The organism is Variovorax sp. V93 (assembly GCF_041154485.1).
In the GTDB taxonomy this organism is placed as follows: Bacteria; Pseudomonadota; Gammaproteobacteria; order Burkholderiales; family Burkholderiaceae_C; genus Variovorax; species Variovorax beijingensis_A.
The window spans coordinates 108,888-221,469 of the sequence record NZ_AP028669.1; the positions used below are offsets into that span (position 1 = coordinate 108,888).

General features: G+C 68.5%; 104 protein-coding genes and 1 riboswitch (2 of these 105 only partly in view). Of the genes, 57 read left to right on the forward strand and 47 right to left on the reverse strand.

Annotated features, from left to right (window positions below; translation table 11 throughout):
- The 11 genes from ACAM54_RS00550 to ACAM54_RS00600 form a co-directional block, all read right to left on the reverse strand.
- Positions 1–1,019: the 5' portion of an adenylate/guanylate cyclase domain-containing protein gene (locus ACAM54_RS00550; protein WP_369649451.1), read on the reverse strand. Its footprint begins 928 nt before the window's first position; 1,019 of the gene's 1,947 nt are visible here — the first part of the coding sequence; it begins with the start codon at positions 1,017–1,019; its stop codon lies beyond the left edge, outside the window.
- A 189-nt stretch (positions 1,020–1,208) separates the two neighbouring features.
- Positions 1,209–1,922, reverse strand: coding sequence for a 2OG-Fe(II) oxygenase (locus ACAM54_RS00555; RefSeq protein ID WP_145738757.1), 714 nt, complete (start codon positions 1,920–1,922; stop codon positions 1,209–1,211).
- Between the two features lie 86 nt (positions 1,923–2,008).
- Positions 2,009–2,794, reverse strand: coding sequence for a 2-keto-4-pentenoate hydratase (locus ACAM54_RS00560; protein WP_369649452.1), 786 nt, complete (start codon positions 2,792–2,794; stop codon positions 2,009–2,011).
- Positions 2,770–4,149: an amidase gene (locus ACAM54_RS00565; protein WP_369649453.1), complete on the reverse strand. Its 1,380-nt coding sequence runs from the start codon at positions 4,147–4,149 to the stop codon at positions 2,770–2,772. The genes ACAM54_RS00560 and ACAM54_RS00565 overlap by 25 nt, the downstream gene beginning before the upstream one ends.
- Positions 4,150–4,155: 6 nt before the next feature.
- Complete coding sequence (locus ACAM54_RS00570; protein ID WP_145738753.1) at positions 4,156–5,196, reverse strand: TRAP transporter substrate-binding protein; 1,041 nt, start codon at positions 5,194–5,196, stop codon at positions 4,156–4,158.
- Positions 5,197–5,239: 43 nt separating this feature from the next.
- The gene (locus ACAM54_RS00575) at positions 5,240–6,532 is read right to left on the reverse strand and encodes a TRAP transporter large permease (protein ID WP_145738751.1); all 1,293 of its coding nucleotides are present in this window, start codon (positions 6,530–6,532) and stop codon (positions 5,240–5,242) included.
- Positions 6,529–7,188: a TRAP transporter small permease subunit gene (locus ACAM54_RS00580; RefSeq protein WP_369649454.1), complete on the reverse strand. Its 660-nt coding sequence runs from the start codon at positions 7,186–7,188 to the stop codon at positions 6,529–6,531. Before ACAM54_RS00580 ends, ACAM54_RS00575 begins: the two co-directional genes overlap by 4 nt.
- Positions 7,189–7,199: 11 nt before the next feature.
- Positions 7,200–8,276, reverse strand: a complete 1,077-nt coding sequence (locus tag ACAM54_RS00585) for a TRAP transporter substrate-binding protein (protein ID WP_369649455.1) — start codon at positions 8,274–8,276, stop codon at positions 7,200–7,202.
- A gap of 174 nt (positions 8,277–8,450) precedes the next feature.
- The gene (locus ACAM54_RS00590; RefSeq protein WP_145738746.1) at positions 8,451–9,290 is read right to left on the reverse strand and encodes an IclR family transcriptional regulator; all 840 of its coding nucleotides are present in this window, start codon (positions 9,288–9,290) and stop codon (positions 8,451–8,453) included.
- A gap of 174 nt (positions 9,291–9,464) precedes the next feature.
- Positions 9,465–9,869: a phage holin family protein gene (locus tag ACAM54_RS00595; protein ID WP_145738744.1), complete on the reverse strand. Its 405-nt coding sequence runs from the start codon at positions 9,867–9,869 to the stop codon at positions 9,465–9,467.
- 56 nt (positions 9,870–9,925) lie between these two features.
- Positions 9,926–10,834, reverse strand: coding sequence for a LysR substrate-binding domain-containing protein (locus ACAM54_RS00600; RefSeq protein ID WP_369649456.1), 909 nt, complete (start codon positions 10,832–10,834; stop codon positions 9,926–9,928).
- Positions 10,835–11,011: 177 nt separating this feature from the next.
- Between ACAM54_RS00600 and ACAM54_RS00605 the strand changes: the two genes are divergently transcribed.
- From ACAM54_RS00605 to ACAM54_RS00615, 3 genes are read left to right on the forward strand one after another with little or no spacing between them, the layout of a single operon-like run.
- Complete coding sequence (locus tag ACAM54_RS00605) at positions 11,012–12,211, forward strand: acyl-CoA dehydrogenase (RefSeq protein ID WP_369649457.1); 1,200 nt, start codon at positions 11,012–11,014, stop codon at positions 12,209–12,211.
- A gap of 8 nt (positions 12,212–12,219) precedes the next feature.
- Positions 12,220–13,458, forward strand: a complete 1,239-nt coding sequence (locus tag ACAM54_RS00610; protein ID WP_369649458.1) for a CaiB/BaiF CoA transferase family protein — start codon at positions 12,220–12,222, stop codon at positions 13,456–13,458.
- A 29-nt stretch (positions 13,459–13,487) separates the two neighbouring features.
- Complete coding sequence (locus tag ACAM54_RS00615; protein ID WP_369649459.1) at positions 13,488–13,928, forward strand: VOC family protein; 441 nt, start codon at positions 13,488–13,490, stop codon at positions 13,926–13,928.
- Here the strand turns inward: ACAM54_RS00615 and ACAM54_RS00620 are convergent.
- Positions 13,925–14,383, reverse strand: coding sequence for a hypothetical protein (locus ACAM54_RS00620; protein ID WP_369649460.1), 459 nt, complete (start codon positions 14,381–14,383; stop codon positions 13,925–13,927). The genes ACAM54_RS00615 and ACAM54_RS00620 overlap by 4 nt on opposite strands.
- Before the next feature lie 99 nt (positions 14,384–14,482).
- Between ACAM54_RS00620 and ACAM54_RS00625 the strand changes: the two genes are divergently transcribed.
- Together ACAM54_RS00625 and ACAM54_RS00630 are read left to right on the forward strand one after the other, a co-directional pair.
- The gene (locus tag ACAM54_RS00625; protein WP_369649461.1) at positions 14,483–15,313 is read left to right on the forward strand and encodes an oxaloacetate decarboxylase; all 831 of its coding nucleotides are present in this window, start codon (positions 14,483–14,485) and stop codon (positions 15,311–15,313) included.
- Positions 15,314–15,329: 16 nt separating this feature from the next.
- Complete coding sequence (locus tag ACAM54_RS00630) at positions 15,330–15,911, forward strand: uracil-DNA glycosylase family protein (RefSeq protein ID WP_209535774.1); 582 nt, start codon at positions 15,330–15,332, stop codon at positions 15,909–15,911.
- Here ACAM54_RS00630 and ACAM54_RS00635 read toward each other — a convergent pair.
- The 7 genes from ACAM54_RS00635 to ACAM54_RS00665 form a co-directional block, all read right to left on the reverse strand.
- Positions 15,908–17,581 (reverse strand): amidohydrolase, encoded by a 1,674-nt coding sequence (locus ACAM54_RS00635; protein ID WP_369649462.1) that lies wholly within the window; start codon positions 17,579–17,581, stop codon positions 15,908–15,910. The genes ACAM54_RS00630 and ACAM54_RS00635 overlap by 4 nt on opposite strands.
- Positions 17,582–17,583: 2 nt before the next feature.
- Positions 17,584–18,582 carry a tripartite tricarboxylate transporter substrate binding protein gene (locus tag ACAM54_RS00640; protein ID WP_369649463.1) on the reverse strand — a complete coding sequence of 333 codons (999 nt, stop codon included), beginning with the start codon at positions 18,580–18,582 and terminating at the stop codon, positions 17,584–17,586.
- A 53-nt stretch (positions 18,583–18,635) separates the two neighbouring features.
- Positions 18,636–18,995, reverse strand: coding sequence for a cupin domain-containing protein (locus tag ACAM54_RS00645; protein WP_369649464.1), 360 nt, complete (start codon positions 18,993–18,995; stop codon positions 18,636–18,638).
- A gap of 28 nt (positions 18,996–19,023) precedes the next feature.
- Complete coding sequence (locus ACAM54_RS00650) at positions 19,024–20,025, reverse strand: zinc-binding alcohol dehydrogenase family protein (protein WP_369649465.1); 1,002 nt, start codon at positions 20,023–20,025, stop codon at positions 19,024–19,026.
- A 339-nt stretch (positions 20,026–20,364) separates the two neighbouring features.
- Entirely contained in the window at positions 20,365–21,255 is an 891-nt protein-coding gene (locus ACAM54_RS00655; protein ID WP_369649466.1) for a 3-keto-5-aminohexanoate cleavage protein, read from the reverse strand.
- Positions 21,252–22,016, reverse strand: coding sequence for an SDR family NAD(P)-dependent oxidoreductase (locus ACAM54_RS00660; protein WP_369649467.1), 765 nt, complete (start codon positions 22,014–22,016; stop codon positions 21,252–21,254). Before ACAM54_RS00660 ends, ACAM54_RS00655 begins: the two co-directional genes overlap by 4 nt.
- A gap of 17 nt (positions 22,017–22,033) precedes the next feature.
- Entirely contained in the window at positions 22,034–22,900 is an 867-nt protein-coding gene (locus ACAM54_RS00665) for a dioxygenase (protein ID WP_369649468.1), read from the reverse strand.
- 150 nt (positions 22,901–23,050) lie between these two features.
- Here ACAM54_RS00665 and ACAM54_RS00670 point away from each other — a divergent pair, with 150 nt between their 5' ends.
- Entirely contained in the window at positions 23,051–24,082 is a 1,032-nt protein-coding gene (locus ACAM54_RS00670; protein WP_369649469.1) for a LacI family DNA-binding transcriptional regulator, read from the forward strand.
- Here ACAM54_RS00670 and ACAM54_RS00675 read toward each other — a convergent pair whose 3' ends face one another.
- Both ACAM54_RS00675 and ACAM54_RS00680 read right to left on the reverse strand, forming a co-directional pair.
- The gene (locus ACAM54_RS00675; RefSeq protein ID WP_369649470.1) at positions 24,083–25,756 is read right to left on the reverse strand and encodes a hypothetical protein; all 1,674 of its coding nucleotides are present in this window, start codon (positions 25,754–25,756) and stop codon (positions 24,083–24,085) included.
- A 28-nt stretch (positions 25,757–25,784) separates the two neighbouring features.
- Complete coding sequence (locus tag ACAM54_RS00680; protein ID WP_369649471.1) at positions 25,785–25,976, reverse strand: DUF1127 domain-containing protein; 192 nt, start codon at positions 25,974–25,976, stop codon at positions 25,785–25,787.
- Between the two features lie 88 nt (positions 25,977–26,064).
- Here ACAM54_RS00680 and ACAM54_RS00685 point away from each other — a divergent pair, with 88 nt between their 5' ends.
- Positions 26,065–26,961: a LysR family transcriptional regulator gene (locus ACAM54_RS00685; RefSeq protein ID WP_369649472.1), complete on the forward strand. Its 897-nt coding sequence runs from the start codon at positions 26,065–26,067 to the stop codon at positions 26,959–26,961.
- Between the two features lie 15 nt (positions 26,962–26,976).
- On the opposite strand, the gene ACAM54_RS00690 is transcribed toward ACAM54_RS00685, so the two are convergent.
- The 3 genes from ACAM54_RS00690 to ACAM54_RS00700 all read right to left on the reverse strand — a co-directional run bounded on the left by ACAM54_RS00690 (position 26,977) and on the right by ACAM54_RS00700 (position 29,604).
- Positions 26,977–28,011 carry an aliphatic amidase gene (locus ACAM54_RS00690; RefSeq protein WP_369649473.1) on the reverse strand — a complete coding sequence of 345 codons (1,035 nt, stop codon included), beginning with the start codon at positions 28,009–28,011 and terminating at the stop codon, positions 26,977–26,979.
- 160 nt (positions 28,012–28,171) lie between these two features.
- Positions 28,172–28,672 carry a hypothetical protein gene (locus ACAM54_RS00695; RefSeq protein WP_369649474.1) on the reverse strand — a complete coding sequence of 167 codons (501 nt, stop codon included), beginning with the start codon at positions 28,670–28,672 and terminating at the stop codon, positions 28,172–28,174.
- The gene (locus tag ACAM54_RS00700; protein ID WP_369649475.1) at positions 28,669–29,604 is read right to left on the reverse strand and encodes a LysR family transcriptional regulator; all 936 of its coding nucleotides are present in this window, start codon (positions 29,602–29,604) and stop codon (positions 28,669–28,671) included. Before ACAM54_RS00700 ends, ACAM54_RS00695 begins: the two co-directional genes overlap by 4 nt.
- 96 nt (positions 29,605–29,700) lie before the next feature.
- Between ACAM54_RS00700 and ACAM54_RS00705 the strand changes: the two genes are divergently transcribed.
- The gene (locus ACAM54_RS00705; protein WP_369649476.1) at positions 29,701–30,693 is read left to right on the forward strand and encodes an SDR family oxidoreductase; all 993 of its coding nucleotides are present in this window, start codon (positions 29,701–29,703) and stop codon (positions 30,691–30,693) included.
- Between the two features lie 31 nt (positions 30,694–30,724).
- Here ACAM54_RS00705 and ACAM54_RS00710 read toward each other — a convergent pair whose 3' ends face one another.
- The 5 genes from ACAM54_RS00710 to ACAM54_RS00730 all read right to left on the reverse strand — a co-directional run bounded on the left by ACAM54_RS00710 (position 30,725) and on the right by ACAM54_RS00730 (position 34,923).
- Positions 30,725–31,663, reverse strand: a complete 939-nt coding sequence (locus ACAM54_RS00710; protein WP_192326729.1) for a glutaminase — start codon at positions 31,661–31,663, stop codon at positions 30,725–30,727.
- Positions 31,660–32,559 (reverse strand): DMT family transporter, encoded by a 900-nt coding sequence (locus tag ACAM54_RS00715; RefSeq protein ID WP_369649477.1) that lies wholly within the window; start codon positions 32,557–32,559, stop codon positions 31,660–31,662. Before ACAM54_RS00715 ends, ACAM54_RS00710 begins: the two co-directional genes overlap by 4 nt.
- Positions 32,560–32,578: 19 nt before the next feature.
- On the reverse strand, positions 32,579–33,082 hold the full coding sequence (locus ACAM54_RS00720) for a BON domain-containing protein (protein ID WP_261380193.1): 504 nt from the start codon (positions 33,080–33,082) through the stop codon (positions 32,579–32,581).
- On the reverse strand, positions 33,079–33,588 hold the full coding sequence (locus ACAM54_RS00725) for a flavin reductase family protein (protein WP_021004866.1): 510 nt from the start codon (positions 33,586–33,588) through the stop codon (positions 33,079–33,081). The genes ACAM54_RS00720 and ACAM54_RS00725 overlap by 4 nt, the downstream gene beginning before the upstream one ends.
- Before the next feature lie 105 nt (positions 33,589–33,693).
- Positions 33,694–34,923: a nucleoside recognition domain-containing protein gene (locus ACAM54_RS00730; protein ID WP_369649478.1), complete on the reverse strand. Its 1,230-nt coding sequence runs from the start codon at positions 34,921–34,923 to the stop codon at positions 33,694–33,696.
- A 74-nt stretch (positions 34,924–34,997) separates the two neighbouring features.
- Between ACAM54_RS00730 and ACAM54_RS00735 the strand changes: the two genes are divergently transcribed.
- A complete protein-coding gene (locus tag ACAM54_RS00735) occupies positions 34,998–36,584 on the forward strand; it encodes a phospholipase D family protein (protein WP_369649479.1) in 1,587 nt (528 codons plus the stop codon).
- Positions 36,585–36,687: 103 nt separating this feature from the next.
- Positions 36,688–37,848 carry an ABC transporter substrate-binding protein gene (locus ACAM54_RS00740; protein WP_369649480.1) on the forward strand — a complete coding sequence of 387 codons (1,161 nt, stop codon included), beginning with the start codon at positions 36,688–36,690 and terminating at the stop codon, positions 37,846–37,848.
- A 16-nt stretch (positions 37,849–37,864) separates the two neighbouring features.
- On the opposite strand, the gene ACAM54_RS00745 is transcribed toward ACAM54_RS00740, so the two are convergent.
- The 8 genes from ACAM54_RS00745 to ACAM54_RS00780 form a co-directional block, all read right to left on the reverse strand.
- Positions 37,865–38,569 (reverse strand): ABC transporter ATP-binding protein, encoded by a 705-nt coding sequence (locus tag ACAM54_RS00745; protein ID WP_369649481.1) that lies wholly within the window; start codon positions 38,567–38,569, stop codon positions 37,865–37,867.
- A complete protein-coding gene (locus ACAM54_RS00750) occupies positions 38,562–39,329 on the reverse strand; it encodes an ABC transporter ATP-binding protein (RefSeq protein WP_369649482.1) in 768 nt (255 codons plus the stop codon). The genes ACAM54_RS00745 and ACAM54_RS00750 overlap by 8 nt, the downstream gene beginning before the upstream one ends.
- Positions 39,326–40,291 carry a branched-chain amino acid ABC transporter permease gene (locus tag ACAM54_RS00755; RefSeq protein WP_369649483.1) on the reverse strand — a complete coding sequence of 322 codons (966 nt, stop codon included), beginning with the start codon at positions 40,289–40,291 and terminating at the stop codon, positions 39,326–39,328. The genes ACAM54_RS00750 and ACAM54_RS00755 overlap by 4 nt, the downstream gene beginning before the upstream one ends.
- A 325-nt stretch (positions 40,292–40,616) precedes the next feature.
- Positions 40,617–41,477, reverse strand: coding sequence for a branched-chain amino acid ABC transporter permease (locus ACAM54_RS00760; RefSeq protein ID WP_369649484.1), 861 nt, complete (start codon positions 41,475–41,477; stop codon positions 40,617–40,619).
- A 37-nt stretch (positions 41,478–41,514) separates the two neighbouring features.
- Positions 41,515–42,711: an ABC transporter substrate-binding protein gene (locus ACAM54_RS00765; protein WP_369649485.1), complete on the reverse strand. Its 1,197-nt coding sequence runs from the start codon at positions 42,709–42,711 to the stop codon at positions 41,515–41,517.
- Positions 42,712–42,759: 48 nt separating this feature from the next.
- Positions 42,760–43,083 carry a 2Fe-2S iron-sulfur cluster-binding protein gene (locus ACAM54_RS00770; RefSeq protein WP_369649486.1) on the reverse strand — a complete coding sequence of 108 codons (324 nt, stop codon included), beginning with the start codon at positions 43,081–43,083 and terminating at the stop codon, positions 42,760–42,762.
- An 11-nt stretch (positions 43,084–43,094) separates the two neighbouring features.
- Entirely contained in the window at positions 43,095–44,543 is a 1,449-nt protein-coding gene (locus ACAM54_RS00775; RefSeq protein WP_369649487.1) for a glutamine synthetase family protein, read from the reverse strand.
- Between the two features lie 11 nt (positions 44,544–44,554).
- Positions 44,555–45,886: a Rieske 2Fe-2S domain-containing protein gene (locus tag ACAM54_RS00780; protein WP_369649488.1), complete on the reverse strand. Its 1,332-nt coding sequence runs from the start codon at positions 45,884–45,886 to the stop codon at positions 44,555–44,557.
- Between the two features lie 285 nt (positions 45,887–46,171).
- On the opposite strand from ACAM54_RS00780, the gene ACAM54_RS00785 reads away from it, so the two are divergent.
- Complete coding sequence (locus tag ACAM54_RS00785; RefSeq protein WP_369649489.1) at positions 46,172–46,903, forward strand: GntR family transcriptional regulator; 732 nt, start codon at positions 46,172–46,174, stop codon at positions 46,901–46,903.
- A 34-nt stretch (positions 46,904–46,937) separates the two neighbouring features.
- On the opposite strand, the gene ACAM54_RS00790 is transcribed toward ACAM54_RS00785, so the two are convergent.
- Positions 46,938–47,744, reverse strand: coding sequence for a metallophosphoesterase (locus tag ACAM54_RS00790; RefSeq protein ID WP_369649490.1), 807 nt, complete (start codon positions 47,742–47,744; stop codon positions 46,938–46,940).
- 125 nt (positions 47,745–47,869) lie between these two features.
- Between ACAM54_RS00790 and ACAM54_RS00795 the strand changes: the two genes are divergently transcribed.
- Positions 47,870–48,043: a hypothetical protein gene (locus ACAM54_RS00795; protein ID WP_369649491.1), complete on the forward strand. Its 174-nt coding sequence runs from the start codon at positions 47,870–47,872 to the stop codon at positions 48,041–48,043.
- 9 nt (positions 48,044–48,052) lie between these two features.
- On the opposite strand, the gene ACAM54_RS00800 is transcribed toward ACAM54_RS00795, so the two are convergent.
- A complete protein-coding gene (locus ACAM54_RS00800) occupies positions 48,053–49,033 on the reverse strand; it encodes a LysR family transcriptional regulator (RefSeq protein ID WP_369649492.1) in 981 nt (326 codons plus the stop codon).
- Positions 49,034–49,140: 107 nt separating this feature from the next.
- Between ACAM54_RS00800 and ACAM54_RS00805 the strand changes: the two genes are divergently transcribed.
- A complete protein-coding gene (locus ACAM54_RS00805) occupies positions 49,141–49,689 on the forward strand; it encodes a hypothetical protein (RefSeq protein WP_192326721.1) in 549 nt (182 codons plus the stop codon).
- A 99-nt stretch (positions 49,690–49,788) separates the two neighbouring features.
- Here the strand turns inward: ACAM54_RS00805 and ACAM54_RS00810 are convergent, their stop codons facing one another.
- The 3 genes from ACAM54_RS00810 to ACAM54_RS00820 all read right to left on the reverse strand — a co-directional run bounded on the left by ACAM54_RS00810 (position 49,789) and on the right by ACAM54_RS00820 (position 53,245).
- Entirely contained in the window at positions 49,789–51,651 is a 1,863-nt protein-coding gene (locus ACAM54_RS00810) for a phosphoenolpyruvate carboxykinase (GTP) (protein ID WP_209535795.1), read from the reverse strand.
- Between the two features lie 148 nt (positions 51,652–51,799).
- Positions 51,800–51,952, reverse strand: coding sequence for a hypothetical protein (locus ACAM54_RS00815; protein ID WP_012745313.1), 153 nt, complete (start codon positions 51,950–51,952; stop codon positions 51,800–51,802).
- A gap of 87 nt (positions 51,953–52,039) precedes the next feature.
- Complete coding sequence (locus tag ACAM54_RS00820) at positions 52,040–53,245, reverse strand: threonine ammonia-lyase (RefSeq protein WP_369649493.1); 1,206 nt, start codon at positions 53,243–53,245, stop codon at positions 52,040–52,042.
- Between the two features lie 116 nt (positions 53,246–53,361).
- Between ACAM54_RS00820 and ACAM54_RS00825 the strand changes: the two genes are divergently transcribed.
- The 3 genes from ACAM54_RS00825 (at position 53,362) to ACAM54_RS00835 (ending at position 58,768) form a co-directional block, all read left to right on the forward strand.
- The gene (locus ACAM54_RS00825) at positions 53,362–55,689 is read left to right on the forward strand and encodes an ATP-binding protein (protein WP_145738672.1); all 2,328 of its coding nucleotides are present in this window, start codon (positions 53,362–53,364) and stop codon (positions 55,687–55,689) included.
- 85 nt (positions 55,690–55,774) lie between these two features.
- On the forward strand, positions 55,775–57,433 hold the full coding sequence (locus ACAM54_RS00830) for a S41 family peptidase (protein WP_369649494.1): 1,659 nt from the start codon (positions 55,775–55,777) through the stop codon (positions 57,431–57,433).
- 144 nt (positions 57,434–57,577) lie between these two features.
- Complete coding sequence (locus ACAM54_RS00835) at positions 57,578–58,768, forward strand: nucleoside hydrolase (RefSeq protein ID WP_369649495.1); 1,191 nt, start codon at positions 57,578–57,580, stop codon at positions 58,766–58,768.
- Between the two features lie 20 nt (positions 58,769–58,788).
- Here the strand turns inward: ACAM54_RS00835 and recQ are convergent, their stop codons facing one another.
- A complete protein-coding gene (gene recQ / locus ACAM54_RS00840; RefSeq protein ID WP_369649496.1) occupies positions 58,789–60,690 on the reverse strand; it encodes a DNA helicase RecQ in 1,902 nt (633 codons plus the stop codon).
- 292 nt (positions 60,691–60,982) lie between these two features.
- Between recQ and ACAM54_RS00845 the strand changes: the two genes are divergently transcribed.
- From ACAM54_RS00845 to ACAM54_RS00915, 15 genes are all read left to right on the forward strand, one after another.
- Complete coding sequence (locus tag ACAM54_RS00845; RefSeq protein WP_192326718.1) at positions 60,983–61,951, forward strand: ABC transporter substrate-binding protein; 969 nt, start codon at positions 60,983–60,985, stop codon at positions 61,949–61,951.
- Positions 61,932–62,810 carry an ABC transporter permease gene (locus ACAM54_RS00850; RefSeq protein ID WP_209535798.1) on the forward strand — a complete coding sequence of 293 codons (879 nt, stop codon included), beginning with the start codon at positions 61,932–61,934 and terminating at the stop codon, positions 62,808–62,810. The genes ACAM54_RS00845 and ACAM54_RS00850 overlap by 20 nt, the downstream gene beginning before the upstream one ends.
- Positions 62,810–63,598, forward strand: coding sequence for an ABC transporter ATP-binding protein (locus ACAM54_RS00855; RefSeq protein ID WP_369649497.1), 789 nt, complete (start codon positions 62,810–62,812; stop codon positions 63,596–63,598). The genes ACAM54_RS00850 and ACAM54_RS00855 overlap by 1 nt, the downstream gene beginning before the upstream one ends.
- A gap of 1 nt (position 63,599) precedes the next feature.
- Positions 63,600–64,337, forward strand: a complete 738-nt coding sequence (gene hutC / locus ACAM54_RS00860) for a histidine utilization repressor (RefSeq protein ID WP_209535801.1) — start codon at positions 63,600–63,602, stop codon at positions 64,335–64,337.
- Between the two features lie 61 nt (positions 64,338–64,398).
- Positions 64,399–66,033 (forward strand): histidine ammonia-lyase, encoded by a 1,635-nt coding sequence (gene hutH / locus ACAM54_RS00865; protein WP_369649498.1) that lies wholly within the window; start codon positions 64,399–64,401, stop codon positions 66,031–66,033.
- 25 nt (positions 66,034–66,058) lie between these two features.
- Positions 66,059–67,777, forward strand: coding sequence for a urocanate hydratase (gene hutU, locus ACAM54_RS00870; protein ID WP_369649499.1), 1,719 nt, complete (start codon positions 66,059–66,061; stop codon positions 67,775–67,777).
- Between the two features lie 144 nt (positions 67,778–67,921).
- Positions 67,922–68,656 (forward strand): IclR family transcriptional regulator, encoded by a 735-nt coding sequence (locus ACAM54_RS00875; protein WP_369649500.1) that lies wholly within the window; start codon positions 67,922–67,924, stop codon positions 68,654–68,656.
- A gap of 48 nt (positions 68,657–68,704) precedes the next feature.
- Complete coding sequence (locus ACAM54_RS00880) at positions 68,705–69,457, forward strand: transporter substrate-binding domain-containing protein (protein WP_145738646.1); 753 nt, start codon at positions 68,705–68,707, stop codon at positions 69,455–69,457.
- Positions 69,458–69,464: 7 nt separating this feature from the next.
- Positions 69,465–70,133: an amino acid ABC transporter permease gene (locus tag ACAM54_RS00885; RefSeq protein WP_369649501.1), complete on the forward strand. Its 669-nt coding sequence runs from the start codon at positions 69,465–69,467 to the stop codon at positions 70,131–70,133.
- A 145-nt stretch (positions 70,134–70,278) separates the two neighbouring features.
- Positions 70,279–70,854: a HutD family protein gene (locus ACAM54_RS00890; RefSeq protein ID WP_369649502.1), complete on the forward strand. Its 576-nt coding sequence runs from the start codon at positions 70,279–70,281 to the stop codon at positions 70,852–70,854.
- Positions 70,855–70,877: 23 nt separating this feature from the next.
- Positions 70,878–72,128 (forward strand): imidazolonepropionase, encoded by a 1,251-nt coding sequence (gene hutI / locus ACAM54_RS00895; protein ID WP_369649503.1) that lies wholly within the window; start codon positions 70,878–70,880, stop codon positions 72,126–72,128.
- Positions 72,125–73,507: a formimidoylglutamate deiminase gene (locus ACAM54_RS00900; protein ID WP_369649504.1), complete on the forward strand. Its 1,383-nt coding sequence runs from the start codon at positions 72,125–72,127 to the stop codon at positions 73,505–73,507. Before hutI ends, ACAM54_RS00900 begins: the two co-directional genes overlap by 4 nt.
- Positions 73,508–73,511: 4 nt before the next feature.
- Entirely contained in the window at positions 73,512–74,327 is an 816-nt protein-coding gene (gene hutG / locus ACAM54_RS00905) for an N-formylglutamate deformylase (protein ID WP_369649505.1), read from the forward strand.
- A 48-nt stretch (positions 74,328–74,375) separates the two neighbouring features.
- Positions 74,376–75,422 carry a homocysteine S-methyltransferase family protein gene (locus tag ACAM54_RS00910; RefSeq protein ID WP_369649506.1) on the forward strand — a complete coding sequence of 349 codons (1,047 nt, stop codon included), beginning with the start codon at positions 74,376–74,378 and terminating at the stop codon, positions 75,420–75,422.
- Positions 75,423–75,506: 84 nt separating this feature from the next.
- On the forward strand, positions 75,507–76,274 hold the full coding sequence (locus tag ACAM54_RS00915; protein WP_369649507.1) for an SH3 domain-containing protein: 768 nt from the start codon (positions 75,507–75,509) through the stop codon (positions 76,272–76,274).
- On the opposite strand, the gene ACAM54_RS00920 is transcribed toward ACAM54_RS00915, so the two are convergent.
- The gene (locus tag ACAM54_RS00920; protein WP_145738632.1) at positions 76,275–77,201 is read right to left on the reverse strand and encodes a LysR family transcriptional regulator; all 927 of its coding nucleotides are present in this window, start codon (positions 77,199–77,201) and stop codon (positions 76,275–76,277) included.
- Positions 77,202–77,305: 104 nt separating this feature from the next.
- Here ACAM54_RS00920 and ACAM54_RS00925 point away from each other — a divergent pair, with 104 nt between their 5' ends.
- The 5 genes from ACAM54_RS00925 (at position 77,306) to ACAM54_RS00945 (ending at position 83,924) form a co-directional block, all read left to right on the forward strand.
- On the forward strand, positions 77,306–77,767 hold the full coding sequence (locus ACAM54_RS00925) for a PACE efflux transporter (protein WP_145738630.1): 462 nt from the start codon (positions 77,306–77,308) through the stop codon (positions 77,765–77,767).
- Between the two features lie 48 nt (positions 77,768–77,815).
- Positions 77,816–77,920, forward strand: a riboswitch (S-adenosyl-L-homocysteine riboswitch).
- A gap of 59 nt (positions 77,921–77,979) precedes the next feature.
- Complete coding sequence (gene metH, locus ACAM54_RS00930) at positions 77,980–80,694, forward strand: methionine synthase (RefSeq protein WP_369650933.1); 2,715 nt, start codon at positions 77,980–77,982, stop codon at positions 80,692–80,694.
- A gap of 79 nt (positions 80,695–80,773) precedes the next feature.
- Positions 80,774–82,555: an ArnT family glycosyltransferase gene (locus ACAM54_RS00935; protein WP_369649508.1), complete on the forward strand. Its 1,782-nt coding sequence runs from the start codon at positions 80,774–80,776 to the stop codon at positions 82,553–82,555.
- Positions 82,552–83,529 carry a glycosyltransferase family 2 protein gene (locus ACAM54_RS00940; RefSeq protein WP_145738626.1) on the forward strand — a complete coding sequence of 326 codons (978 nt, stop codon included), beginning with the start codon at positions 82,552–82,554 and terminating at the stop codon, positions 83,527–83,529. Before ACAM54_RS00935 ends, ACAM54_RS00940 begins: the two co-directional genes overlap by 4 nt.
- The gene (locus ACAM54_RS00945; RefSeq protein ID WP_369649509.1) at positions 83,526–83,924 is read left to right on the forward strand and encodes a GtrA family protein; all 399 of its coding nucleotides are present in this window, start codon (positions 83,526–83,528) and stop codon (positions 83,922–83,924) included. Before ACAM54_RS00940 ends, ACAM54_RS00945 begins: the two co-directional genes overlap by 4 nt.
- Positions 83,925–84,050: 126 nt before the next feature.
- On the opposite strand, the gene ACAM54_RS00950 is transcribed toward ACAM54_RS00945, so the two are convergent.
- The 3 genes from ACAM54_RS00950 to ACAM54_RS00960 are packed head-to-tail and all read right to left on the reverse strand — an operon-like array spanning position 84,051 to position 86,757.
- Entirely contained in the window at positions 84,051–85,250 is a 1,200-nt protein-coding gene (locus ACAM54_RS00950; protein WP_369649510.1) for an amidohydrolase family protein, read from the reverse strand.
- A complete protein-coding gene (locus tag ACAM54_RS00955; RefSeq protein ID WP_192326712.1) occupies positions 85,196–85,966 on the reverse strand; it encodes a TetR family transcriptional regulator in 771 nt (256 codons plus the stop codon). Before ACAM54_RS00955 ends, ACAM54_RS00950 begins: the two co-directional genes overlap by 55 nt.
- Before the next feature lie 17 nt (positions 85,967–85,983).
- Positions 85,984–86,757: a ferredoxin--NADP reductase gene (locus ACAM54_RS00960; protein ID WP_145738618.1), complete on the reverse strand. Its 774-nt coding sequence runs from the start codon at positions 86,755–86,757 to the stop codon at positions 85,984–85,986.
- 324 nt (positions 86,758–87,081) lie between these two features.
- Here ACAM54_RS00960 and ACAM54_RS00965 point away from each other — a divergent pair, with 324 nt between their 5' ends.
- The 21 genes from ACAM54_RS00965 to tssG all read left to right on the forward strand — a co-directional run.
- Positions 87,082–88,698, forward strand: coding sequence for a 6-hydroxynicotinate reductase (locus ACAM54_RS00965; protein WP_192326711.1), 1,617 nt, complete (start codon positions 87,082–87,084; stop codon positions 88,696–88,698).
- Positions 88,699–88,865: 167 nt separating this feature from the next.
- Positions 88,866–89,774, forward strand: coding sequence for a UPF0280 family protein (locus ACAM54_RS00970; protein WP_369649511.1), 909 nt, complete (start codon positions 88,866–88,868; stop codon positions 89,772–89,774).
- 21 nt (positions 89,775–89,795) lie between these two features.
- Entirely contained in the window at positions 89,796–90,437 is a 642-nt protein-coding gene (locus ACAM54_RS00975; protein ID WP_145738612.1) for an amino acid synthesis family protein, read from the forward strand.
- 37 nt (positions 90,438–90,474) lie between these two features.
- Positions 90,475–91,059, forward strand: coding sequence for an amino acid synthesis family protein (locus ACAM54_RS00980; RefSeq protein WP_369649512.1), 585 nt, complete (start codon positions 90,475–90,477; stop codon positions 91,057–91,059).
- Between the two features lie 137 nt (positions 91,060–91,196).
- The gene (locus ACAM54_RS00985) at positions 91,197–92,402 is read left to right on the forward strand and encodes an ABC transporter substrate-binding protein (protein WP_192326706.1); all 1,206 of its coding nucleotides are present in this window, start codon (positions 91,197–91,199) and stop codon (positions 92,400–92,402) included.
- A 28-nt stretch (positions 92,403–92,430) separates the two neighbouring features.
- The gene (locus ACAM54_RS00990) at positions 92,431–94,356 is read left to right on the forward strand and encodes an ABC transporter permease (protein ID WP_369649513.1); all 1,926 of its coding nucleotides are present in this window, start codon (positions 92,431–92,433) and stop codon (positions 94,354–94,356) included.
- Between the two features lie 722 nt (positions 94,357–95,078).
- Entirely contained in the window at positions 95,079–95,882 is an 804-nt protein-coding gene (locus ACAM54_RS00995; RefSeq protein ID WP_124961368.1) for an ABC transporter ATP-binding protein, read from the forward strand.
- Positions 95,879–96,613 (forward strand): ABC transporter ATP-binding protein, encoded by a 735-nt coding sequence (locus ACAM54_RS01000; RefSeq protein ID WP_209535820.1) that lies wholly within the window; start codon positions 95,879–95,881, stop codon positions 96,611–96,613. Before ACAM54_RS00995 ends, ACAM54_RS01000 begins: the two co-directional genes overlap by 4 nt.
- Before the next feature lie 51 nt (positions 96,614–96,664).
- The gene (pncA, locus tag ACAM54_RS01005) at positions 96,665–97,387 is read left to right on the forward strand and encodes a bifunctional nicotinamidase/pyrazinamidase (protein WP_369649514.1); all 723 of its coding nucleotides are present in this window, start codon (positions 96,665–96,667) and stop codon (positions 97,385–97,387) included.
- Between the two features lie 61 nt (positions 97,388–97,448).
- Positions 97,449–98,609: an ABC transporter substrate-binding protein gene (locus ACAM54_RS01010; RefSeq protein ID WP_369649515.1), complete on the forward strand. Its 1,161-nt coding sequence runs from the start codon at positions 97,449–97,451 to the stop codon at positions 98,607–98,609.
- The gene (locus ACAM54_RS01015) at positions 98,587–99,090 is read left to right on the forward strand and encodes a (2Fe-2S)-binding protein (RefSeq protein WP_369649516.1); all 504 of its coding nucleotides are present in this window, start codon (positions 98,587–98,589) and stop codon (positions 99,088–99,090) included. The genes ACAM54_RS01010 and ACAM54_RS01015 overlap by 23 nt, the downstream gene beginning before the upstream one ends.
- Complete coding sequence (locus ACAM54_RS01020) at positions 99,087–102,842, forward strand: molybdopterin cofactor-binding domain-containing protein (protein ID WP_369649517.1); 3,756 nt, start codon at positions 99,087–99,089, stop codon at positions 102,840–102,842. The genes ACAM54_RS01015 and ACAM54_RS01020 overlap by 4 nt, the downstream gene beginning before the upstream one ends.
- A 104-nt stretch (positions 102,843–102,946) precedes the next feature.
- A complete protein-coding gene (locus ACAM54_RS01025) occupies positions 102,947–104,134 on the forward strand; it encodes a fumarylacetoacetate hydrolase family protein (RefSeq protein WP_369649518.1) in 1,188 nt (395 codons plus the stop codon).
- Between the two features lie 132 nt (positions 104,135–104,266).
- Complete coding sequence (gene tssA / locus ACAM54_RS01030) at positions 104,267–105,358, forward strand: type VI secretion system protein TssA (RefSeq protein WP_369649519.1); 1,092 nt, start codon at positions 104,267–104,269, stop codon at positions 105,356–105,358.
- A gap of 80 nt (positions 105,359–105,438) precedes the next feature.
- A complete protein-coding gene (tssB, locus tag ACAM54_RS01035; protein ID WP_145738589.1) occupies positions 105,439–106,011 on the forward strand; it encodes a type VI secretion system contractile sheath small subunit in 573 nt (190 codons plus the stop codon).
- Positions 106,012–106,029: 18 nt separating this feature from the next.
- Positions 106,030–107,538 (forward strand): type VI secretion system contractile sheath large subunit, encoded by a 1,509-nt coding sequence (gene tssC, locus ACAM54_RS01040; protein WP_012745359.1) that lies wholly within the window; start codon positions 106,030–106,032, stop codon positions 107,536–107,538.
- A gap of 49 nt (positions 107,539–107,587) precedes the next feature.
- Entirely contained in the window at positions 107,588–108,070 is a 483-nt protein-coding gene (locus ACAM54_RS01045; protein WP_012745360.1) for a type VI secretion system tube protein Hcp, read from the forward strand.
- A gap of 107 nt (positions 108,071–108,177) precedes the next feature.
- Positions 108,178–109,044: a type VI secretion system accessory protein TagJ gene (locus ACAM54_RS01050; RefSeq protein WP_369649520.1), complete on the forward strand. Its 867-nt coding sequence runs from the start codon at positions 108,178–108,180 to the stop codon at positions 109,042–109,044.
- Positions 109,045–109,073: 29 nt separating this feature from the next.
- On the forward strand, positions 109,074–109,601 hold the full coding sequence (gene tssE / locus ACAM54_RS01055) for a type VI secretion system baseplate subunit TssE (protein WP_369650934.1): 528 nt from the start codon (positions 109,074–109,076) through the stop codon (positions 109,599–109,601).
- Entirely contained in the window at positions 109,602–111,473 is a 1,872-nt protein-coding gene (gene tssF, locus ACAM54_RS01060; RefSeq protein WP_369649521.1) for a type VI secretion system baseplate subunit TssF, read from the forward strand.
- 2 nt (positions 111,474–111,475) lie between these two features.
- On the forward strand, positions 111,476–112,582 hold the 5' portion of the coding sequence (gene tssG, locus ACAM54_RS01065) for a type VI secretion system baseplate subunit TssG (protein ID WP_369649522.1). 39 nt of this gene lie beyond the right edge of the window; only the first 1,107 of its 1,146 coding nucleotides appear in the window; it begins with the start codon at positions 111,476–111,478; its stop codon lies beyond the right edge, outside the window.

The following is a 112,582-nucleotide window of genomic DNA, read 5'->3' on the forward strand; positions in this document are numbered from 1 at the left end:
GGAATCGGCGAGGCCTGCGCGAGGTAGGGCCGCCCCTCGTGGTCGAACGAGAAGGCCGCGCCGCTTGCGCTGCCGGCCGTGCCGTCGCCCAGCATCTGCGCGTGCAGCGCGCCCAGCACGCCGGTGGGCGGCTCCGGCCGGCGCAGCACGCCGGGCTGGTCGCTGCGCGCCAGCACCTGGAAGTCGGTGCCCAGCACGGCGCTCTCGCCGCGGCCATCGCTCGCGAAGAGCCGCACGAACTGCGAGAGCCGGCCCAGCGAGACGTCGCCGCCCACCACCAGCATCTTCGAGCCGCCTTCGGCGTGGCGGCGCTTGCTGGTCAATGCGTAGGTCACACCCAGTTCCTGCGTCGCGGCGAAGGTGTAGGGCGCCGTCCATACGGGCCTGCGCATCTGGCGGGCCTCCTGGTACCAGCGCTGCAGCCGCGGGTCGAAGCTGCTGCGGAAAGACTCGATGCGCTGCGTGGCGAAGCGCTGCTGTGCGTCGACCTCGGGCGCGGGCGGCAGCTTGTACTGCCAGGTCTCGATGGCGAGTTCGCCGGTGCCCGCGCCGCGCACGATGCGCCGGATGGCCGGCACCGGGTAGCGCAGCGCCATCATCATCTGGCCCGTGTCGTCGGCCACGTAGAGGCTGTCGAGTTCGGGCGACTGCTGCAGCAGGGTCCAGAGAAGCTCGGCCGTGCGCTGGGCATGCTCGCCTGCGGGACCGAGGCTGGGCGCGCCGGCCAGCGCTCCGACCGTCGACTCGGTCCTGGCGAGGACGGCGCGCATGTTGTCCTCGGTGCGGTGGTGGTTGGCCGCGTGCGCGGAGGCGCCGATCTTCGCCACCAGCCGCTGCGAGCCCCAGTAGCCGAGCGTGGCCAGCAGCAGCGACTGCGTCAGCGCCACGGCGCTCACGATGGTGCTCACGTCGACCCTGAAGCGGCGCGAGAGCCGCGCCACGGCGGCGGAAAATTCAAAGAATGCGAGAGGCGGCTTTCCCGCCCCATCCACAGACCCGGATGAGTTCTTCTTGTTCATACAGCTCCCTGTCGACCACTCGAACGCACCCGCGGCCGTCACGTCGGGCCGCGGATCGCATCCGGCCGCTCGCTGCTCCGATCGTTTTGTTGTCGGAAATCATGGCGAGCACCCGGGGTGCAGGGCGGATTTTGCGCGACTTCGGGCCGCGCGCGTCATGGCACGGTCGTGCGCAAGACGCGGGCCTTGCTAGCGCGCGTCGTGGAAGATGATTCCCAGCGTGTGCCGCCGCCCCGAGCGCACGCGGCTCACGCCATGCCGCATGGTGACGCGGTAAGTGCCGCGCGTGCCCGCCACGGGCCGCTGGTTGACCGCGAAGATCACCGCCTCGCCCTGCGCGAGCGGCACCACCTCGGCGCGCGACTGCATGCGCGGGCGCTGCTCGGTGAGCACGAATTCGCCGCCCGTGAAGTCTTCGCCCGGCCGGCTCAGCAGCACCGTGAGCTGCATTGGGAACTGCAGCTCGCCGTACAGGTCCTGGTGCAGGCAGTTGTAGTCGCCCTCGACATAGCGCAGCAGCAGCGGCGTGGGGCGCAGCTGGCCCGCCGCATGGCAGCGCGCGAGGTAGGCCGCGTGGTCGGGCGGGTAGTCGGCCGGCTGCCCCATGGCGGCGGCCCATGCGTTCGCGAGCGGCGCGAGGCGCTCGTACAGCGCGCTGCGCCAGGCCGCGATCGAAGCGGGCAGCGGGTGGTCGAAGTACTGGTACTCGCCCTGGCCGAAGCCGTGGCGCTGCATCACCACGCGGCTGCGGAAACGGCCGGGCTCGTCATAGAGCGCGGCCAGCGCGGCGCATTCCTTCGGGCTGAACAGCACGCCGGTGGTCGCGCAGCCGCGCGTGGCAAGCTCGGTTTCGATGCGGGGCCAGTCGAGGGCGCGGACGATGTTGGCAGGAGAGGTCGGCATGCCGAAAGTGTGCGGCCGGCGCGGCCGCGGCGCTCGCTGTTTCCGGACATGGGTTCCGGCCACGCGGCGATGCCCGCGCGCGAACCTCAGAACGAAAGCGCCAGCGGCGCGAGTTCGCCGATCTCCACGCGCACGGCCGTGCCCGCCGAGGCGAACAGCATGCCGGTGCACGAGCCGCTCGTGACGATCTGCCCGGCCCTGAGCCCGCCGCCGCGCGCGGCGCAATGGTTGGCCAGCCACACCAGAAGCGCGCCCGCATCGGGGCTCGGATGCTCGCCCACGGTGTGCGCGACGGTCTGCCCGTCGAAATGCAGCGCGGCCTCGGCATGCCGCAGGTCGAACCAGGCCGGCGCGAAGGGCTGGCGCTGCCCCAGCACCAGCGCGCCATGGCTCAGCAGGTCGGCCAGCAGGGCGTTGGCATGGGCGCCGAACCAGTCGGCCAGCCGGGTCTCGACGATCTCGATCACCGGCAGCACCGATTCGACGGCGCCCGCCACATCGGCCAGCGTGTAGGGCGCGGCGCGCGGCGGCAGGTCGGCGCCGAGCTGGAAGCCGACCTCGGCCTCGATGCCGCGCAGCCGCCATGCCGGGCCCTGCAGGCGCACGCCGCCGGGCAGCAGCCCCTCGGCCGGCAGCGGCGCGCAGGTGGGTTCCTGGCCGGACGCGCGCGCGCCGACCTTCCAGCCGCCGACCGGGCCGATCGCCGCCAGCGTGGCGTCCTGGATGGCATAGGCCTCGCTGCGGCTGGCCGTCTGCAGCAGCGCCGAGGGCACGCGCCGGCCCTCGCGCCGCGCGAGATGCAGCGCGTGTGCGGCGCTGGCCGGTGCAAGGCCGCCGCCGGCCGCGCTCACAGGGCGGGAAAGCGCTGCCACGGATGGGCGCGTTCGAATTGGCGGGCCAACGCCAGCAGCGCGTCGTCGCCGCCTTCGCGCGCGACCAGCTGCAGCCCCACCGGCAGGCCCTCGGCAAAGCCGCAGGGCAGCGCGATCGCGGGCAGGCCCACGGCATTGACGAAGCCCGCGAACACCGCATGGCCGCGCGGGCCGACCTCGCGGCCGTCGATGCGCGGCGGATGGGTGTCGGCCGCGGGCCAGGGCAGCGCCGCGGTCGCGGGGGTCAGCAGGAAGTCGTGCTGTTCGAACAGGCCTGCGAGTTCGCCGCGCAGGCGCTCGGCCTCGAACAGCAGTTCGAACAGCTCGCGCGCGGAGGCGGCGCGGCCGGTCCCGGTGTTGGCCTGCATTGCGGGGCCGAACAGCGCAGGATCGAAGGGCCGCGGCCAGAGTTCTTGCGGATGGTCCACCAGCCAGGCCAGCCCCACCTGCGCGAGCAGCGGCCAGCGCTGGTTCACTGCCTCGGCCAGCTCGAAGCGCGGCAGCGTCGTGACATGATGGCCGAGCGCGGCCAGGTTCTCGGCGGCGGCATCCACCAGCCGCGCGATGTGCGGGTCCACCGGGTGGTCCGCGAAGCGCGGCAGGTAGAGGATGCGCGCGGGCTTGGCTTCATGCGGTGCATCGGCCGCGGCGCGCGGCGCGATCGCCCGCATGACCGCGGCCACGTCGTCCACGCAGCGCGCCATCGGTCCCACCACCTCGAAGTCCAGGAAGATCGGTGGCAGCCCGTTGCCGCGCCGCACGCGGCCGCGCGAGGGCTTGAGCCCGACCAGGTTGGTGTGCGATGCGGGCCGGCGGATGGAGCCGCCGCCGTCGGTGCCCAGCGCGATCGGGCAGCCGCCCGCGGCCACCAGCGCCACCGCGCCGCCCGAGGAGCCGCCGGGCGTGAGCGCCGGGTTCCACGGATTGCCGGTGGGCCCGAAGACCGGGTTGCCGGTGTAGCCCTGCATCGTGAACTCGGGCACGTTGGTCTTGCCGAAGATCACCGCGCCGGCTTCGCGCAGCCGCGCCACCGCCAGCTCGTCGCGCCCGGCGACCAAGCCGGCCAGCGCGCGGCTGCCCCAGTGCGTGGGCAGGCCGCGCACCTGCAGGTTGTCCTTGATGGTGGCCGGCACGCCATCGAGCGCGCCGAGCGCGTTGCCCGAGCGCCAGCGCGCGGTGCTTTGCGCGGCGGCCTCGGCCGCGCCTTCGGCATCGAGCACGACCAGCGCGTTGAGCCGCGGGTTCACCTCGGCCGTGCGCGCCAGGCAGGCCGCGAGCGCCTGTTCCGGCGTGAAGGCGCCGGCGCCAAAGCCGTCGGCGAGCTGGGCTGCCGTGAGTTGCCAGAGTGCTTTCATCGTGGCTTACCGCAGGCCCACCACCGGCGCGACGACCTGCTTCCAGGTGGCCGAGCACTTGTCGTAGGACTTGTCGCAAACCTCGGCCCACAGCGGCAGAGAGACCGCGCCGACGGCGTCGTGCACCAGCTTCTGGTCGGCCGGCTTCACCGGCACTTCCTTCATGGTGTAGCGCTTGCCGAGCTTGCACGGCTCGCGCCCCACGTTGCAGCGCGAGGCGTCGTCCCACAGCTCGCGCGAATAGGCCCAGGTGTCGGCCTCCAGCTGCTGGAAGGCGGCCGTCATCCTGGCTTGCTGCCCGGGCGGCAGCGCGTTCCACTTCTTCAGGTTGATGGCATAGGCGACGAAGTGGGTCTGGAAGCCGATCGGCATGACGTGCGTGGTCACGTCGGGCCAGCCGGCCGAGTTGGCGGAGCTCGGCCCGGTGATCGCACAGTCGACCACGCCGCGTTCCAGCGCCTGCTGCGTCTCGGTGAATGCAAGGGCCACCGGAATGCCGTCGAGCCGCTCGATGAAGCGTGCGAGCGACTGGTCGCTCACGCGCACCTTCTTGCCCTTGAGATCGGCAAGGCCTGCAATCGGGGTCTTGCAGAACATGATCTGCGGGCCGAACGGATAGGTGCCCAGCAGCTTGGCGCCGTGGCGTTCCTGCAGCCGTGTGTCGAGCGGCGCGCGGTAGGCATCGACCACCTTGCGCGCGGTGTCGTAGTCGGTCGACAGGCCGACGATGTCGGGGCCGAGCAGGAACGGGTCGTCGCGCGAGACCTGCGCGAGGCGCAGCGCCACGATGTCGAACAGCCCCGACTTCACCACGCGCAGGCCGTCGGCGTCCTTCATGCCGAGCACGTCGAGCGGCTTGTACTCGGCATCGATCGGCAGCCCGGTGTTCTTCGCGAAGTTCTCGAAGAAGGGCTGCTCCCTGTTCTGCTGGATCAGCCCTCCGGACACCAGGCTGCCCGCCACGCGCAGCCGCGCGTTCTCGGCCAGCGCGGGCAGCGCCTGGGCGAGGGCGGCCGCGGCAACGAGGGCGAGCTTGAGTTTCTTCATGGCTTCTGCTTGTGGAAGGTTGAGGGACCGCAGACGAAGCGGCTCACATGTGGCCCGGCAGCCAGGTCACCAGCTGCGGCACGGCCAGCAGCAGCAGGGTGAACAGGATCATGATCAGCGCATAGGGCAGCGCGCCGTAGATCGCGTCCTCGATGCCGCCCTTGTCGGGCCGGATGCCGTGCACCACGAACAGGTTCATGCCCACCGGCGGCGTGATGAGCCCGAGCTCGCACATCAGCACGATGAAGATGCCGAACCAGATCGGGTCGACACCCAGCGCCGTGGCGATCGGGTAGGTGATGGGAATGGTGGCCACCTGCATCGACAGCACGTCCATGAACATGCCGAGCACCAGGTAGAACAGCATCAGCGCGAGGATCAGCCCCGTGGCCGACAGGCCCAGGCCCGAGACCCACTTGGTCATGGCCTCGGCCACGCCGGTGAGGCTCACCGTCAGGTTCAGCACGAAGGCCGCCACCACGATCAGCAGGATCATGCCGCTCACGCGCGCGGTCGAGACGAAGCAGTTGCGCATCAGCTCCCAGCTCAGCTTGCCCGAGTGCAGCACGAAGCCCAGCGCCGCGATCACGCCCAGCGCGGCGCTTTCGGCCGCGGTCGCAATGCCGAAGTAGAGGCTGCCCATCACGATGCCGAACACCACCGCCGGCGGCACCAGGTGCACCAGCGCGCGGATGCGTTCATCGAGCGGCACCTTGGGCTCGCGCATCGCATTGCCGCTTGCCAGGCTGGAGACCGCGATCCAGAGCATGAAGAAGCCGGTCAAGAGCAGGCCCGGGATGATGCCCGCGATGAACAGCTTGCCGATCGAGTTGTTGGTGAGGGAGCCGTACACGATCATGTTCACGCTGGGCGGAATCAGGATGCCCAGCGTGCCGCCGGCGGCCAGGCTGCCGAGCGAGGCGCGCATCGAGTAGCCGCGCCGGTGCAGCGAAGGCAGCGCCACCGTGCCCACCGTGGCGGCGGTGGCCACCGACGAGCCCGAGGTGGCCGCGAACAGCGCGCAGCTGCCGATGTTGGTGTGCAGCAGCCCGCCGGGCAGGCGGCCGAGCCAGGCCGACAGCGCGATGTACATGCGGTCGGCGATGCCCGAGCGCAGCAGCAGTTCGCCGAGCAGCACGAACAGCGGCACCGAGGTCAGCAGGTTCTCGTTCTGCACGCCCCAGACCACGGGCGCGATCGAGTCCATGAAGGGCGTGCCGTAGGCCGCGATGCCGCCCACGATGCCCACCAGCGCCATCGACACGGCAATGGGCATGCCGACCAGCATCATGCCGAGCATCGCGAAGAACGCGAGTCCTATGACGAGCAGGTTCATGGCTTGTCTCCTTCGCCGGGCTGCGGCGCCTGGCGCACCGCGAGGTCGTCGAGCTCTTCCTTGAGTTCTTCCTTGGCGCTCTTGGGATGGAAGTCGGTATTCAGCGCCGCGATGTCGCCGCGAAGCAGCAGCCGGGTGGCGCGCAGCGCGAGCCCGCAGGCCACCAGCGCGAAGATCACCAGCCCCGCATACCAGACGCCCTGCGGAATGATCAGCGGCGTGGCCCACGGCGTCTGCGCGGTGCTGCGGTAGGCCATGGTGTCGCCGATCACCTTGAACGCCACCCAGCCGATGAAGACCGCGAGCGCGGCCAGCGACACCGCCGAGATCCAGTTCAGCAGCGCCTGCACGCGGACCGGAAACTTCTCGTGGAACACGTCGACGCGGATGTGGTTGCGGCCCATGAGCGCGAGGCTGAAGGCAATGGTCGAGCCCACCGCGAGCGCATAGCCGCCGAGCTCGTCCGCACCCTGCAGCGAGATGTTGAACAGCTTGCGCGCGGCGGTCTCGATGGTCACGATCAGCGACAGGCCGAGGAAGATGGCGCCGAAGAGGGTGGCCAGCACCGTCTCCACGCGCGTCTTGAAGCTGACCTGCCGCGGCGCGCGCTGCGCTTCCTCGGGCGATGCGGCGGTGGACTGCGGCCGCTCGCTCATGGCCGCGCTGCTCACTTGAGCCCCAGCACCGGCGCCACGGTCGCCTGCCAGCCCTTGGAACAGCCCGGGTTCGACTTGTCGCAGACCTCGGCCCACACCGGCAGCGACACCTTGCCGACCGCGCCGCGCACCAGCTCGAGGTCGGCCGGCGTGACCGGCACGTCGACCAGCTTGAACTTCTTGCCGGTGGTGCACGGGTCCTTGCCGGCGTTGCAGTTGAGCGCATCGCGGAACAGCTCTTCGGAGTACTTCCACACCTCTTCGGTCAGGCCGTCGAAGGCCGCCTTGAGCTTGGCCTGCTGCTCGGGCTTGAGCGCGTTCCACGACTTCATCGTCATGCCGTAGCCGTTGAGCGCCATCTGGAAGCCGATGGCCAGCTGGTGGGTCGTGACCTCGGGCCAGCCGGCCGAGTTGGCCGAGCTCGGCCCGGTGATGGCGCAGTCGACCACGCCGAGCGACAGCGACTGGTGCGTGTCGGCGAACGACACCGGCACCGGCGTGCCGCCCACCATCTCGATGAACTTGGCCAGGTTCTGGTCGTACACGCGCACCTTCATGCCCTTGATGTCGGCCAGCGAGGCAATCGGCTTCTTGCAGAACAGGATCTGCGGGCCGAAGGGCCACACGCCGAGCAGCTTCACGTTGAACTGCTGCTGCAGCCGCGCATCGACCGTGTCGAAGTAGGCCTTGGCCACCTTGCGGCCGGTGGCGTAGTCAGGCGCGGCGCCGACCAGGTCGAGGCCCAGGATCGTCGGCTCGTCGCGCGAGTTCTGCGACACGCGCAGCGAGACGATGTCGAACAGGCCCGCCTTCATCACGCGCAGCTGCTCGGTGTCCTTGATGCCGAGCGTGTCGATGGGCTTGTAGTCCACGTCGATCGGCAGGCCGGTGCGGGCGGCAAAGTTCTCGAAGAAGGGCTGTTCCTTGTTCTTCTGGATCAGCCCGGTGGCCAGCGGCTGGCCGATGGCCTTCAGCTTGATCCGGTCCTGCGCCTGGGCGGCAGGAAGGGCGAGCACCGTGGCCAGCGCGAGCACGAAGGTTGCGGCGAACAGTTTTGAAAAGGGCTTGGCAAGAGGGCGCATCGGCATGATTTCTCCTGGGAGGGCAAAGGTGGGCGGATTGGCAAGGCGGCAATGGAGAAGGCCATTGAACCGCGCCGCAAGGCACGCGCGCGGAGTTTTCCGCACACCGGGAACGGCAGAAAAAATCTTTGCGGATCAAGCACTTGGCGCCGCACGCCGGTGGAAGACGCGGGCCGGCGGCTACTTCAGGCGCCCGCCGTAGGCCGCGGTGATCTCGTCGGCGGCGCTGCGCACCGTGGCACCGAGCTGCGCGAAGTCGGCCGCCTTGATGCGCTGCGTCGGCCCCACCAGCGAGATCGCGCCGAAAGGCTGGCCATGCTCGTCGCGGATGGCGGCGGCAATGCAGCGCAGGCCCACGGCGTTCTGCTCGTCGTCCACCGCATAGCCGGCGCGGCGCACCTCGCCCAGGGTTTCATGCAGCCGCGATGCACGCGCAATGGTGTTGGGCGTGAGCTTGGGCAGGCCGTAGGTGCGCAGGTACTGCAGCACGTCGTCCTCGGCCATGGCGGCCAGGATGGCCTGCCCCATGGCGGTGCCGTGCAACGGTGCGCGAAAGCCCGGCTTGCCGATGGCGCGCATCAGCTCGCGGCTTTCCACCTGCGTGACGAACACGATGTCGCCCAGGTCGGCAATGCCCAGGTTGATGCTTTCGCCCGAGCTGTCGCGCAGCCGCCGCATCACCGGCAGCGCCAGGTGCGCGATGCGGCGCCGGCGCCCGAAGGCCGCGCCCACCGAGAAGCAGCGCACGCCCACATACCAGAGGCTGGTTTCGCGGTCGAACTGGACGAACTGGCGCTGCTCCAGCGTGGTGAGCAGGCGGTGCGCAGTGGACGACGACAGGCCGCTGCGCGCCGCGATGTCGACCAGGCGGTAGCCCTCGTCGTCGTCGGCCAGCAGTTCGAGCAGCTGCATGGCCCGCGTGAGCGATTGCACGGTGCCGTCGCCGTCGCGGTCGATGCGCATGACCTTGCCGGCGGCCTTGGAGGAAGAGGAGGAGCGGGGGGAGCTGCTGTCCGTCATGTCCAAATCCTTGCAAGTTGCACGCCACCCCCGTCGCCGGCCCGGCCGCAGCCGCTCAGCGCCGGTGCGTCCGGCTATCTTTGTCGACAAAAGTACTGAATATTGTCGACATCATCCTCGTCAATCAAGCGCCCGGGGGCAGTGATTACGCGGATGCCCCGGCCCTTGCGGCAGCTACAGCCACTTGCCGCTGCCCGTCGGCATCTGGATGGTGGTGGCGGGGTCGCCGCTGTTCACCAGCGAATCGATCGCGATGCTCAGCAGCGAGATGAAGATGCTCGCGAAGAACGCGGTCCAGAAGCCCGAGAGCCTGAACCCGCGCACCAGCGCGGCCACCAGCATGATCATCAGCGCGTTGATCACCAGCAGGAAGAGGCCGAGCGTCAGCAGCGTCAGCGGCAGCGTGAGCACGATCAGGAGCGGCTTGACGACGGCATTGGCCAGGCCCAGCAGCAGGGCCGAGATCACGAGCGCGGACGTGCTCTCGAACTTGATGCCGCGAAAGATCAGGCTGGCCACCCACAGCGACAGCGCGGTGATGGCCCAGTGCACGAGAAAGGGGGCGATGTTGTTCAGCATGGTGTGAGGGGCGCAAGGCGGGGCGCGATGGTGCGGACCATCATATCGGCACTGTCTCAGGCGGCGCTGCGCTGCGCCTCGGCCAGCAGCCAGTCGCTGAAGAACTTCAAGAGCGGCCGCTGGTCGGCGCGCTCGGGCGTCACGAGGTAGTAGTTGCGCTCGCCCGACAGCGGCCGTGCGCAGGCCACCACCAGTTCGCCGCGCGCGAGTTCGTCGGCCACCAGCATCGTGGGCATCAGCGCCACGCCCAGGCCGTGCGAGGCGGCCGCGGCCAGGATGGAGAACAGCTCGTAGCGCGGGCCGCCGCGCGCATTGGGCGCATCGATCTGCTGCGCGTCGAACCACTGGCGCCAGCCGTCGGGCCGCGTGCTTTGCTGCAGCAGCGGCATCTGCGCGATGGCCGCGGGCGCCACGGCCTTGCCGCGCGGCAACAGCGAGGGGCTGCATACCGGCACCACGTCCTCGTGCATCAGCATCAGGGGGCGCGTGCCGGCCCAGTTCTCGACCTGCGCGGGCGTGCCGGCATACAGCGCGGCGTCGAACTCCGCGTCGGCAAAGAGAAAGGGCCGGGTGCGCGTCTCGATGTGTACCACCACGTCGGGCTGCAGCGCCGCGAAGCCCTTGAGCCGCGGCATCAGCCAGCGCGTGGCAAAGGTGGGCACGGCCGCCAACGAGAGCGAGCCGCCTTCGCCCTGGTGCGCCATGGCGTCGAGCGTGTCGCGCTCCATGGCCTCGAGCCGCTTGGTGATCTGGCGCGCATAGGCCGCGCCGCTGGCGGTGAGCGCCACGCCGTGGCGGGTGCGGCGGAACAGCGCCACGCCCAGGAAGGCTTCGAGCGTGCCGATCTGGCGCGACACCGCGCTCTGCGTGAGCGCGAGTTCCTGCGCGGCGCGGGTGTAGCTCTCGTGGCGCGCGGCCGCGTCGAAGCACACCAGGGTCTGCAGGGGCGGGATCTTGCGGCGCATGTATGCCGGTAGTGTATGACTGGACGGACGCCGTCACCAATGGAAACGTCTTGCCGCATGGGTGCCAGATGTGCGAAAGACGCATATCTGGGTGAGGATTCATCGTTTGCGCCCAACCCCCTGCATGGCTAGGATCGGTCCATTCCCCCTCTTTTTTTCTCTTCCGGAGACAAGCACATGGCCGCCAAAGCGCAATTCCACTGGGACGACCCCCTTCTTCTCGACCAGCAGCTGACCGACGAAGAACGCATGATCCGCGACGCGGCCAATGCCTACTGCCAGGAGCGCCTTGCGCCCCGCGTCATCGAAGGCTTCCGCAGCGGCGAGACCGACCCCGCCATCTTTCGCGAAATGGGCGCGCTCGGCCTGCTGGGCCCCACCATTCCGGAGCAGTACGGCGGCCCCGGCCTCAACTACGTGGCCTACGGCCTGATCGCGCGCGAAGTCGAGCGCGTCGACTCGGGCTACCGCTCGATGGCCAGCGTGCAAAGTTCGCTCGTGATGGTCCCGATCAACGAATTCGGCACCGAGGCGCAGAAGCAGAAGTACCTGCCCAAGCTCGCCACCGGCGAATGGATCGGCTGCTTCGGCCTGACCGAGCCCGACCACGGCTCCGATCCCGGCAGCATGGTCACGCGCGCCAAGAAGGTGCCGGGCGGCTATTCGCTCAGCGGCGCCAAGATGTGGATCAGCAACTCGCCCATCGCCGACGTGTTCGTGGTCTGGGCCAAGGAAGTCAGTGAAAGCGGCACGGTCGGCCCGATCCGCGGCTTCGTGCTCGAGAAGGGCATGAAGGGCCTCTCGGCCCCCGCGATCCACGGCAAGGTCGGCCTGCGCGCCAGCATCACCGGCGAGATCGTGATGGACAACGTGTTCTGCCCCGAGGAAAACGCCTTCCCCGAAGTGCAGGGCCTGAAGGGCCCCTTCACCTGCCTCAACAGCGCGCGCTACGGCATCTCCTGGGGCGCGCTCGGCGCCGCCGAAGACTGCTGGCACCGCGCCCGCCAGTACACGCTGGACCGCAAGCAGTTCGGCCGCCCGCTCGCCGCCAACCAGCTCATCCAGAAGAAGCTGGCCGACATGCAGACCGAGATTGCGCTGGGCCTGCAGGGCAGCCTGCGCCTGGGCCGCATGAAGGACGAGGGCACGGCCTCGGTCGAGATCACCTCGATCATGAAGCGCAACAACTGCGGCAAGGCCCTCGACATCGCCCGCCTGGCGCGCGACATGATGGGCGGCAACGGCATCAGCGACGAATTCGGCGTGGCCCGCCACCTCGTGAACCTCGAAGTGGTCAACACCTACGAAGGCACGCACGACATCCATGCGCTGATCCTGGGCCGCGCCATCACGGGCATTGCCGCCTTCGCCAACTGAACGAACGCATGACTGCCAAGCCCGCAGCACTCGACGGCATCAAGGTCCTCGATCTGTCCCGCGTGCTCGCGGGCCCGTGGTGCACGCAGATCCTCGCGGACCTGGGCGCCGACGTCGTCAAGATCGAACGCCCCGGCGTCGGCGACGACACGCGCACCTGGGGGCCGCCCTTCATCAAGGACGCGAACGGCAACGACACCGACCAGGCCAGCTACTTCACGGCCTGCAACCGCAACAAGCGCTCGGTCACGGTCGACATGGCCACGCCCGAGGGGCAGGCGCTCCTGAAGCAGATGGCGGCGCAGGCCGACATCGTGGTGGAGAACTTCAAGACGGGGGGCCTCAGGCAATACGGCCTCGACCACGAGAGCCTGCGCGCGGCCAACCCGCGCCTCATCTACTGCAGCGTGACCGGCTTCGGCCACGACGGCCCGTACGCCGAGCGCGCGGGCTACGACCTGATGATCCAGGCCATGACCGGCATGATGAGCATCACCGGCCGTCCCGACGGCGAACCCGGCGGCGGCCCGCTGCGCGTGGGCGTGGCGCTGACCGACCTGTTCACCGGCGTCTACGCGAGCACCGCCATTCTTGCGGCGCTGCAGGTGCGGGACCGCACGGGCGAAGGCCAGCACATCGACATGGCGCTGCTCGACGTGGGCATGGCCATCCTCGCGAACCAGGCCAGTGCCTTCCTCAACACCGGCAAGCCGCCGCAGCGACAGGGCAACACGCACCCGAGCCTGGCGCCCTACCAGGACTTTCCGACGCAGGACGGCTCGATGCTGCTGGCCATCGGCAACAACGGCCAGTTCGCGCGCTTCTGCGAAGCGGCCGGCCATGCGGAATGGGCCACCGACGCGCGCTTTGCGAGCAACACGCTGCGCGTGAAGCACCGCGGCGTGCTGATTCCGATGATGGAAGAGCTCACGCGCACCCGCAGCACTGCCGACTGGGTCGCGCTGCTCGAAGACAAGGCCGTGCCCTGCGGCCCGATCAACGACATCGCGCAGGCCTTCGACGATGCGCAGGTCAAGTCGCGCGGCCTGGCCGTCACGCTGCCGCGCGATGCGGGCGACGGCATTGCCAGCATCACCGGCGTGGCGAGCCCGCTGCGCCTCACGGCCACGCCGCCCGTGCTGCGCCATGCGCCGCCGGCGCTCGGGCAGCACACGCGCGAGGTGCTGGCCGAATTCGGCATCGACGCCGCGCGCTTCGACGCGCTGCGCGCGGCCGGCGTGGTCTGAACCCCACGTAGAAAGAAAGGAGGCGCGCCATGGCCGACCCGACGCACTGCCCGCCGTTCTCGGTCCTGCGCATCGACCATGTCGTGCTGCGCGTGAAGGACATCGAGCAGTCGATCGCCTTCTACCGCGACGTGCTGGGCTGCCAGCTCGAGAAGCGCCGCGACGACCTGGGGCTGGTGCACCTGCGGGCCGGTTCGAGCCTCATCGACCTCGTCTCGCACGATGGCCCGCTCGGCCGGCAGGGCGGCGCGCTCGCCGGTAAGGAAGGCCGCAACGTCGACCACCTCTGCCTGCGCATCGAGCCCTTCGACGAGGCCGCCATCCGCGCGCTGATGGCGCGGCACGGCGTGCCGGTGCATGGCGAGGTGCAGAACAACTTCGGCGCCGAGGGCAACGGGCCTTCGATCTACATCGCCGACCCCGACGGCAACGGCGTCGAGCTGAAAGGCCCGGCAGGCGGCAGCTTCTAGCCGGCGCGCCCGATGGTCGCCACGGCGAACACCGCCACGCCGAGCGCGAGGTTCACCGTCACCAGCAGGCGCACGGTGTTGAGCCGCGCGGCCGCCACCGGCCACGCGCTTTCTTCCACTGCGCGGCGCATCGCCCTGAACACCGAGGCGCGGATGTAGACGTAGATGCCGGCCATCAGGAGGGCGATGCCCATCATCGCCTCGATGCGCCAGTGCACCGCGCGAAAACCGCCCGCGAACAGGATCATCGCCACGCCGGTCGCGATCAGCAGCGTGACGGCCGCGTCCACGCCCACGAAGAAGCGCCGCAGCGCCGCCGCCATCGTGCGCAGGCGCAGCGGCGGTTCCAGCGTGGCGACGGCGGCGGGGCGCACCGCGAAGTGCAGGGTGGCCATGCCACCGACCCAGAAGGCGGCGGCAAGGAGATGGATGAAGAGCAGGATGGCATAGGACATGGGGGCCGATCAGAACACCGAAAGGTGCGCCCGCGCAATGTCCGCCCCGTTGCGTTAAAAACCCATGCTTCGCACGCAAGAAAGAAAGATGAGGCTTCCATGACCCGCACCGTCGCCCAGAAACGCGCCGAGTTCCGCGCGCTCCATCAGCAGGGATGCTTCGCCATTCCGAATCCCTGGGACAAGGGCAGCGCGCGCTACCTGCAGGGCCTGGGCTTCAAGGCGCTGGCCACCACGAGTTCGGGCCATGCGTGGTCGCAAGGCCTGGCCGACGGAGGGCAATCGCGCGACACCATGCTGGCCCACCTGCGCGACATCGTCAGTGCCACCGACCTGCCCGTGAATGCGGACTTCGAGAACGGCTTTGCGGCCGATGCCCGGGGCGTGGCCGAAAGCGTGCGCCTGGCCGTCGAGACCGGCGTGGCGGGCCTGTCGATCGAGGACTCGACCGGCGATGCGGCGAATCCGCTGTTCGAGATCGGCGTGGCGGTCGAGCGGCTGCGCGCGGCCCGCGGCGCCATCGATGCGGCGGGCGGCGACACGCTGCTGGTGGGCCGTGCGGAGAACTTCTTCGCCGGCCGCCCCGACCTCGACGACGCCATCGCCCGCCTCAAGGCCTACGCCGAAGCCGGCGCTGACTGCCTCTACGCACCGGGCATCCGCACGCGCGAGCAGATCGCCGCGGTGGTGGCCGCGGTGGCGCCCAAGCCGGTCAACCTGCTGATCGGCTGGCCCAGCGAGCTCAGCATGCAGGACATTGCCGCGCTCGGCGTGCGGCGCGTCAGCGTGGGCGGCGCGCTCGCCCGCGCGGCCTGGGGCGGCTTCGACCGCGCCGCGCGGGCGCTGGCCGAGAAGGGGCGTTTCGACGGCTTCGAAGGCGCGGCCTCGGGGGCCGATCTCAATGGCTTCTTCGGCCGGTTCTCCGAATAGCGCGCGTGCCGGCGCCATGGACGTGCTGCTCGCGGAAATCCGCAGCTGCACCGCCTGCGCCGCACAGCTGCCGCTGGGCCCGAGGCCCGTGGTGCAGGCCAGCGCCAGCGCGCGCCTCTTGATCGTCGGCCAGGCGCCGAGCCTGACGGTGCATGCCACCGGCCTGCCATGGGATGACAAGAGCGGCGAGCAATTGCGCCGCTGGCTCGGCATCGACCGCGAGCTGTTCTACGACGCCGCGCGCATCGCGATCATGCCGATGGGTTACTGCTACCCGGGCCGCGGCAGCAGCGGCGACCTGCCGCCGCGCCGCGAGTGCGCCGAACTCTGGCATGCGCGCCTGCTCGCGCAGATGAGCCGGGTCGAGCTCACGCTCTTGATCGGCCAGTACGCGCAGCGCCACTTCCTGGGCGCGGCGCGCAAGGCCGGCGTCACCGAAACCGTCGCGGCCTTTGCGGACTATGCGCCGCGCTTCATTCCGCTGCCGCATCCGTCGCCGCGCAACACCGGCTGGTTCAAGCACCACCCGTGGTTCGAGAGCGAGGTGCTGCCGGTGCTGCGCGAACGCGTGCGGCGGGCGCTCGCAAAGCCCTCCTAGGGTGCCGCGGCCACCGAGGTGCCTGCCCCATCGAAGGGCCGCGCGGCATACACCACGCGTCCGCCCACCACCGTCATCAGCGACACCGTCTTGCCGATGCGCTCCAGCGGCACCGAGAAGAAGTCCTGGTCGAGGATCGCGAAGTCCGCGAGCTTGCCCACTTCGAGCGTTCCGCGTTTGCCCTCGTCGAAGCTGAACCACGCGCTGCCCACCGTGTAGAGCCGCAGCGCCTGTTCGCGCGTGGGCGTCTCGTCGGCGCCGCGCATGGGCTTGCCGCTCACCGTCCTGCCGTCGAGCATCCATTGCAGCGCGACGAAGGGGTTGTACGAAGCCACGCGGTGCGCATCGGTGCCGGCACCCACATTCACGCCGGTGCGCAGCGCGCTGCCGATGGGCGGCATGCGGCGCGCCGCGTCGCCGCGCGTGGCGAGTGCGCGGTCGCCCTGGAAGTACATCGCGTCCTGCAGGGTCCAGCCGATGCCGAGCGCCTTCATGCGCGCGAGCGTTTCGGGCGAGGCGTCGTCCAGGTGCGCGATCGACCAGCGCAGGTCCTTGATCGGCACTTCGGCGTTGAGCTTCTCGTAGAGCCCGAGCAGGTGCTCGACCGAGCCGTTCTCCTGCCAGTGGATGGTGACCGCGAGCCTGCGCATCGCCGCCCACTTGATGAGCTCGTAGAACTTCTCCTTCGCGGCCGCGTCGGGAAAATTGTTGTTGTACATCGCGAGCGTCACGCGTTCGCCGAGGCCGTTGAACTTGAGCATCTCGTCGCCGAAGCCCATCGGCAGCATCTGCGTGAGATCGCGGAACTCCTGCAGTTCGGCGCCGGGCTTCTGCGCGAACACGCTGTAGGCCACGCGCAGCGTCAGCGCCTTCTCGCGCCACAGCTCGAACAGCGCCGCATACTGCGAAGGCGCGATGCTGAAGCCGCCCGGATCCACCAGGCCGGTGATGCCCAGGCGGTTCAGCTCGCGGAAGAAGGCGCGCGTGCCGGCCAGGTTGTCCTCGTAGGTCGGCTTGGGCAGCTTGTCGAACAGGGCCGAGATGCCGACGATGTCGCCCGTCATCCAGCCCGGTGCCCCGTCCGCCGCGGGCTTCATGCCGGCCGGCAGCGTGCCCGCCGGAACGCCGAGCGCTTCGAGCGCCTTGGGCGTCATCACCACCGCTTCATAGAACAGCTGCACGTACACCGGATGGTTGGGCGCGGCCTCCTGCAGTTCGGCCATGGTGGGGCGGCGGCGCTCGGCGAACTGCTGCTCGGTCCAGCCCCCGGCCACGATCAGCCAGCCGCCGGGCCGCGCACGCGCGGCCGCGGCGCGGATGCGGTCCATGGCTTCGCCGATGCTGCCGGCGCCGATCCAGTTGACCTCGGTCGAGTAGCTCAGCGCCGCGCGCACCGCATGCATGTGCGAGTCGATGAGGCCCGGGATCACGGTGCGTCCGCCCGCATCCACCGTGCGCGTGATCGGGCCCGAGAGCGCGCGCATCTGCGCGGCATTGCCGAGGGCCACGATGCGGCCGTCGCGCACGGCCAGCGCCTGTGCGGTGGTGGAGGCCGCGTCGAGCGTGGCGATCTTCGCATTGGTGACGACCAGGTCGGCCGGCTGGGCCTGTGCGGCGAGCGGCAGCAGCAATGCGGCGGTTGTGGCCGCCGTGAGCAGTGTGCGCAGCATGGTCAATCCACCTTGATGCTCGCGGCCTTGACCACCTGCTGCGCCTTGGCCGTTTCATCGGCAATGAACTTGTTGAACTGCGCCGGCGGCATCGTGAAGGGCTCGGCGCCGAGCTTGTCGAGGCGTTCCTTGAGTTCGGGCGAGGCCATGATCTTCGCGACCTCGGCCTGCAGGCGGTCCACCACCGGCTGCGGCGTCTTCGCGGGTGCGAACAGCCCGACCCAGAACAGATACTCGGAACCCGGCACGCCGGCTTCCACCGTGGTGGGCGCATCGGGCAGCGCGGGCGAGCGCTTCGCGGTGCCCACGGCCAGCGCCTGCAGCTTGCCGCTCTTGATGAGCGGCAGGGCCGACACCATCGGCGCGAAGAACCAGTCGACGCGCCCGGCCATCACCTCGGTCATGGCCTCGGGCGTGCCGCGGAAGGGCACGTGCTGCGCATCGAGCCCGGCCGCCAGGCGGAACACCTCGGCGTTCATGTGCGTGGCCGAGCCGTTGCCCGCCGAGCCGTAGTTGAAGCCGCCCGGCCTGGCCTTGGCCTTCGCGACCAGGTCCTGCACGTTCGCGAAGTGCGAAGGCCCGGTCACCAGCACGTTGGGCAGGCTCGCCATCGGCGTGATGCCGGTGAAGTCCTTGAGGGTGTCGTAGGACAGGCCCTTGTAGATCCACGGGTTCACGAGATGCCCGGCCGAATGCACCAGCAGCGTGTAGCCATCGGCCGGCGCCTTGGCCGCGATGGCTGCGCCCAGCGTGCCGCCGGCGCCGGGCTTGTTGTCCACCACCACGCTGGTGCCCAGTGCGGGCCCGAGCTTCTCGGCCACGAGCCGCGCGACGATGTCGGTACCGCTGCCTGCGGTGAACGGCACCACGAGCTTGATCGGCTGCGCGCCGGGCCATGCGCCTTGCGCGTGTGCGCCGGTGCCGCCGAGCGTGCAGGCCGCGAATGCCGCGGCCATCGTGAGCGCCTGCCGGCGGCTCCAGGTGTGGAATGTCTTCTTCATGCGTCTTGTCTCCGTTGATTTAATTGGGTGAGCGATGAATGACTGAAGAGGGCCTAGGCGGCCGGCGGTGCGTTCGGCATCACCAGCGCCACCAGCACCGGCCGATTGCTGCGGTTCTCGAGCTGGCGCTTCTCGCCGGGCGCGAAGCGGCAGCTGTCGTAGGGGCCGAGCACTTCTTCCTGGTGCGTGCCATCGAGTTCGCCGACCACATGGAGCTGGCCTTCGAGCACGAGGTAGAGCTTTTCCATCGGCGAGCCGTCGAGCCCGGTGCGGCCGCCGGGCAGGATCTGGCTCATGCCCATCCACATCTGCGTCGAGGGCCCGGCCTCCTTGCCCTGCAGGCGCAGGCAGCGCATGTCGAAATGATTGGGCGCCTCGTAGTGCGGCGCTTCGCTGAAACGGGTCACGTGCATGGCGGTGTTCCTGGGTTGCTGTTCATCGTCAGGGGCGCAGCACGACACGATCGGTGCTGCCCGAGAGCACGAGCCGGTAGGCGTCCATCGCTTCGTCGAGCATGAAGTGCCGCGCCACGGGAAAGGGCTTGAGCGTGCCGCGCTCGAAGCCTTCGCGCATCGCGTCGAGCTGGGCGGTGGAGGCCACGCAGTCCATCGCGAGCGAGTCGATGCCCACGAAGGTGTGCATGCCGCGGTAGAACGCGAAGATGTCGAAGGGCACGGCGCGCTCGTGCGTGGCGATGAAGATCTGCGTCGCGCCCTTGGCCATGGCCTTGTTGGCGGCCTCGAAGTAGGCGCTGCCGACGGTGTTGTAGACGATGTTCGCGCCGCGCCCGCCGGTGAGCTCGCGCACCTGCGCGCCCACGTCGGCATGGTGGCGCGCGTCGATCACGTCGACCGGCCCGCATGCGAAACCCTCGAACGGTCCGGCGCGGCGCTGCACCGCGATCACGCGCGCACCGGCCTGCGAGGCCAGCTGCACCGCCGCCTGCCCGACCTTGCCGTTGGCGCCGAGCACCAGCACGGTCTGCCCGGCCTGCGGCATGCCGCTGCGCCTGAAGCCTTCGTAGGCGGTGACAAAGGGCACGCCCACGGCGCCGGCCTCGTCCATCGAGATGCCCTGGGGCTTGGCACGCAGCGCGGCTTCGGGCAGCACGAGATAGCGCGCATGCGAGCCGTCGCGCGTGATGCCGATGTCGCCGCCCGAGCCATAGACCTCGCGGCCGATCCATTCGGCCGGACCGCTGACCACGGTGCCCGCGAAGTCGCGGCCCGGGGTGCGCGGCCACACGGCTTGCGGCATGAGGCCCAGCGCGGCCTTGACGTCGCTGGGGTTGACCGCGGCAGCGGCGACTTGCACCACGGCGTGGCCGGGGGGGGCTGTGGGTTCCGGCTGCGGCGCGGCCTGGATCTGCAGCGCGTCGAGGTTGGCGGCCTTTTCGTTCACGCGCAGTGCGCGGGAGGTGGTGTGCATTGCGGCGATGCTCATGGGTGCGTGTGTTGTTTGGATGTGCTGTTGTTCAGGGCGCGGTTGTTCGGGGCGCGTGCACAGGCCACCGGGTACTCCCCTCCGCGAATGTCCCCCGGCCTTCGGCCTCCTCCTTGATTTCGCTGCGGGGAGCACCCGATGCCCTGTGCACGATGGGCGCGGCTGTGGTGCTGGTTGATCAACGACCGCTCTGCATAACGCTTCCGCCGATGGGGTGCCTTGCGCAGCGAAATCAAGGGGGAGGCCGAAGGCCGGAGGACATTCGCGGAGCAAGGTACCCCGTCGGTGGGAGCGCGCCCTGAATGCCCCACAACGCTCTGAGTAGAACGAGGCCGCAAGTTAGCTCCCGGCACCAGGCAAACCCAGCATGGCGCGTGCCTCGCGCGGGTTGGCAACCTCGCCGCCCAGGCTCAGCAGGATGTCGCGCGCCTTCGCCACCAGCTGCGCATTGCTCTCGGCCAGCACGCCCTTCTCGAGGTAGATGTTGTCTTCCATGCCCACGCGCACATGGCCACCCAGCAGCCAGGCCTGCGCGACGATCGGGAACTCCATGCGGCCGATGCCGAAGGCGCTCCAGAACGCGCCGCGCGGCAGCATGTTGCGGGCATACAGCAGCGTCTCGGGCGTGGGCGCGAAGCCGTACTTCACGCCGAGGACGAAGGTCCACATCGCGGGGCCGTCGAGCGTGCCGTCGGCAATCAGGTCGAGCGCGAGATTGATGTCGCCGGAATCGAAGATCTCCAGCTCGGGCTTCACGCCCGCCTCGCGAATCACCCTGGCCATGCGGCGCACGTTCCTCGGTGTGTTCATCACCACATCGGGGCCCGAGTTCATGGTGTTGAGATCGAGCGAGCACACGTCGGGCTTGATGAGCGCGATGTGCTCCACGCGCTTCTCGGGCGGCAGCAGCGTGGTGCCGGGCGCGGCGATCTTCGGATCGTCCTCGCTCGGAATGAAGCGCCCGCCCGGGCCGGTCGTGAGGTTGACGACCAGCTCGCGGTTGCCGCGCCGGATGCGCTCGACCACCTCGCGGTAGAGCTCGATCTCCATCGACGGCTTGCCGGTCTCGGGGTGGCGCACGTGGATGTGCACCTGCGCCGCGCCGGCCTCCGCGGCGGCCAGGCATTCGTCGGCGATCTGCACCGGCGTGATCGGCAGGTGCGGCGTCTGCTCGGGCTTCACGAGGTTGCCCGTGACGGCGCAGGTGATGAGCGTCTTGGCGGTGCTCACAGGTGGCGCCCTCCATCGACCACGATGCGCGTGCCGGTGACGAAGCGCATCGTCGTCGCGAGCGCTTCCACTGTGGCCGCCACGTCGTCGGGCTTGCCGATGCGCCCGAGCGGCGTGGTGCTCGCCATCTTGCTCGCGAATTCCGCGCCGCGGCCCGGCACGAAGCCCGACTCGACCGCGCCCGGCGAGATGGACACCACGCGCACCGCCGGCGCCAGCGCCTTGGCCAGCGCATCGCCCACTACGTCGAGCCCGGCCTTGGCCGCCACGTACGCAAGGTTGCTGCCCACGCCCGTGAAGCCCGCGATCGACGAGATGTTGGCAATGAGCCCGTCGCCGCTGTCCTTCAGCATCGGTGCGAAGGCGCGGATGGTCGCGAACACGCCGCGGAAGTTGGCGCGCAGCAGCTCGTCGATGAGTTCGTCGGTCAAGGCGTCGAGGTCGCCCGCCGGAACGGGCTGCGTGTGGCCCGCGCTGTTGACCAGGATGTCGCAGCGCCCGTGCGCGGCCTTCACTTCGGCGGCCGCGGCCTGCAGGCTCGGCGTGTCGACGATGTCGGCGCGGATCGCCATGTGGCGCTGTCCGTGGGCGGAGGGCAGGGCAGCCGCGCGTGCGGCCGCATCGTCGCCCTTGCGGTGCAGCAGCACGCAGGTGGCGCCCAGCGTTGCAAGGCGCACCGCCGTCGCATAACCGATGGCGCCAAGGCCGCCGGTGATGACGGCAACCTTGCCGTCGAGTCGGGAAACAGGATCGAAGCTCATGGGATGGAAGCCTGGGTTCAGGGGATGGGAGGACGCGGGAACTTCATCTCGCCCGGTTCGAGCTGGAAGTCGTACTGCAGCGTGGCGCTCTGGCCATCGGGCGCCAGTGCGAAGCAGCCGATCAGCCGCCGCGTCACGCCGAAGGTCGGGTCGCTCTCCAGGTTCTGGTCGTCATCGGCGAACACCTGCGTGACCAGCACCTTGTGGCCTGGCTTGCTCACCATGAAGTGCAGGTGCGCGGGCCGGTTGGGGTGGCGCTGCTGTGCGCGTAGCAGCACGCCGCAAGGCCCGTCGGTGGGCACCGGATAGCCGGCCGGCCGCACGCTGCGGAAGTGGAAGCGCCCTTGCGCGTCGGTCGTGAAGCGGCCGCGCAGGTTCATGTCTTCCTGCGCCGGGTCCTGGTTTTCGTAGAGGCCGATCGGCGAGGCCTGCCACACGTCGACCGTGGCGCCCGCGATCGGTTCGCCCTGCGCGTCGCGCACCGTGCCCGCCACCACGAGCGGAAGACCCGGCGTGCCCGAGCGCGCAATGCTGTCGCCGAGCGCGCAGGCCGGCGAGTTCGCGCGCCAGAACGGGCCGAGCAGCGCGGCCGGCGATTCGCCGTGCGGGTCCTGGTTGTTCTGCAGCGCCACCACGGTGGAGATACCGAGGATGTCGGCCGCCAGCACCACCTCGTTCTTCTTCTCGCCCGTGGCCTGGCCGATGGCGACGATGAATTCGAGCGCCTGCTCGAACTCTTCCTCGGTCAGCTTCACCTCCTGGACGAAGTCATGCAGGTGGCGCGTGAGCGCATTCATCACGGTGCGAAGGCGCGGATCGGGCGTGCGCTCCATGGCCTGGAGCGCGAAGCCCAGTACCGAGTCGGGGGAGGTGGCGATGTTCATGGGATGTCTCGTCGGGATGTTTGTGCAATCGTTTGCACGATCTTAGTCCAAACCGGCAGAAAGTAAAATGACCCTGTCGGCCAATATGGGAATGCGCGCAGGCGTTCCGAACGCGCAGCCCCGGCGACAATCGTTTGCACCAATCAGCCCATGAGCATCAGCCCACCTTCTTCCCCTGTGACCATCCGCGACGTTGCCCGCGCGGCCGGCGTGCATGTGTCGACCGTCTCGCGCGCGCTCAGCCCCGAGAAGCGCTCGCTGATCAGCGACGAAGTGCTGCGCGTGGTGGAAGAGGCCGCGCAGCGCCTGGGCTACCGGCCCAACCGCGCGGCCTCGGCGCTGCGCACGGGCCGCACCCACACCATCGGCGTGCTGGTGCCCGACATCACGAACGCGGTGTTCCCGCCCATCCTGCAGGGCATCGAGGCCAGCGCTGCGGCGCGCGGCTACTTCGTGTTCGTCACCAACGTGGCCGACCCTGCGCTCGCGCGGCCGGTGCTCGAGCGCATGCTCGCGCAGCGCGTCGACGGCGTGATCCTGGCCACCGCCACGCGCGACGATCCGCTGGTCGACTTCGTTTCCAAGGCCGGCATGACCGCGGTGCTGGTCAACCGCGCCGACGAGACCGGCCGCCTGCCGGCCGTGGTGAGCGACGACCGGCTTGCGATGAAGCTCGCGGTCGACCACCTCGTGGGCCTCGGCCACAAGCGCATTGCGCACCTGGCCGGACCGCAGAACATTCCCACTGGCGTGGGCCGCCGCCTGGGCGTGGAGCAGGCGCTGCGCGACCACCGCATGAAGCCGCTGCGCGTGATCGAGTGCGCGAGCTACAGCCGCGAGGCCGGCGCGGCCGCCATGCGGCAGATGCTCGAAGCCGGCCCGACCCCGCAGGCCGTGGTGTGCTGCAACGACCTCGTGGCGCTCGGTGCCTACGATGCGCTGCGCCAGGCCGGCCTGCGCGTGCCGAAGGACATCTCGGTCACCGGTCACAACGACATGCCACTGGTCGACATGGTCGACCCGCCGCTCACCACCATTCGCCTGCCGCACCGCGAACTCGGCTGGCGTGCGGCCGAGATGCTGTTCGAGGAGATCGACGGTCGTGCCATGTCGGCATCGACCGTGGTGCTGCGGCCCGAGCTCGTGGTGCGCAAGTCGACCGGCGTGCCGGCTGCGCGCTGATCAGCGGGGCAGGGTTTTCTTGCGCGCTGCCGGCCGCCGCGGCGGCTTGGCTTCGAGCACCAGCTCGGCCGGCAGCGTGTCGTTCCACGATTCGGTGAAGTAGGCGCGGTCGCTCGGCACCAGCTGCGGCAAGGCTTCGCGCAATGCAGCCAGCGACTGTTCGGCCGCCCTCAGGTCGCCCGCGTGCGCCGCGTACCAGGCGTGCTCGAACAGCAGGCTGCAATGCTGCAGGCCCGGGTAGCGGCGCCGCCCGGCCTGGTGGTCGGCCAGCCGCGCCTGCGCCACCTCGATCCAGCGCGCGGGCCAATGGGCGGCATCGAAGGCATCCGCGAGCGGCCCGGCGAGCCGGGAGATCGCGGCCCTATCGAGCGGCTTCTGCGCACGGAACTGCGCGAGCGTGGGCTGCCGCTCGGGCCGGCAGTGGCCGCGCGCGATGCGCATCAGGTAGATCGCGTTCCAGGCCGAGCGGCCCTGGCCGTCGGTGTGGCCGCAGAGCCATTCGCTGAAGGCGATCCACTGCACCGCGCGGCGCGTGGTGTCGGCATGGCCTTCGTGCACGAGCGCCGGCAGGTCGGACAGGCCCACGCGGTCGAACAGCCACGCGGCCATGCCCATGTTGGCGGCCACGTGCTGTGCGGCGTCGAAGGAATGCGATTCGAAGGCCGCGGCCAATGCTTCGCCGAAGCGCTGCAGCGACTCTTCGGCGAGCGTCGCGGCCGTTGGCTTGTCGTCGGCGGAGAGCCCCAGTGCGCGCGAGCGGCACACCAGCGCCCACAGGTTGCACCATTCGAAGCGCACGTCGGGGTGGTGCCGCAGCACCAGGCTGCGCGCCGCATCGTTCGCCATGCCACTCAGCAGCGACTGCGCGAGCGGCAGGTCGCGCGCGGTGTAGGCGCACCAGGCCGAGACGATGCATTCCATCGCGCCCAGGTAGTCGTTGCCCGCCACATGGTGCGCGAGGCGCTGCTTCTTGAGCGCCTGCAGGCGGCGGCGCGCCTGCTCGTTGTCGCCGAGCCGGCGCCACAGCATCGCCTCGTTGAGCGTGACCAGCGCGCGCTGGAAATCGGTGGCGGCCAGCGTGCCGGCCAGGCGGATCGACTCCAGCGCACTGGCCGGCGACCCGGCCGCGCTGCCGCCTGCCACCGGTGCCATCAGCCGGCCTTGCCGCGCCGCCTGCTGCGAGGCCACCAGCTGCTTCCAGAACGCGGCGTCCTGCAGGTGCACCGCATCGGGCGGCGGCGAGCCGGGCGCGGCCGCGCGGGCCTTGCGCGAGCGCAGCCCCAGGAAAGAAGCCACCTCGGCGGGCGTGGCTGGGCGGCCGCCCACCAGCATGCGCACGCGCCGGGCCTCGGCGGGCGGCAGCCAGAACGGACCCTGGCTGCGCCGCTCGGCGTTCAGGAAGCGCGGCTCGCGCTGCGTGTCCTCGCCCCAGCCGACCTCGATGTGCCAGGCCTTGAAGTCGCGGAATGCGCGGCTCACGACCATGCGCAGCGTGCTCGCATCGGAGACTTCGCCGCGCAGGTCGGCCAGCCGCACGAGGCCGGCTTCGGCATCGTGCGCATGCTTCATGCGCGCGAGCAGCCAGAGCGACTGGAATGCCGCGCGCTGGCCGTTGACCGATTGCGGCGAGGTGAGTTCGATGGAAAGCGGAGTGGGGGCGGCGGTTTTGGGCACGCCTCGGATTGAACCTCAAATCCGATGATCAGCGATGCCTGTCGAGCAGGCCGGGAACTTCGCTGCGGCCGATGCCCAGGTCGCACAGCTCGTGGTCGCTCATGCCGGCCAGACGCTGTGCGTCCGCGCGGCTGCGGCGGCGCTCCGCGGCGCGGCGGCGCCAGCTGCGCAGGACATGCATCAGGCGTTGATGGAAGGGCGAGTGCGTTGGCGCTGTCACGATGGTCTCCTTGTGGGAGCGCTCATCTTGCGGCGACGCATGCTATTGTGGAAGTTGAGATTTCTGACACCTTCAATCAGCATTCCTGATGCGACAGCTCAACCTCGACCAACTCCGCACGCTCATCGCCATTGCCGATCTGGGCACCTTCTCGGCGGCGGCCAAGGCGCTGCACCTCGCGCAGCCCACGGTGAGCCTGCACATCAGCGAACTCGAATCGCGCCTCGGCGCGCCGCTCGTGCTGCGCGGCGCGCGCCGGGTCACGCCCACCGCGGCAGGGGCCGTGCTGGTGGAGCGCGGCAGGCGCCTGCTGCGCGATGCCGACGACGCCATCGATGCGGTGCGGCGCCAGCACAAGGGGCTGGCCGGCCGGGTGCGCATCGGCTGCAGCACCACCAGCGTGGTGGTTGACCTGCTGCCGCCGGTGTTCCATGCCCTGCTGGAGCGCTATCCCGACATCGTGCTGACGCCCAGCTTCATGGGCTCGGAGTATTCGGTCGCCGGCGTGCTGGCCGGCACCCTGGACCTGGCCATCATCGCGCTGCCCCAGCCTGCGGTGCCGGGCCTCGCGCTGACACCCTGGCGCCAGCATTCGATGATGGCCTTCATCCCCGCGCGCTGGCAGGCGCCGCGCCGCATCACGCCGGCCTGGCTGGCGCAGCAGCCGCTGATCATGAACGAGCCGGGTTCGCGCATGTTCGCGCTGACCATGGAGTGGTTCGCACAAGCCGGCTTCGCGCCCCGCGCGCGCATCGAGCACGACTACGACGTCGCGATGCGCGGCCTGGTGGCCGCCGGCTACGGCGTGGCACTGCTGCCCGCACCCGACGGCGGGAAGGTCGCCGACGCCGGCGAGCACGTGCAGACGCGGCCGCTGAGCCCGAAACTCACGCGCCACCTGGCCATTGCGTACCGCGCGCAGGGCACGCTGGATGGCGCGACGCAGCGCGTGATCGAGACGCTGCTGGAGTTTGCCCGGAGCTGAGCAGCCGCTCTGAGTTCAGCGCTGGGCCGCTTCGTTCGGAAGACCCACGATCGGGCACTCCGCCGTGCCGATGGTGCTGCGCGTGAACGACTCCACCTTTTCGCGCGCGCCTTCGGGATCGTTGATCCACTGCTTGTAGAAGTCGAACGGGCAGTCCGCCACGCCCTTGTCGCCGTCGCCCGAATGGATGATGCCGGTGTAGCCGCGGTGCATCAGCTTGAACAGGTGGTTCTGCGACTGGCCGTTCCTGCGTGCATCGCGGATCAGGCTCATCGACAGCTCGGCGTAGTTGATGCCCATTTCCTCCTCGCCGCATTCGCCGAGCGTGCGGCCGTCGAAGCCGATGATGGCCGAATGCCCGAAGTACGAGTACACGCCGTCGAAGCCTGCCGCATTGGCCACCGCCACGTAGCTGTTGTTCATGAAGGCCATGGCCTTCGACACCAGGATCTGCTGCTCCTTGGCCGGGTACATGTAGCCCTGGCAGCGGATGATGAGTTCGGCACCGCGCATCGCGCAGTCGCGCCAGATCTCGGGGTAGTTGCCGTCGTCGCAGATGATCAGGCTCATCTTCATGCCCTTGGGGCCTTCGCTCACGTAGGTGCAGTCGCCCGGATACCAGCCTTCGATCGGCACCCACGGCATGATCTTGCGGTACTTCTGGACGATCTCGCCCTGGTTGTTCATGAGGATCAGCGTGTTGTAGGGCGCCTTGTCCGGATGCGCCTCATGGCGTTCGCCGGTCAGCGAGAACACGCCCCACACATTGGCGCGGCGGCAGGCGTCCGCGAAGATCGCGGTCTCCTCGCCGGGCACGGTGGCGGCGGTGTCGTACATCTCCTTCGCGTCGTACATGATCCCGTGCGTGGAGTACTCCGGAAAGATCACCAGGTCCATGCCCGGCAGGCCCTTCTTCATGCCGACCAGCATCTCGCCGATCTTGCGGGCGTTGTCCAGTACCTCGGCCCTGGTGTGCAGGCGGGGCATCTTGTAGTTGACGACCGCGACGCCCACGCAATCGCTGCTGCTCGAAATATCACCATGTCTCATGACGCTGCTCCTGGAGGGTGGTTGAAAAAAAGAAAACCCGAGCCGGTGGTCCACCGGCTCGGGCTTGTCTTGGGTGCAATGGGCTTGTGTCGTCGAAGCCGATTGTTCTCAACTCAGCGCAGGCTGCACATACGTCATTTCGCTGATTGCGAAAACGCGCTCAGCGCGGCCGCGCGTAATCGGATTCGATCCACGCGGCGGCGCTGCCCACCGTGAGCCTGAAGGCTGGCGAGACGTTCACGCTGGCGAGTTCCGAATCGTCGGCATCGTCATAGGCCGTGAGCGTGGCCGAAGGGTTGTCCTCGTCAGGCACGATGGCGAGCGACACGCGCACGCGCTGGCCGCTCTGCGCCGTGACCGTCACACTCTTGTTGAGCGTGGCGTGCAATTGCTGCTCGTGGCGGCGAATCACTTCGGCGGCGGTCTTCACCAGCGTGGAAAACGCAGGCCCGTCGAGCGGCTTCGGGTTCTTCTTGTCGCGGCCCATGGTCCAGGGGCCGACCAGCGCCGGTTCGGGGTCGCCGTGGCGGGTCATCTCGACGGCCCAGCCGTCGTCTTCCTCGTTCTTGATGACGCGGGCGGTCCATTGGCCGTCGCGCCAGAGGCGGGGTTCCTGCAGGGGGAGGGTGTCGGAGTCGGTGGAGTCTGTGGCTTCGGTCATTCGGGTGCTTGTGTTCGTGCGCGGTCCATTTTCGCCTGCGCCTGCGTGCCGATGTAGTGCTGCAGGCCATCGACCAATGCATCGAAGGCGGCGCGGCAGCGCGGACTGCTGCGAAGATCCTCGTGCATCGTGACCCAGGTCTCGAGCTTCAGGGAAAACGTGCGCCGCATCAGGCGCACCAGCGCCGCGTTGCGCAGGGCGAGCCCGGCCTGGCAGATGCCGATGCCCGCACCGGCGCGGATCAGCGCGAGCTGCGCCAGGTCGCTGTCGGTGCGCAGCGAGAAGGCATCGCGGCTGAAGCCCTTCAGCGACTTGCCCGCATTGCGCACGAAGGCCGAAGGCTGGTCGTAGCCGATGACCGAATGCGCCGCCAGTTCCTCGAGCCTGCGCGGTGTTCCATGGCGGGCCAGGTAGTCCTTGTGCGCGTGGAAGCCGAGCTCGATCTGGCCGATGCGGCGCGCCACCAGCTGCTCCTGCTTCGGGCGGACCATGCGCACGGCAATGTCGGCCTCGCGCCGCAGCAGGTCCTGGACGCGGTTGGTCGACACCAGCTCCACCTTCAGGGCCGGGTGTTGCTCGCGCAGCCGCGCGACGATGGGCGGCAGCACCTCGACGCCGATCACTTCGCTGGCGGACACCCGCACCACGCCGCGCACGCCCTCGCCCTGGCTGGTGGCGGCGCGCGCCAGGGAGGCGGCGGTGCTCTCCATTGCCTCGGCGTGGCCCCGCAGCGCCAGGGCAATTTCGGTCGGCATCAAGCCGACCTGCGAGCGCGTGAAGAGCACCACGCCCAGGGCTTTTTCCAGCGCCGCGACATGGCGTCCCGCCGTCGGTTGGGTGATGCCGAGCGCGCGCGCCGCACCGGAGAGCGAGCCCTCCCGCAGCACGGCGAGAAAGGAGCGATAGAGCTCCCAGTCGATGTTCGATGTCATGCATAAATGTATAGCTGCTGGATCATGTTAGGCAATTCCAATGGAACTGCCTGCGCTCCAGAATCCATCCATCGACAACTCTTCTGGAGCGTTTTCATGGCCCGCAGCAACACGGTTCTGGTTCTTGGTGCCACCGGCGGCATCGGCAGCGAGGTGGCGCGGCAACTGCGCGACGCGGGGTGGCAGGTGCGCGCACTGAAGCGCGGCGCGGCGGATACAGCGGCGCAGAAGGACGGCATCACCTGGATCTCCGGCGATGCGATGGACCGCCATGCCGTGGCCGAGGCCGCGAAGGGCTGCTCGGTCATCGTGCATGCGGTCAATCCGCCCGGCTACCGCCGCTGGCCGCAGCTGGTGCTGCCGATGCTCGACAACACCATTGCGGCCGCCACGGCCGAAGGCGCCACCATCGTGCTGCCCGGCACGGTCTACAACTACGGGCCGGATGCGTTTGCCCTGCTCGCCGAAGATTCGCCGCAGCGCCCCGCGACGCGCAAGGGCGCGATCCGCGTGGAGATGGAAAGTCGGCTCGAAGCCGCCAGCCGCCGCGGCGCCCGCGTGCTGATCGTGCGCGCCGGCGACTTCTTCGGCCCGAAGGCCGGCAACAACTGGTTCTCGCAGGGGCTGGTCAAGGCGGGAAAGCCGGTCGGCACGGTGAGCTACCCAGGCAGGGGCGGCATCGGCCACCAGTGGTCCTACCTGCCGGACGTGGCGCGCACCATGGTCGAACTGCTGGAGCGCCGCGACAGGCTGGAGGCCTTCGCGAGCTTTCACATGGCCGGCCACTGGGATGCGGACGGCACGCGCATGAGCGGCGCCATCCGCCGCGTGGTGGCGCGCCGCACGGGTGTCGAACCGCGCGTGGTGGCCTTTCCGTGGTGGCTGCTGACCCTGGCTTCGCCGTTCTTCGCGACCTTTCGCGAGATGCGCGAAATGCGCTACCTGTGGGAGACGCCGGTGCGGATGGACAATGCGCGGCTGGTCGCGTTTCTCGGCCGCGAGCCGCACACGCCGCTCGACGAAGCAGTCGAGGCTTCGCTCGAAGGCATGGCGTGCCTGCGCACGCCACCGGTGGCAGTGCCCGCCTGAAGATGCGGCAGAGGCGCGAGCAAACAGCCGCTCAGAAGACCGACAGCCCGGTCCGCGCGACGAAGAGTTCCAGCGCCTTCATTCCCAGCAACGAGTTGCCCGTGGCGTCCAGCGCGGGCGACCACACGCACAGCGTGAGCCGGTCGGGCACCACGGCCACGATGCCGCCGCCCACGCCGCTCTTGCACGGCAGGCCGATGGAGAACGCCACGTCGCCCGCGGCGTCGTAGGTGCCGCAGGTGAGCATCAGCGCATTGATGCGCCGCGTCTGCCGCTCGCCGGTCACCTCGGCCCGGCCGTCGATCGGATGCGCGCCGTCGCGGCACAGGAAGGCCGCCGCGCGCGCCAGCTGGCGGCAGCTCATGCGCAGCGCGCACTGGTGAAAGTAGGTGTCGAGCACCACGGCCACGTCGTTGTCGATCTTGCCGAAGCTCTTCATGAAGTTGGCGAGCGCGATGTTGCGAAAGCCGGTCGCGGCCTCGGAGCGTGCCACCTCGTCGTCGAACGAGATCGGCTCGCCGCAGAGGCTGCCCATCAGCGCCAGGATGTCGGCCTTGGCGCCGCCGCCGGCCTGCAGCGCCTGGCTCACGAGGCGGTCGGCCACTGCGATGGCGCCCGCATTGATGAACGGATTGCGCGGCTTGCCCTGCTCGTTCTCCAGCTGCACCAGCGAGTTGAAGGGATTGCCCGAAGGCTCGCGGCCGATGCGCTCCCACAGTGCGTCGCCCATGCGCTGCATGGCCAGCGTCAGCGTGAAGAGCTTGGACACGCTCTGGATCGAGAACGGCGTTTCAGCATCGCCCGCGAAGGCCTCGGTGCCGTCGCAGGTGCGCAGCGCAATGCCGAGCTGGCGCGGGTCGATGCAGGCCAGCGCCGGGATGTAGCTGGCCACCGTGCCGGCGGTGCCCAGCAGCGGCCGCAGGGTGGCGACAATGTCGTCGAGCACCGGCTGGAAGTCCGTGTCCTTCATGCCCGCGCCTTTCGTCGGTTGACCATCACGATGCCCAGGCCCACGCCCACCAGCGCCAGCATCAGCTGCAGCGTGAGCGGTTCGCCGAGCAGCGCCACGCCGAACACCAGCGCGAACAGCGGCGTCAGAAAGCTGAACGACGACATCTGCGTGGCAGGATAGTGCCGCAGCAGCCACATCCAGGTGAGGTAGCTCGCGAAGGCGCCGATCACGGTCTGCAGGCCGATCGAGGTCCATGCCCACGCCGAATACGAGAAGCCCCAGCGCTCGCCGAGCGCCAACGACAGCAGCGGGCACACGGCCGCGGTCACCGCCACCTGGTAGAACAGGGCCTTCTCGGCGCTCGCGGTGGCGAGCCGCGTGGTGCGCAGCGCCAGCGTGGTCAGGCCCCAGAGCATGCCGCCCACGATCGCCATCGCATCGCCAACCAGCTGGCCCGAACTTGAATGCCCGAAGCCTTCGCTGAACGCGAACAGCACCGCCGCGAAGGCGATGCCCAGGCCCAGCCACTGCAGGCCGCGCAGGCGCTCGGCGGGCACCCAGCGCGGCAGCAGCAGCGAGACCCAGAACGGCGCGGTGTACAGGAACACCGTGAGCCTCGAAGCCGAGGTGTGCTGCAGCCCCAGGTAGATGCAGGCGAACTCGCCCGCAAACAGCAGGCCCACGAGCAGCCCGCCCGGCAGCGTGCCGTCGCGCTCGAACAGCGGCACGCGGCGCCACAGGCACCAGAGCCAGAGCAGCGCCACGGCGCCCGCCATGCGCACCGAGGCCTGCCAGAGCGGAGGCACTTCGGCGACGGTGGTCTTGATGAGGATCTGCTGCAAGCCCCAGAACGCGCAGCATGCGATGAGAAGGCCGATGGCGAGGGAGTCGAGGTGGGTCTTGCGCTGGATCATTCGTCGCGTTGTTGTTCGTTCACCGGCCGGCCACCGGATAAGGCGGCTTGCCCCGCGTGCCCACCATCAGGTCGGGCACCACGGTTTCGACATCGGGCACCGCACGCGCGGCGCGTTCGAGCTTCCTGGCCACGGCGGCCGAGGGCACGCAGCCCTGCAGGTAGATCCAGCGCCGCTGGATCATCACCCACACGCTGGCCTTCTGCACGCCCGGCACGGCCGAGAGCGCGGCGCGCACCTTGGGCGCGAGCGGCTTGTCGTAGCGGTAGGCGTTGCTGTCGGTGCATTTGCCCGCGAGCCAGCAGCTGGTGCCGCGCTCCAGCCGCGAATGGGTCTGGGCACGGCGCTCCTCGGCGGTATAGAGCGGGCCTTCGGGCATGGCACAGGCGGGCTGGCCGGCGGAGACCTGGAAGAACGGATCGTCGAACCAGTTCTGCTTGAGCGGTGCTGCCGGCTCCTGCGCCGCGACGTTCTGCGCAGCCAGCAGCACCGACACGCACATGAACGCAGCGCCGCGGCTCACAAGGGATGTTCCGTGTAGAAGCGCCCGCCGTGGAACAGCAGCGGCGAGGCGCCGGCGTTGTGGGTGCAGCGCTCCACCTCGCCGACGAAGATCACGTGGTCGCCCTCGTCGTAGCGGCTGCGGTTGAAGCATTCGAAGCTCGCCGCCGCACCGGCCAGCACCGGCGCGCCGCCAAGCCCCTCGGTGAAGGCCACGTCGGCCCAGCGGTCGATGTTCTTGGTGGCGAAGCGCTCGGCCAGCCCCTTCTGGTTGGCGGCCAGGATGTTGATGGCGTAGTGCGAGCCGGTGCTGAGCGCCGGCATCGAGCCGGCCGCGCGCGCCAGGCTCCACAGCACCAGCGGCGGCGCGAGCGACACCGAATTGAACGAGTTGGCCGTGAGGCCGACCAGCGTGCCTTCGGCCGAGCGCGCGGTGACGATGGTCACGCCGGTGGCGAACATGCCGAGCGCTTCGCGGAATTCTTCGGGCGAAAAGGTAGGGGGCTTGGCCCGGCGGGAGGAGGTCACGGAAGAGGCTGTGCGTTGGACGGCGGAGGACCATTTTGGCTCAGCGCACGGACGGCTGCTTGGCGAGTGGCATCGCCCCGCTCGCCGGGGCCGGTTTCTCGGCGCTCAGCCAAAGAACCAATAGCAGACCGCAATCGCCGCCAGCACCCCCGCCAGCTCGGCCAGCAGCGCGCACGCCACCGCATGCCTTGCACGCTGGATGCCGACGGCACCGAAATACACCGCCAGCACGTAGAAGGTGGTCTCGGTGCTGCCCTGGATGGTGGCGGCCACGAGGGCCGGGAAGCTGTCCACGCCCTGGCTCTTCATGGTTTCGATCAGCATCGCGCGCGCCGCGCTGCCCGAGAAGGGCTTGACCAGGGCGGTGGGCATGGCGTCGACGAAGCGCGCATCCCAGCCGCCCGCGCTCACCAGCCAGCGCAGGCCGCCGAGCACGAAGTCCAGCGCACCCGAGGCGCGCAGCACGCCGACCGCGCACAGCATCGCCACCAGGTAGGGCAGCAGGTTCTTCGCGATGTCGAAGCCTTCCTTCGCGCCCTCGATGAAACACTCGTAGACCTTGATGCGGCGGATCGCACCGGCCAGCAGGAACACGATGATCACGCCGAACAGCGCAAGATTGCCCATGAGCGAGGAGAGCGACGCAATCGCCGCCGCCGAGAGCGTGCCCAAGAGCGCCATGAAGCCGCCCAGCAGCAGCGCGCCCGGCACCAGGTAGGCCAGCACCACCGGGTCCCACAGACGCAGGCGCTGCGCCACGGCCACCGAGAGCAGGCCGACCAGCGTCGATGCGCTGGTGGCCAGCAGGATCGGCAGGAACACCATCGTCGGATCGCTCGCGCCCTGCTGCGCGCGGTACATGAAGATCGTCACGGGCAGCAGCGTGAGCGAAGACGCGTTGAGCACCAGGAACAGGATCTGCGCGTTGGTGGCCGTGACCGGGTCGGGGTTGAGCCGCTGCAGTTCGCGCATGGCCTTCAGGCCGATGGGCGTGGCCGCGTTGTCGAGCCCGAGCGCATTGGCCGCGAAGTTCATCGTGATCAGGCCCAGCGCCGGATGGCCCGCGGGTACGCCGGGCATGAGCCGCCGGAACAGCGGGCCCAGCAGGCGCGCGAGCCAGCCCACGAGCCCCGCCGCCTCCGCGATGCGCAGGAAGCCGAGCCACAGCGTGAGCGTGCCGAACAGCAGCACCATCACCTCGACCGCGAGCCGCGCCATCGCGAACAGGCTTTCGACGATCGCCGCGAAAACCGCCGGATCGCCGCCCACGAGCCAGCGCCCGAGCGCCGCCAGCATCGCCACTGCGAAGAAACCCAGCCACAAGCCGTTGAGCACGCGTGTCCTTTTTCCTTTTTGTGAGCGCGATCATAGGGCTCCGCCCGCGCCTGCCGCGGGCTACAGTGCGGGCCATGGCAGCCTCTTGCTTTATCCGCAGACTCGCAGCCCTGGTGTGGGTCGCCGTGGCCTCGGCGTGGCTGGCGGGCTGCGCGGGCCTGCCGCCGCCACAGCCTAGCGCGCCGTCCGCGGCCATCACCGATGTCGCCGACACTGCGCTCGGCCAGCTGGCGCGGCTGCGCGCGCCGCAGGAGTCCGCATCGCTGTCGGGCTTCCGGCTGCTGCCGGAGGCGGCCTTTGCCTTCGACGCGCGCATTTCGCTCGCGCGGCATGCCGAGAAGTCGCTCGACGTGCAGTACTACCTGATCCAGAACGACGACGTCGGCCTGCTGCTGCTGCGCGAACTGCGCGAGGCCGCCGCGCGCGGCGTGCGGGTGCGCCTCCTGGTGGACGATCTCTACACGGCCGGCGAGGACGAGGTGTTCAGCACGCTCTCGGCCTTTCCGAACGTCGAGGTGCGGCTGTTCAATCCGCTGCCGTCGCGCGTCGGTTCGTTCGCGATGCGGCTCCTGTTCTCGTTCGGCGATTTCGGCCGCATCAACCACCGCATGCACAACAAGCTGCTGGTGGCCGACAACAGCTTTGCCGTCTCGGGCGGGCGCAACATCGCCAACGAATACTTCATGCGCGGCACGGCGGCGAACTTCATCGACATGGACGTGCTCTCCACCGGACCGGTCGTGCGCCAGATGTCCGAAGGCTTCGACCGCTACTGGAACAGCGAGCATGTCTGGCCCATCGAGCGCATTGCGCCGCTGCGCATGCCGGTCGAAGAGGCGCAGAAGCGCTTCGATGCCATTGCCGGCGCGGCGCTGCCCGATGTGCAGATGCGCCAGCGCGACGTCCTGAACAGATCGCCCGTGGGCGAGCAACTCGCCACCGGCAAGCTCGACCTGCAATGGGCGCCATTCACGCTGTTCGTGGACGACCCCGCGAAGATCACGCGCAAGCCAGAGGCCGCCTACGAGGGCAGCGTGACCGAGGGTGCGCTCGGCGTCATCAACTCGGCGAAGCGCGAAGTCAAGATCGCTTCGCCGTATTTCATTCCGGGCGCACGCGGCATGGCCATGATGAAGAAGGCCATCGAGCGTGGCGGGCGCATCACCGTGGTGACCAACTCGCTCGGCGCCACCGATGAACCGCTGGCCTACGCAGGCTACGAACGCTATCGCGCCGACATGCTGAAGATCGGCGTCACCATCTACGAGATCGCGCCCACGCTCACCGGGCGCTCGGGGCGCTTCGGCAATTTCAGGCACTCGATCAGCCGGCTGCATGCCAAGCTCGCGGTGATCGATGACGAGCGCTTTTTTGTCGGTTCGATGAACCTCGACCGCCGCTCGGCCTCGGTGAACACCGAAATGGGCCTCGTGATCGACAGCCCGGCGCTGGTGGCCGACTATGAAAGGCTCATGAGCGGGGAGCGCGTCAGCCTGGGCTACCGGCTGCGGCTGTCGCCCGACGGCCGCCGCGCGCAATGGCTGGAATACGACGACGGCGGCGGCGGCGACATCGTCCACGAGGACGAGCCCGGCGAGTTTCTATGGCTGCGCTTCAAGAACTGGCTGCTGCTGCCGATCGTGGGCGAAGAACTGCTGTAGCGGCCGCCTGCACAGGCCCCGGCTGTCACTTTCGGATCGATGGCTTACGTTACATTCCCAATCAAAGTGTGAATTTTTGTCACTGAATCCCGGAGACTTCGACATGACCGTTCCCGTGCCGCGCGAGTCGATTGCGCCGCTTTCCACCCGCCGTCGCCATGTGCTGACCGGTCTGGCCGCAACGGCGGCCGGTGCGAGCCTGGGATTTCCGGCGCTGGCGCAGAGCAGGGCCGTCCGCATCGGGACCACCTTCGACAACAGCAGCGTCGAGAAGGCCAACGGCCAGGGGCTCCACCAGGGTTCGAGCGCCTTCTTCAATGCGCTGAACAAGGCAGGGGGCATCAACGGCACGAAGATCGAACTCGTCATGGCCGACGACCAGTTCAAGCCCGACCTCGCCAAGGCCAATGCACTGGCCTTCGAGAAGGACAGCTCCGTGCTCGCGCTGGTGCATCCGCTCGGCACCCGCCAGACGTCCGAGGTGATGGACGCCGTGCCCGGCATGGCCGTGGTGGGGCCCATCACCGGCACCATCTCGCTGCGCAAGAAGACCTCGCCCAATACCTTCTGGGTGCGCGTCAACTACGACCAGGAAATCGACAAGCTCGTGAGCACGGCGGCCGTGCTGGGCCAGAGCCGCATCGGTCTCGTGCATTCGAACGATCCGCTCGGGCAATCGGTGCTGGCAGCGTTCAAGGCATCGCTCGCCAAGGCCAGGCTGGAGCCGGCCGTCATCGCGACCACGCCCAACACCACCAGCATGGAAGTCGGCCCCGCGGCCGAGGCCATCGCCAAGGCCAAGCCGCAGGTCGTGCTCATCGGCCTGGCCGGCACGGCGCCGGCTTTCATGAAGGCATTGCGCGACGCGGGCGGCAACAGCTCGGCCTACGGGCTTTCGATCACTGCAAGCGCGCTGTCCGCCATGGGCGACCTGGCGCGCGGCCTGGGCTTCGTGGTCGTGGTGCCGTCGCCGTTCTCGACCAGGTTCGAGATCGTGCGCCGCTACCAGGCCGACATGCTGGCCAACGGCACCAGGGAGTTCTCGCTGACCAGCCTGGAGGGCTACATGAACGCCGCCGTGCTCGCCGAAGGCATGCGCCGCGCCGGCGGCTCGCTCACGCGCGCTTCGGTGATGGCGGGAATGGCCAGCATCGAGAATTTCGATCTGGGCGGGGTGAAGATCAGCTACGGGCGCACGAACCGCGAAGGCGGGCAGTTCGTGGACGTGGCCGTGATCGGCAGCCGCGGCCAGATGCTGAGCTAGGTTCTCGACCCGGCAATCAGACCCCCACGCCGAGCAGCCCTTCGAGCAGGCCGTGATCGGCGGCCAGCTCGTTGCTCGGCCCGGCATGCACCACGGTGCCGCGCTCCAGCACGATCGCGCGGTGCGTCATCTCCAGCGCCAGCACGGGGTGCTGCTCCACGACGACGGACGCCAGGCCTTCGGCCTCGCACAGGCGGCGAATCGCGGCGGCCAGCTCTTCCACGATGATCGGCGCCAGGCCTTCCATCGGTTCGTCGAGCAGCAGCAGCTTCGGATGGGTCATCAGCGCGCGGCCGATGGCGAGCATCTGCTGTTCGCCGCCGGAGAGCTGGTTGCCGTAGTTGCTGCGCCGCTCGCGCAGGCGCGGAAAGAAGCCGTAGACGCGCTGGAGGTTCCAGCCGCCCGGCCGCGCGATCACCGTGAGGTTTTCTTCCACGGTGAGCGAGGGAAACACCTCGCGCTCCTGCGGCACCCAGCCCAGGCCCGCGCGCGCGCGCCGGTGCGAGGGCCAGCGCGTGATGTCCGCGCCCTGCCATCGGACCGCGCCCTGCATCACGCGGGTGTTGCCCATCAGCGTTTCCAGCAGCGTGGTCTTGCCCACGCCGTTGCGCCCGAGGATGGCGAGGCTTTCGCCCTGCCGCAGCGAAAAGTCGAGACGGTCGAGCACCACGGCGTTGCCGTAGCCGGCCGTGACGTGGTCGAAGGCAAGCACTTCAGACATGGCGATGGGAGCGTCCAAGGTAGACCTCGCGCACGCGCGGGTCGGCGCCGATCTCGGCCGGAGTGCCTTCGGTGAGGATGCGGCCGCCCACCAGCACCGAGATGCGGCGCGAGAAGCGGAAGACGAGCTTCATGTCGTGCTCGATGAACAGCACGCTGATGTCGTCCGGCAGCGCCGCGATGGCTTCGAACAATTCGCCGCTCTCGTCCTGCGGCACACCGGCCGCGGGCTCGTCGAGCAGCAGGATGCGGGGCTTGGCCGCAAGCGCCAGCGCAATCTCGAGCAGGCGCTGCTTGCCGTAGGCCAGCTCGGCCACGGGCACGTCGGCCAGGCTGTCGAGCTTGAGCGTGCCGAGCAGCGCATGCGCCTCGTCGAACACCGCCGTGCAGCCCTTGAGCGGCCGCCACCAGGTGGCGCCCAGCCCTTCGCGCTCGCTGATGGCGAGGACGACCGACAGCAGCGGCGTGAGACTGGGAAACAGCATGTTGATCTGGAAGGTGCGCGCCAGCCCCATGCGGGCGCGCCTGTCGCCCGAGAGGCGGGTGATGTCGCGATCGCCCATGTGGATCGATCCGCTCGTGGGCCTGAACACGCCGGTGAGCAGGTTGATGAGCGTGGTCTTGCCCGCACCGTTCGGGCCGATCAGTGCCTGGCGCGCGCCAGGTTCGAGCGAGAGGTTCACTTCGCCCACCGCCTGGAAGGCGCCGAAGCGGATGCCCAGGTTCTGCGTGCGCAGCGTGTGCGGGGTCGTGCGGCTCATCGCGTCGCCTTCCCCGTGCGCACGAGCCGCGAGAGCGCACCCATGATGCCGCCGCGCCCCAGCATGACCGCCGCGATCAGGAAGATGCCGAGCCAGAACATCCAGTACTGCGGGTTCATGTCCGCGAACCAGTCGTGCACCAGCATGTAGACGATGGCGCCGATCATCCCGCCGTACAGGCGACCCGTGCCGCCGAGCACCAGGATGATCAGCACTTCGGCCGAGCGGTTGAAGCCGATCGACTCGATGCCGACGAACTGCGTGGTCTGTGCCAGCAGCCCGCCCGCCACGCCGGCCACGGCCGCCGACATGGCATAGGCCATGCGCAGCCGCGCCTCGACCGGAGAACCGATGGCCGTCATGCGCTTGCGGCTGTCGTGGATGCCGCGCAGCGCGAGGCCGAAGGGCGAGCGCAGCACCAGCCGCACCAGCAGGAACATCGCGAGCACCACGACGAAGGCATAGCAGAACGCGGTCTTGCCGTACAGGTCGAAGTCGAAGAGGCCGAGCACCGGCGCGATGACCACGCCCTGCAGGCCGTCGGTGCCGCCGGTGATGCCAGAGAGCCGGTTGGCCAATTCGTAGAGCAGCACGCACACGCCGATGGTGATCATCAGCCGCGTGAGGTCGGCGCCGCGCACCACGAGGTAGCTCAGTGCGTAGCCGAGCAGGCCGCTCGCGACCAGCGCGAACACGAGGCCGGTGAAGGGTTCGCTCCAGCCGTATTTGGCGAGCAGGCCGGCCGCATAGGCACCTGCGCCGAAGAAGGCCGCGTGGCCGACGGTGAGGATGCCGGCGTAGCCCAGCGCCATGTCGAGCGACACGGCGAACAGGCCGAAGATCATGATCTGGCTCATCAGCGTGAGCTTGTCGGGCAGCAGGAAGAAGCTCGACGCGAGTGCCAGCCAGAAAGCAGTTTCGGCGATGCGCAGGTGCGTGGGGAACATCGTGACAGGCTTCATCCTGGGTGCCCTGTGCGTTGTGTTGCGTAGTGCCGGTGTGCGGAGCGCTGTTGTTCAGGGCGCGTGCGCAGGGCATCGGGTACTCCCCTCCGCGAATGTCCCCCGGCTTCGCCTCCTCCTTTATTTCGCTGCGGGGAGCACCCGATGCCCTGCGCACGAGAGGCGCGGCTCCTGTGCCGACCGATCAACGACTGCTCTGCCCAACGATCACGTCGATGGGGTGCCTTGCGCAGCGAAATAAAGGGGGAGGCCGCAGGCCGGAGGACATTCGCGGAGCAAGGTACCCCGTCGGCGCGATCGCGCCCTGAACAACGCACGGTGTGTTTCACGCGATCCCCTTCTTCGCCACGATGCCATTCGGCCGCACCAGCAGCATGGCGATCATGAACACATAGATGAGAAAGGCGCCTGCTTCCGGCAGGTAGTATTTGCCAGCCACGTCGACGATGCCGACCAGCAGCGCCGCAATGAACGGCCCGGTCACGGTGCCCGCACCTCCCACGCACACCACCATCAGGAAGTAGACGAGGTACTTGAGCGGGAACGAAGGCTCCAGCCCCAGCATGCCCAGGCTCAGCGCGCCGCCCAGGCCCGCGAGGCCGCAGCCCAGCGAGAAAGTCAGGAAGAACAGGCGCTGCACATGGATGCCGGTGCCGCCCGCCACGCGCTGGTTGTCGACGGCCGCGCGCACCATCGCGCCGTAGCGCGTCTTGCCCAGGCCCAGCAGCAGCGCGGCCAGCACGGCCACGCCGCAGACGATCAGGAACAGGCGATAGCGCCCCACTTCGAGGCCGAGCAGCGCGACCTGTCCGTCGAGCGCCGGCGGCAGGGTGAAGGGCTGCATCGTCGGGCCGAAGAAATACGTGAAGGCGGCGATCGACACGAACACCACGCCGATGGACAGCAGCACCTGGTCGAGCGGATGCGCGCGGTACAGCCGCCGGTAGAACACGAACTCCAGCACCGCGCCCACCAGCGCCGCCGCCACGAAGGCGGCGGCCAGCGAAAGGCCGAAGCCCAGCCCCCATTGGTTCATCAGCACGCTTGCCGCATAGCCGCCCACCATCGCGAAGCTGCCGTGCGCGAGGTTGACGAAATTCATGAGCCCCATCGTGATGGACAGGCCCACGCCGATGAGGAACAGGAGCATGCCGTAGGCCACCCCGTCGAAGATCACGATGCCCATGGGCCTCCTGTTGCTGCGCTGCTTGCCGGTGTGCTGCTTAGTTCGAGCTTTCCTTGGCCGGGTCCTTCACGCGGTCGAACTTGTCGAACTCCACGTTCACCAGCTGGCCGTTCACGCGCTCGGTCTTGCGGATGTAGACGGTCTGCACGATGTCGCGCGTGAGCGGGTCCACCTCGATCGGGCCGCGCGGGCTCTCGAAGCGCAGGCCGCGCAGCGCATCCATGAACTTGTCGCCGCTCGCGTCGCCCTTGGTCTTTTGCAGCGTGAGGTCGATGGCGGCCATGGCGTCGTAGGCCGTGACGGCGAAGTAGCTCGGGCGCAGCCTGGCGCCGTTGTCGGCGGCAAAGTCCTTCACGAACTTCTGGTTCTTGGGCGACGGGTGCGCGAACGAGTAGTGGTGGCTGGTGACCAGGCCGAGCGCCACGTCGCCGGTGGCGTCGAGGTAGCTGTCGTCGGTGGCTTCGCCAGTCGCGTAGAGCTTGATGCCGGCCTGCTCCATGCCGCGCTCCTTCCACACCTTGAGGAAGGCCGGCGGCATCACGCCCGAGGGAAAGAAGAAGAACACGGCCTGGGGCTTGGCGTCCTTGATGCGCTGCACGTAGGCCGAGAAGTCGGGGTTGTTCATCGGCGTGCGCACCTCGCCCGAGACCTTGCCGCCGCCGGCGGTGAAGGTCTTCTTGAAGGCGGTCTCGGCATCGACCCCCGAGGCGTAGTCGGCCACCACGGTGTAGGCGTCCTTGATGCCTTCCTTGAGCATGTAGCGCGCCATCGGGTCGGTGACCTGCTGCACGGTGAACGACAGCCGCGCCACGTAGGGCGAGCTGGTGGTGATGGCCGAGGATGCGGCGTTCATCACAATCGTCGGGATCCTGGCCTGCGTGGCGATGGCGCCCACGGCGTAGGCGTTGGGGCTGAAGTCCAGGCCGGTGAGCACGTTCACCTTGTCGCGCACGATGAGCTCCTGCGCAATGCGCTTGGCGGCGTCGGGCGCGGGGCCGGCGGTGTCCTTCTTGATGATCTCGACGGTGCGCCCGCCCACCTTGCCGCCGTGCTCCTTGAGGTAGAGCGCGATGCCGGCGTCGAACTGGCGGCCATAGTCGGCGTACGGGCCGGAATAGGTGGCAATGAGGCCGATGCGCAGCGGCTCGTCGGCGGCCTGCGCCGTGCTGCCGAGCAGGCCGAAGCCGGCGAGCAGGAGGGTCGAGAGAACGGTTCTCTTCGTCATCGTCGTCATGGAAAAACGCCTTTCAGGTGGGGTGAATGCGGAGCGAGCGAGTGTGCTTCAGACCTGTGTCTCTGGAATGTGCACCCTGAGGCCGTCGAAGGCCGCCGTCACGCTGAGCTGGCAGCTCAGCCGCGAATGGGGCCGGCGCTCGGCCGCGACGGCGTCGAGCAGCGCGCTCTCCATGTCGTCGGGCGGCGGCAGCATGCCTGCGAAGGCGTCGTCCACGTAGACGTGGCAGGTGGCGCAGGAACAGCAGCCGCCGCACTCGGCGTCGATGCCGCGCACGTTGCCGCGGATGGCGGTCTCCATCACGCTGGCGCCGATCTTGGCGTCGACCTCGCGCGTGGTGCCGTCCTTGAGGATGTAGTGGATCGTGGGCATGAAAGAAGGGCTTAGAACATGTCGAAGTACTCGCGGTGTTCCCACTCCGAGACTTCAAGGTTGAAGCGGGCGATTTCCGCTTCCTTGATGTGGCAGAGGTAGTCGATGAAGACCTTGCCCATCTGCGCGTTGAGCATCTCGTCCCTGCGCAGGCAGGCGAGCGCGTCACCCAGCGAGCGCGGCAGTTGCTCGGCCGGCGTTTCATACGGCGCGTCGGCCGAAGGACCGGGGTCGATGCCGTTGCGGATGCCGTCGAGCCCCGAGAACAGCTGCGACGCGAGATAAAGATACGGATTCGCCGTCGGCTCGCCCACGCGGTTCTCGATGCGCGAGGCGCTCTGGCCCACGCCGCCGAGCACGCGCAGCATCGCGCCGCGGTTGTCGCGCGCCCAGATCGCGCGGTCGGGTGCGAGCGAGAAGGGGCGATAGCGCCGGTAGCCGTTGATCGTGGGGCTCGCCAGGGCCGCCGCACCGCAGGCATGGGCTTTCAGGCCGCCGAGGTAGTGCATGCCGATCCCGCTGAGGTCCCGGCCTTCGGCCTCGGGCATGAAGGCGTTGACACCGTCGCTCTTGCGCCGCAGCGACTGGTGCAGGTGCCAGCCGCTGGACATCACGTTCGGGATCTTCGGCCGGCACATGAAGGTGGCGTGCAGCCCGTGGCGCTGGCAGATCTGCTTGATCGCGCTGCGCAGCAGCACCATGGTGTCGGCCGGCATCACGCCGGCCGTGGGGCCGAAGGTCAGCTCGAACTGGCTCGGGCCGAACTCGATCTCGAGCGAGCGCAGCGGCAGGCCGAGCGCGATCAGATTGGAGCGCAGCAACTCCATCAGTTCGTCGACGCGGTCGTAGCGCAGCTCGGTCAAATACTGGTGGCCGTGCGAGAGCAGCGACACGCGCGGCGGCTCGCCGGGCTGGCCCGAATCGGCCAGGCCCATGCGGGCGTCGTCGAGCTTGAAGACATGGAACTCCACCTCGAGGCCGGCGATGAAATCGAGCCCCAGCTCGTCGAGCTGCCGCACCGCGCGCTGCAGGATCTGCCGCGTCGCGAAGGGGCAGGGCTTGCCGTCGGCCATGTAGGCATCGCACAGGATCCAACCGGTGCGTGGCGCCCAGGGCAGCACCTTGAAGGTGGCGGGGTCGGCCAGGATGGTGAAATCCGCGCCGCCCTGCAGGCCTTCGATGGCGAAGCCGCCGTTCGCGCTGAACACCGGGAACACGGTCTTGTGCGAGGTGTCCTTGGCGAGCAGCGTGGAGGTGAGGTTCACGCCTTCCCACAGCGCAGCGCGCGCCTCGCTGGCAACCAGCGTCTTGCCGCGCAGCAGGCCGTGCTGGTCGGGCCAGGCGAAGCGGACCACGTCCACCTCGCCGCTGTCGATGCGGCGCACCAGCTCGCGCGCCTGTGCATGCTGGTCGTCGGACCAGAGACCGAAGCGGTCCACGAAGGTGTTGCTGCTGCTCATGGCGGGCCTGCTCAGGCAGCGAGCCGTGCGCTGGCCCAGTCCGACTTGAGGCGGCGTGCGCGGTCGGCCTCCTGCCAGTAGGCCTCGGTGGCCTCTTCGCCGCTGACGTGGCCGATGCCGTCGATGGACGGCGGCCCGGTCATCGCGCTGGCCTGCGCGGCGTCGATGAGCATCGGCGCGCTCTCGCCGGCCAGCGTGGCTTCGATGGCCTTCACCAGCACGCGGCGGTAGGCAATGATGCCCTTGTCGGTGCTGCCCAGGTGCTCGCGCGTGCGGTCCTGGATGGGGCCCTGCGACTCCACCGCCCATTGGTCGTGCACGTTGATGTCGTCGCCCATGCCGGTGTAGGTTTCGGTGCGCTGCTCGTCGACGCTGTAGCCGTAGTTGTTGCGCTTGTTCTTGCGCGAGGTGTAGTCGGGCAGTTCGTAGAGCGCGAGGCGCTGGTCGCGCATCTGCTGCTTGTCGACCGGGCCGGTGAAGCTCGTGAAGATGGCATACCAGTAGCAGTGCGTGTCGTCGACCGGCACATGCCATTGCGAGATGGTCATCTCGGCGCTCATCGGGATCACGAAGGCCTGCGGGAACACCACGTTGGTCACGCGCACGTGCGTGGTGTCTTCCGAGAGCTTGCGCAGCGCCTTCAGGCGCAAGCCGTAGTCGGTGGGCTCCACGCTGATGTCGGGGCGGTCGTACTCGCGCAGCACCTTGGTGATCGGCATGTCGGAATCGGCCGAGGCGCCGCGGAACTGCTTGCCGTAGCTCTCGGAGGTGTCCGCGTCCTCGAAGAAGCGGTGCAGGTACGACGCATGTGCGGGGTCGATGCCCACCTCGAGCGCCTGCAGCCAGTTGCATTCGAACAGGCCCTTGAACGCGAAGGTGTGGCTGTCGGGCGCGACGAAGCAGTCGAACTCGGGGAAGGCCGGGGGCTCGCCCTCGCCGATGTACGCGAACACCACGCCGCTTTTCTCGACCACCGGATAGGCCGACTGCCTGATGCGGCTGCACAGCTTGCTGGTGGCGGGTTCGGCGGGGGTTTCGAGGCAGTTGCCCTTGGCGTCGAACAGCCAGCCGTGGAAGGCGCAGCGCAGGCCCCCGTTCTCCAGGCGTCCGAAGGCCAGGTCGGCGCCGCGGTGCGGGCAGTCGCGGTCGAGCATGCCGAGCTGGCCGTTTTCATCACGGAACAGCACGAAGTCCTGGCCCATGAGCTTCACGGGCTTGACCGGGCGCGGGCCCGCCAGTTCGTCGGCCAGGGCCACCGGCTGCCAGTAGCGGCGCAGCAGCTTGCCGGCGGGCGCGCCGGGTCCGACGCGGGTGATGAAATCATTTTGTTCGGCGCTGATCATCGTGCGGGCTCCATCGTGGTGCTTCAGAAAGAAGTCTGCAGGCATTGCATGCAGTTGTATGCATTGTCTGGGTGTTCCTCGATCCGGGTCAAACCTTTATCGGCAATTTCGTCCTAAATCGAGGGATGATGGCGCTAAATATAGGGTTAACGAGAGGCTCTGCATGTATTTTTGACGCATATTGCCTAGAGGTGCATGCAACAACCGAGCCAAGGTAAATATGCTGCGTGCAATGGCGGGCAGGTCTCCTAGAATCCGCACATCCCCTCTCCCTGGCGCTTCCCGATGGACTCCCAACAATCCCGCGTGCTGGTGCAGCTGCGCGACTTGATTCTCAAGGGCGAATTCGTGCCCGGAGAGCGGCTGGCCGAGATTCCGATCGCCGAGAAACTCGGCGCCTCGCGCACCCCCGTGCGCCTGGCGCTGGCCAGCCTCGAGCACGAAGGCCTGATCGAGCAATCGCCCGGCGGCGGCTACCAGATGCGCCGCTTCACCTCGCAGGAAGTGGCCGACGCCATCCGCGTTCGCGGCGTGGTCGAAGGCTTCGCGGCGCGCCTGCTGGCCGAGGACGGTGCACCACGACAGTTGCTGCGTGACCTGAAAGAGTGCCTCGAGGCCGGCGACCGGGCGGTGAACAAGCCCAGCATGGAGCTGGACGACTACGCGGCCTACGTCGAGATGAACGACCGCTTCCACAAGCTGATCGTCGAAGGCTGCGGCAACCTTGCGCTCAAGCGCGTGATGGACATGCTTGGCGGCCAGCCCTTCGCCGCGCCCAGCGCGATGCTGCCGATGCAGTCGTCGATGGAAGAGGGCCAGCAGTGGATGCGCCAGGCGCACCGCACGCACCATGCGATGGTGCAGGCCATCGAGCGCGGGCAGGGCTCGCGCGCGCAGGCGCTGGGCGAGGAGCACGTCGAGATCGCACGCATGAACCTCGACTACGCGCTCGAACGCCCCGAACTCGCGGCCGAACTGATGCCCGGCATTCGCCTGGTGGCCAAGGGGCGCGGCTAGCTGAGCCTCGCCAGGGCGCGGCCGCAAACCGCGCTCAGGGCACCTCGATCAGCAGGTCCGGGCGAAAGCTCTCCTGTTCGCCCTTGCCCTTGTAGCCGAGCGGGTTGGCGACCACGCGGCAGCCGTCCTTCACGTAGTCGGAGGGGCAGTGCAGGTGGCCGTGCAGCCACAGCTTGGCGCGCGGCAGCAGCGCATCGAGCGAATTGCAGAAGCCCGCGGTGCCGGGCGTGAGGCCGTAGCGTGGATCGGCGCTGGCGAGGCTGGGCGCGAAATGCGTGATGGCGACCGTGGCGCCGTCGAAAGGCTCGGCCAGCGCCTGTTCGAGCCAGGCCTGGCAGGCCAGCCCCTGCTCCCGCATGGCGCCGGCCATGAAGGGCTGGCCATGGCGCACCGTGGCGGCTTTCTCGAGATAGAAGTCGGCCGCGCGCATGGCCTTCCCGCGCTTCTTGAGCGCATCCGCCAGGCCGTCGGTGGGTTCCACCAGCGCGTCGAAGTCGGCCCAGAGCGTGGTGCCGATGAAGCGGATGCCGTCGATCACCAGGGTCTCGCGCTCCAGCCAGAGGATGTCGAGCTCCCGGCACAGCGCGCGCAGGCGCTCGTGGGTCTGGTCGAAATCGGTGTTGTCGTATTCGTGGTTGCCCGGCACGTACATCACGGGCACCGGCCAGCCGTTGCGGGGCGAGAAACGGCCCAGGCCGAAGTCGGGGTCGGTCAGGCGCGAGCCTTCCTGGTAGGAGCCGATGTCGCCCGCCAGCACCAGCATGTCGGCGCCGGGCGCGGGTTCGGCCTGGAAGCGGGGGTGGGACTCCAGGTGCAGGTCGGACAGCAATTGCAGCTTCATCGTCTTTTCAGTCTAGGGGAATCAGCCCATGCACAAAGCGCATGAAGTAGGGCTTCCAATATTAGGGATAACCCCTATTCTTAGGACATCAACCACTCCAGCGCAGCCAAGAGCAGCGCACTGTCATGTTCAGCCTCATTGCCCAAGTGGCCCGTTTCTTCCGTTCCTCCGATGCCAGCGCCCCGGCCAGCCACGCCGCCGCGCTGATGGAAACCGCCGACGTCCGCGCCGGCCGGGGCGCCCACCACGCGCAGGAACTGCGCGCTGCCGCCAGCGCCTGGCTCTCGGTCATCCGCTAGAAAACCCGGTCATCCGGGCACTTTTTGCCCGAGGACCGAATCCGCGAAGGCGGCCGCGGCGGAGCGCAGCAGCGCGGTGCGCAGCCATTCGTGCGCATGCCCGTGCTGCGCGCGGCGATGCCAGATGGCGTCGACGTGCACCATCGGCTGGTCGAAGGGCAGGTCGCGCAGCACCAGTTGCTCGTCGATGCCGGTCACGGTCACGAAATGGCGCGGCAGCACCGTCAGCAGGTCCGAATTCGCGACCACACGCCCGGCCGTGAAGAACTGGTTCACGGTCACCACGATGCGCCGCTCGCGCCCCATGGCGCCCAGCGTCTGGTCGATGAAGCCGTAGGGGCGCCCCGAAAAGCTCACGAGCAGGTGCCGCGCCGCGCAATAGTCGTCCAGCGTGAGCGGCGCATTCGCAAGCGGATGGCCGCGCCGCATCACGCACACGTACTGGCCCAGGTAGAGCCGCTGGGTCTCGAACGCCACCCCTGCGCCGGACTGCCCGCGCGCCGCGAGACTGGCGATCACGGCCGGAAAGTAGCCGACGGCCATGTCGACTTCCTCCTGCTCGAGCATCCGCCGTGGATCGCGCGTTGTAAGCGGCAGAACGCGCAGCGAGATAGCGGGCGCTTCCTTCTCCACGATCCGAACCAGTCCTGGAATGAGCTCGGCGGCGGTCGCATCGGCCATGGCCAGCAGGAAGGTGGTGTCCGCGGTCGATGCATCGAACTCGCCCGGCGCCAGCGTGTGCTGCAACTGCCGCAACGCATCCCGCACCGTGGGCCAGAGCGCCAGCGCGCGCGGCGTGGGCTCCACGCCCGCCCCCGCCCGGCTCACCAGCTCGTCGCCGAGCACCTCGCGCAGGCGGCGCAGCGCATTGCTCACGGCGGGCTGGGTGATCGACAGGTTGCGCGCGGCGCGCGTGAGGTTGCGCTCCGCCATCACCTCGTCGAAGACGCGGAGCAGGTTGAGGTCGAGTGTGCGGAAGTTGACGTCCATCAGTGATGTGAATGATAAACATCAGAAAGATAAAGTGGCAAAACACTAGGACAAACCCTAATATCTGTCCATCGGCATCAGCCATTCGTCCCACGGAGGGATTCATCATGACCAGCTTTGTCCACGTAGACCAACCCACTGTCCACCCCGGCGTCCAGCGCGCCGAGATCCTGTTCGGCCAGATCAAGGCCGCACGCGCCGGCGCGAACGGTTCGCGCCCGCTGATCGCCCTGCTGATCGTCGCCGTTGCCGCGGCGGTGATGGTGGTGGCCGACAAGCTCGTTTCCAACTGGGACGAAGGCGCGCTGCTCGCCGCCTGGGCCGTGCTCTGCGCCGCCGCCTTCGGCATTGCCGCGCTGTTCGCCGGCTCGCTGCGCGCTCCCCTGGCCCGCGTGGCCGGTGCCTGGAATGCAGCCGCCGCGCGCCGTGCCTCGGCCCGCGCCGACGCCCGCTTCCTCGAAACCGCGCAGAACGACCCGCGCGTGATGCAGGAACTGCAGGCCGCCACGTGGCGCCAGGAGTCCGAAGGCAAGGTGTCCGCCGCGGTCGTCGCCAAGGTGGACGCAGTGGCCCGCGCGGCCGCACGCTCCAGCGAAGCGCGCATGCCGACGCTCTACGAAGCCATGCGCCGCATGAACAGCTCGCGCTACTACTGATCGATCGGCGCCAGCCGCCGGCCGTTCAATGAAAAAGCCGCCCCTCCGGGCGGCTTTTTTGCGTGTGCGGCCAGGCCGCACAAGACCCGGGGAGCGGCCTCAGGCCGCCAGGCGCTGCTCGATGGCCGCCTTGGTTTCCGGCAGTTCCTTCGGCAGGTGGTGCGCCAGCTGCTGGAACAGCTCGGCATGCAGCTTCAGTTCGGCCTGCCAGGCAGCCTTGTCCATGCTGGTGACCGTGGCGAACTGCTCGGCGCTGAATTCCAGGCCGTTCCAGTTGAGGTCTTCGTAGCGCGGGCTCACGCCGGTGATGTGCTCGGTGCCCTTGGCGGTGCCTTCGACGCGGTCGATCATCCACTTGAGAACGCGCATGTTCTCGCCGTAGCCGGGCCAGACGAACTTGCCGTCGGCGCCCTTGCGGAACCAGTTGGTGGTGTAGATCTTCGGCAGCTTGGCGCCCGAGGCCTCGAGCTTCTTGCCCAGGTCGAGCCAGTGCTGGAAGTAGTCGCTCATGTTGTAGCCCGTGAACGGCAGCATCGCGAATGGGTCGCGGCGCACCACGCCCTGCTGGCCGGCGGCCGCGGCGGTGGTTTCGGAGCCCATGGTGGCGGCCATGTAGACGCCCTCGACCCAGTTGCGGGCCTCGGTCACGAGCGGCACGGTGGTCGAGCGGCGGCCGCCGAAGATGAAGGCATCGATGGCCACGCCCTTGGGGTCGTCCCAGGCGTCGTCGAGCGCGGGGTTGTTGATGGCGGCCACGGTGAAGCGCGAATTCGGATGCGCGGCCTTGGCGCCGGTTTCCTTGGCGATCTGCGGCGTCCAGTCCTTGCCCTGCCAGTCGATCAGGTGCGCGGGCAGCGTGCCGGTGTCCTGCTCCATGCCTTCCCACCAGACGTCGCCGTCGTCGGTGAGCGCGACGTTGGTGAAGATCACGTCGTGGTCCAGGCTGTCCATGCAGTTCGGGTTGGTCAGCATGTTGGTGCCGGGCGCCACGCCGAAGTAGCCGGCCTCGGGGTTGATCGCGTAGAGGCGGCCGTCCTTGCCGGGCTTGATCCAGGCGATGTCGTCGCCGATGGTGGTGACCTTCCAGCCTTCGAAGCCGGCGGGCGGCACCAGCATCGAGAAGTTGGTCTTGCCGCAGGCGCTCGGGAAGGCGGCGGCCACGTGGTATTTCTTGCCCTCGGGGTTGGTCACGCCGAGGATCAGCATGTGCTCGGCCAGCCAGCCTTCGTCGCGGCCCATGTTCGAGGCGATGCGCAGCGCGAAGCACTTCTTGCCCAGCAGCGCATTGCCGCCGTAGCCCGAGCCGTAGCTCCAGATCTCGCGCGTTTCGGGGTAGTGGACGATGTACTTGGTCTTGTTGCAGGGCCAGGCCACGTCCTTCTGGCCGGCCTCGAGCGGCGCACCCACGGTGTGCACGCAGGGCACGAATTCGCCGTCGGCGCCGAGCACCTCGTACACCGCCTTGCCCATGCGGGTCATGATGCGCATGTTGACCGCCACGTAAGGCGAGTCGGAGAGCTCGATGCCGATGTGGGCAATGGGCGAGCCCAGCGGGCCCATGCTGAACGGCACCACGTACATCGTGCGGCCCTTCATGCAGCCGTCGAACAGCGGCTGCAGCGTGGCGCGCATTTCGGCCGGGGCCATCCAGTTGTTGGTGGGGCCGGCATTTTCCTTTTTCTCGGAGCAGATGAAGGTGCGGTCCTCGACGCGCGCCACGTCGCTCGGGTCGGACACCGCGAGGAAGGAGTTGGGGCGCTTGGCCGGATTGAGCTTCTTGAAGGTGCCCGCGTCGACCAGCTGCTGGCAGAGGCGGTCGTACTCTTCCTTGCTGCCGTCGCACCAGTGGATGGCCTGGGGTTTGCAAAGCGCGGCCATGTCGGCCACCCAGGCAATCAGTTTTGCGTTCTTGACGTACGAGGGTGCCTGGATGGCGAGGCCCTGCATCGTGGGTGCGTTCATCGGAAATCTCCTAAGTTGAAAAAATCGTCTTTCCGAACGGGACGCCGCGCCTGCGATGGCGCGGAGGTCCGTTTGAGAAAACGTTTTCGCTTCGGGAGACTGCGTCAACGCGGGCCGCACGACCCGCGGACGAGGACGCAAATGGCTGTCAGGCCAAGTAGACGGCGATGGATGCCAGCAGCAGCATCAGCACGCCGCCGGCCAGCGGGAGCACGAGCGGCATCAGGTGCACGATCGATTCGACGGCGTCTTTTTCAACGGCGGCGGCGTGGCCGGGCTCGACGGGAGTAGGGTTGGACATTGATTACCTCGAATACGCAAATACGGAAAACTGCGGCCATTTTACCGGCGGCCCCCGGCGGCACGGTCTAGGGGGTTGCGAGCCCCTTCAGTGCTGCTCCTCGGCCTCGAAGCCGGCCTCGTGCAGCGCGCCCAGCACGCTGGCCAGGTGCGCCCGTCCGCGGGTCTGCAGCACCAGTTCGATGTCGACGTTCTGGGCTGCCAGCATGGTAAACGCTCTTTGGTGGTGAACCTCATCGACGTTAGCGCCCGCTTCCGCCACAGTGGCCGTGATCTGGGCCAACGAGCCCGGCACATCGCGCGCGCTCACCCGCACGCGCGCCAGCCGGCCGGCCCGCACCATGCCGCGTTCGATGATGGCCGCCAGCAGCAGCGGGTCGATGTTGCCGCCTGAAAGCACCAAGCCCACGCGCTTGCCCTTGAAGCGTCCCGGATGCCGGATCAGCGCCGCCAGGCCGGCCGCGCCCGCGCCCTCGACCAGCGTTTTCTCGATTTCGAGCAGCATCAGCACGCCCTGCTCGATGTCGCCTTCGTCGACCAGCAGCAGGTCGTCCACATGCCTGGCGATGATCTCGCGCGTGAGCACGCCGGGCGTTCCGACCGCAATGCCTTCGGCGATGGTGCTCTTGCCCTGCAGGTGCTGGGTGCCCTTGACGGCATTCACCATGCCCGGAAAGCGCGTGGTCTGCACGCCGACGATCTCGATGCCGGGCTTGCGCTCGCGCGCCGCGATCGCCATGCCCGCGATCAGCCCGCCGCCGCCGACCGACACCACCAGCGTGTCGAGGTCGGGCACCGCATCGAGCATTTCAAGCGCCACCGTGCCCTGGCCCGCGATGATGGCTTCGTCGTCGTAGGGATGAACGAAGGTCAGCCCCTCGCGTTCGGCCAGTTCCAGCGCATGCGCGCGCGCCGCCTCGAGCGTGTCGCCGTACAGCACCACCTCGGCCCCGAAACCGCGCGTGCGCTCGATCTTCACGCCGGGCGTGAAGCGGGGCATCACGATGAGTGCGCGCAGGCCGAGCCGCTGCGCGTGGTAGGCCACACCCTGGGCGTGGTTGCCGGCCGACATGGCCACCACGCCGCGCGTTGCTTCCTGGCTCTCCAGAAGATCGACCAGCTTGTTGCACGCCCCCCGCTCCTTGAACGAGGATGTGAACTGCAGATTCTCGAACTTCAGGTAGACCTGGGCGCCCACGATTTCGGAGAGCGTGCGCGATTCGACGCAGGGCGTGTTGAGCACCTGACCCTCGAGACGCGCCGCGGCGCGCCGGATTTCTTCGATTCCGACCATGGCGGGCATTGTGGCTGGAATCGCCTCATCAGGGTTTTTACCGCTCGCGCGTCTTCCCGAAGCCAAAAGTCTGCGTTATGGTCGCCCCAAGAAGTTCCTCGTCTGGAGGTTGTCCGATGGTCAAGCGTGCGGGTGTCGATGTGGTGGCTGCTGCGGTACGCGGGCAGGCATTGCCGTCGCCCGGGCTCAAGGGTGCGCCGGTGCTCGAACTGATGTGTTCGCACTTCGTGCTCACGCTGGCCGCCAAGCAGGGGCCGCGCTTCAACGTGCGCCGCGACATCAACGGCCTGCTCTCGCTCACCGGCCGCCACCTGGTGTGGCCGGCCGCGGTGCTGCAGCGGCTGCGCGAATTCCTGGGCCGGCGCTGCGCCGGCAACGAGGCCTGGAAGGGCGTCGAGAATTTCGACGGCCGCACGCTGCTCGAGCGGCACGGCGTGTGGCGCGGGCCCTACGAGGAAGGCACGCTGTTCTTCTACCTCGACGAATACGCCAAGGACTACCCCAAGGACCTGCTCTCGGTGCTGGCCGTCACGCGCGACTGGCTCACGCATGCGCTGCGCAAGCAGTCGACCTTGGTCGAGAAGAACATCGATGCGCTCGCGGGCCTGCTGCAGCTCAACAAGGCCGAGCGCGCGCTGCTGCTCTACGGCACGCTCGCGCGCTACCAGCGCGACCTGCGTTCGCTGCTGGTCGAGTTCAAGGTCAACAACGCGCCCGAGGCCTATGCCGCCATTGCCGACATCGCGGGCGTCAATGCCACCGAGGTGGGCGAGGCCCTGCGGGCGGGCTCGCGGCTCGAGCGCATCGGGCTGGTCGAGAACCTGATTTCCGAGCACAACATCACCGACCTGGCCGACCTCATGAAGGTCAGCGAGAAGCTGCCGCCGGTGCTGATGCGCGAATACCGCGACCACAACGAACTGATGGCCGTGTTCACGCGGCCTTCCGCCAAGAGCGCGCTCACCACGCACGACTTTTCCTTCGTCGAGGAAGACGCGCAGATGCTCGTCACGCTGCTGCGCGCGGCGGTGGCGCGCAAGGAGCCCGGCGTCAACGTGCTGCTCTACGGGCCGCCCGGCACCGGCAAGACCGAGCTCGCCAAGGTGGTGGCGCAGGCGGCGGGGCTCGAGCTGTTCGAGGTCGAATACGCCGATCGCGACGGCAACTCGCTGTCCGGCCGCGACCGCTACCGCTCGCTGCAGATCGCGCAGGTGTTTCTCAAGGGCAGCGCGCAGGCTGCGCTGCTGTTCGACGAAGTCGAGGACGTGTTCCCGCCCATCAGCACCGAGGCCGCGCAGTTCATGGCGCGCGCCGAGCAGATTCCCGCGCCCACCAGCGGCAGCGTGAGCGGCAAGGCCTGGGTCAACCAGATCCTCGAGGCCAACCCGGTGCCCACGCTGTGGGTCACCAACCGCATCGAGCAGATCGACCCGGCGTTCCGGCGCCGCTTCGCCTACCACCTGGAGCTCAAGTCGCCACCGCCCGGTGCGCGCGAGCAGCTCGTGAAGAAGACGCTCGAAGGCATCGTCGTGTCCGAGGCCTTCACCGCCAAGCTGGCCGAGCGCAAGGGCCTCACGCCCGCGCAGATCCGCACCGCGGTGCGCTTTGCGGGCCTGGCGCAGACGGAGGACGGCGCCTCGATGGAGGCGCTGATCGAGCGCCAGCTCAAGAACGCCGACCTCGCGCTCGGCACGCTCGACACCGGCCCGGGCGAGCGGCGCAGCGTCACCACCTACGACCTCGACATGCTCAACGTCGAGACCCGCTTCGAGATCCCGCGGATCGTGGCGGCGATCAAGGCGCGCGGCCACGGCACGCTGTGCTTCTATGGCGCGCCCGGCACCGGCAAGACCGCGCTGGCCGAGCACATCGCCAAGGCCATCGGCCGGCCGCTGATCATCAAGCAGGCCAGCGACCTCATGAGCAAGTACGTCGGCGAGACCGAGCAGAACATGGCGGCCATGTTCAAGGAGGCCGAGGCCGAGAAGGCCGTGCTGCTGCTCGACGAGGCCGACAGCTTCCTGCAGGACCGGCGCGGCGCGCAGCGCACCTACGAAGTGACCGAGGTCAACGAGATGCTGCAGGGCATGGAGCGCTTCAACGGCGTCTTCATCTGCACCACCAACCTGCTCGATCGGCTCGACCAAGCGGCGCTCAGGCGCTTCACCTTCAAGATCAAGTTCATGCCGCTCACCGCCCCGCAGCGCGAGCGCATGTTCGTGACCGAGGCGCTGGCGGGCGACGCTGCGCTGCTCACTGGGGAGATCAAGGCGCGGCTGGCGCCATTGCACCAGCTGTGCCCGGGGGATTTCGCGGCCGTGAAGCGGCAGACGGATATTCTCGCGGTCGAGTTCTCGGCCGCCGAATTCCTGGACCAGCTCGAGGCCGAGCACCGCATCAAGCCCGAGGTGCGCGAATCGCGCGGCATCGGCTTCATGCAGTAGCAAAAAAAAGCAAGCAGGAAGGCCGCGGCAGCGCGGCAGACAAGAAAGAAAAACCGTCCGCCGCGGCGGACACGAGGAGGGCTCGATGAGCTTGGGCAATGGGCATGCGCGGGCGACGCCGCGCTTCACCGCATCGGCTGCGGCCGCACTCGCATTGGCCGGCGTTGTCTGCGTGCTGGCGGGCTGTGGCGGTGGCGGCGGAGGAGGGGGCGGAGGCGGCGGGTTTCCGGTCATCGCGCCGCCCGGCAGCGCGCCGCCTCCCGCCAGCGGCGGCGGCGGTGGCGGTGGCGGTGGCGGTGGCGGTGGCGGTGGCGGTGGCGACGACGATGCCATCCTTGCCTCGGCCACCGTGGCCGGCCTGTGCGCCGCGCCGCGCGCCGGCGTCAACCCCGCAACAGGGGCGGCCTATCCCGACAAGCCCGGCACGCTGACCGACGAGAAGCGCTGGGTGCGCGGCTGGATCGACGAAACCTACCTCTGGTACGGCGAGGTGCCGACCACCCTCAAGGCCGCCGACTACGCCACGCCGGTGGCCTACTTCAGCGTGCTCAAGAGCCCGGCCCTCACGGCCTCGGGCCGCGCGAAGGACCGCTTCCACTACGTGTACGACACCGAGCGCTATCGGCAGCTCTCGGAGAACGGCGTGGCGCCGGGCTACGGCATGGAGATTGCCATCGTGCGCAGTTCTCCGCCGCGCAACATGCGCATCGCCTTCGTCGAGCCGAATTCGCCCGCCGCGAATACAGGCCTCCAGCGGGGCGCGAAGATCGTCGAAGTCGACGGCGTCGATGCCGTCGGCGGCACCGGCACCGAGAACGTCGATGCGATCAACCGCGCGATCTCGCCGCAAACCGAGGGCGAGTCGCACACCTTCGTGTTCGAGGTGGGCGGCGTCCGGCAGGCGCCCGTCACGCTGGCGGCCGCGAAGATCACGCGCACGCCCGTGCAGAACGTGAAGACGATCGACACCGGCAGCGGCCGCGTGGGCTACCTGCTCTTCAACGACCACATCACGACTTCCGAATCGCAGCTCGTCAACGCCTTCAACCAGTTCAAGCAGGACGGCGTGCAGGACCTGGTGCTCGACATGCGCTACAACGGCGGCGGCCAGCTCAACATCGCCAACCGGCTCGCCTCCATGGTGTCTTCGTCGGGCGCCACCTCGGGCAAGGTTTTCGAGCGCCTGGCCTTCAACGACAAGAACCCGTTCCACCTGACGCCGGCGCAGACCATCTATCCGTTCCTCGGCACCAGCCGCACCGGCGCCACGCTGCCGAGGCTCGGCCTTTCGCAGGTCACGGTGCTGGTCAGCCGCGACACCTGCTCGGCCAGCGAGGCGGTCGTCAACGGCCTGCGCGGCATCGACGTCAAGGTCAATCTCGTGGGCGGCACCACCTGCGGCAAGCCCTATGGCTTTTCTCCGCAGGACAACTGCGGCACCAGCTATTTCGCGATCCAGTTCCAGGGTGTCAACAACAAGAACTTCGGCGACTACGGCGACGGATTCGCGCCCGACTGCGCCGTTGCCGACGATTTCGGCCACCAGCTCGGAGACCCGGCCGAGGCGCGCCTCGCGGCCGCGCTTGCCATGCGCAACGGCGGTGCCTGCCCTGTTTCGGCCTCGGCCAAGTCCCAGGCGGAACTCGAGAAATCCGGAACGGCCGACGACGAACAGCCCTACCTGCTCCATCGCTCTCCGCTGCGCGAAATGCGCCTGCTCGAAGCCGCGCCGTCGCCGGGCTGACCCGCTTCGGCACCGGCCTCGGTTACCCCTTGAAACCTTGCGCGTTGCCGCGCCCGTGGCATGCGCTTTAGAGTTCAGGCAAACGTTTGCGCAAACGTTTGGCATTTAGTTCTACATGGCAAGACCATTCGAAAAGGAGCCGGGATGACGATTCGGATTCAGCGACGCAGATGGATGGCGGCGGCCTTGCTCGCCACGGTGCTCTCGGCCTGCGGGGGCGGCGGCAACGGCAACGGCGGCTTCGGGCTCGCACCGGGCTTCGGCGCGGCGCCGCCTCCGGCGCAGAAGATCATCATCGACAGCGACTACAACACCATGAGCGACGACGGCCAGCTCGGCGTCATGGCCGCGCAGCTGCAGGCCCAGGGCAAGGTGCAGGTCATGGGCATCAGCGTGGTCTCGGGCAACCAGTGGCTCAGGCAGGGCGTGGCGGACGCGCTGAAGTCGGTCGAGCGGCTGGGCGTGGGCGACCGCATCGGCATCTATGCCGGTGCGAACTACGCCTTCAACCACGACTACGCCACCATCGAGGCCGAGATGGCGGCCGGCTCCGGCGGCGACGGCTACCTGGGCGCCTGGAGTTCGCCCGAGCCCAAGACGGATGCCGACCTGAAGCCCCCGCCCGATGGCTTTGCCACCCACACGCAGCTCCAGCGCAGGAGCGCGGTCGACTTCATCGTCGACACCGTGAAGGCCAACCCCAACGAGATCACCATCCTGGCCATCGGCCCGCTCACCAACATCGCGCTCGCGGTCAAGCAGAACCCCGAGATCGTGCCGCTGATCAAGAAGATCATCTACATGGGCGGCGCGGTCGACGTGCCGGGAAACACCACCAGGTACGCCGAATTCAACTGGTGGTTCGACCCCGAGGCCGCGCAGTTCGTGGCGCGGCTGCCGATTCCGCAGGTGGTGGTGCCGCTGGACGTGACCGACACCGTGTTCCTGACCAAGCCGATCTACGACCGCATCGCGCATCCGGCCCGGCCCACGGCCGTGACCGAGGTGTTCCGCCAGCTCAACGGCTACGGCTTCAGCGGCACCAACGGCTTCGAGAACAACCCGGCCTACACGCAGAACATCTGGGACACGCTCACGCTCGCCTATCTCATCGATCCGGCCTATGCCACCGAAACCGTCGAGCGCTATGTCGACGTGGTCGCCAAGCCCGGCGCCGCCGACAACGGCCGCTCGATCGGCTACGCCTCGCAGCCCGCGGGCCCGGCGCTGCAGAAGATGACGGTGGTGAAGAAGTTCGACAACGCACGCTTCTTCGAGTTGTACGTCGACCTGCTCACGCGGCCGGTGCCGATCACGCTGCCGCCGGCGAGCTGACCGATGTGCGCGGGCCGGGCCTAGAAAGCCGAGGCGACGCGCAGCACCTCGGTGCCGTAGGCCTCGAGCTTCTTGGTGCCGATGCCGCTGATGCCCTGCAGGTCTTCGAGCGTCGCGGGCGCGCGTTCGGCAATGGCCGCCAGCGTGGCGTCATGGAAGATCACGTAGGCCGGCAGGTTGTGCTCGCGCGCCACTTCGGCGCGCCAGGCCTTGAGCGCCTCGAAGCGCTTCTGCCCGTCGGCGTCGAGTGCCGCGGCCGCAGGAGACGGGGCGCCGCGCGCCGCCTTCTCGCGCCGGGGCTTGCCGCCGCGCGCGGCCGGCGAAGAGACCGATTCGCGCAGCGTCACGTTCGCTTCGCCCTTGAGCACCGCGCGCGAGCCTTCCGTGAGCTTCAGCGTGTTGAAGGCTTCCGCATCGACGGCCAGCGCGCCCGTGGCAATGAGCTGCCGCAGCACGCCGCGCAGCTGCACTTCGCTGAACTCCGCGCCGATCCCGAAGGTGCTGATGCGCTCGTGCCCGAACTGCTTGACCTTCTCGGTTTCCTTGCCGCGCAGGATGTCCATGATGTGGCCCGCGCCAAAGCTGATGCCGCTCAACTGCTGCACGCGGTAGATGGTGGAGAGCAGCTTGCGCGCCGCATCCGTGCCGTCCCACACCTGCGGCGGGTTCAGGCAGTTGTCGCAGTTGCCGCAGGGCGTGCTCTTCTCGCCGAAGTAGCCCAGCAGGCGCACGCGCCGGCAGTCGCTCGCCTCGGCCAGCGAGAGCAGGGCGTCGAGCTTGCCGCGCATCACCTGCTTGAACTCTTCGCCCGCGGGGCTTTCGTCGATCATGCGGCGCTGGTTCACCACGTCCTGCAGGCCGTAGGCCATCCAGGCATCGGCCGGCGCGCCGTCGCGGCCCGCGCGGCCGGTTTCCTGGTAGTAGCCCTCGATGTTCTTGGGCATGTCCAGGTGGCCGACGAAGCGCACGTCGGGCTTGTCGATGCCCATGCCGAAGGCGATGGTCGCGACCATCACCACGCCTTCCTCGCGCAGGAACCGGTCCTGGTGCTTCTGGCGCACCGCCGCGTCCAGGCCCGCGTGGTAGGGCAGCGCGTTGATGCCGGCGCCCTGCAGCATCACGGCCACGTCTTCCACCCGCTTGCGCGACTGGCAATAGACCACGCCCGCATCGCCTTCGTGCTCGCGTTCGATGAAGCGCAGCAGCTGCGTGGTCGCGTCCTTCTTCTCGACGATGGTGTAGCGGATGTTCGGCCGGTCGAAGCTGGAGACGAACTGGCGCGCTTCCTCGAGCTGCAGCCGCTCGACGATGTCGGCGCGCGTGAGCGCATCGGCGGTGGCGGTGAGCGCGATGCGCGGCACGCCCGGGTAGCGCTCGTGCAGCACCGTGAGCGCGCGGTACTCGGGGCGGAAGTCGTGGCCCCACTGGCTCACGCAATGCGCCTCGTCGATCGCGAACAGCGAGAGCTTGCCGCGCTCCTTCAGCGAATCGAGCTGCGACAGGAAGCGCGGCGTGTTCACGCGCTCGGGCGCCGCATACAGCAGCGTGATCTCGCCGCGCAGCATGCGGCGCTCGACGTCCTGCGTCTGTTCCCAGTCGAGTGTGGAATTGAGGAAGGCCGCGTTCACCCCGGCCTCGTGCAGCGCACCGACCTGGTCGTGCATCAGCGCGATCAGCGGCGACACCACCACCGAGACCCCGCGCCCCGCACGCTGCCGCGCAATGGCCGGGATCTGGTAGCACAGCGACTTGCCGCCGCCCGTGGGCATCAGCACCAGCGCGTCGCCGCCGGCCACCACGTGCTCGACGATGTCCTGCTGCGGCCCGCGGAACTGCGAGTAGCCGAAGACTTCGTGAAGGATGTCGGCGGGTGCGCTGCTGCTGCCGGGGGCGTCGAGGGGGAGGGGAGCGAGCGAGGACACGGGCAGCGGATGCGAAGGATGGGGAAAGAGCGGAAGGGGGAGCCGCTGATTGTCCCCCAGCAGCATCGATATGACTGTGGCACGAGGTTTGCAATCGTGAAGCCCGTCCCGCCGCCCCTCCTGTATAGACAGCAATCTGGTGCATTTTGCTGAAGGAATGCACCGAAAGTGGCCTTTCGGGTTATCCTGTATATACAAGTTGGGGCGCTTGGCAACAATGCGAGGCGTGCGCAGCCCTTGAGAGGGGGTGCATCGCCAAGCCTTTTCCTAGAAAACAGACCCAGGAGTACCCATGGTCAAGACGGTAGTTGTGAAAGTCGCTTCGCTGCTGGCAGCAGGTGCATGTGCAGCAGGCATGGCCCAGACGGCCGCGGCGCAGGAAACCAAGATCGCGCTCGGCATGTCGGGCTGGACCGGCTTTGCGCCGCTCTCCTTGGCCGACAAGGCCGGCATCTTCAAGAAGAACGGGCTGGACGTCGAGCTCAAGATGATCCCGCAGAAGGACCGCCACCTGGCACTGGCCGCGGGCGCGATCCAGTGCGCGGCCACCACCGTGGAGACGCACGTGGCGTGGAACGCCAACGGCGTGCCGATCGTGCAGATCTTCCAGATGGACAAGTCCTACGGCGCCGACGGCCTTGCCGTGCGCAACGACGTCAAGAGCTTTGCCGACCTCAAGGGCAAGAGCATCGGCGTGAGCGCGCCCGGCACCGCGCCCTACTTCGGGCTGGCCTGGATGCTCAACAAGAACGGCATGACGCTGAAGGACGTGAAGGTGGTCTCGCTCGAGCCTCAGCCCGCGGCCCAGGCCTTCGTGGCCGGCCAGAACGACGCCGCCATGACCTACGAGCCCTACCTGTCGACCGTGCGCGCCAACCCCACCGCCGGCAAGATCCTGGCCACCACGCTCGACTACCCGATGGTGATGGACACCGTGGGCTGCGCCCCCACCTGGCTCAAGGCCAACGCCAAGGCGGCCGCCGCGCTGACGCAGTCGTACTTCGAGGCGCTCGACCTGATCAAGGCCGACCCCGCCAAGGCCAACGAGCTCATGGGCTCGGCCGTCAAGCAGACCGGCGAGCAGTTCGCCAAGTCGTCGGCCTACCTGCGCTGGCAGGACAAGGCGGCCAACCAGAAATTCTTCGCGGGCGAACTCACCAGCTTCATGAAGGAAGCCGCGCCCATCCTGCTGGAGGCCGGCGTGATCCGCAAGGCACCTGAAGACTACACGGCGATGTTCGATGCAAGCTTCGTCAAGTAAGGCCCTGCCGCAGGTGGCGCCGCGCGCGGCGGCGCCTGCATCGGCCGCAACCCCCCAGGCCGCCGCGCCCGCGCGGCGCCGCTCGCTCGCGCCGCTCGAGCCCGTCAGCGGGCGCGCCCGCGTGCTGCTCGGCCTCGGCTTCTTCGTGGCCTTCGTGCTCGTGTGGTCCGTTGCCACGCTCGGCGGCTTCGTGCCGCCGACCTTCCTGGCCAGCCCGGTGACCATGCTGAAGGAAGGCTGGATGCTGTTCGCCGAGTTCGGCTTCATCGGCGACGTGGGCATGACCGTGTGGCGCGTGTTCGGCGGCTTCCTGCTGGCGGCCGTGCTGGCGGTGCCGCTGGGCATTGCCATGGGCACCTGGAAGGCCGTGGAGGCCTTCTTCGAGCCCTTCGTCTCGTTCTGCCGCTACCTGCCGGCGTCGGCCTTCATTCCGCTGCTCATCCTGTGGGCGGGCCTGGGCGAGATGCAGAAGCTGCTGGTGATCTTCATCGGCTCGTTCTTCCAGATCGTGCTGATGGTGGCGGTGACGGTGGGTGGTGCGCGGCGCGACCTCGTCGAGGCCGCCTACACGCTGGGCGCGAAGAGCCGCGGCATCGTGGCGCGCGTGCTCATCCCGGGCGCCGCGCCCGGCATTGCCGAGACGCTGCGCCTGGTGCTCGGCTGGGCCTGGACCTACGTGATCGTGGCGGAACTCATCGGCTCCTCGTCGGGCATCGGCCACATGATCACCGACAGCCAGGCGCTCCTGAACACCGGGCAGATCATCTTCGGGATCATCGTGATCGGCGTCATCGGGCTGGTGTCCGACTTCGCTTTCAAGGCGCTCAACCGCCGCCTCTTTGCATGGGCGGCACTGTGATGACGACCAACAACCAGCTTTCCATCCAGGGCGTCTCGCGCGTCTTCACCGGCACCAGGGGCCAGAGCACGCAGGCGCTGCTGCCGATCGACTTCGAGGTGCGCGAGAACGACTTCGTCACCATCCTCGGCCCCTCGGGCTGCGGCAAGTCGACGCTGCTGCGCATCGTCGCGGGACTGGACTTCCCGACCACCGGCCAGGTGCTGCTCGATGGCGAGCGCATCGACGGCCCGGGCGCCGACCGCGGCGTGGTGTTCCAGAGCTACACGCTCTTTCCGTGGCTCACGGTGGCGCAGAACATCCGCTTCGGGCTGCGCGAGCGCGGCATGAGCGAGGCCGACCAGAAGGAGCGCAGCGAGTTCTTCATCGCCAAGGTGGGCCTGCGCGGCTTCGAGCACCACTTTCCGAAGCAGCTCTCGGGCGGCATGCAGCAGCGCACCGCGATTGCGCGCGCGCTCGCCAACGACCCCAAGATGCTGCTGCTGGACGAGCCCTTCGGCGCGCTCGACAACCAGACCCGCGTGCTGATGCAGGAGCTCCTGCTCGGCATCTGGGAATCGGCGCGCAAGACGGTGCTGTTCGTCACGCACGACATCGACGAGGCGATCTTCATGGCCAACCGCGTGGCGGTGTTCAGCGCGCGGCCGGGCCGCATCAAGACCGAGATCGCGGTCGATTTTCCGCATCCGCGCAGCTACACCATCAAGACCTCGCCGGAGTTCATGGAGATCAAGGCGCGGCTGACGGAAGAGATCCGCGCCGAGTCGATGGCCGCGGCCGAACACTGACATGAAACGCGACCTGCCGTCCCTCGCGCTCTATGCGCAAGTCAAGGATCACATCTCCCGCAGGATCCAGGACGGCACCTGGCCGGCCGGGCATCGCCTGCCGTCGGAGAGCGAGCTGGTCGCGCAGTTCGGCATTTCGCGCATGACGGTGAACCGCGCGCTGCGCGAACTCATGGAGCAGGGCCGCATCGTGCGCGTGGCCGGCGTCGGCAGCTTCGTGGCCGAGAACAAGCCGCAGTCCACGCTGCTGCAGATCGCCAACATCGCGAGCGAGATCCGCCAGCGCGGGCACGACTACCGCTGCGAGATGCTCGCGGTGGAACGCCTGTCCGCCTCGCCCGACGTCGCCGCCTGGCTCGACATGCGCGCGGGCACCTCGGTGTTCCACAGCGTCTGCCTGCACCTGGAGAACGACACGCCGGTGCAGCTGGAAGAGCGCTACGTCAATCCGCTGGTCGTGCCCGACTTCCTCGAGCAGGACTTCGCCGCCGTGCCGCCCAGCGAGTACCTGGTGCGCCACGTGCCCTTCGACCAGATCGAGCACGTGGTCGACGCCGTGCTGCCCACCGCCGAGCAGGCCGAGCGGCTCGCCATGGCGCCCACCGATCCGTGCCTGCTGCTCACGCGCCGCACCTGGACGCGCAACACGCCCGTCACCTGGGTGCGCTGCCTGCATCCGGCGTCGCGCTACAGCCTGGGCAGCCGCTTCCGAGCCGACGGCAATCCCAGCTTCGGCTGATCTTTTTTTGTCACGGAAACCGAAGGTTTTCTCTCGCAACCACTTGTATAGACAGGTTCACATGCCAACAAGCAAACACACCGCCACCACCCTGACCCTCACGCCCGGCAAGGTGGACCTTGCGATGCTGCGGCGCATCCAGGCCGGCGGCGTGCGGCTGGCGCTCGATCCTTCGGTGCAGGAGGGCATGGCGCGCGCCGAAGCGGCGGTGCGCCACATCGTCGAGAACGACCAGGTGGTCTACGGCATCAATACCGGCTTCGGCAAGCTTGCGAGCACGCGCATCGGCAACGACCACCTGGCCGAACTGCAGCGCAACCTGGTGCTCTCGCACAGCGTGGGGACGGGCGAGCCGCTGGCCGCGCCGGTGGTGCGCATGGTGCTCGCGACCAAGGCCGTGAGCCTGGCGCGCGGCCATTCGGGCGTGCGGCCCGCGCTGGCCGATGCGCTCTTGGCGCTGTTCAATGCGGGCGTCATGCCGCGCATCCCGTGCAAGGGCTCGGTCGGCGCCTCGGGCGACCTCGCGCCGCTCGCCCACATGGCCTGCGTGCTGATCGGCGAAGGCGAGGCGACCCTGGCCGACGGCAAGGTCGTCGGCGGCGCCGAGGCCATGCGCAGCATCGGCCTCGAACCCTTCGTGCTCGGCCCCAAGGAAGGCCTGGCGCTGCTCAACGGCACGCAGGTGTCGACCGCGCTCGCGCTCGCCGGCCTGTTCGGCGCCGAGGACGTGTTCGCCTCGGCCCTGATGTCGGGCGCGCTCTCGCTCGAAGCCATCCAGGGTTCGATCAAGCCCTTCGATGCCCGCATCCATGCCGCACGCGGTCAGCCGGGACAGATCGCGGTGGCGGGCGCCGTGCGCACGCTGCTCGAAGGCAGCGAGATCGTGCCTTCGCACGCCGACTGCGGCCGCGTGCAGGACCCGTATTCGGTGCGCTGCATCCCGCAGGTGATGGGCGCCTGCCTCGACAACCTCGCGCATGCCGCGCGCGTGCTGGTGATCGAGGCCAATGCCGCCTCGGACAACCCGCTGGTGTTCACCGACACCGGCGAAGTGATTTCGGGCGGCAACTTCCACGCCGAACCCGTCGCCTTTGCGGCCGACATCATCGCGCTGGCCGTGAGCGAAGTCGGCGCGATTGCCGAACGCCGCATCGCGCTGCTGCTCGACACAGGCCTGTCGGGCCTGCCGCCGTTCCTGGTGCGCGACGGCGGCCTGAATTCCGGCTTCATGATCGCGCAGGTCACGGCCGCGGCCCTCGCGTCGGAGAACAAGTCGCTCGCCCATCCCGCGAGCGTCGACAGCCTGCCGACCTCGGCCAACCAGGAAGACCACGTCTCGATGGCCACCTTCGCGGCGCGCCGGCTCGGCGACATGGTCAACAACACGGCGGTGGTCGTCGGCATCGAGGCGATGGCCGCCGCGCAGGGCATCGAACTCAAGCGAGATGTCGCCCCCACGCTCGGCGCTGGCGCGTCCTCGCTGCCCCCCGAGGGGGCGCAGCCCGCCTTGGGGCGGCCCGGCGGCGGGCTCAAGAGCTCCCCGCTGGTCGAAGCCGAGTTCGCCGCCATCCGCCAGAAGGTCGCCTTCCTCGAACGCGACCGCTACCTCGCGCCCGACATCGAAGCCATGCGCCAGTGGGCGCTGAAGGCCGAGCTGCCGGCCGCGCTCTTGAACATCCTGCCCAGCCACGCCTGAACACCGATCAAGGAGAACCCCCGCCATGAACGCACCCGAAAAGCTCCCGCTGCAAAACACCGACCCGCGCCACGACCCCACGCGCGTGATCCGCGCCCCGCGCGGCAGCACGCTCAACTGCAAGAGCTGGCTCACCGAGGCGCCTTACCGCATGCTGCAGAACAACCTCGACGCCGAGGTGGCCGAGCGCCCGCAGGACCTCGTGGTGTACGGCGGCATCGGCCGCGCTGCGCGCAACTGGGCCTGCTACGACCAGATCCTCGCGTCGCTGAAGGAACTGAACGACGACGAGACGCTGCTCATTCAATCGGGCAAGCCGGTCGGCGTGTTCAAGACGCACGAGAACGCGCCGCGCGTGCTGCTTGCCAATTCGAACCTCGTGCCCAAGTGGGCCACCTGGGAGCACTTCAACGAGCTCGATCGCCAGGGCCTCTTCATGTACGGCCAGATGACGGCTGGCAGCTGGATCTACATCGGCAGCCAGGGCATCGTGCAAGGCACCTTCGAGACCTTCGTCGAAGCCGGCCGCCAGCATTACAACAACAGCCTCGCGGGCAAGTGGATCCTCACGGCCGGCCTCGGCGGCATGGGCGGCGCGCAGCCGCTCGCGGCCACGCTCGCGGGCGCGGTGTCGCTCAACATCGAGTGCCAGCAGACCAGCATCGACTTCCGCCTGCGCACGCGCTACGTCGACAAGCAGGCGCGCGACATCGACCATGCGCTTGAGCTCATCCAGCAGCACTGCGACGCGAAGGAAGCCGTGTCGATCGCGCTGCTCGGCAACGCCGCCGACATCCTGCCCGAGCTCGTGAAGCGCGCGAAGGCCGGCGGCATCAAGCCCGACCTCGTGACCGACCAGACCTCCGCGCACGACCTCATCAACGGCTACCTGCCTTCGGGCTGGAGCGTTGCGCAATGGCAGGCCGCAATGAAGGACGACTCGCAGCATGACGCGCTCAAGAAAGCGGCCGCCAGGTCGTGCGCCGTGCACGTGCAGGCCATGCTCGACTTCCAGGCCATGGGCATTCCCACGGTCGACTACGGCAACAACATCCGCCAGGTCGCCTTCGACGAGGGCGTGCAGAACGCCTTCGATTTCCCGGGCTTCGTGCCGGCCTACATCCGCCCGCTGTTCTGCGAAGGCAAGGGACCGTTCCGCTGGGTGGCGCTCTCGGGCGACCCCGAGGACATCTACAAGACCGACGCCAAGATCAAGGAGCTGTTCCCGGAGAACACCCACACCCACCGCTGGCTCGACATGGCGCGCGAGCGCATCGCCTTCCAGGGCCTGCCGGCGCGCATCTGCTGGCTCGGCCTGGGCGAGCGCCACATCGCGGGCCTGGCCTTCAACGAGATGGTGAAGAACGGCGAGCTGAAGGCGCCCATCGTCATCGGCCGCGACCACCTCGACACCGGTTCGGTCGCCAGCCCCAACCGCGAGACCGAAGCGATGAAGGACGGCACCGATGCGGTGAGCGACTGGCCGCTGCTGAACGCGCTGCTCAACACCGCCGGCGGCGCCACCTGGGTCAGCCTGCACCACGGCGGCGGCGTGGGCATGGGCTATTCGCAGCACTCGGGCGTGGTGATCGTGTGCGACGGCACCGATGCGGCAGCCAAGCGCATCGAACGCGTGCTCTGGAACGACCCGGCCACCGGCGTGATGCGCCATGCCGACGCGGGCTACGACATTGCCGTGGCCACCGCGAAGAAGCAGGGGCTCAAGCTGCCGATGGTGCGCTGACCGGCGAGTGAAGCGGCGGTAAGACGAAGGTAGAAAGAAAAAGCAAGCTCATTCCCACTCAGTGGGAATGAAGGGTTGGATGTGGGAACGGCGGACAAGATACTGCACACCGCATCCACTTTCGACGCCCCGCGATTGGCCCAGATGACGTCCATGCCCGAAGCTTCCGCCCACAACGACCGCGCCCTGCGCGTGCTGTCGGTGCTGGCGCAGAGCAAGTCGGCGATGAGCGCGGCCGAGCTCGTGCAGGCCACGGGCCTCGTCAAGAGCACGCTGTACCGGCAGATCGCGGTGCTGCGGCGCTGGGGCTTCGTGATGGAGACCGACGGGCGCTATTCGCCCGGCCCGGTGAGCGTGCAGCTCGCGAGCGGTTTCGACGGCAACTCCGACCTCGTCATGGCCGCGCGCGCCGACATGCGCGCGCTCGCGCAGCAAAGCCATGAAAGCGTGGCGCTGGTCACGGCCGTGAACGACCGCGTGGTGTGCCTCGAGATGATCGACAGCGAGCAGTCGCTGCGCTGCTCCTTCGACCGCGGCCGCAGCGTGCCGGCGCGCGACGGCGCCAGCGCCAAGTGCCTGCTGGCCCACATGCCGCTCTACCAGCGCGATGCCTTGCTCGATGCGCTCGGCGAGAGTCCCGGGCGGCGCGCCGAGCGAGCCGCCGAGCTCGACGCGATCCGCGAGGCCGGCCATGCCGTGACCCACGGCGAGGTCGACGCCGGCGTCTGGGGTGCAAGCGCACCGGTGCTCGGCCCGGGCCGGCGCCTGCGCGGCGCGATCACGCTCATGGCGCCGCTCACGCGCGTCGAAGGCATGGAAGCTGCGTTGCTTCACATGACCGTCGTCACGGCGGCGCGCATCTCGCGCGCGCTGCAGTAGCGGTCCATCCGCCGCACCGATTTTTCTTCAACCTACGGAAGCCTTCCCATGAACACCCGCCGCACCCTCGTTGCCGCCGCACTCTCCAGCCTCGCCTTCTTCGGCTTTGCCGCCACCGCGCAAGCGCAGGGCGAGCCGCTGCGCGTGGCCACCGACGCCACCTTTCCGCCGATGGAATTCGTGGAGAACGGCAAGCGCACGGGCTTTGACGTGGAGCTGGTCGAGGCCATCGGCAAGACGCTGGGCCGCAAGATCGAATGGATCGACATCGACTTCAAGGGCCTGGTGCCGGGCCTTGTCTCCAGGCGCTTCGACATGGCCGTGTCGGCCATCTACATCACCGACGAGCGCAAGAAGGTCGTCGACTTCACCGTGCCCTACTACGCGGGCGGCCTGGTCGTGATGGTGAAGGACGGCAACACGGCCATCAAGGCGCCGGCCGACATCAACGGCAAGAAGGTCAGCGTGCAGGTGGGCACCAAGTCGGTGGCCTACACCAAGGAAAAATTCCCGCAGGTGCAGCTGATGGAAGTCGAGAAGAACCAGGAGATGTTCAACCTCGTGGACATCGGCCGCGCCGATGCCGCCGTGACCGGCAAGCCCGCCGCCTACCAGTACGTGCGCACGCGCGGCGGCCTCAAGGTGCTGCCCGAGCAGATCACCACCGAGGAATACGGCATGGCCATCCGCAAGGACACGCCCGAGCTCACCAAGGCCGTGAACGGCGCGATCGAGAAGCTCAAGGCCGACGGCACTTACGCGCAGATCGTCGCCAAGTGGTTCAGCGCCAACGCCAAATAAGCGGCCCATGGATTTCGACTTCTCGCCGGTCTGGCAGGGCTGGCCCGACCTGCTGCGCGGCGCGCTGGTCACGGTGGAGATCACCGCCTGCGCGCTGGCGCTCGGCTGCGTGCTGGGGCTGCTGGTGGGCATCGGCCGGCTCAATCCGAAGCGGCGCTGGCTCTACGGCATTTGCACGGCGTATGTCGCGGCGATTCGCGGCACGCCGCTCCTGGTGCAGCTGTTCATCCTGTTCTTCGGCCTGCCGCACTTCGGCATCCTGCTGCCGGCCTTCCTGTGCGGCGTGCTGGGGCTCGGTGTGTATTCGGGCGCCTATGTGTCGGAGATCGTGCGCGGCGCGATCCAGTCGATCGACAAGGGCCAGACCATGGCGGCGCAGTCGCTGGGCATGACGCCTGGCACGGCGATGCGCGAGATCGTGCTGCCGCAGGCGGTGGTGCGCATGATTCCGCCGCTGGGCAACGAGTTCATCGCGCTCATCAAGAACTCGGCGCTGGTGTCGCTGCTGACGATCCACGACGTGATGCACGAAGGGCAGAAGATCATCAGCGTGTCGTACCGCTCGCTGGAGGTCTACCTGGCGATCGCGCTCGTGTACTTCGTGCTCACGGGCACGATGACGCTGGTGCTCAGGCACTTCGAACAGAAGCTGCGGCAGGGCGGGCTGATGCGATGAGCGGCACTGCATTCGCATTTCTCCCTCCCCTCCCGGGGGAGGGCCGGGGTGGGGGCACGACGGCCTTGCCCTTCGCGCGGCGCTCGTTGCGCGCCGCCCCCGTCCCAGCCTTCCCCCGGAAGGGGAAGGAGCAAGAGGACCCATCATGAGCAACGTGCAGCGTTTCTCGCGCACGGCGCTCCCGGCCATGCCCTGGAAGAACGGCGGCGGCACCACGCAGGAGATCGTGAGCTGGCCGCAGGGCGCGGGGCTCGACAGCTTCGGCTGGCGCGCAAGCATCGCGACCATCGCGGCGGCCGGGCCGTTCTCGGTGTTCGCGGGCGTGGACCGCAGCATCATGCTGCTCGAAGGCGACGGCGTGCGGCTCTTCACGCACGACGGGCGGGTCGAGCACCGGCTCGACGTGCCGCACCGGCCGTTCGCATTCAGCGGCGACGACGCGATCGACTGCGCGCTGCTTGGCGGCGCATCGAACGACTTCAACGTGATGACGCGGCATGGACAGTGGCACGCCGACGTGCAGGTGTTGGACCATGCATCGGCCATCGAGGCCGCACCGCACGGCGTGCTGCTCGCGCTCTGCGGTGCATGGCGCCTGAACGGCGAGCCCTGCCTTGAAGGCGAAGGCCTGTACTGGACCGACAGCGCACAGCCCTGGCAGGCCGAGCCCGCACAACAGGAAGGTGCGCGGCTCGCTGCGGTCCGCATCGTGCCGGCGTAAGCTGTGCCAACACCAGACAAGACATGACATCCGCAACCACATCCCCATCGGCCGACGGCCTCTGGACGGGCCTGCGCCTGGCGCCCGGCGCCGCGCCCGGCACCACCCTGGACGCCGGCACCGAAGCCGCGATCGCGGTGGCCGAGGGCACGATCCGCTGGGTCGGCGCACGCAGCGCCCTGCCGGCCGAGTTCGCGGGCCTGCCGCTGCACGACGGCGGCGGCGCGCTCGCCACGCCCGGCCTCGTCGATTGCCACACGCACCTGGTCTACGGCGGCCAGCGCGCCAACGAATTCGCGATGCGGCTCGCGGGCGCCAGCTACGAAGAAGTGGCGCAGGCCGGCGGCGGCATCGTCTCGTCGGTGCGCGCCACGCGCGAGGCCGATGAAGAGGCGCTCTTCGCGCAGGCCGCGCCGCGGCTCGAACAGCTGCTGGCCGACGGCGTCTGCGCGATCGAGATCAAGTCGGGCTACGGCCTGGCGCTCGAGCACGAGCGCAAGCAGCTGCGTGTGGCGCGGCGCCTGGGCGAGGCCTACGGCGTCACGGTACGCACCACCTTCCTCGGCGCGCACGCGCTGCCGCCCGAATATGCGGGCCGCAGCGGCGAGTACATCGACCTCGTCTGCAATGAGATGCTGCCCGCGCTCGCGGCCGAGGGGCTGGTCGATGCGGTCGACGTGTTCTGCGAACGCATCGCCTTTTCGCTTGCGGAAACCGAGCAGGTCTTCCAGGCCGCGAAGGCACTGGGCCTGCCGGTCAAGCTGCATGCCGAGCAACTCTCCGACATGGGCGGCGCCGCGCTCGCCGCGCGCTACGGCGCGCTGTCCTGCGACCACATCGAACATTTGTCGGCCGAGGGCATCGAGGCCATGCGCCAGTCGGGCACCGTGGCCGTGCTGCTGCCCGGCGCCTACTACACGCTGCGCGACACGCACTTGCCGCCGATCGAGGCGCTGCGCGCTGCCGGCGTGCCGATGGCCGTGTCGACCGACCACAACCCCGGCACCTCGCCGGCGCTGAGCCTGCTGTTGATGATGAACATGGCCTGCACGCTGTTCCGCCTCACGGTGCCAGAGGCGCTGGCCGGCGTCACCGTGCATGCGGCGCGCGCGCTGGGCCTGTCCTCGACGCACGGCGTGATCGCCGAAGGCATGCCCGCCAACTTCGTGCTGTGGAACGTGCGCGATGCGGCCGAACTCGCCTACTGGTTCGGCCAGCGTCCGGTGCGCAGCGTCGTGCGGCAAGGACGCATCGCAGTGGGAGCGACCCGATGAACACGCTGTTCGCGGCCGATGCGCTGCTGCCCGGCGGATGGGCGAAGAACGTGCTGCTGTCGTGGAACGACGCCGGCCAGCTCACGCAGGTGCAGTCCGCCGCCCAGCCCGCAGCGGGCGTGCAAATGGCGAAGGGCCCCGTGATCCCCGGCATGCCCAACCTGCATTCGCATGCCTTCCAGCGCGCCTTCGCGGGGCTGACCGAATACCGCGCCCAGCAGCAGGACAGCTTCTGGAGCTGGCGTACGCTGATGTACCGCTTTGCCGCGCGCCTCGGCCCGCAGCAGATGGAGGCCATCGCGACCTGGCTCTATGCCGAAATGCTCGAGGCGGGCTACACCAGCGTGTGCGAGTTCCAGTACGTGCATCACGATGCCGACGGCCGCCCCTATGCCGACGATGCGACGCTGAGCCTCGCATTGCTGCGCGCCGCGAAGAAGGCCGGCATCGGCTTCACGCTGCTGCCCGTGCTCTACCAGGCCAGCGGCTTCGGCGGCCTGCCGCCCAACGAGGGGCAGCGCCGCTTCATCCGCTCGACCGATTCGATGCTGCGCCTGCTCGATACGCTGAAGCCCGCGTGCGATGCGGGGGGCGCGCGGCTCGGGCTGGCACCGCATTCGCTGCGCGCCGTGCCGCCCGACGCGCTGCGCGAAGCCATTGCAGGCCTCGAGGCCATCGATCCGGGCGCGCCCATTCACATCCACATCGCCGAGCAGACCAAGGAGGTCGACGATTGCGTGGCCTGGAGCGGCCAGCGCCCGGTGGCCTGGCTGCTCGACCATGCGCCGGTCGATGCGCGCTGGTGCCTGGTGCATGCCACGCACATGGATGCGGCCGAATACGAGCGCGGCGCCAAGAGCGGCGCGGTGGCCGGCCTGTGCCCGACCACCGAGGCCAACCTGGGCGACGGCATCTTCGATTTTTCCGCCTGGCGCCACCACGGCGGCGCCTGGGGCCTGGGCTCCGACAGCCATGCCACGGTCAACGCCGCGGAAGAGCTGCTGATGCTCGAATACAGCCAGCGCCTGGCCTGGCGGCAGCGCAACGTCGGCGCCAGCGCGGCGCAGCCGCATGTGGCCACCGCGCTCACGCTCGAAGCGGTGCGCGGCGGGGCGCAGGCCTCGGGCCGGGCCATCGGCGGCCTGGCCGCGGGGCAGCAGGCCGACTTCGTCGTGCTCGATGCCGCGCAGATCGCGCTGCAGGGCCTGCCAGCGCCCGACATGCTGTCGGCCCACGTCTTTGCGAGCCACCGCACCTCGGCCATCGACACCGTCTGGGTGTCGGGCCAGCCGCGCGTCGCGGCCGGCCGCCATGCCTTGCACAACGAGGCCGCCGCCGCATTCGTCGCGGCGCGCAGCCAGCTTCTCCAGGAAAATTGAGCCCATGAGTTTCACCACCACCGAACCCGCCTTCCGCTTCCGCCAGGGCACGCGTCCCCTGCTGATCTCGATGCCGCATGTCGGCACCTACGTGCCGCCCGCGCTCGCCGCCCGCCTGACCGAAGAGGCGCGCCAGGTGCCCGACACCGACTGGCACCTCGAACGGCTCTACGGCTTCGCCGATGCGCTCGGCGCCTCGGTGCTCATCGCCACGCATTCGCGCTACGTGGTCGACCTGAACCGCCCGCCGGACGGCGCCAGCCTCTATCCGGGCCAGAGCGTCACCGGCCTGTGCCCGGTCGACACCTTCGACGACACGCCGGTCTATGCGTCCAGCGACGACCTGCCGGACGACGATGAAATCGCCGCGCGCCGCGACGCCATCTGGCAGCCCTACCACCGGCAGCTGCAGGCCGAGCTCGACCGCCTGAAGGCCGCGCACGGCACCATCGCGCTGTGGGACGCGCATTCGATCCGCTCGGTGCTGCCGCGCTTCTTCGAGGGCAAGCTGCCCGACCTGAACCTGGGCACCGGCAAGGGCACCAGCTGCGACCCGGCGCTGGCCGCCACGCTGCTGGGCATTGCCGAATCGGCCACGGGCTACACGGGCGTGCTCAACGGCCGCTTCACGGGCGGCTACATCACGCGCCAGTACGGCAACCCCGCTGCCGGCGTGCACGCGGTGCAGCTGGAAATGACGCAGTCGAGCTACATGCAGGAGAAGCTGCCCTTCGACTACCTGCCCGAAGTGGCGGCCGGCGTGCAGCCGCATGTGCGGCGCATGATCGAGGCGGTGCTGGAATTCGTCGAAGGCCGCTAAAGCACCGACGGCGGCCAGGGGCAGCCCCGCTTCCTACAATCGGGGGCTATGAAGCCCGTCACTTACACCCGCGGCCAGGCACTCGCCGGCATCCTCGAAAAGCGCATTGCCATCCTCGACGGCGCAATGGGCACGATGATCCAGCGCTTCAAGCTCACCGAGGAACAGTACCGGGGCGAGCGCTTCAAGGATTTCGAGCGCGACGTGAAGGGCAACAACGAGCTGCTCTCGCTGACGCGGCCCGACGTGATCCGCGACATCCACGAGGGCTACCTCGCGGCCGGCGCCGACCTGATCGAGACCAACACCTTCGGCGCCACCACCATCGCGCAGGAGGACTACAGGATGGCGCATCTCGCACGCGAGATGAACCTCGAATCGGCCAAGCTCGCGCGCGCGGCCTGCGACAAGTTCAGCACGCCCGACAAGCCGCGCTTCGTGGCCGGCGCCCTGGGCCCGACGCCCAAGACCGCGAGCATCAGCCCCGACGTGAACGACCCCGGCGCGCGCAACGTCGACTTCGAGCAGCTGCGCGCGGCCTACTACGAGCAGACCGAGGCGCTGGTCGAGGGCGGCGCCGACGTGATCCTGGTCGAGACCATCTTCGACACGCTCAACGCCAAGGCCGCGCTGTTCGCGGTCGACGAGTATTTCGACCACAGCGGCCAGCGCCTGCCGCTGATCATCAGCGGCACCGTGACCGACGCCTCGGGCCGCATCCTGAGCGGCCAGACCGTCACCGCGTTCTGGCACAGCGTGCGCCATGCGCAGCCGCTGGCCGTCGGGCTCAACTGCGCGCTCGGCGCCGCGCTGATGCGGCCCTACATCCAGGAACTCGCAAAGGTGGCGGGCGACACCTTCATCAGCTGCTACCCGAACGCGGGCCTGCCCAACCCGATGAGCGAGACCGGCTTCGACGAGACGCCCGACGTCACCTCGCGGCTGCTGCACGAGTTCGCGGCCGAAGGGCTGGTCAACATCGTGGGCGGCTGCTGCGGCACCACGCCGGACCACATCGCGGCGATCGGGAAGGCCGTGGCGCCGATGAGCGGCCGGCTGTTGAACAGCAACGGCTTCTACCGCGAAGCCGCGTGACCGACGGCCGGGGCTGTCGCGCCCTCGGCTGATTGACGGCATCCGGGCCGCCGCCTAGGCTGGCGGCGCAAAGGAAGCCTCATCATGAACAACAAACTTTCCCTGCGCTGGATCGGCATTGGCGCCATGGCGCTGGCCCTGCCGCTGGCCGCCGCGGCGCAGCAGGCCTTCACGCGCGGCGCGGTCAACCTGCGCGCGGGCCCCTCGGGCGACTATCCGCTGGTGGCGCGGCTCGGGCCGGGCCAGCCGCTCGACGTGATCGGCTGCACCGGCGGCTACAGCTGGTGCGACGTGGTGCTGCCCGACGGCGGACGCGGCTGGGTCTGGGCCCGGAGCCTGGACTACGCCTACCAGGAGCGGCGCGTGCCGCTGGCCAGCTATGCCGCGGTGATCGGCGTGCCCGTCGTCACGTTCGTGATCGGCAGCTACTGGGCCGACTACTACCGAGACCGGCCCTGGTACGGCGAGCGCCGCTGGTGGGGCGGCCGACCGCCGCCTCCGCCGATGCCCGGCTGGCGTCCCCCGCCGCCGGTGCGGCCGGCCTGGCAACCGAGGCCATGGCCGGGCCCGGGCTTCAAGCCCGCGCCGGGGCCCGGCTTCCATCCGCAACCGGGGCCGGGCTACCGTCCACCACGGCCGGGGCCGGGCTATCGCCCGCCGGCCGACCCGGGCATCAAGCCGCCGCGGCCCCAGCCGGCCTTCCGGCCCGGACCGCCGCCCGGCCAGCCGCAGATGCATCCGGGCGGCGGGCGCCCGCATGGAGGCGGTGAAGGTGGCGGCAGGGGTGGTGGCCGCGGCCATGGCGGCGGTGGCGGCGGTGGAAAGGGCGGCGGCCACGGCCACCGCGACTGATCAGCCGCGCGCGCTCGCGGCAGGAATGCCCGCCGCGGCCTGCCGGTCGCGCGCGATCAGTGCCACGAAGCGCTGCGCCCCCAGCCCCAGCGGCCGCTCGCGCGACCACACCACGTCGACCCACAGGTCGAGTCCGTTGCTGAGGTTCTCGAATGGAATCTCGACCAGCGCGCCCGCGGCCACGTGCGGCCTGGCGAAATTGCGCGGCAGCCAGCCCCAGCCGAGGCCGGCCGTGATCAGGCTCAGTGCGGCCAGCGCGTTGTCGGTGCGCCAGACGTGGCGCGCGAACACGAAGCGCGGATCGCTGGTGGCCAGGTCGCGCCCCGCCACCACGATCTGCCGGGTGTTCGTGAGGTGCTCCTCGCGCAGCCGCTCGCCGGCGGCCGCAAGCAGCACGGGATGGCCGGGCGCCATCACGGCCACCATGGTGTCGCTGCCGACCTCCTGAAAGCCTTCCCGCCCATCGAGGCTCGGGCGCTCGAACACCAGCGCCAGCTGCGCGCGGCCGCTGTGCAGCAGCGCCAGCGCATCGGCCTGCGGGGCGGCCAGCACCTCGACCTGCAGCAGCGGATATTCCTCGGCCAACGCGGCCAGCGGTCCGCTCCAGGGCGCGGCCAGCAACTCGGGCGCAATGGCCAGCGTGAGGCGGTTTTCCAGGCCCTGCGTGAGCGCCAGGGCCTGCACCTGCAGCTGCTTCAGCTGGGCCGCCAGCAGCCGCGCCTGCGGCTCCAGCGAACGGGCGGCGGCGGTCGGCTGCGGCTCGCGGCCGCTGCGGTCGAACAGGGGCAGGGCCAGTTCGGCCTCGAGGTTGGCAATGGCCATGCTGACGGCCGAGGGCACCTTGTGCAGTGCGCGCGCCGCAGCCGAAAAGGAGCCGTGGTCGATCACGGCCAGGAAGACCTCGACGTTGTCGCTGGAGAAAGCCATCTGCTGCACCTATCTATCAATAAAATTGAAATAAGTTGACTTTTTATATCAGCGAACAGCAAATAAAGTCCAGCCATCGTCTTCATCCGCCAGAGGAAACAGTCATGCAGGGGTTCCAGCGCCGCGTCGTCTACATCAGCCTTTACGAAGGAATCGCCATCGTGGCCGCCAGTGCCGGGCTGGCGCTGATGACCGACGCCGGGCTCGGGCATTCGGGCGTGCTGGCGGTGGCCGCCTCGGTCATTGCCGTGATCTGGAACCTGGTCTTCAACGCCCTGTTCGAGCGCTGGGAGTCGCGCCAGGCGGTGCGCGGGCGCAGCGTGCGCCGGCGCGTGGCGCATGCCGTCGGCTTCGAGGGCGGATTGATCGCGGTGCTGGTGCCGCTGTTTGCCTGGGGCCTTGGCGTGACGCTCTGGCAGGCGCTGGTGATGGACCTGGGCCTGGTGGTGTTCTTCCTAGTCTACACCTTCGTCTTCAACTGGGGCTTCGACCGGGTGTTCGGGCTGCCGGCCTCGGCCGCGCCCGCCAAGACCGGCCCGGCAACGGCGGCCGGGCAGGGCGCCTGAACGACCCTGGCGGCCGCGGTCCTTGCCGCAGCCGGTAAAATTGCGCTCCCTTCCAAGGAGCGTTGCAGCGGCGGCCCGCATCGAGAGGCCCGCCGTCAGGCTTGGAAGGCGCCCTGCCGCCAGGGCGCAAGCCGCAAACGACGCTCACCTGACGTTTTTTCCTGCCCAGGTGAGCCCCCATGAACGAAGTCTCCACGCCCCGCGTCCCCCCGATGAAGCTGTCCGGCCTCGAACCGGTGGCCATCGATGCCGGGTCGCTGTTCGTCAACATCGGCGAGCGCACCAACGTCACCGGCTCCAAGGCCTTCGCGCGGATGATCCTGAACGGCCAGTTCGAGGACGCCCTGGCCGTGGCGCGCCAGCAGGTCGAGAACGGCGCGCAGGTGATCGACATCAACATGGACGAGGCCATGCTCGACAGCAAGGCCGCGATGGTGCGCTTTCTGAACCTGATTGCCAGCGAGCCCGACATCGCGCGCGTGCCGGTGATGGTCGACAGTTCCAAGTGGGAAGTGATCGAGGCCGGCCTGCGCTGCATCCAGGGCAAGGGCATCGTCAACTCCATCTCCATGAAGGAGGGGGTCGACAAGTTCAAGCACGAGGCCAAGCTCGTGAGGCGCTACGGCGCCGCGGCGGTGGTGATGGCCTTCGACGAGAAGGGCCAGGCCGACACCTACGAACGCAAGATCGAGATCTGCGAGCGCGCCTACCGCATCCTGGTGGACGAGGTGGGCTTTCCGCCCGAGGACATCATCTTCGACCCCAACATCTTCGCGATTGCCACCGGCATCGAGGAGCACGACAACTACGCGGTCGACTTCATCAACGCGGTGCGCTGGATCAAGCAGAACCTGCCGGGCGCCAAGGTGTCGGGCGGCGTGAGCAACGTGAGCTTCAGCTTCCGCGGCAACGACCCGGTGCGCGAAGCGATCCACACCGTGTTCCTGTACCACGCGATCCAGGCGGGCATGGACATGGGCATCGTCAATGCCGGCATGGTGGGCGTGTACGACGACCTCGAGCCGACCCTGCGCGAGCGCGTGGAAGACGTGGTGCTCAACCGCCGCCCGGACGCCGGTGAACGCCTGGTCGAAGTGGCCGAGACCGCCAAGAGCGGCGCCAAGGACGACAGCAAGAAGCTCGAATGGCGCGGCACGCCGGAGCATCCGGTGCACGTCAACCAGCGCCTCTCGCATGCCATGGTGCACGGCATCACCGATTTCATCGTCGAGGACACCGAAGAAGCCTACCGGCAGATCCTCGCCAAGGGCGGCCGTCCGCTGCACGTGATCGAAGGGCCGCTGATGGACGGCATGAACATCGTGGGCGATCTGTTCGGCCAGGGCAAGATGTTCCTGCCGCAGGTGGTGAAGTCGGCGCGCGTGATGAAGTCGGCCGTGGCCCACCTCATCCCCTACATCGAGGAAGAAAAGCGCCAGGACGAGGCCGCGGGCCGCGACGTGCGCACCAAGGGCAAGATCATCATCGCCACCGTCAAGGGCGACGTGCACGACATCGGCAAGAACATTGTCACGGTCGTGCTCCAGTGCAACAACTTCGAGGTGGTGAACATGGGCGTGATGGTCCCGTGCCACGAGATCCTGGCCAAGGCGAAGGTCGAGGGCGCGGACATCGTGGGCCTCTCCGGCCTCATCACGCCGAGCCTGGAAGAAATGCAGTACGTGGCCGGCGAGATGCAGAAGGACGACCACTTCCGCATCAAGAAGATTCCGCTTCTGATCGGCGGCGCCACCACCAGCCGCGTGCACACCGCCGTGAAGATCGCGCCGCACTACGAAGGCCCGGTGGTCTACGTGCCCGATGCCTCGCGCAGCGTGAGCGTGGCGCAGTCGCTGCTCTCCGACCAGGCCACCGCGTACATCGACGAGATCAACGCCGACTACGAGAAGGTGCGCACGCAGCACGCCAACAAGAAGCAGGTGCCGATGTGGCCGCTGGCCAAGGCGCGCGCCAACAAGACGCCGGTCGACTGGTCCGGCTACACGCCGCCGGTGCCCAAGTTCATCGGCCGGCGCCTGTTCAAGAACTTCGACCTGACCGAGCTCGCCAGGTACATCGACTGGGGCCCGTTCTTCCAGACCTGGGACCTCGCCGGCCCGTTCCCGGCCATCCTGAAGGACGAGATCGTCGGCACCGAGGCCGTGCGCGTGTATGCCGATGGCCAGCGCATGCTCAAGCGCCTGATCGAAGGGCGCTGGCTCAGCGCGAGTGGCGTGGTCGGCTTCTGGCCCGCCAACACGGTGAACGACGACGACATCGAGCTCTACACCGACGAGACGCGCAGCGAGGTCGCGCTCACCTGGTACGGCATGCGCCAGCAGACCGAGAAGCAGGTGATCGACGGCGTGATGCGCCCGAGCCGCTGCCTGGCCGACTTCGTCGCGCCCAAGGACAGCGGGCTGAAAGACTACGTGGGCGTGTTCGCGGTGACCGCGGGCCTGGGTGTCGAGAAGAAGGAGAAGTACTTCATCGACGACCTCGACGACTACTCCGCCATCATGCTCAAGGCCCTGGCCGACCGGCTGGCCGAGGCCTTTGCCGAATCGCTGCACCACCGCGTGCGCACCGACCTCTGGGGCTATGCGCCCGACGAGGGCCTGAGCAACGAGGACATGATCGCCGAGAAATACCGCGGCATCCGTCCCGCGCCCGGCTACCCGGCCTGCCCCGACCACAGCGTGAAGCGCCCGATGTTCGACCTTCTGGGCTGCGCGGACATTGGCATGACGCTGACCGAAAGCCTCGCTATGATGCCCGCCGCCAGCGTGAGCGGCTTCTACCTGAGCCACCCCGAGTCGACGTACTTCAATGTCGGCAAGATCGGGCACGATCAATTGCAGGACCAGGCGGCGCGGCGCAAGGAGAGCGAATCCGACCTCGAGCGCCTGCTGGCGCCGAACCTTTGAACCTGCCGGCCGGCGTGGCCGACCGGCACCGGGAGTTGTTATTCAGAAGCTGATATTTGCTGCCGCGCACTACGCGGCATTGGCGGTCTTTGTCCTTGGCTGCTGGGGCTTCGGGCGTGCGCTGCTGGCGCGCCTCGCGCCGCCGCCGCGCCGGGACGCCTGGCTCGAAGCGGCCATGGCGGCGGCCCTGGGCGTGGGTTTGTTCATCTGCGCCTTCCAGCTGCTGGCGATCTTCGGCGCGTTCAAGCCGGGCGCCACCGTGGCGCTGATCGCCGCCGGCGTGGTGGCGGCCGTGCTGCAGCTGCGGCCCTGGTGGCGCGAAGCGCGGGCGCTTCGTGCCGCCGGCGCGGGGGCCGCGCCATGGACCCGCGCCGAAAGGATCGCCGCGATCGCGCTGGCCCTGGTGGCGCTGCCCGCGCTGGTCGCGCCGCTCGCGCCGCCCGCCGCCTTCGACGAGCTGATGTACCACCTGCCCTATGCGCGGCAGGTGGCCCAGCAGGGCTCGCTGGGCATCCACGAGTGGCTGCGCTACCCCTGGTTCCCGTACAACTACAACCTGCTCTATGCGGCCGCGCTGCAGGTGGGCGACGACGTGCTGCCGCACTTTCTCAATGCGCTGGCCGGAGCGCTTTCGGCGGTGATGGTCTACCGCCTCGGCATCCAGCACGCCAACCGGCTCACGGCCTGCATCGGCGCGGCCATCTGGATCGGCATCGGCGACTATTCGAATGCGCTGATCGACATGGGCGTGGCGCTCTTCGTGCTCAGTGCCTGCGTGGCGCTGTGGTGGTGGCGCGACTCAGAGCCGCTGCAGGGCGGCACGCGCTGGCTCGGGCTGGCGGCGTTCTGCCTTGGGGTGGCGGCGGGTTCGAAATACCAGGCGCTCACCTTCCTGCCGCTGGTGGCGCTGTTCGTCGTCTGGCACGAGCGCCGGCCCAAGGCCTGGGCGCTGGCGCTGCTGTGCTTCCTGATTCCGTGCGTGTACTGGTACGCGCGCAACGCCATCATGACCGGCGATCCGTTCAACCCCATCGGCGCGCGCGTGTTCGGCTTCACCGACTGGATCCCGGCCGACTACGTGCAGCAGGTGGCCGACGTGCGCGACCATGCGGCACGGCCCAACGCGCTGATCTGGGCCGTGTTCCTGGCGCCGTTCAGCCTGCTGTGGAAGCGCTCGGCCGCGCTGCGCGCCGCGGGCTGGTTCTGCTTCTATTCCGTGGCCGTGTGGCTTTTGACCTCGCGCTATCCACGCTACCTCACGGCTTCGTTTCCGCTGCTCGCGCTGATGGCGGCCATCGGCTGGCAGGTGCTGTTCGGCTGGATCGCCGCGGGCGTGCGCCGCGTGTTTGGGGCCCGGGGCGGGCCGGCGGGTGCCGCGCCTGCCGCCGTGGCACCTGCCGGGCGCCTGGGCCTGGTGGGCGACTGGATCGTCGTGCTGCTCCTGGCGGCACTGGCCGCGGTGTCGCTGCGCCAGACGGCGGGCAAGGTGGCGATGATCTCGCCCACGCCCGAAACGCGCGAAGCCTTCCTGCGCCAGCATGTGCCGGGCTATGCCGCCATGGACTACCTGCGCCAGCATGCCACCGGTCGCGTCTACCAGATCGCGCTGAACGAGGCGATCTACTACGGCCCCAATCCGATCTGGGGCGATACGCTCGGCCCGTGGCGCTACCGCGATTTCCTGCTGCTGCTGCCCGGCGACATGGCGCGCAAGCTGGCCGCGATGGGATTCACGGCCATCGTCATGCCGACCTCGATGGTGCCCACGCTGGCCACCCGGCCCGGCTTCGACGCGCATTTCGCCCTGCTGTACGAAAAAGACGGCGGCCGGGTCTACCGCATTCTCTCGACCGCACCATGACCGACGACAACCCATCCGCCGCCGCCCGCGCCCCGATCCGCATCGCGGCGGTGATCCCCTGCTACAACGAGGCGCTGTCGATCGCGCAGGTGGTCGCGCAGTTCCGCGCGGCGCTGCCCGAGGCCGAGATCCATGTCTTCGACAACAACTCGACCGACGACACGGCCGCCATCGCGCGCGCGAGCGGCGCCACGGTGACGCACGTGGCGGCGCCGGGCAAGGGCAACGTCGTGCGCCGCATGTTCGCCGACGTCGAGGCCGACGTGTACGTGACGGTCGACGGCGACGCCACCTACGACGTGGCCAGCGCGCCGCGGCTGGTGGATGCGCTGGTGGAGCGCAATCTCGACATGGTGGTGGGCTGCCGCGTCGACGACGGGCAGAACGCGCTCACCTACCGCGCCGGCCACCGCTTCGGCAACCGGCTGCTCACGGGCGCGGTGGCGCAGCTCTTCGGCGGCGGGCTGACCGACATGCTCTCGGGCTACCGCGTGTTCTCGCGCCGCTATGCCAAGTCGTTTCCCGCGCTTTCACAGGGCTTCGAGATCGAGACCGAGCTCACGGTGCATGCGCTCGAACTGCGCATGCCCCATGCGGAGTTCGACACCGCCTACAGCACGCGGCCCGAAGGCTCGCACAGCAAGCTCTCGACCTACCGCGACGGCTGGCGCATCCTGAAGACCATCTGCAAGCTGTTCATCAGCGAGCGGCCGCTGCAGTTCTTCTCGATCCTTGCGGCGGTGCTTGCGGCGGGCGCGATCGCACTGGCCATTCCGCTGCTGCTCACCTACCTGCACACCGGCCTGGTGCCCCGGCTCCCCACGGCGGTGCTGGCGACGGGCGCCATGCTGGCCGCCATGCTGTCGATGGTGTGCGGCGTCGTGATGCACGCCATCCGGCTCGCCCGCCGCGAGGCCAAGCGGCTGCGCTACCTCGCGATTCCCGGCGTCGGGCAGTTCCGCCGCACGCCATGAAGGCGGGCCGCGAGTTCCTGGCGTTCGCCATTGTCGGGGCGGCGGGATTCGTGGTCGACGTGGCCGTGCTGTACCTTGCGGCGCCGCTGCTGGGCTGGTACGGCGCGCGGGTGCTGTCGTTTCTTGCGGCGGCAACGGCCACCTGGGCATTGAACCGGCGCTACACCTTCGCGGCGCGGCGCTCCTCGGGCGCGGCGACGCCGATCGTGCGCGAATACCTCGGCTATCTGGCCACCATGCTGGGCGGGGCGGTCGTCAACTACGGCGCGTATGTGCTGGTGCTGCACTGGGCTTCGGGCCCCTGGGCTCCCGCGGCCGGCGTGGCGCTGGGCAGCTGCGCAGGGCTGGCCGTGAACTTCCTGTCCGCGCGCTACCTGGTGTTTCGCGCGAAGTAGCAGTGTTGCTCCCTCCCCCTCTGGGGGAGGGCTGGGGTGGGGGCACGCGGCGCATCCATCGGCGCTCTGCCTGCCCCCATCCCGACCTTCCCCCAGAGGGGGAAGGAGAAAGTGCAGCGTTGGCGCTCAGTGCGCCGCCGACACCACCACGGGGATTTCGGTCGCGGGCGGCGTGTTGCGGCTGCGGCCGCAGCGCACGATGCCGTCGATCATCACCATGCCCACGCCCGGAATGTCGCCGAGCTGCACGCTCTCGAGCAGGCCCGGCGCGGGCGAATGCTGCGCGCGGTCCATGAAGACGAAATCGGCGTCGCGGCCCACCTCGATCAGCCCGCAGTTGAGCTTGCGGATCTTCGCGGTGTTGCCGGTGGCAAAGCAGAACACCAGCTCGGCCGGGATGTTTGCAATGGACGACAGCATGGCCACCATGCGCAGGATGCCCAGCGGCTGCACGCCGGAGCCCGCGGGCCCGTCGGTGCCGAGGATCACGCGGTGCGGGCACTTGAGCTCGAGCGCGGCCTTGGCCGCGGCGATGGCCACCTTCTCGTTGCCGTTGTGCACGATCTCGATCGCGCGCGAGCTCTTCTCGCACAGCTCGCACACATGCGCCTCGGGCAGCGAGGTGTGGCCGCCGTTGATGTGGCCGATGATGTCGGCGTCGGCCTCCAGCACCACGTCCTTGTCGATCAGGCCCGAGCCCGGGATCGACGGGCCGCCCGTGTGGATCGTGCTCTGGATGCCGTACTTGCGCGCCCAGGCCACCATCTCCTTGGCCTCGTAGCCGGCCTTCACCGAGCCCAGGCCCACTTCGCCCAGCAGGCCCACGCCGGCGTCGGCGAGTTCCTTGAAGTCGCTCTCGACCATGCCCTTCTCGATCACCGGCGCGCCGGCCAGCACCTTCACGCCGCCCGGGCGGAAGTTGTCGAACGCGCGCTGCGCGGTGATGGCCAGCGCCTTCAGGCCCACGATGTCCTTGGGCCGGCCGGGCAGGTGCACCTCGCCGGCCGAGATCATGGTGGTGACGCCGCCGTGCATGGTCGAGTCGATCCAGCCGATCTGGCCCTGGCGCGGCGTCCAGTCGCCGAACACCGGGTGCACGTGGCTGTCGATCAGGCCGGGCGCGACGCAGGTCTTCTTCGCGTCGATGACGGTCTGCGCACCTTCGAGGTCGCAGTCCTTTTCCTTGCCGACTGCCACGATCAGCCCGTCGTTCACCACGAGGGTGTCCGCGTCCAGGATGGGCTTGTCGATGTCGCCCGAGAGCAGCAGCCCTATGTTCTTGATGACGACCTTGCCCGACTTTGCGCCGGCTGCGATTTCTGCCATTTCGTGGTGTCCTCGTCGTGGGGTGGGGAGTTGTTCTCTTGTTCCTGGATGTCGTCCGCGCGCACGGTTCGCAGCACGGTCTCGATCACGAAGTCTTCCCAGTGCGTGATCGCCTCGGGCGACTCCAGCGGCTCGCCCAGGAAGGCCGTGAGCGTGTGCCGGTTCGAGGTGTAGAAGTAGCCGGTGGACGCGATCAGCAGATAGATGTCGCGCGCGTTCAGGTCGCGGCGGAACAGGCCCTGCGCCGCGCCGCTCGCCAGGATCTCGGCAATGATCGCCACCGCCCGCGACGAGTATTCGCGCGCCCTGAGCGACTTCGAGATGTGCCGGCCCTTGTGCAGGTTCTCGGTGTTCAGCAGCGTCACGAACTCGGGGTTCTTGCGGTAGTAGCCGAGCACGAAGCGGATGACCTCGGTGAGCGCCTCCACCGGCCGCGAGGCATCCAGCGCAATGGCCGCCTCGGCGTCGTCCATGCGCTTGTAGATGCCTTCGAGCACCGCGATGAAGAGGCCTTCCTTGCTGCCGAAGTAGTAGTAGATCATCCGGTCGTACGACTTGGCGGCCTTGGAGATCTTCTCCACGCTGCCGCCGTCGTAGCCGTATTTGGCGAACACCTTGGTCGCCGACTTCAGGATGCTGTCGCGCGTGGCCTGTGCCGCGGCCTCGCGCACGCCCGTGCGGCGCTGGGGCTTGGCGGCGGTGCGGCTGTCGGCCATCGTGCGCGCGGCTCGGCCTACTTTTCGGCGAAGGCGCGTTCGACCACGAAGTCGCCGGGCGTCGAGGTGTTGCCTTCCTTGAAGCCGCGCTTCTCCAGGATGTGCTTCAGGTCCACCAGCAGGCCCGGGCTGCCGCACAGCATCACGCGGTCTTCCACCGGGTTGAGCGGGGGCAGGCCGAGGTCGTCGGTGAGCTTGTTGGTCTCGATCAGGTCGGTGATGCGGCCCTGGTTGCGGAATTCCTCGCGCGTGACCGTCGGGTAGTAGAGCAGCTGCTTCTCGACCATCTCGCCGAGGAACTCGTGCTTGGGCAGGTGGTCGGTCACGAGGTCGTGGTAGGCCAGCTCGTCGACCTGGCGCACGCCGTGCACCAGGATGACCTGCTCGAACTTCTCGTAGGTGTCCGGGTCGCGGATGATGCTCATGAACGGTGCGAGGCCCGTGCCCGTGCCGAACAGGTACAGGCGCTTGCCGGGCAGCGTGTAGTCGATCAGCAGCGTGCCGGTGGGCTTGCGGCCCACGATGATGGTGTCGCCGACCTGGATGTGCTGCAGCTTGGAGGTGAGCGGGCCTTCTTCCACCTTGATGCTCAGGAACTCGAGATGCTCCTCGTAGTTCGGGCTCACGATGCTGTAGGCGCGCAGCAGCGGCTTGTTGTTGACCTTCAGGCCGATCATCGTGAAATGGCCGTTGGAGAAGCGCAGCGCCGGGTCGCGCGTGGTGGTGAAGGTGAACAGGCGGTCGGTCCAGTGGTGGACGCTCAGGACGCGTTCTTCGCTGAAAGCACTCATACGGAACTCAAGAGTTGGTTGGAACAGTGGAAGGTGGCTGAGCCGGAACGCACGCTTGTGGGGCGTGCAGCCGCCGGCCGGCTGCGAACCCTCCATTGTCGTTGGTCGGAAAAACCCCGATGAACACCGCGAGAAAACACCATTGCAAGCATCGGGCCTGTTTGCTACATTGACCTCGAATGTAGTGAACGCAACATGAAAGTGTAGGGAATGCTACACAAATGGAAGGCGGCGCACAAGCGGGCAGGCGGCACGTTTGTTGCAACCCTCCGCTGACCGAGTTTCCCCGTGCCCGACCCGCATCACGCCCACGAGATCGCCCCGATGACAGAACACACCAAGACAGATGGCCTTCCCGGCATGGACATGCCGGTGGTGGCCGAAGCCGGCAGCGGCGCCTTCGGCAAGGCGCCCCCGCGCAACGAGAAGATGAGCAGCGCCAAGGTCGAATGCAACGCCTGCCCGGTGCTGTGCCAGATCTCCGACGGCCGCACCGGCGCCTGCGACCGCTATGCGAACAGGCAGGGCGTGCTGGTGCGCGTCGACCCGGTGCTGCTGCTGCGCCGCGAGATCGCGAGCGAGGCCCCGGTGCTGGTGCCCTTCGACCGCCCGGCTGCAGAGAAGCCCGAGGGCGGCGCGCCCGACTGGAGCGGCGACCTGCTGCACGCTGACGAAGTCTTCGTGACCGGCGTGGGCTCGTCCACCACCTATCCCGACTACAAGCCCGCTCCCTTCATCGTGGCCTCCAAAGCCCAAGGCGTCGACATGGTCACCGTCGTCACCGAAGGCATCTTCAGCTACTGCAGCTTCAAGGTGAAGATCGACACCGACCGCTTCCTCGGCTCCGAGCAGGCCAACGTGCGCTACAAGGGCGAGGTGGTCGGCCACGTGACCACGGCCGAGTACGGCTCGCAGATGCTGTCGCTGGGCGGCGTGCACCATCTCACCGGCGGCAGCAAGAAGGAAGGCCGCATGACGGCCGAGCTGATGCAGCTGCTGGGCAACAAGAAGGCCGTCGAATGCACCATCGACGGCGGTTCCACGCTCGTCATCCAGGCCGGAAAAGCACCCATCGTCAACGGCGTGGAGGAGCAGCGCATGCGCGTGGGCTGCGGCTCGGCGGCCGTGGGCATCTTCGCGCGCCAGTTCGCGGGCGTGGCCGACGAGGTGGTGGTGGTCGACGACCACATCACCGGCGTGCTCACAGAGCACCAGGCGGGGCGCTGTCTCGACATGGCGCCTTCGGGCATCCAGATGCTGGGGCGCAAGTCCACGCCGGGGCGCTACTTCCAGGTGGCGAATCCGGGCAACGGCTGGGGTGGCACCGACATCGCCGATCCGCTCTCGATCATCGAGGGCTGGGAAGAGGGCGTGGCGCGGCCGGGCCTGCGCCTGTTGATGACATCGACCACCGGCGAGCATGCGCAGTGGTACGTGCTCGACGAGGCGCTGAAGCCTGTCGAACAGCCAATGCCCGCCGAGGTGCGCCGCATCGTCGAGCGCATCGGCGAGAACTGCGAACCTTCGCTGTGCACCGTGCTGTTCCTCGGTGGTGCGGGCGGGTCCTTGCGCGCCGGCGTCACCGAAAACCCGGTGCTGCTCACGCGGGCCATCAAGCGCGCGCTGGTCAACGTCACCTGCGGCGGCGCGCCGGCCTATGTGTGGCCCGGCGGCGGCATCACCGTGATGGCGGACGTCATGCGCATGCCCGACAACAGCTTTGGCACCGTGCCCACGCCGGCCATCGTGGCGCCCATCGAGTTCAGCATGCGGCGTGACGACTACCAGGCGCTCGGCGGCCACATGGAACACATCTTCTCGCTCGAGCAGGCGCTTTCGCGCGGCGCGTGGCAGGAAGACGGCGCACCGCTGGCGCGGCAGTGGGTCGTGATGGACGATGCCAATCCGTGGCCGCTTGGCCACCCACCCATGCTGGGTTGAGCGATGGCCATCTTTTCGTGTGCCGTGGCTGTTGCCCCTTCCCCCACCGGGGGAAGGCCGGGATGGGGGCGGGCAGAGCGCCCGACGATTGCACCGCGTGCCCCCACCCCGACCCTCCCCCGGAAGGGGAGGGAGAAACAAAGCGCCGTCCCCGCGCTCTTGCTGCCATGACCGCCCAACGTACCGCGCTCGACGCGAACCGCTGGCACTTCAACCACGGCCCGATCGACATCGTGGCCGAGGCGCATGGCGACCCCTACGCTGTCGCAGCCGCGCACGACGCGGCCTGGGCGCGCTTCGGCCATGTGCTGGACGAACTGGTGCGCGAGCTGCCGCTGCTGCGCGCGCCCGTGGCCGGCGGCGTGCGCCCGCGCGGCGTGGTCGGTGCGCGCATGTGGGATGCCTGCGCGGCGTTCTCGCCGATGTTCATCACGCCGATGGCGGCGGTGGCCGGCTCGGTGGCGCAGGAGCTGATCGCGTTCTATGACCGCCCCGGCATCGAGCGCGCCTGGATCAACAACGGCGGCGACATTGCGCTGCACCTGGCGCCGGGCCATTCGGCGCGCGTGGGCGTCTATGCCGATCTCGCGCGCTTCGACTGGCGCGAGCGCGATACCGGCCTTCTCACCACCGACGGCCAGTTCGAAATCAAGGCCGCACAGCCGGTGCGCGGCGTGGCCACCAGCGGCTGGCGCGGGCGCAGCTTCTCGCTGGGCATTGCCGACAGCGTGACGGTCCTGGCCGCCACCGCAGCGCAGGCCGATGCCGCCGCCACCGCGATTGCCAATGCCGTCGACGTGGACGATGCGGCCATCGGACGGCGCCCCGCCAGCGAATGCAAGGACGATAGCGACCTGGGCGACACCCTGGTCACGGTCGATGTGCCGCCACTGGCGCCCTCGCAAGTGAAAAGCGCGCTCGACACCGGCGCCGTGTGCGCGAAGGTGCTGCAAAAAGGGGGGCTCGTCTGGGCCGCTCTGCTCGTTTGCCAGGGGCAGTGGCGACTTGTCGAACCCTTATGCTCGAAGTCGCTGCCCAGTGCACCGTCCGATGCAGTTGGTTCAGTATTTGCTTAACGAAAAGCAAGGTTCCTTTCCATGATCGATATACGCCGCGTCTTCACCCATGTCGAGCACATTCACCACGAGTTCGGACCGCGCGCCGCAACGCCGCTGGTGCGCGGTGCCATCGGCGCGGTGCTGACCAATCCCTTTGCGGGCCGCTACGAGCCCGACATCCTGCCGATGATGGCGCTGCTCGACCCGGTGGGCGTCGACATGGCGCACAAGCTGCATGCCGCCATGGACGTGCCGCTCGAGCAGATCGCCACCTATGGCAAGGGCGCCATCGTCGGCGCCGCCGGCGAGCTCGAACACGGCGCGCTCTGGCATGTGCCCGGCGGCTATGCGATGCGCGAGCTGCTCGGCTGGAAGGGCGACCGCGCGGCCTACACCGCGGGCAAGGCCGAAGAGAAAACCGGCCAGCCCGGCAACGCGCTGTCCATCGTGCCCTCGACCAAGAAGGTCGGCCCGCCCGGCGCCGCACTCGACGTGCCGCTCACCAACATCAACGCCAGCTACGTGCGCGGCCAGTTCGACGCCATCGAGGTGCGCGTGCCCGGCGCACCGGCAGCCGACGAGATCGTCTTCATCCTCGCGATGAGCACCGGCTACCGCGTGCATGCGCGCGTGGGCGGCCTGCTCGCGAAAGACATCAGCAAATGGGACGGCTTGCGCTGACCTGATGAACCAGAGACACGAAGAAGGAACACAAGACATGACCGCCAACATCCGCAAGCTCGTCATCCAGGTCGACGAAACCCGCAAGGAAATGGGCAAGGACATCGTGCCCCCCACGCGCCGCGCCGTGGCCATCGCGGTGATCGAGAACCCGTACGCGGGCCGCTTCAGCGAGAACCTCGACGAGCTGATCGCCATCGGCGAAGAGCTGGGCGCGCTGCTCGGCCAGAAGGCCGTGAAGGCGCTCGGCATCGAGCCGGGCCAGGCGCAGAGCTACGGCAAGGCGGCCATCGTCGGCGAGAACGGCGAGCTCGAGCATGCCGCCGCCATCCTGCATCCCAAGCTCGGCGCGCCGCTGCGCGCGGCGGTTGAAAGGGGCGCCGCGCTCGTGCCCTCGGCCAAGAAGCGCGGCACGCTGGGCACCGCCATCGACGTGCCGCTCGGCCACAAGGATGCGGCCTTCGTGCGCAGCCACTTCGACGCCGTCGAGGCCCGCGTGTCCGACGCGCCGCGCGCCAACGAGATCGTGGTGGCCGTGGCCGTCACCGACAGCGGCCGGCCGCTGCCGCGCATCGGCGGGCTGCAGGCCAGCGAAATCAAGGGTGAAGACGGGCTGAGATGAGTACACCCCCAGTCTTCGCGCACTTCGTGTCGCGCGCGCCTTCCCCCTCGCCCGGGCAACACCAGCGGCCCGGCAAAGCCGGTTCCGCGGTGTTTCCCGCAAAGACCTCGTTTCTCGTCCCTTCAAGGAGTTTCCTCATGAACCCATTGCGTCACGTCTTCAGCGCCGCGGCCGTTGCCACGCTGGCCACCGCCCTCGTTCCTGCCCATGCCCAGGGCGTGATCAAGATCGGGGAGGTCAACAGCTACAAGGCCCAGCCCGCCTTCCTCGAGCCCTACAAGAAGGGCATGGAGCTGGCCGTGGAAGAGATCAACGCCAAGGGCGGCGTCAACGGCCGCAAGGTGGAGCTCATCACGCGCGACGACAACGCCAACCCCGGCGATGCGGTGCGCGTGGCCGAGGAGCTGGTGGCGCGCGAGAAGATCGACGTGCTCACCGGCACCTTCCTGTCGAACACCGGCCTGGCCGTGGCCGACTTCGCCAAGCAGAAGAAGATCTTCTTCCTGGCCGGCGAGCCGCTGACCGACAAGATGACCTGGCAGGGCGGCAACGAATACACCTTCCGCCTGCGCCCCGGCACCTACATGCAGGCCGCGATGCTGGTGCCCGAAGCGGCCAAGCTCAAGAAGAAGCGCTGGGCCGTCGTCTACCCCAACTACGAGTACGGCCAGTCGGCCGTGGCCGCGTTCAAGACGCTGCTGAAGGCGGCGCAGCCCGACGTCGAGTTCGTCGCCGAACAGGCGCCGCCGCTCGGCAAGGTCGATGCGGGTGCCGTGGTGCAGGCGCTGGCCGATGCCAAGCCCGATGCGGTCTTCAACGTGCTGTTCGGCGCCGACCTTTCCAAGTTCGTGCGCGAAGGCAACACCCGCGGCCTCTTCAAGGACCGCACCGTGGTGAGCGTTCTGACCGGCGAGCCCGAGTACCTCGACCCGCTCAAGGACGAAACGCCCAACGGCTGGATCGTGACCGGCTATCCCTGGTACGGCATCCAGACGCCCGAGCACAAGGCCTTCTTCCTCGCCTACCACGCCAAGTACAAGGACTACCCGCGCCTCGGTTCGGTGGTGGGCTACAGCATGATCAAGTCGGTGGCGGCCGGCATCGACAAGGCCAGGAGCACCGAGACGCCGAAGCTCGTCGCCGCCTTCAAGGGCCTGCAGGTCGACACCCCGTTCGGCAAGATCAGCTACCGCGCCGAAGACCATCAGTCGACCATGGGCGCCTTCGTCGGCAAGACGAAGAACGAGAACGGCAAGGGCGTGATGGTCGACTACACCTACTTCGACGGCGCCAAGTTCCAGCCGAGCGCCGCCGACGTCAAGAAGTCCCGCGCTGCCGACTGACCTTTTTCTTCCCGGAACGCTTGCACCCATGAGCCTCTCGTCCCTGCTGCTTCAGTTCCTCACCGGGCTGTCGTCGGCTTCGTCGCTGTTCCTCGTGGGGGCCGGCCTTTCGTTGATCTTCGGCGTCACGCGCATCGTCAACTTTGCGCATGGCTCCTTCTTCATGGTGGGCATCTACCTTGCCTACACACTGGTCGAGAAGCTCGGCACGCTCGGCTTCTGGCCGGCCGTGCTGATCGCCGCCCTCGCGGTGGGCGTGATCGGCGCACTGATCGAGATGGTGCTGCTGCGCCGCATCTACAAGTCGCCCGAGCTGTTCCAGCTGCTGGCCACCTTTGCACTGGTGCTCGTCATCAAGGATGCGGTGCTCTATGTCTGGGGGCCGGACGAATTGCTCGGCCCGCGCGCGCCGGGCCTGTCGGGCTCGGTCGACATCCTGGGCCGCCAGTTTCCGACCTACGACCTGTTCCTGATCGTCGTCGGTCCGGTGGTGCTCGGCCTCATGTGGCTGCTGCTCACGCGCACCCGCTGGGGCACGCTGGTGCGCGCCGCCACGCAAGACCGCGAGATGGTCAGCGCCCTGGGCGTGAACCAGGCCTGGCTGTTCACGGCCGTGTTCGCACTGGGCGCCACGCTCGCGGCGCTGGGTGGTGCGCTGCAGCTGCCGCGCGAGCCGGCCACGCTCGCGATGGACCTCAACACCATCGGCGCGGCTTTCGTGGTGGTGGTGGTGGGCGGCATGGGCTCGATTCCTGGCGCGTACGTGGCAGCGCTGCTGCTGTCCGAAATCAAGGCGGTCTGCATCTGGCTTGGCGTGGTCGAGATCTTCGGCTACAGCGTGTCGTTCTCCAAGCTCACGCTGGTGGTCGACTTCATCGTGATGGCCATCGTGCTGGTGTGGCGCCCCTGGGGCCTGCTCGGCCGCCCGCAGGCGCCCAGCCGCTACGTGGGCATGCAGGAAGAGCCGCTGCGGCGCGCGAGCAAGGGCTACCTGTGGCTCGTCGCCGCGCTCGGGCTCGCGCTCATGGCGATGCCGCTGCTGACTGCCGATTCGCCCTACACCACGGTGCTGATGATCGACCTGCTGATTGCGGCGCTGTTCGCGGCCAGCCTGCACTTCATCATGGGCCCGGCTGGCATGCATTCGTTCGGCCACGCGGCCTACTTCGGGCTGGGGGCCTACGGTGCCGCACTGCTGGTTCGCGCAAGCGGCATGCCGATGGAGCTCGCGCTCGTCGTCGCACCACTGGTGGCCGCCATCGGCGCTTTCGTCTACGGCTGGTTCGCGGTGCGGCTCTCGGGCGTGTACCTGGCGATGCTCACGCTGGCCTTCGCACAGATCACCTGGGCCGTGGTCTACCAGTGGGATTCGTTCACCGGGGGCAGCAACGGGCTCACCGGTGTATGGCCTTCGGAGTGGCTGTCGGACAAGCGCACTTATTACTGGCTCACGCTGGTGCTGGTGGCCGCGGGCATCCTGATGCTGCGCCGCGTGCTGTTCTCGCCGTTCGGCTATGCCTTGCGCGCGGGCCGCGATTCGGTGCTGCGGGCCGATGCGATCGGCATCGACGTCAAGCGCATGCAATGGACGGCCTTCGTCATTGCTGGAGCGGCGGCTGGATTGGCCGGGGCGCTCTATGCCTTTTCGAAGGGCAGCATTTCGCCTGAAAGCCTGAGCGTCGACAAGTCGGTCGATGGGCTGGTGATGGTGCTGCTTGGCGGCATCCAGACGCTGGCGGGGCCGGTGGTGGGGGCTGTGACTTTCAGCTGGCTGCATGACACGGTGGCGCGCAATACCGACTACTGGCGGGCGACGCTGGGGGCGATCATCCTGCTGTTGGTGCTGCTGTTTCCGCAGGGGATTGCGGGGTTTGCCAAGCAGTTGAGCGATCGCTGGCTGCGCGGGCGTCGGCGTTCGGAAGTGGATGTTGCTTTGAAGGAGAAGCGGACGTGAGGGACGGTTGTCTTTCATCGTTCAGGGGTCTTCTTTTTTCCCGAGGCCGGGATATCCGCCCGGCGGCGGACTCACTTTCTTTTGCTTCGCCAAAAGAAAGTAAGCAAAGAAAAGGCGACCCTACTGTCTGCGACCCTTCGCTTCGCTACGGGCAACCTGCGGTGCTCGATTCCGGCGGGGGTCCGCAGAACTCGCTTCGCTCAAACAGCTGCGGCCCTGATCCCGCCTCCATCTGCGCTCCTCGGCGCAGCCAGAAGGGGTGGGGAGAAGACAGGCCATCGCTTCGCTCGGCCGGGGCCAACCCCAACAGCCCAACTCAACACCAACAGCCAATCTCAACCACCGCGGCGCTGCGCGCCGCGGTGGCTTGGTGGCCGAGCGAAGCAAAGGCCCGTTCGGTTTCCAAGCCCCTCTGTATGCGCCGAGGAGCGGAGCGTTTCGCGGATCAGGGCCGCAGCTGTTTGAGCGAAGCGAGTTCTGCGGACCCCGCGAAACGCGAGCACCGCAGGTTGCCCCGTAGCGCAGCGAAGGGGTCGCAGACAGTGGGGTCGCCTTTCTTTTGCCTACGTTTCTTTGGCGAAGCAAAGAAAAGTAGGTCGCCCGCCGGGGCGAGACCCGGTCCCGGGAAGCAATCGCTCGGCACTGATCGAAGAATCTGCAGAGTTCGAAAGCTGCGAGCCCTTACCCCAACCCTCTCCCACAGAGAGAGGGAGTAAAGCCAAATGACCCTCCTCAAAGTAGACAACCTGGGCAAGTCCTTCGGCGGCGTCAAAGCCGTCGACGGCATCAGCTTCGAGCTGAAGGCCGGCGAGCTGCTGGCCCTCATCGGCCCGAACGGCGCCGGCAAGTCCACCACCTTCAACATGGTGAACGGCCAGCTCAAGGCCGACCAGGGCTCCATCGTGTTCGACGGCCACGAGCTCGTGGGCCAGAAGCCGCGCGAGATCTGGCGCAAGGGCGTGGGCCGCACCTTCCAGATTGCCGAAACCTTTGCGTCGCTCACCGTCGCCGAGAACGTGCAGATGGCCATGCTCTCGCACGATGGCAAGCTGTTCTCGATGTGGCGCCGCGCGGCGGACCACAAGCGCGACGAGGCGCTGGCGCTGCTCGACCAGGTCGGCATGAAGGCACAGGCCGACCGGCCCTGCAGCGAGCTCGCCTACGGCGACGTCAAGCGCGTCGAGCTCGCGATCGCGATGGCCAATGCGCCCAAGCTGCTGCTGATGGACGAGCCCACCGCCGGCATGGCGCCGAAGGAGCGCAACTCGCTCATGGCGCTGACCAAGGAACTGGTGGTCCAGCGCGGCCTGGCCGTGCTGTTCACCGAGCACAGCATGGACGTGGTGTTCGCCTACGCCGACCGCATGATCGTGCTGGCCCGCGGCCGCCTGATCGCGCAGGGCAAGCCGCTCGAGATCCGTGACCATCCGAAGGTGCAGGAGGTGTACTTCGGCAGCGGCAAGACCTTCGAGAAAATTGCAGAGAAAGCCGCCGAAGTGAATGCGGCAGTGGGAGCCATCGGATGAGCACACACGAAACACTGTTGAAGGCGAATTCGCTGTGCGCCTGGTATGGCGCCGCGCAGATCCTCTACGACGTCGACCTCGAAGTGCGCCGCGGCGAGGTCGTCGCGCTCATGGGCCGCAACGGCGCGGGCAAGTCGACCACGCTCAAGACGCTGATCGGCATGCTGGCCAAGCGCAAGGGCAGCGTCAGCTTCCTCGGCCACGACATCTCGAAGAGCGAACCTCATCACGCAGCGAAGCTCGGCCTCGGCTTCGTGCCCGAAGACCGCCGCGTGTTCACCGATCTCACGGTGATGGAGAACCTCGAGGTCGGCAAGCAGCCGTCGCGCCGCTGGGCCGATGGCAGCGAGGCGCCGCTGTGGACGCCCGAACGGCTGTTCAAGCTCTTCCCCAACCTGGGCGAAATGCCCGACCGCCCGGGCGGCCGCATGAGCGGCGGCGAGCAGCAGATGCTCACCGTGGCGCGCACGCTCATGGGCAACCCCTACCTGGTGCTGCTCGACGAGCCCTCCGAAGGCGTGGCACCGGTCATCGTCGAGCAGATGGCCAACATGATCCTGGAGCTCAAGGCGCAGGGCGTGAGCATCCTGCTGTCGGAGCAGAACATGCACTTCGCCGAGCTGGTGTCCGACCGCGCCTACGTGCTCGAGAAGGGCCAGATCCGCTACCACGCCACCATGGCAGAGCTCGCGGCCAACGAAGAGGTGCGCCGCGCCTACCTGAGCGTCTAGCCGCACCTGCGCGGCCACTTTTTCTTCTCATCAACCACCGGAGCACACGCCATGCACGACTCGCACCGCAGATCCCTTCTGAAGTCCACGGCCGCACTGGGCCTGCTGGGCGCGGCCGGGACGCTGTTCGCGGCCCCGAAGCTCAAGCCGAACGACAAGTCCGCGCTGATCGTGATCGACGTGCAGAACTGCTTCGTCGACGGCGGCACGCTGCCCGTCAAGGGAGGTGCCGAGGTGGTGCCCGTCATCAACAAGCTGGCCGATTCGTTCGAGAACATCGTGGTCACGCAGGACTGGCACACGCAAGGCCATGCGTCGTTCGCGAGCGCGCATGCGGGCCAGAAGCCGTTCAGCAGCATCAAGCTTTCCTACGGCAACCAGGTGCTCTGGCCCGACCACTGCGTGCAGGGCACCGACGACGCGGCGCTGCACAAGGACCTGAAGCTGCCCACCGCGCAGGTCATCATCCGCAAGGGCTTCCACAAGGGCGTCGACAGCTATTCCGCCTTCGAGGAGGCCGACCGCAAGACCGCCACCGGCCTGGGCGGCTACCTCAAGCAGCGCGGCATCAAGACGGTGTACGTGGCCGGGCTGGCCACCGACTTCTGCGTGGCCTGGACCGCGCTCGACGCGCGCAAGGCCGGCTTCGAGGTCTACGTGATCGAGGACGCCACGCGCGCGATCGATCTCAACGGCTCGCTCGCCGCGGCATGGAAGCAGATGACGGCCAAGGGCGTCAAGCGCATCCAGTCCGCCGATATCCAGACGGCCTGAGCAAGCCTGCGCCGCATTCACTCCCGCCCGGCAACAACGACAACAACGAGCTAGACAACGCATGACGATCCCGATTTCAAGGCGCGCCCTGGTGGCGGGCGGCGCAGCCCTGGCACTGGGCCCTGGCCTTCTGCGTTCGGCGCGCGCCGACAACGGCGTGACCGACGGCCTCATCCGCATCGGCCAGTCGGCCGTGTTCAGCGGCCCGGCCAAGGACTTCGGCATCGACTACCGCGCGGGCATCAGGCTGTATTTCGACCGCGTCAACAAGTCGGGCGGCGTCAACGGCCGCAAGCTCGAGCTCGTCAGCTACGACGATGCCTACGACCCCGCGAAGACGGCCGCCAACACCGCGAAGCTGATCGACGAAGACAAGGTCTTCGCGCTCGCGGGCTTCGTCGCCACGGGCAATCTCGCGGCTGCGATGCCGCTGGCCGAGAAGGCGGGCGTGCCCATGTTCGCGCCGCTGGTGGGCACCACCTCGTTCCGCACCAAGGTCAACCGGCTGCTGTTCCACGTGCGCGCGGGCTACGACCTCGAGCTGCGCAAGATCATCAGCCATCTCTCGACCCTCAGCCTCTCGTCGATTGCGGTGGTCTACCAGGACAGCGCCTTCGGCAAGTCGAACCTCGCCACCTGCGAGCAGCTGGCTGCCGACTACAAGGTGCAGGTCGTGAAGACGCTGCCGCTCGCGATTGCCGCGGAAGACGCCAAACAGGTCGTCGCCAGCCTGGCCGATGCCAAGCCCGGCGCGGTATTGATGATCATGGCCGGGCGCATGGTCGAGGTGTTCATGCGCGACTACCGCGCGAACGGCGGGGCGGCGCCGCTCTATACGCTGTCGGTCGGCATCACCGACGCGGCCGGTTCCGCCAAGCGGCTCGAAGGCAGGCTCGCGGGGCTGGTCACGGCCAGCATCGTGCCACCGCCGCAGGCCGTGCGCGTGCCCATCGTGGCCGACTACCAGCGCGACCGTGCCGAGTTCGGCGAGAAGATCGACAGCTACACCACGCTCGAAGGCTATATCGCATCGCGCGTGATGGTCGAAGGCCTGCGCCGCGCGGGCAAGGCGCTCACGCGCGACAGCTTCATCGCCGGGCTCGAAGGCATCGGCAGCGCGCGCTTCGGCGATTTCCCGGTCGAGTACGGCGCGAAGAACCACAACGGCTCGACCTTCGTGGACCTGGAGATGTACACCCGTGACGGCCAGTTGCGGCGCTGAGCCGCTGCTGCACCTGCAGGTCAACGGCAGGGCCTGTTCGATCGAAGGCGTGCCGCGCGCGGCCACGCTGCTGCACCTGCTGCGCAACGACCTCGGCCTGAACGGGCCCAAGTACGGCTGCGGACTGGGGCAGTGCGGCGCCTGCACGGTGCACGTCGACGGCGTGGCGGCGCGGTCCTGCGTGATTCCGGCGCATGGCGTGGCGGGCCGCGCCATCACCACGCTCGCAGGCCTCGGCACGCGTGGGCGCTGGCATCCCGTGCAGGCCGCCTTCGAAGACGCGCAGGCCGCGCAGTGCGGCTACTGCCTGAACGGCATGGTCATGCAGGCCGCGGCGCTGCTTGCGCGCGACCCGCAGGCAAGCGAGGCGCGCATCCGCAGCGAACTCTCGGGCAACCTGTGCCGGTGCGGTACGCACATTGAAATACTGGACGCGGTGCAGCGCGCGGCGGTGCGCATGCGCGCGGAGCAAGAGCCATGACGCGCCGCGCCGATCTGCCGCGGACCCGCGCGGAGTTTCTCTCGGCCGACGGCGTGCTGCTGGTCGTGCGCGAGACGCCGCCAGCGCCGGCGCCCGCCAACGGGCAGCCCGCGGCCGTGGCGGGCAACCCGCTCGAAGGCGACGAGATCCTGCTCGCTGTCTGGGACGACGGCAGCGCCTCGGCGCTCAACGGCCATGTCGACCTCGGCACCGGCATCCAGACCGCGCTTGCGCAGATCGTGGCCGAGGAGCTCGAGCTCGGCATGCCCTGCGTGCGCATGATGCTCGGCGACACCGCGCGCGCGCCCAACCAGGGCGCGACGATCGCGAGCGCCTCGATCCAGATCCATGCGCAACCGCTGCGCCTGGCCGCCGCGCAGGCGCGCGCGTGGCTGCTTGCGCGCGCGGCCGAGCGGCTCGGCGTGGCTGCCGGCGCACTGCAGGTGCGCAATGGGGTGGTGCGGGTGGCCGAGGCGCCGGACCGCCGCATCCACTACGCCGAGCTGGTCGCGGGGCAACGCACTGTGCTGCGGCTCGATCCGGGCGCGCAGCCCAAGGACCCGGCCGACTACCGCATCGTCGGCACGCGCCAGGCCCGCGTGGACATTCCTGCCAAGCTCGCGGGCGACCTCGTGTTCGTGCACGACATGCGCGTGCCCGGCATGCTGCACGGCCGCGTGGTGCGCCCGCCGTATGCGGGTGCGGACCATGGCGAGTTCATCGGCAACACGCTCGAGTCGGTGGACGAATCGTCGATCGCGCACATCCCCGGCGTTCGCGCGGTGGTCGTGATCCGCGACTTCGTCGGCATCGTGGCCGAGCGCGAGGAGCACGCCGAGCAGGCGCTGCGCGAATTGCGCGTCACGTGGAAGCCCTGGCCCGGCATGCCCGACCTGTCCGACCTCGCGCAGGCCCTGCGCGACAACCCGTCGACGCAGCGCCTGCTGGTCGATGAAGGCGATGTCGACGGCGCCATCGCCGCGGCCGCGCAGCCGATGCATCGCACCTACGTGTGGCCGTACCAGATGCACGCGTCCATCGGGCCGTCGTGTGCGCTGGCAGAGTGGCAGCCGGCCGATGGCAGCGGGATGCGGCTGCGTTGCTGGGCCGGCTCGCAGAATCCGCATGTGCTGCGCGCCGATCTCGCAAAGCTCATGGGCCTGGACGACGTGCAGGTCGACGTCATCCGCATGGAAGCCGCGGGCTGCTACGGCCGCAACGGCGCCGACGACGTGGCGGCCGATGCGGCACTGCTCGCGCGCGCCGTGGGCGCGCCGGTGCGCGTGCAGCTCACGCGCGAGCAGGAGCATGCCTGGGAGCCCAAGGGCGCCGCGCAGCTCATGGAAGTGGATGGCGGGCTCATGGCCGATGGTCGCATCGCCGCCTACGACTTCGAAACTTCGTACCCCTCCAACGGCGCGCCCACGCTCGCGCTGCTGCTCACGCGCACCATCGAGCCGGTGGCGCAGGCCTTCGAGATGGGCGACCGCACGGCGCGTCCGCCCTACAGCGTCGACAACCTGCGCGTGAAGGTCAACGACATGGCGCCGATCGTGCGCGCTTCCTGGCTGCGCGGCGTGTCGGCGCTGCCGAGCTCCTTTGCGCACGAGTCGTACATCGACGAGCTGGCCACCGCGGCCGGCGTCGATCCGGTGCAGTTCCGCCTGCGCCACCTGAACGATCCGCGCGCGGTCGAACTGGTGCAGGCCACCGCGCAGAAGGCCGGCTGGCGCAGGCGCACCGGGCCGCAGGAAAACGCCGATGGCGGGCTGGGTATGGGCGGCGACGTTCTCTTCGGCCAGGGCTTTGCCTACGCGCGCTACATCCACAGCAAGTGGCCGGGCTTCGGCGCCGCATGGGCCGCATGGGTGGCGGACGTCGAGGTCAACCGCAAGACCGGCGAGGTGCACGTGCGCCGCGTGGTGGTGGGGCACGACGCGGGACTGCTGGTCAACCCCGCGGGCGTCGAGCACCAGGTGCACGGCAACGTGATCCAGACCACGAGCCGCGCGCTCAGGGAAGAGGTGCAGTTCGCGCCGCAGCAGGGCGCGGCTTCGAGCAGCGGTGCGCAGCTGCCGGGCGTGCTGCCCTCGGGCGTCGTCGCCAGCCGCGAATGGGGCAGCTATCCGATCATCAATTTCCGCGACGTGCCGGTGATCGAGGTCATGCACATGCCGCGGCCCGGCGAACCCTCGCTGGGTGCGGGCGAGTCGTCGTCGGTGCCGGGAACGGCGGCGATCGCGAATGCGATCTTCGATGCGACGGGCGTGCGCTTCCGCGAGCCGCCGTTCACGCCGGAGAAGGTGCTGGCCGCGTTGAATCCGGGGTTGCTCCCTCTCCTTTCGGGGGAGGGCGAGGGTGGGGGCGAGCGGCGTTCGAATGGTGGCGCTGCCATGCCCCCATCCCAACCTTCCCCCGGAAGGGGAAGGAGCAACACGGCCTGGCCCCGGCGCAAAGGCCTCTGGGCCACCGCCTCTGCCCTCGCCATCGGTGGCATCGGCCTCATCGCCGGCCTGCTCGGCTGGCGCTCCGCCATTGCCCCGGTCTCGCTCACTGCCCCGGTGTACAGCGAGGCCACCATCGAGCGCGGCCGCGTGCTTGCCGCGCTCGGCGACTGCGCCGTGTGCCATACCGCGCCGGGCGGCGCCCCCAACGCCGGCGGCCGCGCGATGCAGACGCCCTTCGGCACGCTCTACACCACCAACCTCACGCCCGATGCCGACACGGGCCTGGGCCGCTGGTCGTTCAGCGCCTTCCAGCGCGCGATGCGCGAGGGCGTCTCGCGCGACGGCCACCACCTGTACCCGGCGTTTCCATACACCGCCTTCGCCAGGACCAGCGACGACGACCTGCAGGCGCTCTATGCCTACTTCATGTCGATGCCCGCGGTGCGCGCCGAGACGCCGAAGGCCGAACTGAAGTTTCCATTCAGCATGCGGCCGCTGATGGCCGGATGGAACGCACTTTTCCACGACCCCGCGCCCCTGCAGCCCGTCGCCACGCAAAGCGCCGAGTGGAACCGCGGCGCCTACCTCGTCAACGGCCTGGGCCATTGCGGCGCCTGCCATACGCCGCGCAACGCGCTCGGTGCGGAGCAGGGCGGCAGCGCGTTCCTCTCGGGCGCGATGGTCGATGGCTGGGAGGCGCCCGCGCTCACGCAGCGCTCCAAATCCGCCGTGCCCTGGGATGCCGACGAGCTCTACCGCTACCTGCGCCAGGGCCACACGCAGCGCCATGGCATCGCGGGCGGTCCGATGGCCGAGGTGGTGCGCGAACTCGCGCAGGTGCCCGATGCCGACGTGCGCGCCATGGCCACCTACCTCGCCTCGTTCAATCCGGCGCCCGCGGCCGAGCCGCAGGCCGTGGCGCAGCAGGTGGTCGACAACGCGGCACGCACGCAGGATCGGCTGCTCGGTCCCGCGCAGCGCATGTTCGACAGCGCCTGCGCGTCGTGCCACCACGACGGCGACGGCCCCACGCTGCTCGGCGTGAACACGCCGCTCGCGCTCAACGGCAATCTCACGAGCGCGCGGCCCGACAACCTGCTGCGCACCATCCTCGATGGCGTGCGCGAGCCCGCGAGCCGCGACATCGGCTTCATGCCGGCCTTCCGCGACGCGCTCGACGATCGGCAGATCGCCGAACTCGCGGGCTACATGCGCGCGCGCTTCGCACCGCAGGAGCCGGCGTGGAAGAACCTGCCGGCCGAAGTGGCACGCGTGCGCGCCGCGCGCGGCCACGGCGCCGAGTAAGTCGCCTTCCGCGGCGTGCCGCTTTCCGCTTGCGCAGCGGCAGGGAACACATTCATTCAGAATGTCCGCTCCAAGAACCCAACCCAAGTGCCTCCGGAGACAACATGCCCCTGAATCTTTCCACCGCCGCCAGCCTTCCCCGCGATGCAGAGCGCGCCACGCTCGTCGGGCGCATCTGGCAGCCCGGCGTGGGCCCCGTACTCGTGGCGGTGCACGAGGGCGGGCTGCACGATCTCTCGCGGCTCGCTCCCACGATGAGCGACCTGCTCGAGGCGAAGGAGCCGCCCGCCGGCGCGGTGCGGCGCGCACTGCGCAGCGGCCAGGCTCCGCGCGTCGCCTCGCTCGGCGAAGCCATCGCCAACAGCGACGCCACCGCGCGCGACGAAGCCAGGCCCTGGCTGCTCGCACCCTGCGACCTGCAGGCCATCAAGGCCAGCGGCGTGACCTTCGTCGAAAGCCTGCTCGAGCGCGTGATCGAAGAGCAGGCGCGCGGCGATGCCTCGCGCGCCGAGGCCACGCGCGCGGCACTCAGCGGCGTGCTCGGCGACAACCTCGCGGGCATCGTGCCGGGCTCGGCCGAGGCCGCGAAGGTCAAGGAGGTGCTGATCTCGCAGGGCGCATGGTCGCAGTACCTCGAGGTCGGCATCGGGCCCGACGCGGAGATCTTCACCAAGGCACCGGTCCTCTCGGCCGTGGGCACGGGCGCCGACGTGGGCATCCATGCCGCATCCGTGTGGAACAACCCCGAGCCCGAGGTCGTGCTCGCGGTCAACAGCCGCGGCGAGACGCTGGGCGCCGCGCTCGGCAACGACGTCAACCTGCGCGACTTCGAAGGCCGCAGCGCGCTGCTGCTCGGCAAGGCCAAGGACAACAACGCCTCCTGTGCGATCGGTCCTTTCATCCGCCTGTTCGATGCGCACTTCGGCATCGACGACGTGCGCCGCATCACGGTGGCGCTCGAGGTGAAAGGCCCCGAAGGCTTCACGCTCGAAGGCTCGAGCTCGCTCGCGAAGATCAGCCGCGATCCGCTCGACCTCGTCTCGCAGGCGGTCGGCGCGCACCACGACTATCCCGACGGCTTCATGTTGTTCCTGGGCACCATGTTTGCGCCGACACAAGACCGTCATGGTCCTGGGCAAGGATTCACCCATGTCGTCGGCGATCGCGTGAGCATTGCCGCGCCGGAACTCGGCGCCCTCGTGAACCGCGTGGTCCATTCGGACCAGGCGCCGCGGTGGACTTTCGGGTTAAGTGCGCTGATGCGGAATCTGGCTGCGCGCGGATTGCTGTAAACGTTCTTTCTACGCTTTAAAAGGAGTTGTACTCCTTTGTGATTCATAGCCGGCACGTAGCAAACTGTTGCTGTTGACCGCGTCTCGCGTTCCCCTCAAGATAACCGGTCTTGAAAATGGATAACACGGGAGATGGGGTTGCCACCGAGCGAGATCGAACTACTGCAGTCGCCTGTTGAAGGCCCGCTTCCTTGCGGTGAAGACCTCGAATACGACCCCGAGTTCATGGCGTTGCAGCAAGCTGCAACGGGAAAGCGGGAGCAGCAGTTCGGCTCGACCATCATTCCGGCCGAGCCGCCCGACTGGGCCCGTGTCGAGCGCATTGCCAAGCAGCTGTGCCAGCGCACGCTCGACGTGCGCGTGCTGGTCCTGTTGACGCTGGCATGGACCGAGAGCCGGGGACTGCCGGGCTACGTCGATGGCTTGCGCGTGGTGGACGGCATCCTGCAAAAGTTCTGGAACGACGTGCATCCGCGCGTCGTCGATGGTGATTTCGAAGACCCGCTGCCGCGCATGAATGCGCTGGCTGCATTGGCCGAAGCCGAGGGACTCGGACGCAGCGTGCGCGATGCGCGGCTGCTCGAGGATGCCGGCGCGTCGATGAGCCTGCGGCAGGTCGAGGCCCTGCTCGACTCGAGCAAGGCCGACCAGATCGATTACCCGGGCGGCATCGGCCGGCTGCGGGAGGTGGCGCGCCGCGCGCAGGAGAAGTCGGCGCCCGCGGTGATGGCATTGCATGCGGCGCTGGAACTGCTGCGGCGCATCCGGGAGACTTCGGAGCGGGCCCTGGGACAGAGTTGGGCGCCCGATTTTTCCCGGCTCGAACGCTCGCTTCGCACCGTGGTCCAGCTGCTGCCCGAGCAGGCCCAGCCGGAGCCGGCCGAAGCGTCGCAGGCGGCCGTGCAAGGCAATGGATCGGCGCAGGCCGCACCTTCGGCGCAGGGCGCTGCGGCCATGGGCAATGGCGCCTCCGGCGCGCGTGCGGCAAGCATTAAAGATATTGAAATATCGACTCGTGATGATGTGCAGGTCTTGTTGGAAAAGGCGTGCCAGTACATGGAACGCACCGAGCCCAGCCATCCGGCCCCCATGCTCATCCGCAGAGCGCAAAGGCTGCTGGACCTCAACTTTTTCCAGATCATCGAAGAACTCGTTCCCGAGGGCCTGCAGAAGATCGAAAGCCTGGCCGGCCGTTCGCTGAGCGGCGGGGCCGCAGCGGAATGAGCGGACGGCGCAATCACCGGGAAACAGGCCGCCGGGGCTCGACCCATACGAATACGCATTGAGATTCAAGAGGAAGCTTTATGGCAGACAACCGTGTCAGAAACAGTGGTCAGAAGTTCATCGCGCGCAACCGGGCACCCCGCGTGCAGATCGAGTACGACGTCGAGATCTACGGCAGCGAGCGCAAGATCCAGCTGCCCTTCGTGATGGGCGTGATCGCCGATCTCGCGGGCAAGCAGGTCGACCCGATGCCCGACCTCGCCGAGCGCGACTTCATGGCGGTGGACATCGACAACTTCGACGACCGCATGAAGGCCATCAAGCCGCGCGTGGCCTTCCAGGTGCCCAACACCCTCACGGGCGAAGGACAGATGAACGTCGACATCACCTTCGACAGCATGGACGACTTCTCCCCCGCGCGCATCGCCCGCCAGGTGGGCGCGCTGCAGCATCTGCTCGAAGCGCGCACCGAGCTTTCCAACCTGCTGTCCTACATGGACGGCAAGAACGGCGCCGAGCAGCTGATCGCCCAGGCGCTGCAGAACCCGGAGCTGCTCAAGTCGCTCGCATCCGCACCCAATCCCGCCGTTGCCAAGGCGATCGAGGCCGCGAACGAAAAGTCGGGCAACCCCGGCACCACACCTTCCGAGTAAGCCGACAGGATCTCCATCATGAGCACCGCACCCAAACAGACAGCGCGCGGACAGGCCGCCACCATCGAAGCGCTCGAGCCGAACGAGTTCTCCGACCTTCTGCAGCGCGAATTCAAGCCCAAGACCGACCAGGCGCGCGAGGCGGTGCAAAGCGCCGTCAAGACGCTGGCGGTGCAGGCGCTTGAGAGCACCGTCACCATCTCGAACGATGCCTACCGCACCGTGCAGGCGATCATCACCGAGATCGACCGCAAGCTCTCCGAGCAGATCAACCAGATCCTGCACCACGAAGACTTCCAGCAGCTCGAAGGCGCATGGCGCGGCCTGCACTACCTGGTCAACAACACCGAGACCGACGAGCAGCTCAAGATCCGCGTGATGTGCGCCTCCAAGCGCGAAGTGGCGCGCTCGCTCAAGCGCCACAAGGGCATCGGCTGGGACCAGAGCCCGCTGTTCAAGAAGATCTACGAGGCCGAGTACGGCCAGTTCGGCGGCGAGCCCTTCGGCGCGCTGATCGGCGACTTCCATTTCGACCACAGCCCGCCCGACGTCGAGATGCTCGGCGAAATGGCCAAGATCGCCGCGGCCGCGCACTGCCCCTTCATTGCCGGCGCATCGCCCACCGTGATGCAGATGGACTCGTGGCAGGAACTGTCGAACCCGCGCGACCTCACCAAGATCTTCCAGAACACCGAGCACACCGCCTGGCGGTCGCTGCGCGAGTCGGAAGACGCGCGCTACATCGGCCTGGCCATGCCGCGCTTCCTGGCGCGCCTGCCCTACGGCGCGCGCACCAACCCGGTCGACGAGTTCGAGTTCGAGGAAGAAACCGACTCGGCGCTGCACAACCGCTACACCTGGGCCAACTCGGCCTATGCGATGGGCGTGAACATCAACCGCTCGTTCAAGCAGTTCGGCTGGTGCACGTCGATCCGCGGCGTGGAATCGGGCGGCGCGGTCGAGAACCTGCCCACCCACACCTTCCCGACGGACGACGGCGGCGTGGACATGAAGTGCCCGACCGAGATCGCCATCAGCGACCGGCGCGAGGCCGAACTCGCCAAGAACGGCTTCATGCCGCTGGTGCACCGCAAGAACTCCGACTTCGCGGCCTTCATCGGTGCGCAGTCGCTGCAGCAGCCGGCCGAGTACTACGACGCCGATGCCACGGCCAATGCCAACCTGGCGGCGCGCCTGCCGTACCTGTTCGCATGCTGCCGCTTCGCGCACTACCTGAAGTGCATCGTGCGCGACAAGATCGGTTCGTTCCGCGAGCGCGAGGACATGGAGCGCTGGCTCAACGACTGGATCATGAACTACGTGGACGGCAGCCCGGGCACGTCGTCCCAGGATACGAAGGCAATGAAGCCGCTGGCGGCGGCCGAAGTCCAGGTGGAAGCCATCGAGGACAACCCCGGCTACTACGCCGCCAAGTTTTTTCTCCGGCCGCACTATCAGCTCGAAGGGCTGACGGTGTCATTGCGGCTGGTTTCGAAGCTGCCATCCAACAAGAAGGACAGCAGCTAGTTCAACGGTGTCCCGCAATCGGGCATATATATAACTCTGGGGGTTAATCATGGCAGTAGACATGTTCATGCGCGTCGAGGGCGCGAACGGCGAATCCAAGGACTCGAACCACAAGGACTGGACGGATATCAAGTCGTTCGCATGGGGAGCAACGCAGCCTGGCAACATGGTCAGCGGCGGCGGGGGCGGTGTGGGCAAGGCGAGCTTCAACGACCTGCAGGTGCTCGCGCGCATCGACAAGGCGGCGCCGTCGGTGATGAAGAACTGCGCGAGCGGCAAGCACCTGAGCAAGGTGGAGGTGTCGGTGTGCAAGGCGGGTGGTTCGCAGATCGAATACACGCGCGTGACGCTGGAAGAAGTGCTGGTCACCTCGGTGCAGTACTCGGCCGAGCAGGGCGGGGATGCGGTGCTGGTGCAGTTCGCGTTCCAGGCGGCCAAGGTGAAGCAGCAGTACTGGGAGCAGACCGACAAGGGCGGCAAGGGCGCCGAAACCGTGCTGGCCTGGAACATCAAGGAAAACCGGGAAGCCTGATTCCCCTTCTTGCTTGTTCCCGACCGGCCCGCGCACGCCGCGGGCCGGTCGCCTGCAGATATTTATCCACGGTCCCAGGGCCGTGCGCGAGTCAATGAGGAAGTTTCATGGGCGATGGGTTTGCAGTGCTGGGCGAGCGCTCCGTGGCCGAACACACCGAATGGGTACAGCGGCAGATTCGCGCGAGTCCACAGAATGCCAGCCTGCGGCTTGCCCTGTGCCACTTTCTTGCGCTGCGGGGCGACTGGCAGCGGGCTGAAGACCAGCTCAAGCTGGCCGCGAAGATCGATCCCTCCTTTGCTCCCGCCAGTGCCACCTGCGCAATGGCGCTGGCGGCCGAGCGGCATCGAACCGAATTCTGGAATGGCGGCCGGGCGCCGGCCGTCGTGGCCGGCGAGGCCGGCTGGGTCGCGGCGCTGATCGCTGCCGCCGCGCTGCCGGCCGAACGCGCCGCCGAAGCGGCCGACCTGCGCGAGGCCGCGCGGCAGGATGCGCCCGCATTGCAGGGCACGCTGAACTGCGTCGACCGGTCGGACGCGCGCGCCGTGCAGGCCATCGACGGCGAGCCGGTGCAAAGCAGCGAGTTCGCCTGGCTCTGCGACGGCGACGTGCGCATGGGCGCCGCGCTTGAACTCCTCACGCCTTCGGGCTATGCGTGGCTGCCGCTGCCGGCGGTGCGGCGCCTCAAGTTCTCCCGTCCGCAGCATCTGGTCGACCTGCTCTGGGCGCCGGCCGAGATCGTGCTGCATGACGGCCGCGGGCTCAACGGCCTGGTGCCGGTGCGCTATCCCGGCGCGCTCGATGCGCTGGACGACGAAACGACCCTGGGCCGCCGCACCGACTGGCTGCCGCTGGCCGGTGAAGACCAATACGCCGGCGTGGGCCAGCGCACGCTGATCAGCGAAGCCGGCGACCATTCGCTGCTCGATATCCGCCTCGTCGAGTTCGCGCCTGCCGAGAGTGCTGCGCAGTGAGTTCCGTCCTGCCAGCCAGCCGCCAGGCCATGGAGGCCGATGGCGACCAGCAAGAAAGCGTTGCGCGCGACCGCCTGCAGCCGGTGCTGCTCGACCGCCTGACCGACAAGCAGCCGCAAAGCCGCCAGGAGCGCGCGGGTGCATTCCTCATGAGCGGCAAGCTGCTGCGCGACTCGGTGCTGCGCGACCTGCAGTGGCTGCTCAACACCACCAATTTCGGTGCGGACCACACCATCAACGCCATGCCGCGCGCGCGGCGCTCGGTGGTCAACTACGGCGTGCGCGGCTGGGCCGGCGGACGCATGTCGGAGGTCAACTTCGCGGACGTCGAGGCGGCCATCCGCGCCGCGATCATCGACTTCGAGCCGCGCATCATGAAGGACAGCATCGACGTGCGCTGCGTCACCGACGCCACCGACCTCGAGCACCACAACCTGCTTGCGCTCGAGATCCGCGGCACCTTGTGGTCGGTGCCCTATCCGATCGAATTCATCCTGCGCTCCGAGCTCGACCTCGAGAGCGGCCACATGATCCTGCGTCCGACCGGGGGCCTCTGAATGGACGCGAGGCTGCTGGATTACTACAACCGCGAGCTCACCTACATGCACGAGCTCGGTGCCGAGTTCGCGCAGCGCTACCCGAAGATCGCCGGGCGGCTGGGCATGCGCGGCATCGAGGTCAGCGACCCCTACGTGGAGCGCCTGCTCGAGGGCTTCAGCTTTCTCACGGCGCGCATCCAGCTCAAGATGGATGCGGAGTTTCCGCGCTTCTCGCAGCGGCTGCTCGAGGTGGTGTATCCCAACTTCCTCGCGCCGCTGCCGGCCATGGCCGTGGTGCAGATCGACGGCAACCTCAACGAGGGCTCGCTGAAGGCCGGCTACGAGCTGCCGCGCCACACGATCATGCGCGGGCGCATGATCAAGGGCGAGCAGACGGCCTGCGAATTCCGAACCGGCCATGAGGTCACGCTGTGGCCCATCAGGATCGCGGATGCGAGCATCGGCCCCGTGCCGGCGGAAATCGCGCATGCGATGCCCGCGGTCGCCCAGCGCGCCAGGAGCGCCATCACCATCAAGCTCGAAGCGGTGGGCGGCACCACGTTCGCCGAGCTGCCGATCGACCGGCTCGAGTTCTTTCTTTCGGGCGCGGAGCTGCACGCGCTGCGCGTGCTCGAACTCGCGGTGCACCACAGCATCGGCACCGTCTGCCGCAGCGGGCCGGGCAGCAAGGCGCGGATCGTTCCGCTCGGCGACGAAGCCATTCGCCACGAGGGCTTCGATCCCGAGCAGGCGCTGCTGCCTTATGACGCGCGCTCGTTCCAGGGCTACCGGCTGCTGCACGAGTACTTCGCGTTCCCCGACCGCTACCTGTTCTTCAGCGTGAAGAACCTGCGCGCGGCGGCCTCGGCCATGGGCGGCACCACGATGGAAATCGTGATCCTGCTCGACCGCGCCGACGCCGACCTGGAGCGGCTGGTCGACGCCAAGCACTTCTCGCTGTTCTGCACGCCCATCATCAACCTGGTGCCGCGCCGCAGCGACCGCATTCCGGTGGGGCCCGGGCAGCACGAGCACCATGCGGTGATCGACCGCACGCGTCCGCGCGACTTCGAGATCTTCACCGTCGAGCGCGTCACGGGCCACATGGCGAGCGGCTCGGAAGAGCGCGAGTTCAGGCCCTTCCTGGGCTCGTTCGCGGCCGACGACGGCGACTTCGGCGCGTACTTCTCGCTGCGCCGCGAGCCGCGCCTGGTGTCCGACCGCGCACGCGCGCAAGGCACGCGCACCAGCTACACCGGCAGCGAGGTGTACGTGTCGCTCGTCGACCAGCACGACGCGCCCTTTCCGCACAGCCTGCGGCACATCACGATCGATGCGCTGTGCACCAACCGCGACCTGCCGCTGCTGCTGCCGACGGGGCTGGAGTCGGACTTCTCGCTGCGCGTGTCGGCGCCGGTGCGCGGCATCCGCATCCTGCGCGGGCCGTCGCGGCCCTATCCGGCGCTGGCGGAGGGTGCGCTGACCTGGCGCCTGATCAGCCACCTGGGCCTCAACTACCTGAGCCTGACCGACATCGACGCCACGCAGGGCGCAGCCGCATTGCGCGAGATGCTCGACCTCTACGGCAACCTGGCCGACCCGGCGGTGCGCCGCCAGATCCAGGGCGTGCGCTCGATGGCGCTGGCGCCGGTGTTCCGCCGCCTGCCCGAGCCGGGACCGATCGTCTTCGGGCGCGGCGTGGAAATCGCGCTGAAGATCGACGAAGTGGCCTTCTCGGGCGCGAGTCCCTATCTTTTCGGTGCCGTGCTGGAGCAGTTCTTCAGCCGGCACGTGTCGCTCAACGCGTTCACCGAGTTCGCGCTCTCCAGCCTGCAGCGCGGCGAGATCGCGCGCTGGACGCCGCGCATCGGACGCCGTCCCGCCGTATGAGTATGAGCAGCACAGCCGGCCTCGCCGACGATTCGCAGCAGGCGCCGCCGATCGCGCCCGAGCATGCGGAGGCACGCGCGCGCCGCGGCGCATCCGAGGCCGACCCGGTCCTGTGGGCCGGCCTGGTCGACCAGCCTTTCGAGCACGACCTGTTCATGCTGCTGCGCCGCCTCGATGCGCACGGGGGCCATCCCTTGCTGGGCCGCGCGCCGCGTCCGCTCGACGAGCCGTTGCGGCTGGGGCAGGAGCCTTCGATGGCCTTTGCGCCGTCGAACGTCTCGGGTGTCGATGTCGACGGCGACGGTCCGCCGCGCATCTCGATCTACGGCTTCGGTTTGTTCGGCCCGAACGGGCCACTGCCGCTGCACCTGACCGAGTACGCGCGCGAACGCAAGCGCCACCACAGCGACAACACGCTCAGCGCCTTCGCCGACCTGTTCCACCACCGGCTCATCCTGCTGTTCTACCGGGCCTGGGCCGATGCCCAGTCGGTCAACAGCCTGGACCGCCCCGACGGCCACCGCTTCGTCGACTACGTGGCGAGCCTCATGAACATGGGGCAGCCGGGGCTCAAGGAGCGCGACCGCATCGCTGACCATGCGCGCACCTTCATGGCCGGGCACCTCGTGCGCCAGACGCGCAACCCCGAGGGCCTGATCCAGATCCTGCGGCTGTACTTCGACGTGCCCGTGCGCATCGAGGAGTTCGTGAGCGACTGGGTGATGCTCGACGAGCGCGAGGTCAGCCGCATCGGCACTTCCGGCCGCAACCAGAAACTGGGCGCCGGCGCCACTGTCGGGCTGGCGGTGCGCGATGCGCAGGGCAAGTTCCGCCTCGAACTCGGGCCGCTCTCGCAAAGCGAGTTCCGCGACTTCCTGCCGGGCAGCAGGCGCCTGCAGCAGGTGGTCGACTGGGTGCGCCAGTACGTGGGCATCGAGTTCGCCTGGGAGCTGCGCCTCGTGCTCAAGAAGCAGGAGGCCCTCGGCATGCAGCTGGGCAGCGACCAGCGGCTGGGCTGGGGCAGCTGGCTCGGCACGCGCCTCTCGCCCACCGATGCCGGCGACATGCTGTTCCAGCCCGAAGCCCTGTATTCCCGTTCCGCATCGGCT

Excerpts from the sequence above, each read along its gene's own strand:
- ACAM54_RS00555 (WP_145738757.1), bottom strand. The coding sequence starts at position 1,922 with ATGCCGACCTCTCCTGCCAACATCGTCCGCGCCCTCGACTGGCCCCGC.
- ACAM54_RS00565 (WP_369649453.1), bottom strand. The coding sequence starts at position 4,149 with ATGAAAGCACTCTGGCAACTCACGGCAGCCCAGCTCGCCGACGGCTTT.
- ACAM54_RS00570 (WP_145738753.1), bottom strand. The coding sequence starts at position 5,196 with ATGAAGAAACTCAAGCTCGCCCTCGTTGCCGCGGCCGCCCTCGCCCAG.
- ACAM54_RS00575 (WP_145738751.1), bottom strand. The coding sequence starts at position 6,532 with ATGAACCTGCTCGTCATAGGACTCGCGTTCTTCGCGATGCTCGGCATG.
- ACAM54_RS00580 (WP_369649454.1), bottom strand. The coding sequence starts at position 7,188 with ATGAGCGAGCGGCCGCAGTCCACCGCCGCATCGCCCGAGGAAGCGCAG.
- ACAM54_RS00585 (WP_369649455.1), bottom strand. The coding sequence starts at position 8,276 with ATGCCGATGCGCCCTCTTGCCAAGCCCTTTTCAAAACTGTTCGCCGCA.
- ACAM54_RS00590 (WP_145738746.1), bottom strand. The coding sequence starts at position 9,290 with ATGACGGACAGCAGCTCCCCCCGCTCCTCCTCTTCCTCCAAGGCCGCC.
- ACAM54_RS00595 (WP_145738744.1), bottom strand. The coding sequence starts at position 9,869 with ATGCTGAACAACATCGCCCCCTTTCTCGTGCACTGGGCCATCACCGCG.
- ACAM54_RS00600 (WP_369649456.1), bottom strand. The coding sequence starts at position 10,834 with ATGCGCCGCAAGATCCCGCCCCTGCAGACCCTGGTGTGCTTCGACGCG.
- ACAM54_RS00605 (WP_369649457.1), top strand. The coding sequence starts at position 11,012 with ATGGCCGCCAAAGCGCAATTCCACTGGGACGACCCCCTTCTTCTCGAC.
- ACAM54_RS00610 (WP_369649458.1), top strand. The coding sequence starts at position 12,220 with ATGACTGCCAAGCCCGCAGCACTCGACGGCATCAAGGTCCTCGATCTG.
- ACAM54_RS00615 (WP_369649459.1), top strand. The coding sequence starts at position 13,488 with ATGGCCGACCCGACGCACTGCCCGCCGTTCTCGGTCCTGCGCATCGAC.
- ACAM54_RS00620 (WP_369649460.1), bottom strand. The coding sequence starts at position 14,383 with ATGTCCTATGCCATCCTGCTCTTCATCCATCTCCTTGCCGCCGCCTTC.
- ACAM54_RS00625 (WP_369649461.1), top strand. The coding sequence starts at position 14,483 with ATGACCCGCACCGTCGCCCAGAAACGCGCCGAGTTCCGCGCGCTCCAT.
- ACAM54_RS00630 (WP_209535774.1), top strand. The coding sequence starts at position 15,330 with ATGGACGTGCTGCTCGCGGAAATCCGCAGCTGCACCGCCTGCGCCGCA.
- ACAM54_RS00635 (WP_369649462.1), bottom strand. The coding sequence starts at position 17,581 with ATGCTGCGCACACTGCTCACGGCGGCCACAACCGCCGCATTGCTGCTG.
- ACAM54_RS00640 (WP_369649463.1), bottom strand. The coding sequence starts at position 18,582 with ATGAAGAAGACATTCCACACCTGGAGCCGCCGGCAGGCGCTCACGATG.
- ACAM54_RS00645 (WP_369649464.1), bottom strand. The coding sequence starts at position 18,995 with ATGCACGTGACCCGTTTCAGCGAAGCGCCGCACTACGAGGCGCCCAAT.
- ACAM54_RS00650 (WP_369649465.1), bottom strand. The coding sequence starts at position 20,025 with ATGAGCATCGCCGCAATGCACACCACCTCCCGCGCACTGCGCGTGAAC.
- ACAM54_RS00660 (WP_369649467.1), bottom strand. The coding sequence starts at position 22,016 with ATGAGCTTCGATCCTGTTTCCCGACTCGACGGCAAGGTTGCCGTCATC.
- ACAM54_RS00665 (WP_369649468.1), bottom strand. The coding sequence starts at position 22,900 with ATGAACATCGCCACCTCCCCCGACTCGGTACTGGGCTTCGCGCTCCAG.
- ACAM54_RS00670 (WP_369649469.1), top strand. The coding sequence starts at position 23,051 with ATGAGCATCAGCCCACCTTCTTCCCCTGTGACCATCCGCGACGTTGCC.
- ACAM54_RS00685 (WP_369649472.1), top strand. The coding sequence starts at position 26,065 with ATGCGACAGCTCAACCTCGACCAACTCCGCACGCTCATCGCCATTGCC.
- ACAM54_RS00690 (WP_369649473.1), bottom strand. The coding sequence starts at position 28,011 with ATGAGACATGGTGATATTTCGAGCAGCAGCGATTGCGTGGGCGTCGCG.
- ACAM54_RS00695 (WP_369649474.1), bottom strand. The coding sequence starts at position 28,672 with ATGACCGAAGCCACAGACTCCACCGACTCCGACACCCTCCCCCTGCAG.
- ACAM54_RS00700 (WP_369649475.1), bottom strand. The coding sequence starts at position 29,604 with ATGACATCGAACATCGACTGGGAGCTCTATCGCTCCTTTCTCGCCGTG.
- ACAM54_RS00705 (WP_369649476.1), top strand. The coding sequence starts at position 29,701 with ATGGCCCGCAGCAACACGGTTCTGGTTCTTGGTGCCACCGGCGGCATC.
- ACAM54_RS00710 (WP_192326729.1), bottom strand. The coding sequence starts at position 31,663 with ATGAAGGACACGGACTTCCAGCCGGTGCTCGACGACATTGTCGCCACC.
- ACAM54_RS00715 (WP_369649477.1), bottom strand. The coding sequence starts at position 32,559 with ATGATCCAGCGCAAGACCCACCTCGACTCCCTCGCCATCGGCCTTCTC.
- ACAM54_RS00735 (WP_369649479.1), top strand. The coding sequence starts at position 34,998 with ATGGCAGCCTCTTGCTTTATCCGCAGACTCGCAGCCCTGGTGTGGGTC.
- ACAM54_RS00740 (WP_369649480.1), top strand. The coding sequence starts at position 36,688 with ATGACCGTTCCCGTGCCGCGCGAGTCGATTGCGCCGCTTTCCACCCGC.
- ACAM54_RS00745 (WP_369649481.1), bottom strand. The coding sequence starts at position 38,569 with ATGTCTGAAGTGCTTGCCTTCGACCACGTCACGGCCGGCTACGGCAAC.
- ACAM54_RS00750 (WP_369649482.1), bottom strand. The coding sequence starts at position 39,329 with ATGAGCCGCACGACCCCGCACACGCTGCGCACGCAGAACCTGGGCATC.
- ACAM54_RS00755 (WP_369649483.1), bottom strand. The coding sequence starts at position 40,291 with ATGAAGCCTGTCACGATGTTCCCCACGCACCTGCGCATCGCCGAAACT.
- ACAM54_RS00760 (WP_369649484.1), bottom strand. The coding sequence starts at position 41,477 with ATGGGCATCGTGATCTTCGACGGGGTGGCCTACGGCATGCTCCTGTTC.
- ACAM54_RS00765 (WP_369649485.1), bottom strand. The coding sequence starts at position 42,711 with ATGACGACGATGACGAAGAGAACCGTTCTCTCGACCCTCCTGCTCGCC.
- ACAM54_RS00770 (WP_369649486.1), bottom strand. The coding sequence starts at position 43,083 with ATGCCCACGATCCACTACATCCTCAAGGACGGCACCACGCGCGAGGTC.
- ACAM54_RS00775 (WP_369649487.1), bottom strand. The coding sequence starts at position 44,543 with ATGAGCAGCAGCAACACCTTCGTGGACCGCTTCGGTCTCTGGTCCGAC.
- ACAM54_RS00780 (WP_369649488.1), bottom strand. The coding sequence starts at position 45,886 with ATGATCAGCGCCGAACAAAATGATTTCATCACCCGCGTCGGACCCGGC.
- ACAM54_RS00785 (WP_369649489.1), top strand. The coding sequence starts at position 46,172 with ATGGACTCCCAACAATCCCGCGTGCTGGTGCAGCTGCGCGACTTGATT.
- ACAM54_RS00790 (WP_369649490.1), bottom strand. The coding sequence starts at position 47,744 with ATGAAGCTGCAATTGCTGTCCGACCTGCACCTGGAGTCCCACCCCCGC.
- ACAM54_RS00795 (WP_369649491.1), top strand. The coding sequence starts at position 47,870 with ATGTTCAGCCTCATTGCCCAAGTGGCCCGTTTCTTCCGTTCCTCCGAT.
- ACAM54_RS00800 (WP_369649492.1), bottom strand. The coding sequence starts at position 49,033 with ATGGACGTCAACTTCCGCACACTCGACCTCAACCTGCTCCGCGTCTTC.
- ACAM54_RS00805 (WP_192326721.1), top strand. The coding sequence starts at position 49,141 with ATGACCAGCTTTGTCCACGTAGACCAACCCACTGTCCACCCCGGCGTC.
- ACAM54_RS00810 (WP_209535795.1), bottom strand. The coding sequence starts at position 51,651 with ATGAACGCACCCACGATGCAGGGCCTCGCCATCCAGGCACCCTCGTAC.
- ACAM54_RS00815 (WP_012745313.1), bottom strand. The coding sequence starts at position 51,952 with ATGTCCAACCCTACTCCCGTCGAGCCCGGCCACGCCGCCGCCGTTGAA.
- ACAM54_RS00820 (WP_369649493.1), bottom strand. The coding sequence starts at position 53,245 with ATGGTCGGAATCGAAGAAATCCGGCGCGCCGCGGCGCGTCTCGAGGGT.
- ACAM54_RS00825 (WP_145738672.1), top strand. The coding sequence starts at position 53,362 with ATGGTCAAGCGTGCGGGTGTCGATGTGGTGGCTGCTGCGGTACGCGGG.
- ACAM54_RS00830 (WP_369649494.1), top strand. The coding sequence starts at position 55,775 with ATGAGCTTGGGCAATGGGCATGCGCGGGCGACGCCGCGCTTCACCGCA.
- ACAM54_RS00835 (WP_369649495.1), top strand. The coding sequence starts at position 57,578 with ATGACGATTCGGATTCAGCGACGCAGATGGATGGCGGCGGCCTTGCTC.
- ACAM54_RS00845 (WP_192326718.1), top strand. The coding sequence starts at position 60,983 with ATGGTCAAGACGGTAGTTGTGAAAGTCGCTTCGCTGCTGGCAGCAGGT.
- ACAM54_RS00850 (WP_209535798.1), top strand. The coding sequence starts at position 61,932 with ATGCAAGCTTCGTCAAGTAAGGCCCTGCCGCAGGTGGCGCCGCGCGCG.
- ACAM54_RS00855 (WP_369649497.1), top strand. The coding sequence starts at position 62,810 with ATGACGACCAACAACCAGCTTTCCATCCAGGGCGTCTCGCGCGTCTTC.
- hutC (WP_209535801.1), top strand. The coding sequence starts at position 63,600 with ATGAAACGCGACCTGCCGTCCCTCGCGCTCTATGCGCAAGTCAAGGAT.
- hutH (WP_369649498.1), top strand. The coding sequence starts at position 64,399 with ATGCCAACAAGCAAACACACCGCCACCACCCTGACCCTCACGCCCGGC.
- hutU (WP_369649499.1), top strand. The coding sequence starts at position 66,059 with ATGAACGCACCCGAAAAGCTCCCGCTGCAAAACACCGACCCGCGCCAC.
- ACAM54_RS00875 (WP_369649500.1), top strand. The coding sequence starts at position 67,922 with ATGACGTCCATGCCCGAAGCTTCCGCCCACAACGACCGCGCCCTGCGC.
- ACAM54_RS00880 (WP_145738646.1), top strand. The coding sequence starts at position 68,705 with ATGAACACCCGCCGCACCCTCGTTGCCGCCGCACTCTCCAGCCTCGCC.
- ACAM54_RS00885 (WP_369649501.1), top strand. The coding sequence starts at position 69,465 with ATGGATTTCGACTTCTCGCCGGTCTGGCAGGGCTGGCCCGACCTGCTG.
- ACAM54_RS00890 (WP_369649502.1), top strand. The coding sequence starts at position 70,279 with ATGAGCAACGTGCAGCGTTTCTCGCGCACGGCGCTCCCGGCCATGCCC.
- hutI (WP_369649503.1), top strand. The coding sequence starts at position 70,878 with ATGACATCCGCAACCACATCCCCATCGGCCGACGGCCTCTGGACGGGC.
- ACAM54_RS00900 (WP_369649504.1), top strand. The coding sequence starts at position 72,125 with ATGAACACGCTGTTCGCGGCCGATGCGCTGCTGCCCGGCGGATGGGCG.
- hutG (WP_369649505.1), top strand. The coding sequence starts at position 73,512 with ATGAGTTTCACCACCACCGAACCCGCCTTCCGCTTCCGCCAGGGCACG.
- ACAM54_RS00910 (WP_369649506.1), top strand. The coding sequence starts at position 74,376 with ATGAAGCCCGTCACTTACACCCGCGGCCAGGCACTCGCCGGCATCCTC.
- ACAM54_RS00915 (WP_369649507.1), top strand. The coding sequence starts at position 75,507 with ATGAACAACAAACTTTCCCTGCGCTGGATCGGCATTGGCGCCATGGCG.
- ACAM54_RS00920 (WP_145738632.1), bottom strand. The coding sequence starts at position 77,201 with ATGGCTTTCTCCAGCGACAACGTCGAGGTCTTCCTGGCCGTGATCGAC.
- ACAM54_RS00925 (WP_145738630.1), top strand. The coding sequence starts at position 77,306 with ATGCAGGGGTTCCAGCGCCGCGTCGTCTACATCAGCCTTTACGAAGGA.
- metH (WP_369650933.1), top strand. The coding sequence starts at position 77,980 with ATGAAGCTGTCCGGCCTCGAACCGGTGGCCATCGATGCCGGGTCGCTG.
- ACAM54_RS00940 (WP_145738626.1), top strand. The coding sequence starts at position 82,552 with ATGACCGACGACAACCCATCCGCCGCCGCCCGCGCCCCGATCCGCATC.
- ACAM54_RS00945 (WP_369649509.1), top strand. The coding sequence starts at position 83,526 with ATGAAGGCGGGCCGCGAGTTCCTGGCGTTCGCCATTGTCGGGGCGGCG.
- ACAM54_RS00950 (WP_369649510.1), bottom strand. The coding sequence starts at position 85,250 with ATGGCAGAAATCGCAGCCGGCGCAAAGTCGGGCAAGGTCGTCATCAAG.
- ACAM54_RS00955 (WP_192326712.1), bottom strand. The coding sequence starts at position 85,966 with ATGGCCGACAGCCGCACCGCCGCCAAGCCCCAGCGCCGCACGGGCGTG.
- ACAM54_RS00960 (WP_145738618.1), bottom strand. The coding sequence starts at position 86,757 with ATGAGTGCTTTCAGCGAAGAACGCGTCCTGAGCGTCCACCACTGGACC.
- ACAM54_RS00965 (WP_192326711.1), top strand. The coding sequence starts at position 87,082 with ATGACAGAACACACCAAGACAGATGGCCTTCCCGGCATGGACATGCCG.
- ACAM54_RS00970 (WP_369649511.1), top strand. The coding sequence starts at position 88,866 with ATGACCGCCCAACGTACCGCGCTCGACGCGAACCGCTGGCACTTCAAC.
- ACAM54_RS00975 (WP_145738612.1), top strand. The coding sequence starts at position 89,796 with ATGATCGATATACGCCGCGTCTTCACCCATGTCGAGCACATTCACCAC.
- ACAM54_RS00980 (WP_369649512.1), top strand. The coding sequence starts at position 90,475 with ATGACCGCCAACATCCGCAAGCTCGTCATCCAGGTCGACGAAACCCGC.
- ACAM54_RS00985 (WP_192326706.1), top strand. The coding sequence starts at position 91,197 with ATGAACCCATTGCGTCACGTCTTCAGCGCCGCGGCCGTTGCCACGCTG.
- ACAM54_RS00990 (WP_369649513.1), top strand. The coding sequence starts at position 92,431 with ATGAGCCTCTCGTCCCTGCTGCTTCAGTTCCTCACCGGGCTGTCGTCG.
- ACAM54_RS00995 (WP_124961368.1), top strand. The coding sequence starts at position 95,079 with ATGACCCTCCTCAAAGTAGACAACCTGGGCAAGTCCTTCGGCGGCGTC.
- ACAM54_RS01000 (WP_209535820.1), top strand. The coding sequence starts at position 95,879 with ATGAGCACACACGAAACACTGTTGAAGGCGAATTCGCTGTGCGCCTGG.
- pncA (WP_369649514.1), top strand. The coding sequence starts at position 96,665 with ATGCACGACTCGCACCGCAGATCCCTTCTGAAGTCCACGGCCGCACTG.
- ACAM54_RS01010 (WP_369649515.1), top strand. The coding sequence starts at position 97,449 with ATGACGATCCCGATTTCAAGGCGCGCCCTGGTGGCGGGCGGCGCAGCC.
- ACAM54_RS01020 (WP_369649517.1), top strand. The coding sequence starts at position 99,087 with ATGACGCGCCGCGCCGATCTGCCGCGGACCCGCGCGGAGTTTCTCTCG.
- ACAM54_RS01025 (WP_369649518.1), top strand. The coding sequence starts at position 102,947 with ATGCCCCTGAATCTTTCCACCGCCGCCAGCCTTCCCCGCGATGCAGAG.
- tssA (WP_369649519.1), top strand. The coding sequence starts at position 104,267 with ATGGGGTTGCCACCGAGCGAGATCGAACTACTGCAGTCGCCTGTTGAA.
- tssB (WP_145738589.1), top strand. The coding sequence starts at position 105,439 with ATGGCAGACAACCGTGTCAGAAACAGTGGTCAGAAGTTCATCGCGCGC.
- tssC (WP_012745359.1), top strand. The coding sequence starts at position 106,030 with ATGAGCACCGCACCCAAACAGACAGCGCGCGGACAGGCCGCCACCATC.
- ACAM54_RS01045 (WP_012745360.1), top strand. The coding sequence starts at position 107,588 with ATGGCAGTAGACATGTTCATGCGCGTCGAGGGCGCGAACGGCGAATCC.
- ACAM54_RS01050 (WP_369649520.1), top strand. The coding sequence starts at position 108,178 with ATGGGCGATGGGTTTGCAGTGCTGGGCGAGCGCTCCGTGGCCGAACAC.
- tssE (WP_369650934.1), top strand. The coding sequence starts at position 109,074 with ATGGAGGCCGATGGCGACCAGCAAGAAAGCGTTGCGCGCGACCGCCTG.
- tssF (WP_369649521.1), top strand. The coding sequence starts at position 109,602 with ATGGACGCGAGGCTGCTGGATTACTACAACCGCGAGCTCACCTACATG.